Origin of the sequence: Prauserella muralis (assembly GCF_003202285.1) — a bacterium.
Classification (GTDB): domain Bacteria; phylum Actinomycetota; class Actinomycetes; order Mycobacteriales; family Pseudonocardiaceae; genus Prauserella_B; species Prauserella_B muralis.
In genome coordinates this window covers 557,987-668,682 of sequence record NZ_MASW01000001.1, presented here as the reverse complement: position 1 = coordinate 668,682, position 110,696 = coordinate 557,987, and the positions used below count along the sequence as shown (strand labels likewise).

Here is a 110,696-nt window from a genome sequence, read left to right as displayed (position 1 = left end):
CCGTGGTGCACGCTCTCGGTGAGGCCGGACCGGACGACCTCCACGAGCGCGGGGCCGGTCATGCGCCGTCTCCGGCCCCGTCCTCACCGCGCTCGCTGGCGAGCAGCTCGTCGACCGAGGCCGAGCCCTGGGCGTAGCGGCGGGCGATCTCGGCGTTGAAGGTGTCCACCACGACCTGCACCTCGCGGCGGCGCTGTGACACCGACGCCTCCTGCTCGCGGAAGGTGTTCAGCGTCTCGGCGAGCTTGCCGTCGTCCAGCGACGAGACATCGGAGAGGTCGGCGTTGCCGACCAGCGCCTCGGCACGCCGCCGGTACTCGCCTGCCCGGGTCGGCTCCAGCGTCTGGTGCCTGCCGGAGCCGGTCGCCGGGCCCAGCGCGTTCTCGGCAAGGATCGTGGCCAGCTGGTCGACGATGCTGGCGTCGCCACCCGAGGCGCGCCGCTGCTGCTCGGCGCGCACGATGTCGATGCGCGCGTGCAGCAGCCTGCGCAGGTACGACAGGTCGGTCTCCTCCTGCGCCGCCTCGTCGCGGCGTTCGCGCAGCGTCGTCATCGGCAGAGTGTCCACGTCGCGCGCGTAGGCGGCGTCGAGGACACGGTCGATGCGACGGCGGCCGCCGGGACGGACTTCGATCACGGGGTCATCCTGCTCTACCTGGGTGCCACACACCAGGGTGGGGTCGGCTCGGTCATCCTCGGAACCGCTGCATCGCCTCGCGCCCCGGTGCCGCGTGCTCCTGCGGAAGCGAGTCGGGGTCGATCGCGGCCTGCACGACCCGGTCATCGGCGCCCGCGAGAAGTTCGGCGTCCGGCGGCGTGGACCGCTTCACCAGCGCCAGCGCGATCGGGCCCAGCTCGTGGTGTTGCGCCACGGTGCCGACCCGGCCGACGGTCCGCTCGCCGAGCAGCACCGGATCGCCCGTCTCGGGGTAGATCTCCGGCGAGCCGTCCAGGTGCAGCAGCACCAGGTGCCGGGGCGGCCTGCCGACGTTGTGCACCTTCGACACCGTCTCCTGGCCCCGGTAGCAGCCCTTCGCGACGTGCGCGGCCGAGCCGATCCAGTTCACCTCGTGCGGGATCGCCCGCTCGTCGGTGTCCACCCCGAGTCGCGGCCGCACCGACTCGGCCCGCAACGCGTCGAACGCCCACGATCCCGCGGGCCGCGCACCGGCCTCCGTCAGCCGGTCCCACCAGGTGGTCAGCTGCGGGCGCGGCACCACGAGGTCGACGGCGGAGGAGCGGGGCCACGGCATCCGCCGCGCGAAGCCGCCGGGCATCTCGGCCACCGCGTAGGGCTCCGGGCCCAGCTCGACGTCGAGCACCGTGGCGATGTCGGGGCCGAGCAGCGTGAGCACCGCGTAGTCACCGGTGGCGTCGGTGAGCTCGACCTTGGACCAGAACTTCATCGCCTCCAGGTAGGCCGCGAGCGGCTGCCTGCCGCCCTTGGGCAGCGCGCTCGTGGCCTCGGCTCCCGGGTCCGTGTCGAGATACACCGTGCCGTTCAGGTAGGCGAGCACCATGTGCGCGTCGATCCGGCCCTGGCTGTCCAGCACGAGAGCCTCGGTGCCGGTGCCCTCCGGCAGGGCCGCCACGTGCTGCGAGAGCACCAGGTGCAGCCAGGAGAGGCGTTCCTCGCCGGTCACCGTGATGACCTCGCGGTGCGAGCGGTCCACGACGGCGACCCCGCGCACGGCGGTGCGCTGCTCGGCGAACGGGTCACCCCAGTGCCAGGGCACGCCCTGCTCGGAGTGCGTCTCGGGAGCGGCGACCGCGCCGGGCCGGTCGAGTAGCGGTGACTGGTAGCCCATACCCCGATCGTAGGCGCGATCGCCGGGAACTCCCTCGTGCCGGTGAGTACGGTGAGCACATGCGCGTGCTTGCTTTCCTCGACGGCACCCTCGCCGATCCCGACCAGCCCCACATCCGCGTCGACGACCTCGGACTCATGCGCGGGGACGGCATCTTTGAGACCGTCCTCGTCGCCGACGGCGTCCCGAGGGAGCTGGGCCCGCACCTGGACCGGCTGGCCCGCTCCGCGGCCATGCTGGACCTGCCGGAGCCGGACCGCGCCGCGTGGGAGCGGGTGGCCCAGATCGTGATCGACAACTGGCGGGGTTCGCCGGAGCTGGCGCTCAAGCTCGTCTACACGCGCGGCATCGAGGGCGACCCGGAGGCCCGGCCCACCGGGTTCGCGCTGGGCATGGAGATCGACGAGAAGGTCAAGCGGGCCCGCGCCGAGGGCATCGCTGCGATCACCCTGGAGCGCGGCATCGAGCCGGACCTGGCGGCGAGGGCGCCGTGGCTGCTGCTGGGCGCCAAGTCGCTGTCGTACGCGGTGAACATGGCCGGGGTGCGCGAGGCGGCCCGGCGCGGCGCGGCCGACGTGATCTTCACGGCCACCGACGGCTCGGTGCTGGAGGGGCCGACGTCCAACGTCATCCTGGCGCGGGGCCGCACGCTGTACACGCCGCCGCCCGCCATCGGCATCCTGCCGGGCACCACGCAGCGGGCGGTGTTCCGCGCCGCCGAGCGTGCGGGGTGGGCGACGAAGATCGAGCCGCTGACCGTGGAGGAGCTGGACAAGGCCGACGGCCTGTTCCTGTCCTCGTCGGTGCGCAAGCTGACCCGCGTGCACACGCTGGACGGCAACCGCCTGCCCGACTCCACCGGCCTGCATGCCGAACTGGCGCAGGCCTACGACGCGGAGTACGCGCGAACCTAGCCGCCGGCGGGCGAGCCGAAGGGCACCGCGGGTACGCGACAGGTACCGACGGTGCCCTTGGGCTCGGCAGCGGCTCAGCCGACGACGCGGTGGAGCAGGGCCGAGGCGTGCGGGGTCATCGGCTGGCCCACCATGGCGCGTTCCTCGACGTAGCCGAGGTCGCCGTTGTTCACGATGCCGTACAGGCGCTGGGCGGCGGTGACCTCCTTGGCCGAGGCCGTGCGCACCACCGCGTCGGTGCCGAGCTCCCACGCCGTCTGGCTCCGGGGCTTGCCGTAGAACATCTCGAGGACGCCGCTGGAGTGGCAGAGCAGCAGCTCGATGGTGTCGTCCGGCTGCGGCCGCCACCAGCCGGTCTCCCTGGCGGCGGGACGGATCACGGCGCCGTCCTCGTCGAGCAGCCAGGAACGGGCTTCGTGGTAGAGGAAGGGCCTGCCGTCGTGGGAGATCGTCACCTGCTGCGCGAACCGGAAGGGCCCGTCGATCGTCGGGTAGCTGATCTCGCCCTCGCCGCGCCACACGCCGACGAGCGGCAGCAGCGCCAGGCAGGCGTCGTTGAGGTTCGGGCCCTCCCGCAGGTTGGCCGTGTCGCCGGGGATCGGCAGGTCGGGCAGCTGCGGGATGTTGCGCTTGGCCGTGGTCTCGGCCCGCTCCGCCGCGAGCCGGATGGCTTCGTCGCCGCTCTCGGTCATCGGTCTCAGCGCTGGTCGGAGTACAGCCGGTAGACCACGTAGCCGCCGAACCAGGTGACGCCGACGATGGCCAGCACCAGCAACGTCGTAAACAGAATCTCCACGGCCGAAGGATAACCCCGCGCTGCTCAGCGGGCTGGCCGCAGGGTGAGCGCCGTGAGCGCGGTCACCGCCCCAGGCCACGAACGGCCCGTCACCGGCGCCGGACGCCGGTGACGGGCCGTTCTCGGGACAGGCGCCGCCGGGGTTGTCAGGCGACGGCGATGGCGACCTGGTGCACGCCGGGGCCGTCGGCGCTCACCGAGGCCTCACCGTTGCCGGTGCGGTGCAGGGCGCGCACGGTCCACGTGCCCGGCGCCGCGTAGAAGCGGAAGTCGCCCTCGGCCGAGGCCTGGACCTCGCCCGCGAACTCGCCGTCGGCGTTGAGCAGGCGCACGTAGGCGCCGCCGAGCGGACCGTCGCCGCCCGTCACCTTGCCCGCCACCACGACCTGGCCCTTGGTGTCCTCGTCAGCCGACACCGCCGTCTGCGCGGGCGCGCCGCATCCGTCACTCATCACTTCGCTCCCGTCTCGATCGGCACGCCGACCAGCGAGCCGTACTCCGTCCACGAACCGTCGTAGTTCTTGACGTCCTGCAGGCCGATCAGCTCGTGCAGCGCGAACCAGGTGTGGCTCGAGCGCTCGCCGATGCGGCAGTAGGCGATGGTGGGCTTGGAGGTGTCCAGGCCGGCCTCCTCGTAGAGCTCCTTGAGCTCCTCGGAGGACTTGAAGGTGCCGTCCTCGTTGGCCGCCTTCGACCACGGCACGTTCACCGCGCTCGGGATGTGGCCCGCCCGCTGCGCGGACTCCTGCGGCAGGTGGGCGGGGGCGAGCAGCTTGCCCGCGAACTCGTCGGGCGAGCGCACGTCCACCAGGTTCTTGGTGTTGATGGCGTCGACGACCTCGTCGCGGAACGCGCGCAGGGCCAGGTCCTGCTCCTTGGCCTGGTAGCTGGTGCGCTCGCGCTTCGGCTCCTCGGTGGTCAGCTCGCGGCCGTCGAGCTCCCACTTCTTGCGGCCGCCGTCGAGCAGCTTCACCTTGTCGTGGCCGTAGAGCTTGAAGTACCAGTACGCGTACGCCGCGAACCAGTTGTTGTTGCCGCCGTAGAGCACCACCAGGTCGTCGTTCCCGATGCCCTTCTCCGAGAGCAGCGCCTCGAAGCCGGCCTTGTCGACGAAGTCGCGGCGCACCGGGTCCTGCAGCTCGTTCTTCCAGTCGATCTTCACGGCGCCACGGATGTGCCCGCCGTCGTAGGCGGTGGTGTCCTCGTCGACCTCGGCGAAGACCACGCCGGGGGTGTCCAGGTTGTCCTCTGCCCACTGCGTCGTGACCAGGACGTCTTCACGGCTCATCGAGCTGCACTCTCTTTCTCTCGTGGTTGGCGAAGGGTGTTACTCAGGATGCTTGTTCGGCGCGAGGGGTGAACCGCTTGATGAGCAGGTACATCTCGCAGCCGAGGCAGAAATTGAACACGGCGTTGAGCAGGGCCGCGAACAGCGCGAACGCCGTCGCGACGACGCCGAGCGTGGTCAGCCCGGCGGCGTAGCCGACCGTGCCGGCCAGCGCGAAGACGAAGCCGACCGCCTGCGCGAACCGCAGCGGCGCCGCGTCCTCACGCTCGGTGGGAGGCCCCAGCCTCGGCGCGACGAGCAACCGGTAGAGGACGGAGTAGGGGGCGGGCCGCAGCCCGACGAACGCGCCGATGGCGAAGACCACGGTCTGCGCCGCGAGCAGTGGCCACCAGCCGGTGACCAGCACCACGGCCAGCACGACCGAGGTCACCGCGGCCGCGAAACGGGGGCCGCGTGGGTCCACCGGTGCTCCTGCTGACATCTCACTCCTCCAACAGCTGCGCGGGCGTCATGCCGGGACTAGCGGCAGGACGGACACAGGCTGCTGCGCACGCGGCACAGATCGACCGCGCGCCGCTGGGTCAGGAAGTGTGCAGGCAGGCTGTCCACGGCGCCCAGGGTACTCAGCCTCCCTCAGAGTGGGAACCGCGTTCAGCCCGTGGGACGAGGTGCGGTTCGAGGGCGCCGAGCAGCTCGGCGGGCTTCGGCACGCCGCTCACCCGCAGCAGCTCGCGGCCGTGCTCGGAGAACGCGATGGTGGTGGGTGTCCGCAGCACGCCGAGCGCGTGCGCCACCTCGGGCTGGTGCGTGACGTCCAGATCGACGTGATCGAGCCCTTCGGTGCGCGCGGCCAGTGGACCGAGCACCGCCCTCGTGTGCCTGCACGGCGCGCAGAAGGTGGTGGAGATCTGCACGAGGGTGACGGTGCCGGGTGCCAGCGCGGCCGCGACCGGCTCGGGCAGGGCGGGTCCCTGGCCCCCGGCGGTGCCGGTGTCGCCGGGCCGGGCGGGGCGGATCCGGCCGTTGCGGGCGTACAGCACCGCACCCGCGGCCAGTGCCGCCACGACCGTGGCCACCAGCACCCAGAGTCCCGTCACCGCCGTTACCTCACTGGTTTCCCGCCGACGTTCCGGAGAACGTGACGTTCGTCGCCTCGCCCTTCATGGTGATCGAGCCGGACTCCACCCGCACCGCCGTCGGGGTCACCGTGAACGGCAGGCCGCCGGTGTTGATGTCCGCCTCGAAGTTGGGCAGGAGTGCACGCTGCACCTCTCGCGGAACGACCGTGGTCTCCTGGTCATTCCCGAACTGCAGCCGATGCGGCGTGATCCGGATGGTGGAGCCCTCGAGCTCGATCATGGCGAAGGCGAAGATCTCGATCTTCTCGCCCGCGATCTGCACCTTGCCGGAGAGCCGGACGCCTGCCGTGGAGTCGTCCTGCTGCTCCTGCTGGGAGTTGCTGTCCCCGCTGTCCCCGCTGCCGCTGTCGGCGCCGGAGCCACCGGAGTCGCCCGAGTCGCCGGAACCGTCGGAGCCCTCGGAGCCCTCGCCGGTGCCCTCTCCGTTGCGGACGTAGGACTCACTCGACGGCTCGATGCGCAGGTCCTCGATGTTGGTCAGCGGCGGCACGTCGGCGATGTCGCTGGCCTTGAGGGTCACCTGGCCCTCAAGGTCGCCGATGGTGATCGCGTCGACGTTGCCGGAGGTGAGGTCGGACAGGGGTGCGGTGACGTTGCGTAGCTCCGCCCTGATGGTCACGTCGTCCAGCAGGTCCTCGACGGGCACCCCGTTGGCCGAGACGGTGATGTGGTCGTACTCGCCCGCCAGCGCCTGCGTGGTGAACGGGAAGCCGTGGATCGTCACCGCGGGGTCCTGGGCGAGGCCGAGCTGCTCGCGGGCCTTCTGCGACACGGTGTGCTCGGCGAACGCCGCCACGCCGAAATCGGCCGCGACCAGCAGCCCGAGCAGCACGGCGAGGACGATGACGAGCCTGCGCAGGCGCCGGCCGCGCTTGCGTCCCGTGGGCCGGGAGGTGTCCGTCACAGCAGTGCTCACAATCGCATCCGTTCTGTCAACTCAGCGTTACCGCTCCCCCGCGAAGCCCGCGACCTCGTGTGATGCCGATTTCACGGTGAGGACTCTCACGAGTTCACCCGCTATTCTCATTCAGGACCTGCCCAGCCTGGACCTGAGGCGATCTGAACTCTGTGAGGCGGTGGCCATGAGCCTGGACCTGCTGGTACTCACCCCGGAATCCGATGCGACCTCGGTGTTGCCCGCCCTGGACCTGCTGCCTCACACGGTGCGCGTTCGCGCGCCCGAGGTTACCGCGCTGCTCGACGCGGGACATCGCGACGTGATCCTGCTGGACGCCCGCTCCGATCTCGCCTCGGCGAAGAGTCTGTGCAGGCTGCTCAAGGGGGCGGGCGACGAGGAGGCCGCGACCCCCGTGATCGCCGTGGTCGGCGAGGGCGGCCTCGTGGCCGTCAGCGCGGAGTGGCGCACCGACGACATCCTGCTGCCCTCCGCGGGCCCGGCCGAGGTGGACGCCCGGCTGCGGCTCGCCACCACCAGGGACGGCGCGGCGACGCAGGTGGACGCGGAGCTGCGTGTCGGCGACCTGGTGATCGACGAGGCCACCTACACGGCACGGCTGCGCAAGCGCACCCTCGAGCTGACCTACAAGGAGTTCGAGCTGCTCAAGTACCTCGCGCAGCACGCGGGCCGGGTGTTCACCCGCGCCCAGCTGCTGCAGGAGGTGTGGGGCTACGACTTCTTCGGCGGCACCCGCACGGTCGACGTGCACGTCCGGCGCCTGCGCGCCAAGCTGGGCCCCGAGCACGAGCAGATGATCGGCACCGTCCGCAACGTCGGCTACAAGTTCGAGCGGCCCGCCAAGGCCGGCGGCCCGACGAAGGGCGGCACCCCCGTCGTGCCGGAGTCGTTCGAGGCGAACGAGTTCTCCACGCGGTGACGTAGTGTCGGGCCCATGCTGAACACGGTGTGGGCGGACGTACTCGACAGCGCGCGTACCGAACAGGTGCGCGCGCTGTTGCAGGCGGCACGGGCCTCGGACGGCCGTCCGGAGATCGAGCCGGACGGCCCGCTGCCCGGTGAGTTCGCGGGCGGGTCGCACCTGCTCGGCTACGCGGGCGACGACCTTGCCGGATACGCACACCTGGACACGGCAGGCGACGCGTTCGGCAGGCAGGTCGCCGAGCTGATCGTGCACCCGCGGCACCGGCGGCGCGGCCACGGAGCGCAGCTGGCGGGCGAGCTGCTGGCCGTGGCGAAGCCCGACGTCCGGGTGTGGGCGCACGGCGACCACCCGGCCGCGGCGCGCATCGCCGCACGGTCGGGCCTGAGCAGGGTCCGGGAGCTGCTGGTGATGCACGTGGCCGTCGAGGGTGCCGACTGGCCCGAGCCGGCGCTGCCCGAGGGGGTCACGCTGCGCACGTTCGTCCCCGGCCGCGACGAGGAGGCGGTGATCGCCGTCAACGCGCGCGCGTTCGACTGGCATCCCGAGCAGGGCGCGTTCAGCGTCGAGCAGCTGCGCGAGGCCGAGCGGGAGAGCTGGTTCGACCCGGACGGCTTCTTCCTCGCCGAGAACGCCGAGGGCCAGGTGATCGGCTTTCACTGGACGAAGGTGCACCCGCCGAACCCGGAGCGCTTCGGGGGCCGGCCCATGGACGACACAGCGGCGCGAGGCGCCTCCGTGGCGGGTGGCGGTGGACGACGGGTGGGCGAGGTCTATGTCGTCGGCGTGGACCCGGGCGCCCAGGGCGGCGGACTGGGCAGGGCGCTGACGCTGGCCGGGCTGCGCCACCTGCGCGAGCGCGGACTGCGCCAGGTGATCCTCTACGTCGAGGGCGACAACGCCCCGGCGGTGGCGGTGTACCGCAAGCTGGGCTTCGCCCCGCGCGAGGTGGACGTCCAGTACGCCAGGGCGTGAGACCGGTTCACCCCTCGGCCGCCCTGAGGCTCTCCAGGCGCTCCTTGTGCGCGCAACCCCAGTCGCCGAGCGGCCGCAGCGCCTCGATCAGCGTGCCGCCGACGTCGGTCAGGGAGTACTCCACCTTGGGTGGCACACCGTGGTGGGCCTCGCGATGCACGATCTCGTCCTGTTCCAGCTCCCGCAGGTGCTGGATCAGCATCTTCTCGCTGACGCCGTCGAGCGCACGCTTGAGCTCTCCGAATCGCATCGTCCCCTGGCCGAGCGTCCAGAGGATGAGCACCTTCCACTTGCCGCCCACCACGTCGATCGCGGCATCGAGCCCCGAGACGAACACCTGGCACCTGCGCGTGGCCATACCACTCACCTTTCGGTAAGTACCCCACTTTGAAGTGGGTACTTGTACGTCGGTAAGCGTACGCCGACGATCGGTCCATGTCCTTTCCGATCTTCGCGCTGATGCTCGTCGTCTTCGGGTTCACCACCGGTGAGTTCGTGGTCGCGGGCATCCTGCCGGACGTGGCGTCCGGTCTCGGGGTGTCCGTTCCGGACGCGGGTCTGCTGGTCACCGCCTACGCACTCGGCATGATCGTCGGCGGGCCGGTGGTCACCGTGCTCACCGCGAGGCTGCCCCGCAAGCCGCTCATGGCCGGGCTCGTGACGGCGTCGGTGCTGGCCAACGGGGCATCGGCCGTCGCGCCGGGACACGCCGTGCTGCTGGCGACCCGGTTCGGGGCCGGGCTGGTCGTGGCCACGTTCTTCGCGCTGGCGATCGCGACGGCCGCGGCGATGGCGCCGCAGGGCAGGCAGGCCTCCGCGGTCGCCAGGGTGACGGTGGGCCTGAACCTCGGCATCGTGCTGGGCGCCCCGATGGGCACCGTGGTCGGCCAGCACCTCGGCTGGCGGGCGACCTTCGCGGCACTGGCCGCGGTGATCGCCGTGGCCCTGCTGCTCCTGCTGCGCTTCGTGCCGGATCTGCCCGCGGTCGCGGCGGGGCCGGTGCGGGATGAGCTGCGAGTGTTCGGAAACCGCGACGTGTGGCTGGCCATCACCCTCACCGCCGTGGGCAACGTGGGGGTCATGACCGTGTTCAGCTACCTCGCGCCGCTGCTCACCGAGGTCGGCGGGTACGCGGCGGGCGCGGTGCCGGCGCTGCTGCTGGTCTACGGCGCTGGCGCCGTGCTGGGCAACTTCCTCGGCGGGTGGCTCGCCGACCGGGCACTGCTGCCCTCGCTGGTCTGGCTGCTCGGCGCGCTGGCCTGCGTGCTGGCGCTGGCGTGGTTCGCGGGAGGCAGCCGGGTCTCGGCCGCCCTGCTGACGTTCGCCGTGGGATCGCTCGCGTTCGCCGTCATCCCGGGAATGCAGACGCGGGTGCTGGCCACGGCGGTCGGTGCGCCCACGCTGGCCGTGGCGGTCAACGCGTCCGGGTTCCAGCTCGCCGCCGCGTTCGCCGGCTGGCTCGGCGGCCGCCTCATCGGCGGGCCGGGCGTGCGTTCGATCTATCTCGCCGGTGCGGCGCTCACGGTGGCGGGCCTTGGCGTTGCCTGCGCCATCCTCGTGCGCGAGCGCCGGGCCAGAAGCTCCCCAATGCGGCATTCGCTCCACTGAACGGAGCGAATGCCGCATTCGCTCCGTTCAGTGGAACAAATGTGGCATTGGGGAAGCCGGTGCGCGGGTACCTCAGCCGAAGCGGCCGGAGATGTAGTCCTCCGTGGCCTTCTTGCTCGGCGTGGAGAAGATCTTCGTGGTCTCGTCGATCTCCACCAGCTCACCCGGCTGGCCCACGCCCCGCAGGTTGAAGAAGCCGGTGACGTCGCTGACGCGCGCCGCCTGCTGCATGTTGTGGGTGACGATGACGATGGTGTAGCGCTCCTTGAGCTCCAGCATGAGGTCCTCGATCGCCTGGGTGGAGATCGGGTCGAGCGCGGAGCACGGCTCGTCCATCAGCAGCACGTCGGGCTGGACGGCGATCGCCCTGGCGATGCAGAGCCGCTGCTGCTGACCACCGGAGAGGCCCGAGCCCGGCTTGGGCAGCCGGTCCTTGACCTCCTCCCAGAGGTTGGCCGCACGCAGCGAGCGCTCCACGATGTCGTCCAGCTCGGAGCGCTTCAGGCGCTTGCTGTTGAGCTTGAGGCCCGCGGCGACGTTGTCGTAGATCGACATGGTGGGGAACGGGTTGGGCCGCTGGAACACCATGCCGATCTGGCTGCGCACCTTCACCGGGTCGACACCGTTGGCGTAGAGGTCCTGGTCGTCCATGAAGACCTTGCCGTCGACCCTGGCGCCGGGCACGAGCTCGTGCATCCGGTTGAGGGTGCGCAGGAACGTGGACTTGCCGCAGCCGGAAGGCCCGATCAGCGCGGTGACCGACCGTGGCTGGATCGTCATCGACACGCCCTGCACGGCGAGGAACTTGTCGTAGTAGATGTCGAGGTCCTTGACCTCGATGCGCTTTGCCACAGTGACTTCCTATCCAGGTGTCCCCGCTACCCGCGGGTCTTCGGTGCGAACAGTCGGGAGATGAGCCGGGCGATCAGGTTGAGCACCATCACGATGATGATGAGCACCAGGGCCGCCGCCCAGGCCCGGTCCGTGAAGGCATCGGCCGGGAAGCCCGGATGGGCGTAGCTGTTGTAGGCGAACACCGACAGCGTCGCCATCCGGCCGTCGAACGGGTCGAAGTTGTCGCTCGACGTGATCCCGACCGTGACCAGCAACGGAGCGGTCTCGCCGATGACCCTCGCGATGGCCAGGGTAACCCCGGTGGCGATCCCGGCAAGTGCCGTGGGCAACACCACCTTCACGATCGTGCGCCATTTCGGCACCGCCAGCGCGTAGGAGGCCTCGCGCAGCTCGTTGGGCACGAGCTTGAGCATCTCCTCGGTCGAGCGCACGACCACCGGGATCATCAGCACGCTCAGCGCGATGGCGCCCATGATGCCCATGCGCACGCCCGGTCCGAAGAACAGCGCGAACAGGGCGTAGGCGAACAGGCCCGCCACGATCGACGGGATGCCGGTCATGACGTCGACGAAGAACGTGATGGCCTTGGCGAGCTTGCCGCGGCCGTACTCGACGAGGTAGATGGCCGCCAGCATGCCGACCGGCACCGAGATCACGGTGGCGAGGCCGGTGATGATGAGCGTGCCCATGATGGCGTGGTAGGCGCCGCCGCCCTCGCCGACGATGCCGCGCATCGAGTAGGTGAAGAACTCGGCGTCGAAGCGGGCGAGGCCCTTGGAGATCACCGTGATGACCACGGAGATCAGGGGCAGGAGCGCGAGCAGGAACGCGCACGTCACCACCGCCGTCACGAGGCGGTCGGTGGCCTTGCGCGAGCCCTCCACGACGCGGGACCACACGGTGACCACGAGCGTGTAGGTGATCGCGCCGAGGACGGCGCAGGCGGCGGCGTTCCAGCCGCTGAGCCAGAGCGCGACGCCGGCGAGCACCACGGCGAGCAGGGTCAGCGGTGCCGCGCCCCGGGGCAGCTGCCCCGCCGTCAGCGGAACACCCGACAGCGGCGCGTAGAGGTCGGTGTCGGAGCGGGTCGAGGTCGTCGGAGTCGGCATCAGTTGGCTCCCGAGAATTCCTTGCGCCGGTTGATCACCGCGCGGGCAGCCATGTTCACGACCAGCGTGATGGCGAACAGGACGAGACCCGAGGCGATCAGCGTGTTCACCTGCAGCCCGGTGGACTCGGGGAACTGCAGGGCGATGTTCGCCGCGATCGTCGACGGGTTGCCGCTGCCGATGAGGTTGAACGTCACACCGCCGGAGACGGACAGCACGATCGCGACGGCCATCGTCTCGCCGAGTGCGCGGCCGAGGCCCAGCATCGAGGCACCGACGATGCTGGAACGGCCGAACGGCAGCACCGCCATCCGGATCATCTCCCAGCGGGTGGCGCCGAGGGCGAGCGAGGCCTCCTCGTGCAGGCGCGGCGTCTGCCGGAACGCCTCACGGACCACCGCCGTGATGATCGGCAGGATCATCACCGCGAGCACGATGATCGCGACGAACATCGTGCGGCCGGTGGCCGAGGGCGGGCCCGCGAAGAACGGCAGGAAGCCCAGGTTCTCCGACAGCCAGGTGGTGGGGTCCACGGTCAGCGGGGCCAGCTGCTGGAAGCCCCACAGGCCGTAGATGATGCTGGGCACCGCGGCCAGCAGGTCGATGAGGTAGCCGAGCGCCTGCGCCAGCCTGCGCGGGGCGTAGTAGGTGATGAACAGGGCGATCGCCACGGCGAGCGGCGCCGCGATCACCAGCGCGAACACCGCCGAGATCAGCGTGCCGAACAGCAGCGGCCACACGTAGAGCACCAGGCCCTCGCCGCCGGAGATGTCCTCTGCGGGAGCGGTGAGCGACGGCCATGCCTCGACGAGCAGGAACGCGGCCACCCCGGCGAGCGCCACGAGAATCAGCACTCCGGCTCCGGTGGAGAAGCCGCTGAAGATGCGGTCCCCCGGCCGTTGTGGCACCCGTCGGGGGCTCGGCCTCTCGGTGCTGAGGGCCACGGTTACTTCCCTTCTGTGTTGACTGCGGCCCCGCGTCAAACGCAGGTGTCCGGGTGGTCACCTGAGCAGGTGACCACCCGGACTCTGTACCGCTGTTGTCGTCAGCTCAGCCCTTGGCCGAGATGGCGTCGACGGCAGGCTGGATCTGCTGACGCAGGGCGTCGGAGATCGGCGCCGAACCGGCGGACTCGGCGGAGGCCTTCTGGCCCTCCTCGCTGATGATGTACTGGAAGTACGCCTTCACCAGCTCGGCCTTGTTCGCGTCGTCGTAGTTGGCGCAGGCCAGCTCGTAGGACACGAGCACGATCGGGTAGGTGCCCGCCTCGGTGGTGTCACGGGCCAGGTCGTAGGCGAAGCTGTACTCGCCACGGCCCTGCACGCGCTCGGAGACCTCCAGCACCTTGGCGGCCGCCTCCGGCGAGTACTGCACGAACTCCTCACCCACGCCGACCTTGGCGGTGCTGAGGTCGCCCGCCTGGCTGGCGTCGGCGTAACCGATGGTGCCGTTGCCGTTGCTCACCGCCTGCACCACGCCCGAGGTGCCCTGCGCGGCCTCGCCGCCCTGCACCGGCCAGTCGCCGCTGACCTCGTGCGGCCAGTCCTGCGGCGCGGCGGCCTTGAGGTACTCGACGAAGTTCTCGGTGGTGCCGGACTCGTCCGAGCGGTTCACCGGCGTGATGGCCGTGTCGGGCAGCTGAACGCCGGGGTTGTCCGCGGCGATGGCCGGGTCGTTCCACTTCGTGATCTTCTGGTTGAAGATCTTGGCGATGGTGGCCGGCTTGAGGTTCAGCTGGTCGACGCCCTCGAGGTTGAAGATGACGGCGATCGGCGAGACGTAGGCAGGGACCTCGACGACCTGGCCGCACCGCTCCTTGGCGCCTGCCAGCTCCTCCTCGTCCAGGTACGCGTCGCTGCCGGCGAAGTCCACGCCGCCCGCGACGAACTGCTCACGGCCCGCGCCGGAGCCGCTCGGGTCGTAGTTGACCGTCGCGTCGGGGTTGTTGCCGAGGAAGCCGGCCTGCCAGGCCTGCTGCGCGGCGTCCTGGGAGCTGGCACCGGCACCCGAGATCGTTCCCGAAACACCGCCGCCGCTGCCGCCGCCCTCACCGGAGTCGCCGTTGCCGCCTCCCTCGTTGGCGGAACCGCACGCGACCAGGCCGAAGGTGAGCGCGGCTGCCGCTGGGAGGGCGAGAACGCGGCCCAGGGTGGAACGCTTCACAGTTAACCTCTTCCGATTCTCCGCGGTCGGCAGATGCCGCCGCTGGGGGATGCTCACGTGGCTGGACGCTATGGGCGCGACGTGACACCGCAGGGCAGGACGAATGAACGAAAAATGAACGACGCCCGACAAGAAATCGACGTCACAGCGACATAACGGAGACGTGACTGTGTGTTGGCTTGCGGTGTGACGGGGGCCATCCAGAACGTGTCCTGCCGGGTTCGCGGGCGCCCGTTTTGTCTTTTTCGACCGGTTTGCCGCTAGGAGTCGCTGCCGCCGTAGCCGGGCATCCGGCCTGTGACAACGAACACCATCCGCCGCGCGACCGACACCGCGTGGTCGGCATAGCGCTCGTAGAACCGGCCGAGCAGGGTCACGTCGACGGCCGCGGCGACGCCGTGGGGCCAGTCCTTGTCCATGATCACCGTGAACAGGTGCCGATGGATGTCGTCGACCTCGTCGTCGTCGGCCTCGATGCGGCGGGCCGCCTCGACGTCCTTGGTGCGGATGACGTCCTCGGCCCTGCGGGCGAGCCGGACGTCGACCTCTCCCATCCTGGCGAAGTAGTCGCGCACCTCGGCGGGCAGCACCGGGTCGGGGTGGCGTCTGCGGGCGGCCTTGGCCACGTGCAGTGCCAGATCACCCATCCGCTCCAGGCTCTCGGCCGCGTGCAGAGCGGCGACCACGATCCGCAGGTCGGTCGCCACAGGCGCCTGGAGTGCGAGCAGGGCGTACGCCTGCTCCTCGCTGTCGGCGCGAGCGTTGTCGACCAGGCTGTCGTCGCTGATCACCTGCTCGGCCAGCTTGAGGTCGGAATCCAGCAGTGCCCTTGTCGCCCGCTCCATGGCGTCGGCGACCTGGCTGGACATCCGGGCCAGGTTGTCGGCCAGGTTGTCGAGTTCGACGTGGTAAGCCTCGCGCATACCCGCCACCTTAAGGCCCCGGCCGGGTGGTCGCCGCATCGTCAACGTGAACCGCGGGTGAACCACGGCTGATAAGTGTCCTACGCGGGCGCGGCCTGCTGGGTGTCCTCGCTGCCGGGGCTCTCGCTGGGCTCTCCCGGCGGCTTCTGCTCGGGCTCCTCGCCGGGCATCGGGGTGTTCTCGATGAGCGCGTGGAACAGGTCCCTGGTCTCGCGTTCCAGCAGCACCTCGTTGCCCCGTTCGTTGGCCTCGCCGACCGTGGGCACGGTCATGAACTCGACGTTGCCCGCATCGAGCCCGCGCATCGACTGCGCGAGCGTGAGCAGCTGGTCCACGCCGATGTTCTCGCCGAACGTGGAGGCGGCGAAGGCGTTGACGAAGTCGGTCAGCTTGCCGACGTCGAAGAGCACGTTGCGCGACATCGTCGTCCGCAGCAGCGACGACATGAACTGCTGCTGGCGCTGCATGCGGCCGTAGTCGGAGAACGTGGGGTCGCCGTAGACCTTGCGGGCGCGCACGAAGTTCAGCGCCTGGTCGCCGCGCAGCACGACGTCACCGGTCTCGGCGACGATGAGGCCCAGCTCCTGGTCGCGCATGGGCTCGTCGAGGTGCACGGGAACCCCGCCCACGGCGTCGACCATGCCCTTGAAGCCCTGGAAGTCGATGCCGACGAAGTGGTTGATCTTCATCCCGGACAGCTGCTGGATCACCTTGGTGACACAGCGGGGGCCGCCGACGGTGAACGCGGTGTTGAGCTTGACCTGCTCGGCCGCCTCGACGATCTCGCCGTACTCGCCGGTGCCGGAGTCCCAGCGCTCACACGCGGGCCTGCTGATCTCCAGGTCGCGGGGAAAGGACACGACCACGGCGCGCTGCCGGTCCTTCGGCACGTGCGCCAGCATCACGGTGTCCGAACGCGCGCCCGGGATCCCGTCGGCGTCGCCGACGTTGTCCTCCAGCTCGGCGCCCTCACGGGTGTCCGAGCCGACGATGAGGAAGTTCTCGTCGCCGAGCTGGCCTGCCGCGTTGCGGATGTCGGCCGAGTTCTCGTCCAGCGCGGCGATCTCGTTGAACTTCGAGTTGAACCACGTCTTGGCGCCCCACGCGACGCCCGTGGCCACGAAAACCAGCACGGCGATGACGATCGCCGTGATCCGGCCCGCGAACAGCGTCCGCTTGCTGCGCCGCTGCTTCTTCTCCTGCAGGCGGGTCCGCGGGGCGGGACCGGCCTGCTCGGCCTCCGGTTCGCCCTCGCCGGCCTCGCCGGTGCCGTCCTTGGAGCCCACGGCCGAGCCGGCGACCGAGACCACGCGCTGCAGCTTCGTCCTGGTCTGCTCCAGCCTCGCGACCAGCCGTTCCTTGCGGGCCCTGCGTTCCTTCTCCTCGGCTTCGAGCTCGTCGTGTGCGGCCGAGAACCGCGCCAGCGAGTCGTCGATCTTGCGCCGGTACATCGTCGCGTCGTCGACCGGCTCCATCTGGTCGGTCATCGTGAGGCGGTCTTCCGGCGACCGCTCGGGGGGCGGCTGCAGGGGGCGCCGGGGCCGCGGCGGCGCGGGCCGCTTCGGCGCAGGAGGCGGTGCCGTCCTCGGTCGTTCCTGGCCGCCGTCCAGCACCGCGGCCACGTTGCGGGTGGGCTCGTCGGCAGGCGGTTCGGGGCGTTCCGGGCGCGGCCGTTCGGGCCGCGGCGGCGGCACCCGCGGTGGCTCCGGCCGCACCAGGTCGGAGCGCACGGCGTCGGGACGGGGCGGCTCCGCGCGCGGAGGTTCGGGCCGGGGCGAGGCCTGTGGCGGGGGTGCGGCCGGAGGCGGGGGCGGGGGTTGCCTGCGAGGCGGCGGCGCCGCCGGGGGACGCGGCGCCTGCCGGGGAAACGGCCCCGACCCCATCGGTTCTCGGCGGGTCGGTGCCTGCGGTGGCCGGGGTGGCGGAGCGGGCGGCTCCTCCCGGCGCGGGGCGGGTGCCCTGCGCGGCCGCGCCGAGGGCGGCGGTGCCGGCACCGGGTCGGCCGCCGCGCGCGGCGGGGGCTTCGGGGGCGGAGCCGTGGGGGGTGCGGCCTGCGGCGCGGGTGGAGCCTGCGGAGCGGGCGGCGCCGCGTGCTGGCCGGTGTCGAACTGCGGGCGCTGCCCGGTGTGCCGGGCCACGACGTCGGAAACGCTGATGCCGCCGTGCGTGTCGAGGGAACGCCGGCGGCGGCGCTCGGCCACCTTACGGTTGAGCTGGGCGCGGGCGCGCCACTCCTCGGCCTGGGACGTCGTGCCGGAAGTGTGGCGGTCGTCGGACACGCACTCTCCCTTCGCACACGGGTCCCTTGGTCATGCTCAATCTCTTGCCTTGATCGTCCTGTGGACAGCGTTCGTTATCGTACGGATATCCGCCGTTCGTGACGACACCATGCCGTGACTTTTTTACACAGGGTTGTTCTGTCCGACTTTTCCGGCCACCCGTGAGGGATCGACAGGCCAGTGCGTCACGTGCCTGGACGAGTTGCCTGGGCACAGACGGTGTTCTGCGCGGGTGGCTCGGGGCCACGCGGCGCCGGTTCGGCGCGCAGCATCCGGACCCGGCCGGAGTCCCGGTAGGCAACGACGTTGCGCCCGGCTCGCTTGGCGGCGTAGAGCAGGGAGTCCGCCTCCAGCAACTGCTCGTGCGGTTCGCCGGGAAACCGGCCGTGTGGCACGACTCCGGCGCTGATCGTCACCGTGAGGCCCGGCCGCAGGCGCGACCACGGGTGCGCCGCGATCCGCGCGCGTGCACGCTCCGTGATGGCCACCGCGGTGGCGGCCGTCACGCCGGGAAGGACGAGCACGAACTCCTCGCCGCCGTAGCGGGCGCAGAAGCCGTCCGGCGGAAGGCTCTGGCGCAACAGGGCCACGACCCGTTGCAGCACCTGGTCGCCGACCAGATGACCGAAATGGTCGTTGACGTGCTTGAACAGGTCGAGGTCGACCAGCGCCACGGCGGGCGAGCCGAGTTCGGCGAGACGGTGGTCGAGATAGCGCCGATTGTAGGTGGCGGTCAGCGCGTCGGTCAGGCTCTCCTGCCTCGCCTGCGCGCGTTCCCTGCGCAGTCGTTCGACCTCCGCCCGGTACTGCTCGGGGATCGGAGGCCGAGTGGTGGCGTTGGTGAGGTCGAGCGCGGTGCGCAGATGCTCGTAGGCACGGCGCCAGTCGCCCTGCTCGGCGTAGCGGCTCGCGAGTGACTCGTGCGCGGCGAGCAGCCCCGTGACGTCATGGTCGTTCTCCGGGTGCCGCCGGCCTCGCGGGCTGTCGCCAACCGCCACGTCTGTCCTCCGTCGCGTCCGCCCTCGATGGAAGGGTTGTCGTCTGGAGGGAGGGCGTGCTGAAGCCCTGGGAACGCCTCAAAAGTGAATATCGCTCAACTGGACTACGAGACCCACCGGACGGGTGGCCCTCCGATACGGCCCGCTCAGCCGCCGGAGTGCATGACGTCCGCGCCCTCGGGCACGCACGGGTCGTCGGGGTCGTCGAGCCAGCCGTGCGGAAGGGTGACCTTGCCTGGCGAACCCTGGCGGCCCCGGGGCCCGAGCGCGTCGGCGGGGAAGGGCGCGTCGTGGTCGAGCTTGGCGATCAGCTCGTCCAGCTCACCGAGCGAGGACACCATCGCGAACGCACGCCGCAGCTCGGAGCCGATCGGGAAGCCCATGAAGTACCACGCCATGTGCTTGCGCAGGTCGCGCATCGCCTTGCTGTGGCCGTCGTGCTCCACGAGCAGCTCGGCGTGCCTGCGCAGCACGCGCGCGACCTCGCCGAGGCTGGGCCCCTCGGGAACGGGACGGCCCTGGAAGGCGGCCTCCAGCTCGCCGAACAGCCACGGCCTTCCGAGGCAGCCGCGGCCCACCACGACGCCGTCGCAGCCGGTTTCGGCCACCATGCGCAGGGCGTCGTCGGCCGTGAAGATGTCGCCGTTGCCGAGCACCGGAATGGTGGTGACGGCCTCCTTGAGGCGGGCGATCCGCGTCCAGTCGGCCTGGCCGGAGTAGCGCTGGGCCGCGGTGCGCGCGTGCAACGCGACGGCGGCGGCACCCTCGGCCTCGGCGATCCGTCCCGCGTCGAGGTAGGTGTGGTGCTCGTCGTCGATGCCGACGCGGAACTTCACGGTCACCGGCACGCCCGCGGGCTCGGCGGCCTCGACGGAGGCGCGCACGATGTCACCGAAGAGCCTGCGCTTGAACGGCAGCGCCGCGCCGCCGCCCTTGCGGGTCACCTTGGCCACCGGGCAGCCGTAGTTCTGGTCGATGTGGTCGGCGAGCCCCTCGCCGACGATGATCTTGACGGCCTCGCGCATGGTCTTCGGGTCGACGCCGTAGAGCTGCATCGAGCGCGGGTACTCGCCCGTGTCGAAGGCCATCATGTGCATCGTGCCGGGGTGGCGCTCCACGACGGCGCGGGCGGTGATCATCTCGCAGACGTAGAGGCCTGCGCCGTACTCGCGGCAGAGCCTGCGGAAGGCGATGTTGGTGATCCCGGCCATCGGGGCGAGCACGACAGGCGGATCGACCTCGTACGGGCCGATCTTGAGTGCTGGCTTGCTCAGGGTGGCGGTCACGTCGTCCATTGTCGCCGATGATCCCGGTCGCCGAGCGCGGCGGGGCTCGACCCGCCTTCGTCGTTGGTGGCCTACCAGGACGTCACGCCGGTGTCGGCCGGGCCCCGTCCTCCACCGCCCGCCGGACCGCCAGCGCGAGGTGCTCGGCGTCCTCGGTCAGGCCGGTGATCACCACACCGCGGCCCTGGGCGAGTTTCACCTGCACGTTCACGTTCCCGCCCAAGGCGCGGGCCAGCGCGGTGTCCTTGCCGTTGTCGGTGATGCCGGTGACGTCGTCCCACCTCGCCACCCGGCGCTTGCCGCCGTAGACCTGGACCAGGCCGTGCTCGTACAGCTCGAATGCCTCACCGGCGCGTGTCAGGAACAGCACACCCTGCCATGCACCCATGAGCAGCAGCCCGCCACCGCAGCCCAGCAGGACGCTCGGCAGGACGTCGTCGCCGACGAGCGAGTTGCCGTAGGCGGGTAGCACGAGGATCACGCTCACCGGGGTGACGACCAGTCCCAGCAGGAGCAGCACCAGCGCATGGCGTCCACGACGGCCGTTGTCGGTCTCGTATCGCCCGGCAAGGGCGCCCAGGTCTCCGTCTTCGGTCACGATCCCGCCCCTCCTCGTCGGATGCGACACATCCTGGGCAGGACACTAAGGACGGTGCCCGCGACCGGTCCCCACCGTGGCCGCAACCGGCCACGGTGGGGTCCACCCGCGGTGGGAACTCATGCCGCCGCCACGGCCCGGGGTGCCTTCGCCGCCGGTGCGGGTCGCAGGGCGAGCGCCGCGAACACCAGCGTGACCAGCACGATGCCGGCCCCGATCCGGTAGGCGAGCTGGTAGCCGCCGAGCAGCGCCGCTGTCTCGTCGCTGCCCTGCCCGAGCAGCGTGGTGGTGCGGGTGGCCGACAGCACCGCCAGCACGGCGAGCCCGAGCGCGCCACCCACCTGCTGCGTCGTGTTGAACAGCCCGGAGGCGAGCCCGGAGTCCTCCGGCGTCGCGTCGGCCATGCCCAGTGCCATCAGCGCGGGCATCGCCATGCCGAAGCCGGTGCCGAGCAGGGCGAGCGCGGGCAGCACGTCGGCGATGTAGCTCGCGTCCGCGGGCGCGATGCCGAGCAGCGCGAGACCCGCGACCAGCAGCACCAGCCCGGCCAGGAGCACGCGCCACTCGCCGAAGCGCGTGTTCAGCCGCGCCGACACGCCCAGCGAGACGACGGCGATCGCGGCGGCGGTCGGCACCATCGCGAAGCCGGTCTCCCGCGCGCCGAGCCCGACGACCTCTCGCAGGTACAGCACCGTGGTGAACATGAACCCGAACATCGACGCCACGAGCAGGAACAGCGCGACGTTGGCGCCGGAGAGGCGGCGCGAACGGAACACGCGCAATGGCAGCAGCGGGTTCGCGGCCTTGGCCTGCCGCACCAGGAACGCCGCCAGCAGCGCCAGCCCGAGCGCGCCGAAGCCGAGCGTGTGCGCCGAGGCCCAGCCGTGCTCCTCGACCCGGATGATTGTGTAGACCAGCGTCATCAGTGCGCCGGTGACCAGCGCGGCACCCGGGACGTCCGCCCCCGCGCCGAGGCCCGTTCCGCGCTCGCGGTCGAGCAGCCGCAGCGCGAGTCCGAGCGCCACGAGCCCGATCGGCACGTTGACGAAGAAGATCCAGTGCCAGCTCACCACCTGGGTGATGAGCCCGCCCGCGAGCGTGCCGATGGTGCCGCCCGAGGCCTGCACGAAGCTGAAGGCGCCGATGGCCTTCGCGCGCTCGCGCGGCTCGGGGAACAGGGTGACGATCATGCCGAGGATCACGGCCGTCAGTGCCGCGGCGCCGATGCCCTGGACGAACCGGGCCACGACCAGCGCTCCGGATGTCCACGCCAGCCCGCACAGCACCGAGGCGGCGGTGAACACCACGAGCCCCGCGAGGAACACGCGCCTGCGCCCGAGCAGGTCGCCGAGCCGGCCGCCGAGCAGCAGCAGCCCGGCGAAGGCGATCAGGTAGGCGCCCGTGACCCACGCCAGCCCGGACTGGCTGAAGCCGAGGTCGCGCTGAATGGCGGGCAGGGACACGGCGACGATCGTCTCGTCGACGATCGCCATCAGCGCGCCCGCGCAGAGCACGGCGAGCGCGAGCCAGCGGGATCCGGTCATCGATGGGCTCCTTAGTGCACGATTTGTAACTGAGCCCATCCTGTGTGACTATCGGGTGGCGCGGAAGGAGGCACTTTGATGTCCCAGAGTCACACCGATGTGTCCGCCGAGGTCATCGAGGCGGAGGCGTGCCCGGTCGCCGAGGTCCTCGATCACGTGGCGGGCAAGTGGAGCATCGGCATCATCGTCGCGGCGGCACACGGCCCGGTGCGGTTCACGGAGCTGGAGCGCGCGATCAACGGCATCAGCAGGCGGATGCTGACCCTGACGCTGCGCAAGCTCGAGCGCGACGGCCTCCTGCAGCGCACCGTCTACCCGACCGTGCCGCCGAAGGTCGAGTACGAGCTCACCGACATGGCCAGGGAGCTGCACTCGACCCTCGCCAGCCTCACGGACTGGGCGGAACGGCACCGCCACGCCATCGCGGCCGCCCGCGCCGCCTACGACGCCACGGCCGGGCAGCCGGTCTGAGCGGTCACTTCGCCCGCGGTCAGAAGTCGACGTTGAGGCAGGCGAGCCGCGGGCCCGCCGAGCCCGCCTCGCCGGGGGCCGTCGACGTGTGGTGGTCGTGGATCACGACGGATTCGGGGCGGCGCTCACCGAACGTCCAGTCCACCCTGGACGCCGCGAATCCGGTGCCCGCGGCGTTGGTGGTGAAGTCCAGCCAGATCTCGTTCTCGGGGTTGGCGTAGGCCGGGTCGTCCGAGGGGCCCTGCACGTGCTGGAAGTGCGGCCCCGCCGCCTCACCGGTCGGCCCGCACGGCTTGGTGTGCACGTGGGCGCCGTAGGCCCGGTTCGGCACGAGTCCGTGCACGCCGAGCTTGGTGATCGTGCCGAGGTGGGACCGCGTCACCGACAGCACACCGGCCATCGCGCCCTCGGGCACCAGGGTCTCGTCGTAGGTGACGGCCGCCTGGCCGGGGCCGTACGCGGCGAAGGTGCCGTGCGCGATCGTCGTCTTTCCGGGTGCGCCTTCCTGTTGCGCGCCCGCCTGTCCCGTGCCGGCGAGCAGGGCCGCCGCGAGGGCAGTGACGGTGAGGGTCAGGGACCGGGTTCTGAAATGCCTCATCTGTCGTTCTCTACGAGACCCGGGGAAGGCCCGCAACCGGATCACACGAGCGGGTGATCCCAGTCCGTGACACAGCGGGGCGCCGCGACCCCGCGCGGCTCGTAGCCTGAACGCGTGACCGACACTGGTGGGGAAGGCAGGACGGACCGGACCTGGCTCGTGGCGCTCGCGGCGGCGCTGTGGGGCACGGACGGGTTACTCCGCCTGCCGCTGGCCGACGAGCTCGCCGCGGGCACGGTGGTCTTCTGGGAGCACCTGCTGGTCGTGGTCGTGCTGCTGCCGCTGCTGCCCTCGGCGCTGCGGGCGCTCGCCCGGTGCGGGCCGCGGGAATGGCTTGCCGTGCTCGTCATCGGCGGCGGGGCTTCCGCGCTGGCGACCGCGCTGTTCACCGCCGCGTTCCAGCTCGGCGATCCCGTGACGCCGCTCGTGCTGCAGAAACTCCAGCCGCTGTTCGCCGTGTTCGCCGCCTGGCTCCTGCTCGGTGAGCGGATCAGGCCCGGCTTCGTGCTCTTCGCCGTGCCCGCGCTGGCCGGAGCCTGGCTGCTCGCCTTCGCCGACCCGTTCGACGTGCAGGTCGCCGCTGTGCGCGCGGCCCTGCTGGCACTCGGCGCCGCTGCGCTGTGGGCGGCGGGCACCGTGCTCGGCAGGCTGGTGTCGGCGCGGCTGCGCTGGCGTGACGTGACGGTGCTGCGGTTCACCGTCGGACTTCCCGTCGCGGCGGTGATCGTGGCCGTGCGGGGCGACGACGTCACGGTGGGCTGGGACAACGCCGTCGGCCTCGGCCTGCTCGCCCTCGTGCCGGGCCTGCTGGCGCTGAGCCTGTACTACGTGGGCCTGAGCGCCACGCCCGCCGCCCGCGCGACCCCTGGCCGAGCTCGCCTTCCCCGCGACGGCCGCGCTCATCGGCGTCTCCGTGCTCGGTGAGACCCTGTCGGTGACGCAGTGGCTCGGCCTCGCCGTCGTGGTCACGTCGGTGACCGCACTCGGCTGGCACGAGCGGACCCGGCGCACCCGCGCTGTCGTGGAGCCCCGACCGCTGGAGGTGGTCCCGTGACCGAGACCGGAGAACCGCGGCACCAGCAGCTGGCGCGCAACGTCAACGAGCTGCTCGGCGAGCTGCGCGTCGCCCAGGCGGGGGTGCAGATCCTCTTCGGCTTCCTGCTCGCCGTGGCCTTCACCGGCACCTTCCGCGACGCGAGCGGCTTCGAGAAGGTGCTGCACCTGGTGACCGTGCTGTTCACGGCCTCGGCCACGGCCCTGCTCACCGCACCCGCCGTGTGGCATCGCGTGCTGTTCCGCGCGGGCCGCCGCACGCAGATCCTGCGGGTGGGCAACCGGCTCGTGGTGGCAGGGCTGGTGTGCCTTTCGATCGCGGTGACCCTCACGGTGGCGCTCATCGTGAAGGTGATCTTCGGCCCGGTGCTGATGGCCGTGTTCGCGATCTTCGTCGGGAGCCTGTTCGTGGTGCTGTGGTTCCTGATCCCCCGCAAGCTGTGAGGTGCCGGGCCGCCTCATGGCGCCGGTCAGGGCCGGGGGCACGCGGCCGTCGAGCCGCGCACCACCAGCTCCGGCTGGAACAGGTACTCACCCGTGGGCACGGGTTTGCCCGCGATCTCGTCCAGCAGCGTGCGCACGGCGGCCGTCGTCATCGCCGACACCTGCTGCTGGATGGTGGTCAGCGGCGGGTCGGTGAACGCGATCAGCGGCGCGTCGTCATAGCCGACCACCGAGAAGTCCCTCGGTACCGCAAGCCCTCGCTTGCGCGCGACGCGAATCGCGCCGAGCGCCATGAGGTCGCTGCCGCACACCACGGCCGTGCAGCCCTGTTCCAGCAGGAACCACGCCGCCGAGTGCCCGCCCTCCACGGAGAAGAGCGAGTGCACGATGAGCTTGTCCACGTCGTCCGGGCTGCCCATGACCGGCGCCATCAGCCTGCGGAACTCGGCGGCCTTGCGCTGGGCGGGCACGAACCGTTCCGGGCCGACGGCCAGCCCGATGCGTTCGTGACCCAGCTCGCGCAGGTGCGTGATCGCCAGCTGCACGGCGGTGCCGTCGTCATCGGAGAAGAACGGCGCCCGCACGCCCGGCGCGTAGCCGTTGACGAACACCACCGGCAGGCCCGACGCCACGAGCCGGGTGTAGCGCTCGTGGTCGGCGGTGGTGTCGGCGTGCAGCCCGGCGACGAACACGATGCCCGCCACGCCACGGTCGGTGAGGGTCTCGATGAACTCGTCCTCGCTCGCGCCGCCCGGCGACTGCGTGCACAGCACCGACGTGTATCCGCGCATCACCAGCGTCCGGTCGATGACCTGGGCGAACGCCGGGAAGATCGGGTTGTCCAGCTCGGGGATGATGAGCCCGATCAGCCCTGCGCTGCGCTGGCGGGCGCGGCTCGGCCGTTCGTAGCCGAGCTCGTCCATGGCCGTGAGCACCGCCTGGCGGGTCGCCGCCGCGACCCCCGGCTTGCCGTTGAGCACGCGGCTCACGGTGGCCTCGCTGACCTTCGCCCGCTCGGCGATGTCGGTGAGCCGCACCGTCTCGAGGGCTCTGTCAGGCATGCGCGTCTCCGGTCCACCACGCCGCGCTGTCCGGCGGCAACTGGACGGTGTCCTCCGCCGGATCGAACTCGGACTCGTCGGTACTGCTCAACAGTAGCCGTCCCGGCCGGGGAACCGGGGCGGGCGAGGAGCCGAAGTTGACCGTGCAGGTGAACCCGGGTTCCCTGCGGAAGGCCAGCACCTCGGGGCCGCGGTCCAGCCACACCAGCCCGCCGTCCGGTATCCCGCGCCGAAGCCGCAGGGCCTCGCGGTACAGCGACAGCATCGAGTGCGGATCGTCCCGCTGCGCCTCGACGGTGAGCGCCGCCCACTCCGCGGGCTGCGGCAGCCACGCCGACGTGCCGAACCCGAACGGCGGCGCCTCGCCCGACCACGGCATCGGCACCCGGCAGCCGTCGCGGCCCCGGTCGGTGTGGCCGGAGCGCTCCCACACGGGATCGGCCAGCACCTCCTCCGGCAGGTCGGTCACCTCGTCAAGCCCCAGCTCCTCGCCCTGGTAGACATACGCGGAACCGGGCAGAGCCAGCGTCAGCAGCGCCGCCGCCCGCGCCCTGCGCCGCCCCAGGTCGCCGCCGCCGAAGCGGGTCACGTGCCGCTCGATGTCGTGATTGGACAGTACCCAGGTGCTCGCCGCGCCCACGCCCGCCACGGCGGCCAGGGACTCGTCGACGGCGGTGCGGAACCGCTGTGCCGACCAGTCCGCCTGCGCGTAGGCGAAGTTGAACGCCTGGTGCAGCTCGTCCGGCCGCACGTAGCGGGCGAGCCGGTCGGCGCTGCGCACCCACGCCTCCGCAACCCCGATGCGCTCGCCGGGGTAGGAATCGAGGATCTTGCGCCACTCCCGGTAGATCTCGTGCACGCCGTCCTGGTCGAAGTAGGGCAGCTCGGCGGTGGTGAGCAGCTTGATCTGGCCGGTGCGGCCCGTGTCGGGCAGTCCGTCGGCCTTCACCAGCCCGTGCGCGACGTCGACCCGCACACCGTCCACGCCACGGTCGAGCCAGAACCGCAGGATGCTCTCGAACTCGGCGTGCACCTCGGGGTGCTTCCAGTTCAGGTCCGGCTGGGCGGGGTCGAACAGGTGCAGGTACCACTGCCCGTCCGGAACGCGGGTCCACGCGGGCCCGCCGAAGACCGACTCCCAGTCGTTCGGCGGACCGCCGCCGGGGGCGCTGTCGCGGAACAGGTAGCGCGCGCGGGCTTCGGAGCCCGGGGGCGAGGCCAGCGCCTCGGCGAACCACGGATGTTCCGACGAGGTGTGGTTGGGCACCAGGTCGACGATGACCCGGAGACCGCGGTCGTGGGCCTCGCCGATCAGTGCCTCCGCGTCGGCGAGGCGGCCGAACAGCGGGTCCACCTCCCGGTAGTCGGCGACGTCGTAGCCGCCGTCGGCCATCGGCGAGACGTAGAACGGCGTGAGCCACAGCGCGTCCACCCCGAGGTCGGTGAGGTGGCCCAGCCTGGCGCGCACCCCGTTGAGGTCGCCGACACCGTCCCCGCTGGCGTCGGCGAAGCTGCGCACGTAGATCTGGTAGATCACCGCGGTCTGCCACCAGTTCGAACCCAAAACACGTTCCCTTCAGTTCTTGACCCCGCCGGCGGTCAGACCGGCGACGAGATGGCGTTGGACTCCGAAGAACACGACGGCCGCGGGCAGCATCACCAGCACCGAGCCCGCCGTGAGCAGCCCCCACTCCGCCTTGAAGTCGCTGACGAACGTGGCCATGCCCACCGGCAGCGTGTAGTGACCCTCGCTCTGCAGGAACACCCCGGCGAAGGCGACCTCGCCCCAGGCCGTGATGAACGAGTAGAAGACCGTCACCGAGATCCCCGGCCTGGCCAGCGGCACGATCAGCCGCCAGAACGTGCCGAACGGGCTCAGCCCGTCGATGCGGCCCGCCTCGTCGATGGACACCGGGATGGTGTCGAAGTACCCCTTGAGCATCCACGCGCAGTACGGCACCGCGATGGTGCACTGCGCGAGGATCAGCCCGGCATAGGAGTCGAGCAACCCGAGCCGCGCCATCACGTTGTACAGCGGCACGATCAGCACCGCGGCCGGGAACATCTGCGTCACCAGGAACGTCCACATCAGCGGCCGCTGCCCGGGAAACCGCATGCGCGAGGCCGCGTAGCCCGCGGTGGCCGCTATGAGCACGCCGAGCACCGTGGTGCCCGCCGCCACCAGCAATGAGTTGGCGAACCATGTCGCGAACTGCGTGTCGCCGAGGACCTGGCCGAAGTTGTCCAGGCCCAATGTGCCCAGCTCGCCGGGGCGCGACCAGGTGTCCCGCTCGGTCTTCAGCGCGGTCAGCGCCACCCACGCCACGGGGAACACCGCGATGACGCTGGCGCCGACCAGGATGGTGTGCAGCCCGGTGGACGCCAGCTTGCCGCGTGTCCTCATCCGAGCACCTCCCCGGTGTGCCGCTGGAGCCATCGGCGGTAGAACGACGCGAACACCACGAGCATCGACGCGATGATCGCGCCGTAGGTGGCCGCGCCCGCGTAGTCGCGGATTCCCTGGAACGCCCGCTCGTACGCCTCGGTGACCAGGATGTTCGTCGCTCCGCCCGGTCCGCCGCCGGTGAGCAGCGCGATGACGGGGAACTGGTTGAACGTCCAGATGGTGCCGAGCAGGAGCACCGTGCCCGACACCGGCCGCAGGCCGGGCAGCGTCACGGCCCGGAACCGCTGCCACGGCGAGGCGCCGTCCATCTCGGCCGCCTCGTAGAGCTCCCTCGGCACGGTCTGCAGGCCACCGAGCAGCGCGACCATCATGAACGGCACGCCGAGCCAGACGTTGACCATGATCACCGAGACCTTGGCAGCCAGCGGTTCGCCCAGCCAGTCCACCGCGGAGACGCCGGCCATGCCGAGCAGTGTGTTGAGCACGCCGCCCTGCTCGTTGAGGATCAGCCGCCAGCCGAAGGCCGCGACGAACGGCGGCACCGCCCAAGGCAGGATCAGCAGCATCCGGTACAGCGTTCGCAGCCGCAGGGCCCGGTTGAGCAGCAGGGCCAGTCCGAGGCCGAGTCCGTAGTGCAGCGTCACGCAGACGACGGTCCACTGCACCGTCCACAGTAGCCTCGGATAGAACGCGCCGTCGGCGCCGGAGAGCACCTCGACGTAGTTGTCGAGTCCGACGAACGAGTAGGTCGCGGGGATCTCGTTGACACCGATGGTGCGGCCGCTGTTCAGCTCCGTGGCGTCGGTGAGCGACAGGTGGATGCCACGCGCCAGCGGCAGCAGCACGAGCACGGTGATGACCAGCACCACCGGTGCCACCATCGCCCAGGCGTACCAGTGCCTGGCGAGCCTTGTGCGCAACGCGCGCCGGGGCGGTGCCGGTGGCGGTGCCACGCCGGCGTGGGTTGCGGCCGTGACGGTCGTCATGACTCGAAGCCGGGCACCGCGCCGTCGGCCTTGCGCTGCGCCTGGTCCAGACCGTCCGCAATGGACACCTGGTTGCCGAGGATGCGCTCGTAGAACGGCGTGAAGATGTCGTAGAGGTCACCGGCGCCAGGTGCGGGCGGGCGGGGCTTGGCGTCTTCCAGCGGCTGCTGGAACGCGGCGATCACGTCGTTGCCCGCGACTTCGGGCCGCGGGTAGACGGACTTCCGCGTGGGCAGGGTGTTGTTGCGCGAGGCGACGAGGGCCTGGCTGTCCGGCGAGTTCAGGAACCTGACGAACAGGTACGACGCCGCGAGGTCGGGCGAGCCCGCGTAGACGACGAGGTTGTGGCCGCCGACGGGACCACCCTGTCCCTTCGGGCCTGCCGGGACCGGCGCGACGCCCAGGTTCTCCTTGTCGGCGAAGGCGTTGCCGGTGAGCACGTCGGACACCGCCCACGGCCCGTTGAGGATCATGCCGACCTTGCCGCTCTTGAAGCCGTCCATCATGTTGGTGTACTTGTTCGCGCTCGTGTCGGTGGCGCCGATGCCGTCGGCGGTCAGTTCCCGCACGGTCTCGATGGCCGAGGCGACCTCGGGGCTGTCGATCGTCACCTTCCTGGCATCGAGATCCACCAGGTCGGCGCCCTCGCCGTAGACGAAGGGCAGCAGGAAGTAGGAGTCGGCGTTGAGGAACACGCCGGTGGTGCCGGGTACGGCGCGCTCGATCCGTTGCGCGGCGCTCTTCAACTCGGCCCACGTCTCCGGGGGCTCGGCGATGCCGGCCTTGGCGAAGTGCTCCTTGTTGTAGAGCAGGGCGAGGGTGTCGGTGACCTCGGGAACACCGTAGGTCCTGCCGTCGTAGGAGTTGCTCTGGTGCGGCACGGGCAGGTAGTCGTCGGCGCCGTCGAGTGCCGGTGTGCCGTCGAGTGGCTGCAGGTAGCCGAGCGCGGCGAAGGTGGGGGTCCAGCCGACATCGGCGCGCATGACGTCGGGCGCACCGTCGCCTGCCTGGGCCGCGGTCTTGAACTTGTCGTCGGCGCCGTCGAAGGGCACGTTGACGTACTCGACGTCGATGTTCGGGTACTGCTTCTCGAAACGGGCCACCAGCTCCTTGAAGGCGGGCGCCTCGTTGGTCGCGTCGGAGGTGTCCCACCAGGTGACGGTGCCGGAGACGGACTGGGGGTCGGTGGCGGCCTGCTCGGCGGCGCCGCTCTGGTCGGCGCCGTCCCCGCCGCAGCCCGCCACCGTGAGCGCGGCCGTCGTGGCCAAGGCCAGCGCGATTCTGCTGGAGATTCTCATGGCTCTCCTCGTTGAGACCGGGGGTGACGCAGAACGGTAGCGAGGAGAGTCGATGCTTGCAAGCTCTTGCAGAAACTTTCAGTCAGGTGATTTCATGCCGGTGCCGGTCGGTCGGTGCCTTTGCCGACACAGAGCGCTCCCCGGAGCGCGCGTGGCGCCCCGGGGAGCGGAACGGTTCGCGGTCAGGCGGTGGCCGCCGCGTTGTAGACGGACTGGATGGTGGAGCCGAAGTACGGCCCGTACATGGTGTTCGGGTCGGCGGTGTACTTGAAGCTGTTCACCGAGTTGATGCGACCGCTGGTCAGCCAGCCGCCGCCGGACGAGCCGCCGGTCATGTCACAGGTCAGGCCCTGGTCGTTCGAGCCGCCGAACGTGTCGGGGCGCGCCGTGCCGGAGCAGGAGTACAGGGTCTGGCCGTTGAACGGCGGGGCCGCGGGGTAGCCGTAGGCGGTGTAGCTCAGGCCGCGCGCGAGGTTGAACGCGATCGGGTACGAGCCGACGACGCCGGTGAGGCTCTGGCCGCTGGAGTTCTCGTTCAGCACGGCGAAGCCGACGTCGTAGTTGAAGTCGCCGGAGTTGGCCCACGCCGAGGTGGTGAAGAGCCGCTCGGCGGTCCACGTGCCGTAGGGCCGGGAGCCGTTGTTGTACGCGGGTACGAACGCGAAGTTCGTGGCGAACGCGCCGGGTCCCTCGTTGAGGCAGTGCCCCGCGGTGGTCACCACGTCACCGTTGCTGCTGCTGGTCGCGGTGCCGGAGCAGACGTAGTTCTGCCCGCCGAGGGTGAAGAACACCTTGCCCAGCCTCGGCTGGGGCGACTCGGGGACGGCGGCGGCCCTCGCCTTCTTCGCCGCCGCCTTGGCGGGCGCCTTGCCGCCGGTGAACCGGCTCTCGGCCGGTTTCGCCGACTTCATCCGCGCGGGCGTCCAGTACGCCTCGACGCGGTCTTGCTCGCTGTCGGTGGTCGCTGCCTGGTGGCGGACCACCCCCACACTGGCCGCCGCGTCCGCGGATGGCGCGGCAACGGCGGGGCCGGCCAGGGCCGCCGACCCGCCCACCAGGGCAAGGCCCGCGATCAGAGTCCGAATGAGAGGTCTCTTCATGATGTTGATCTCTCCCGATAGTGTGAAAATCACCGAGCAGGGTTGACGGTGATGGCCCTGGACGCTAGCCGCGTCGAACGGTCGAGGTGCAGTCTTGAAATCCGAGCCGGCTTCGGTTATTGATTCACGACATACCGGCACAGATCACCCGCCGGGCGTACGACCAAAGGCGGGGGTGCGGGCACCGGGGGCCAGGTTCGGCGTCGTGCCCGCGAGAGACGCGTCATACCGCGTTAGGAAAACGTATTGATCGCTGCGTCGGGCTCACCGCGGGGCGCACAATCAGCAATGGTTCACGTCCCGGCGCCGTGACGGGTTCGGACACGAATACGAACAATTGGCGACAATTGGTGAGGAGTCCGGCATGTCGAACAGCGCAGCGTCCGCACGTCATTTCTGGACCGGTCCGGCCACGGAAGGCCGGATGACGCCCAGCCTGCCCAGTTCCCTGATGTTCCTGTGCGCCGTGTGGCTCGGCTTCGCGCCGTTCGCCCTGCACTACGGCTTCCCCGGCTACTCGGCGGCCGTGGACACCAACGACGTCGTGGTCGCGCTCGTCGTCGGCGCCATCGCCCTGTTCCGGGTCGTGGCGCCCCGGGACCTCCCGTGGCTGAGCCTGGTCAACGCCGCGCTCGGCGTGTGGCTGGTGGCGGGCGCCTTCCTGCTCGACCACTCCGCGGCGAGGCAGGCCGGGGCGGCCGTCGCCAACGACGTGGTGCTCGGCGTGCTGCTGGCGGCGCTGGGCACGCTCAGCGCCGCGCTGACCTACCGCCAGCGCGCCGCGGAACGAACCCAGGCCCGCTAGGGGAGGTCCTCGGTGTCCTCGTCGGCGAGGTAGGGGTGCAGCGCCACCGCGTCCGTCACGTGCGGGCGTGGGCGGAACCATTCCTCGGGCGCCGGGGAAACGCTGTCCTGCTCGTAGAGCAATTCGTGTTCGTCGCTGTCGAAAGCGTGCTCGTCGAAAATGCGCAGAATGTCCGCAACGCGGTCTTCGTCCAGTACGTCGGCGAGGTCGAGTTCGATTTCCGCGCGTGATTTCGCCAGCTGCAGGGCGAGCGCCTCGGCCACGCACAGTGGTGCCGTCCAGCCCGGCTGGGTGAGGCGGTGTCCCAGGATGGAGGTGGCGACGACGAACTGCTTGGCGAACAGCGCCGTGTAACCGCTCGCGTGCTGCTGCGGCAGCTCGTCGAGGGCCCAGAGCACCTCCACCTCGTCGGCGGTGGTGTCCTCGTCCTCCAGCATCTGGATGTCGCCGAACAGCTCGTCGGTGAGCATCTCGACGCCGTGCATCAGCGCGCCCGCGACGTAGCGCGCCTCCTCGGCCGTCACCTGGCCGTCGGCGGCGTGGCCGAAGGCGTCGAGGCCGAACGCGCGCAGCTGCCCCGCGGCCTCGAGCAGCCGGGCCCGGCGCTGCTCGATCTCCTCCTCGGTCAGGCCCTCCGGCTCCTCGTCGGCGTCGCCGGCCTCGGGCTCCTCCTCGGCGGCGAGCGCGCTCTCCAGCTGGTCGTCGGTCGCGGTGACCGCGCAGTGTTTGACCTGCCAGCCCGTCAGCAGCTCGGTCTCGGCCAGCAGCTGCTCCAGCACCGCCCTGGTGGCGTCCTCGGCGAAGACGAGCGCGGGCGCGTCGAGCAGCCAGCTCACGTTCGCCCCCGCCAGGTGCGCGTGGATCGAGTGTTCGACGGGCGTGATCTCCACGCCGTCGGGGCCCTCGATGCTCGCGAGGCGGCTCAGCCGCGTGTCGAGCAAGGACACCACGCCCACCTGCTGCAACGGGTCCAGGTCGGGGCCTCCGGCAGGCGAGGTCAGTTCCGCGGTGAGTAGGTACTCCACGGTGCGCAGTGTGGCACGAGCCGATCAGCCGCTCTCGCCCAGTTCCAGTTTCGCCAGCTCGCCGCGGGAGGCGACGCCGAGCTTCGGATACGCCTTGTACAGGTGGTAGCCGACGGTTCTCGGGCTGAGGAACAGCCGCGAGCCGATCTCACGGTTGCTCAGCCCCGCGGCGGCCAGCCGCGCGATGCGCCGCTCCTGTGGGGTCAGGCGCTCGGCGGCCCGGGCCGCCGAGGCTGCGGTGGTCAGGCTCTCGCCACTGGCCCGCAGCTCGGTGCGGGCCCGCTCCGCCCACGGTGTGGCACCGAGGCGGTCGAACTGTGCGACCGCCGAGCGCAGCAGCGCACGTGCCCTCGCGGGCCTGCGGGCGCGGCGCAGCCACTCGCCGTAGAGCAGCTCCGTGCGTGCCCTCTCGAACGGCTGCCCGCCGTCGGCGGCGTGCAGCTCCACGGCGCGCTCGAACAGCTCGGGCTCCCCGAGCAGCGCCCGCGAGCGCAGGGCCACCGCCAGCGCACCCGGCCTGCCCGTGCGCTCGGCCCAGCAGACGTAGTCGGCGAGCCAGGCGCTCGCGCGCTGCGGCTGCCTCGCCCGCGCGGCGGCCTCGACCAGGTCGGGCAGCACACGGACCGAGTCAAGCGGGCCGGCCTCCCCGGCGAGCGAGGTCAGCCGGTCGAGCGCCGCCTCGTGCCTGCCGAGGCCCAGGTCGAGCAGCCCCAGCGCTGCCGGGGCGAGCGCAGGGTCCGCCACGGCCGCGAGGGTGCCGGTGCGCTGCTCGGCGCCCTCGATGGCGGCCAGCCTGGCGAGCGTCCCGGCGAGCGTGCCGAGGCTGCGCCGCTGGCCGATGTCCTCGGCGATGCGCCTGCCCTCGCTCGCGTCGGCCAGCGCGGCCTCGTGGTCCCCCAGCTGCAGCCTGGCCTCGGCGAGCACGGCCAGCGCGTGGGGCAGCACCCCGTCCGCGGTCTGGGCGCGCGCGTCCGCGGCGACACCGGCCGCAAGGTCGTGCGCCGTGAGGTCGTCGCCGAGCAGCAGGTGCAGCCGGGCGAGCTCGGCCTGCCCCCGCAGAGCCAGCGGCTGGTCCGTGCAGTGCAGCGGTAGCTCGTCCTGCTCGTCGAGCAGCGAGCGCAGCGCGCTCGTCGCCTCGGCGACCCCTGCGGTCGCCGCCGTCGCGAGCCGGCGCACCAGCGGCGCGTCCGGCAGGCCCAGCTCCTCCGCCAGCGCGCTCGCGGCGCGGGTCGCGTCGGGTTCACCCGCCGACCAGGCCGAGGCCGCCGCCCAGAACAGCAGCTTGCCTGCCAGGGACGGTTCGCGGGCGGCCACCGAGCCCGCCGTCCGCGCCAGGATGCGGTGTGCCTCCCGCGCGTTGCCGTGGTCCTCCGACAGGGTCGCGTGGATCATCGCCGCCCAGGCCTGCGCCACCGGGTCGCTCAGCTGGGTCGTCGCCTGGAGGGCCAGCTCGCACGCTCGCTCCAGCTGACCGGCGTCGGCGGCCGCCCTGGCTGCGGCGGTGAGCCGCCTGCCGCGTTCGTCCTGCGCGGGGCTGAGCGCCGCGGCCCGTTCGTAGGCGTCTGCGACGGCGACATAGCCGCCGCGGGCCCTGGCGCGCTGGGCGGTGTCCTCCAGCGCGCGGGCCACGTGCTCGTCGGGGCCGGTGCTGGCCGCGGCGAGCTGCCAGGCCCTGCGGTCGGCGTTGTCCTCGCTGTCGAGCACCTCGGCGAGCGCGCGGTGCGCGGCGAGGCGCCGGGCCACCGGGGCGCTCTGGTAGGCGGCCGCCCTGATCAGCGGGTGGCGGAAGCCGATGCAGTTGTCGGTGAACATGATGAGCTGCTCCAGCTCGGCCGTGCGCAGGTCCTCGATCGAGCAGCCCAGCAGCGTGGCGGCGTCCAGCACCGTGCCGGTGTCGCACGTGCCGTCCGCCGCGGCCACCAGCAGCAGGGTCGCCGCGCTCTCCGGCAGCCCGGCGATCCGGTCGGCGAAGGAATGCTGGATGCGGCTCTGGGTCGGCAGGCCGGGGATGCCGCCGAGCCTGCTGCCCGCCCTGCCCTCGCGGTGCGCGGCGGAGAGCTCGATCAGGGCGAGCGGGTTGCCGCGCGCTTCCGCCGCCACCTCCTCACGCAGGTGCCGGGGCAGGTCGCCCGCGTGCAGGACGAGCAGCTCCTCGGCGGCGGCGGGTTCCAGTCCGCTCAGTCGCAGCTCCGGAACACCCGCGCTGGGAAACGGCGGGGCGTGCACGTCGCGGGCCGCGAACAGCAGCAGGGCGCGGTGCTCGCCGATCCTCCTCGCGGCGAAGAGCAGGGCCTCCGCCGAGGCCCTGTCGAGCCAGTGCGCGTCGTCGAGCGAACACAGCACCGGTCGCTCGCGGGCCAGCAGCGCGAGCAGCCCGAGCACGGCGAGGTTGGTGCCGAAGCGGTCCGCGCGGCCGCCGGTGCCGGTGCCGAGCGCGCGGCGCAGGGCGGAGGCCTGCTCGGCGGGCAGTTCGCCGATCCGGTGCAGCACCGGGTGCAGCAGCAGGTGCAGCCCGGCGAAGGGCAGGTGCGCCTCCGCCTCCACGGCGCCGCCGTGCAGCACCAGCGCATCGCCCGCCGTGTCGCGGGCGTGGCGCAGCAGCGCGGACTTGCCGATGCCTGCCTCACCGCGGACGACGAGCGCGTGACCGCGCCCGTGGCGGACGTCGCCGAGGAGCCGGTCGAGCGTGGCCAGCTCCCCGGCGCGCCCCAGCAGCGGGGGCGTTGTCGAGAGCGGACTCAGTGTCATGCCGCCACTCTGCAACCTCGATTATAGTCGAGGTCAACTGTCCTCTTCGGATCAGGCTGCGTAGGGGCGTGCCGTGCGGGCGTCGCGCAGCGCGTGGCCCCACCAGGCGAGCTGGTCGAGCATCGCCTTCGCGGCCGAGTTCGCAGACTCGGTGTCGCGCGGCATGCCGTCGTCGTCGAAGACGGTCCAGAAGTTGTGGAAGCTGATGGTCGCGCGCACGGTCGTGGCGTGGAGCTCGCAGAACACGTGCCGGAGGTGCTCGACGGCGCGCAGGCCACCGGCCATGCCGCCGTAGGAGACGAACCCCACCGGCTTGGCCTGCCACTCGCGTGCGTAGTGGTCGATCGCGGTCTTCAGCGAGGCGGGGAAGCTGTGGTTGTACTCCGGCGTCACCACGACGAACGCGTCGGCGGCCGCCAGCCGTTCGCCCAGCGGTCGCACGTCACCGGTGCTGTCGAGAGCCGCCGAGAGCCGGACTTCGGCGAGGTCGATCACGTCGACCTCCATGTCCTCGTGCTGTTTGGCCTGGCCGGCGAACCATGCCGCGGGAACCGGGCCGAACCTGTCTTTGCGGGTGCTGCCGATGATCACGGCCAGCCTCAGTGTGGTGTCGGACATGGCCCCGACGGTAGGAATCCGCACCGGCGCTCGGCATCTGTCAGGTGACTGGGCCGATGTCCGGTGCGCCGCGCGATCACATAGCGAAGTCGGCATGTGTCACTCGGCTAGTGGTGTCCGTCGCGACTGGTCTGTTCCTACCGTGGGTTCGCGGGACAGGCGTTTCGCTGTCGAACGATTGGAGGTCGGCGATGAGCGGATGTGGTTGCTGCGGTTCCTGCACGGGCCCCAACTGCGGTTGCTGCGGGAAGTGCTGACCGACTGACACGTCGCCGCGGGCCCGGCCGGGCTCGCGGCGAGGTGGCGTGTGGCGGTTCCACCGGTGGGACCCGGGCGCCTCAGCGCCGCTCGTGGCCGGACAGGCCGGTGATCCTGCGCAGCGCCGCGAACCCGTCGGGCGTGCCGGGCCAGTGCCGTTCGACCGTGGCGAGCCCGGCACGGCGCACCACCGAGCGCAGCACGGCGGCCACGACGATCGCGTCGTCGGCGTAGCCAAGGACTGGCACGAAGTCCGGGACCAGGTCGAACGGTAAGGCGAGGTAGGCAAGCAGCAGCCAGATCCTGACCCGCGCCCCGCGGGGCAGTTCCCGGTCGGCCGCGAGCCGGCGCACCAGCCGGAGGACGTCAGGCAGCAGCCGCACCGCCTCGCGGAGCAGGTCGCCTCGCGGCCGCAGCGCGAGCAGCGCGGCGATGAGCGCGAGCCACGTGACGGCGAGCGCGACCGCGGCGCCCAGCAGCACGTCCCACCACCACGATCCGGTCACGACCGCAAACGTTAGCCCGCGACCGGCCGCGGGCCATCCCAGCGTAGCGGCGCGCCATAGAGGGCGCGCACGGATTTCGCCCCGGGTAGCCAGCCGTGGAAGTACAGCCGGTGCCCCGCCACGTCGGCGCCGCCCGGCGACCGCACACCGACGGAGTCCGTGGTCAGCAGCGCCCTGCCGGCCTTGGTGTAGGGCCCGCCCAGGGTGGGCGCTGTGGCGTAGCGGGTCTGGTAGGCGCGGCTGCGGAAGTCGTTGGCGGCGTAGAGCAGCACGAACGCCGAAGGCCGCTCGACAAGGACGGGTGCCTCCACGACGCCGTCCTCGTGCGGCCGGTCGGCGCGCAGCAACTCGACGGCCGGCCCCGCGAGGCGCAGGCCGTCCGGCGTCGTCGGGCGTAGCCAGATGCGTGCGGGGTGGGAGTCGGTCTTGTAGAGCAGGTACCGGCTGCCGTCGGAGCGCACGAAGCTCGCGGGATCGATCGTGCCGTGGAGCTCGGGCTGGCACAGCAGTGGCTCGCGGCCGACCGGCTGGAACGGGCCTGCGGGGGTCGGCGCGAGTGCGGCGCCGAGGCACATCAGCCGGTCGCCTGCCCGCGCCATGGAGAAGTACATCAGGTAGTCGCCCCGCGGCCGCCGGGACACGTCGGGGGCCCACGCGCCGACGTCCGGGGCGGCCCAGGCGGGCGGCGTCGGGAGCGCATCGCCCAGCAGTCGCCAGTTGTGGCCGCCGGCGTCGGCCATCGCGTACGGAACGCGTTGCTGCTTGCTGCCGGTGGCGTAGCCGTACTGCCAGCCGCCGAACCGGCTCACCTCCGGGTCGGGGAAGTTCTCGGCCAGCTGCGGGCGCGGCGCCGTCTTCGATGCGGGTGCGGGCGGGATGCCGAGCAGCGTGAGAAGCAGGGAACCGGCTGCGGTCAGGGTCGTCAGTCGTGATCTCACGGCGCCCGGCTACCCCGGAAGATCACCGGGCAAATCTCCCGATCCGGTGACGGGTGCCGCGCCAGGCGTTTGCAATATACTGCGTATGCAAGTATTGTCGCTGCAAGTAAGGCGCGCTTGCAATGATGCCGCGCGCATCCTCGCTGACCCGAAAGCGACCTTCCATGCCGCTGGCACTTCTCGCCCTGGCCATCGGGGCCTTCGGAATCGGCACGACCGAGTTCGTGATCATGGGACTGCTGCCCCAGGTCGCCACGGAGTTCGACGTCTCGATTCCCACCGCGGGCCTGCTGGTCACGGGATACGCACTCGGGGTGGTGCTCGGTGCGCCCGTGATGACGGTGCTGGGCACCAAGATCCCGCGGAAACGCATGCTCATGCTGTTGATGGGCCTGTTCGTCGCGGGCAACCTGCTCTCCGCGGTGGCGCCGGCGTACGGCGTGATGCTGGCAGGGCGCACCCTCGCCTCGCTCGCGCACGGCGCGTTCTTCGGCATCGGCGCCGTGGTGGCCGCCGAGCTCGTGGCGCCGCACCGCAGGGCGAGCGCGATCGCCCTGATGTTCACCGGGCTGACCGTCGCCAACGTGGTCGGTGTCCCCGGCGGCACGCTGATCGGGCAGTCGCTCGGCTGGCGGTTCACGTTCGCCCTCGTCGCGGGGCTGGGCCTCGTCGGGCTGCTCGGGATCGCCCGGCTGGTGCCCGACCTGCCGAAGCCGCAGGGAGTGCGGCTGCGGCACGAGATCAGGGCGCTCGGCAACGTGCAGGTCCTGCTCGCGATGGCGATGACCGTGCTCGGCTTCGGTGGCGTGTTCGCCGCCATCACCTACATCGCCCCGATGATGACCGAGGTCGCCGGGTTCTCGGAGGGCTCGGTGACCTGGCTGCTGGTGCTGTTCGGGCTCGGCATGGTGGCGGGCAACCTCGTCGGCGGCCGGTTCGCCGACCGGGCGCTCATGCCCATGCTGTTCGTCGCACTGGGCGCGCTCGCCGTGCTGCTCGCCGTGTTCGCGCTCACCGCGCACGACCAGGTGGCCTCGGCGGTGACGATCGTGCTCGTGGGAGCGCTCGGCTTCGCGACGGTGCCGCCACTGCAGAAGCGGGTCCTCGACCAGGCGCACGGCGCTCCCACGCTGGCGTCGGCGGTGAACATCGGGGCGTTCAACCTCGGCAACGCGCTGGCTGCCTGGCTCGGCGGGCTGGTCATCGCCGCGGGGTTCGGCTACACGGCACCGAACTGGGTCGGCGCCGCCCTCGCGGCGTCGGCTCTGGTGCTGGCCGTGCTGTCGGCGGCGCTGGAGCGGCGTGCCGCCGCGCGGGCCCGGACAGTCCTCGCGGCCCCGGTCGCCGCGAGTTAGTTGCACGAGCTGATTGTTGTGCGCGATTGGTAGCCTGGTATCGAGCACCTCCGACGATGCCGACGAAAGGCCGACCATGGGAATCGCCGACGACGCCGTGCAGGTCCGCGCGCGAGGCTGGCGGACCCTGGCCGCGCTGCACGGGCTGATCGAGACCGCGCTGGAGCGCCGGTTGCAGGCGGACCACGGCCTGTCGGTGGTGGAGTTCACCGTGCTGGACGCCCTCTCGAGGCAGGACGGCTGGCACATGCGGATGCAGCAGCTGGCCAGGGCGGCGGCGCTCTCGCCGAGCGCCTCCACCCGGCTGGTGAACCGGCTGGAGGAGCGGGGACTGCTGACCCGCGTGCTCTGCCGCGACGACCGCAGGGGCATCTACACCGAGCTCACCAAGGCGGGCTGGGCGCTGCTGGAGCATGCCAGGCCCACCCACGACAGCGTGCTCGCCGAAGCGCTGGTCGAGGCGCAGCACCTGCCCGAGCTGGCGCCGCTGGTGGAGGCCCTGCAGCACCTGCCGGACCCCGCCCCGGCCGGCTGAAAGCCGGACTGCCGGGGCGGGGCGTGCGCCGGTCTCTCGCGCTGCCCGAACGGCATGCCGGACGCACGATCCCAGCCGTTCGCCCGCTGCCGAGCGGAGGTTCCCCACTTCACGAGGCAGCCTTGGCGCCCCGCTAGACTCCTCGCCGAGGGCCGTTAGCTCAATTGGCAGAGCAGGGGACTTTTAATCCTCGGGTTCTGGGTTCGAGTCCCAGGCGGCCTACCAAGCCCGGCGCGTCAGGCTTCAGTCCAGCAGGTCCTCGATCCTGATCGGGATGTGGCGCACGCGGATTCCGGTCGCGTTGAAGATGGCGTTCGCGATCGCCGCCGCCACGCCGACCGTGCCGATCTCGCCGAGCCCCCGAGCGCCGACGGCGTTGTGCAGCGTGTCCGGGTACTCGACGAGGTGCACGTCGATGTCCGGGATGTCGGCGTTGACGGGCAGCAGGTAACCGGCGAGATCGGCGTTGGCGAACCGCCCGCTGCGCTCGACCTCGAAGCCCTCGTGCAGCGCCGCCGAAACGCCCCAGATCATGCCGCCCGCGAGCTGGCTGTAGGCCGCCTGGTGGTTGATGACCCGGCCCCCGTCGAACACCCCGAGCATCCGCGAGACCCTCGGCTCCCGGGTCAGCCGGTGCACCCTGACCTCGACGAACTGGGCACCGAACGAGCTGAACGAGTGCTTGGTCAGCTCCTCGCCGGGCGCCGACGACCCGACCACCGACAGGCTGGGCCGGCCCACCGCGCGCAGCACCTCGCCGAAGGTCATGCTCCGTCCGTCGCCGTGCACGCGGCCGTCGGCGTAGCTGACCTCCTGACCCGCGAACGGGGCGCCGGGTGCCGAGGCCACCGCCAGCAGCTCGTCGATCAGCTGAGCCGCGCCCGCCATGATCGCCGTGCCGGTGCTGGCCGTGGCGGTCGAACCGCCGGACATGCCACCGGGCGGCAACGCCGAGTCGCCGAGGCGCGGCGTGATCTTGTCAGCGGGAATGTCCAGGGATTCGGCGCCGATCGAGGACAGCACGGTCAGCAGGCCGGTTCCGGGATCCGCGCCGCTGGTCTCGACGTCCGCGGTGTCGTCCGCGCGCAGCGTGATCCCGACCGAGGCCGGGAATCGCAGGGCGGGGAACATCGCCACGGCCACGCCCATGCCGACGAGCCAGTCGCCGTCGGTGTGGCCCCGCGGTGAACGGTCCGCCCAGCCGAACCGTTGCGCGCCGATCCGGAGACACTCGTCGAGGTGCTTGCTCGACCACTGCAGCTCGTTTCCGGGCGGTGCGAGCGAGTTGTTCCGCTGCCGCAGCTCGATCGGGTCCATGTCCAGCGCGACGGCCAGCTCGTCCATCGCGCTTTCCAACGCGAACGAGCCGGGCGCCTCTCCCGGCGCCCGCATGAACGTCGTCGGCGGCAGGTTCAGCGGCACGATCCGCTGACTGATCGCCAGGTTCCGCGTCGCGTACCACTCCCGGGACGTGCCGTGCGACGTCGGCTCGATGAACGAGCGCTCGGTGTCCGTGTTGCACCACGAGTCGTGCCGCAGCGCGACGAGCGAGCCGTCCCGCTCCGCGCCCAGTGCGATGCGCTGGACCGTCGCCGCGCGGCCCGCCGTCGCCGTGAACACCTGCTCCCGGGTCAACGACGCCTTCACCGGCCTGCCGAGTGCCCGCGACGCGGCGGCCGCCAGGAACGCGGGCACCGACGTGCGGCCCTTGCCTCCGAAAGCGCCACCGACGAACGGGTTCACCGCGTGGACCCGCGACGGGTCGAGTTCCAGCGCCATGGCCAGTTCGGCCGCCTGCAGGTCGCTGCCCTGGTTTCCGCTGTAGACGGTGAGCGAGCCCTGTTCCCACACCGCGACCGCGGAATGCGGCTCCATCGGCGTGTGGTTCTGCGGCGCCGTGTGGTATGTGGACTCCACGACCACCGGGCTTTCCGCCAGGGCGTCCTCGATCGACTCGACACCGGCCGCGAGCACCGTCAGCGTCGGCGGCGCGGACACGTGCCCCGGCGCCGCCTCCACCGCGGTCTCCAGGCCGTCCTCGAGTGAGGTCAGCGCGGGCAGCTCCCGGTAGGTGACCTCGACCAGCATGGCGGCGTCCCGGGCCTGCTCGAACGTCTCCGCCACGACGAACGCGACCGGCTGCCCGTGGTAGGTGATGGCCTTGTCCTGAAGGGGAACCCACGTTTGGCCGATGATCGGCATCGTCGGCGTGCGCAGGACCAGCGGGTCGAACGGCGAGTACACCGCGAGCACGCCCGGCGCGCTCTTCGCGGCCGTGACGTCCATGCTCTCGACCTCGCCGTGCGCGATGGTGCTCACCACCACGTAGCCGTACACCATGCCGGGGACGTTGTTGTCCACACCGTACTTCGCGCGGCCGGTGACCTTCAGCGGCGCGTCCACCCGTGCGGCCATCAGCGACTCCCCTCGGTGACCTCGAGCAGGGCGCGGACGATCGTCCGCGGCAGCAGGGACAGCTTGAAACCGTTCTGCGGCAGGGGGCTGGCGCCGTCGACGGCCCGGGAAGCCGCCTCGGCGAACGAGTCCTCCGTCGCGGGCTTGCCGCGCAACGCCGCCTCGACGGCCCGAAGCCGCCAGGGCACGGTGGCGACGCCGCCGGCGGCCACCCGGGCGTCGGCGACGATCCCGTCCCGGACGTCGACCGCGACGGCGGCCGAGCACAGCGCGAACTCGTAGGACTGGCGGTCGCGCACCTTGACGTAGGTCGAGTTGGCGGCCCAGTCCAGGCGCGGCACGCGCACCTCGGTGATGAGCTCGCCTGCGCGCAGATCGTGTTCGACGTGGGGGGTGTCGCCGGGCGTGCGGTAGAAGCGGGCCAGCTCGACGGTGCGTTCGCCGTCGGGCCCGGCGAGCCGGATCTCGGCGTCGAGCGCGACGAGGGCGACGGCCACGTCACTGGGGTGAGTGGCGACGCACGCGTCACTGGTGCCGAGAATCGCGTGCATGCGGTGGGCGCCCGGGATGGCAGGGCACCCGGTGCCGGGTTCGCGCCGGTTGCAGGGCATCGCCACGTCGCGGAAGTACGTGCAGCGGGTGCGCTGCATCAGATTGCCGCCGATGCTGGCCATGGTGCGCAGCTGCTGCGACGCGCTCAGCTGCAGTGCGCGGGAGATCGCCGGGTACACGCCCGGATGCGCGGCGATGTCGGCCAGCCGTTCCAGCGCACCGATCCGCAGCCCGTCGGCGGTGTCGATGCCTCGCAGTGGCAGTCCGTTGATGTCCAGCACGTGTCGTGGCGTGAGGACGTCGAGCTTCATGAGGTCGACGAGAGTGGTGCCGCCGGCCAGGTAGGTGCCGGACGACGCGAGCGCGTCGTCGACGGTGGTGGGGGCGGTCAGTTCAAAGGCTCGCATCGGCGCTCCTCGCCTGCTCGACTGCCTTGACGATGTTCGGGTAGGCCGAGCAGCGGCACAGGTTGCCGGACATGAACTCCCGGACGTCCTCCACCTCCTGCTCGACCGCGGCCACGGCGGACATGATCTGGCCCGGCGTGCAGAAGCCGCACTGAAGGGCGTCCTGGTCGGCGAACGCCTGCTGCACCGGATGCAGTTCGTCCGGTGAGGACAGTCCTTCCACGGTGGTGACCGGCTTGGCCACGGTGGCGGCCAGCGTCAGGCAGGACAGCACGGGCCTGCCGTCGACGTGCACCGTGCACGCGCCGCACTGGCCCCTGTCGCAGCCCTTCTTGGGCCCGGTGATCCCGAGCCGCTCGCGCAGCGCGTCGAGCAGGGTGACGCCGGGATCGACGCTCAGCTGTTCGACGTGCCCGTTCACTTCGAGTGAGATGTCCACTGCTTCTTCCCTGGCGACGTAGGGGTTGTGGTGGGCCGCCCCCGGGCAGGCCGACCGGAAACCCAAGCGGATACTTATCCGGTCAGGTGAGACCAAGCTATCGGATTACTATCCGCTTCGCAACGAACGGTACACCCGGAGCAACTCCAGGTGCGGGCGTTTAGCGTGGTGGTCAGGGCGCCGAACGAGCGTCTCCGGCGCAGGTGGATCGGGAGGAACGATGACGACGGGTTCGGTCAGCCCGCGGCGTGCCGACACCCGGCGCAACCACGAGCGCATCCTCGCCGTGGCGGCCGAGGCGCTCGCCGAGTCGGCCCAGGTGTCGTTCAACGCGATCGCGAAACAGGCCGGGGTCGGCGTCGGCACGGTGTACCGGCACTTCCCCACGCCGGAGAAGCTGATCCTCGCCGTCTACGACCGCGAGGTGCGGCACCTGGTGGACGTCGTGCCGGAACTGCTGGAGCAGGCCGGTCCTGCCGAAGCCTTCCGGGCGTGGGCCACGGACCACGTCGCGCGGTACGCGATGACCAAGCGCGGCCTGGCGGAAGCGCTCGCCGTGGCGACGGCGCACCGCGGCTCGCTGCCGTTCAGCGGGGTCGAGTCCATCCTCGGTGCGATGGAGGAACTGCTGCGGGCCAACGTCGAGGCTGGACTGGTGCGGCCGGACGTGGACGCGGAGACCGTGATGAGCGGGCTCATGGGCCTGCTCTTCCTCGACCCCGACGACGACTGGCAGGGCCGGACGGCCGCACTGGTCGACCTGGTGTGGCGGGGCATCCGCACAGGCTAGGGATTCTTTTCTCCGGGGCTGTCGAATGGCGGCCTGCCCGTTCGACGCGTTGCCGAGACCAGGACAGCGCCCACCGGGCCAGGAGAAAGGACAGTCCCATGGCACGCGTCATTTCCGACATGTCGATGTCGCTCGACGGTTTCGTGACCGGACCGAACGACAGCCGCGAGAACCCGTTCGGCGACGGCGCGGGCATGCTGCACGACTGGTTGTTCGACAGCGCCACCGACGACGACCGGGCACTGCTGCAGGAAGGGCTTGCCGGCACCGGCGCGGTGGTGATGGGCCGCAGGTCGTTCGACAAGTGTGTGGAGATGTGGGGCGAGCACGGCCCGCTCGGTGGCGCCCCGTGCTTCGTGGTCACGCACCACGAGCCGGCCGAGTCCCATCCCTCGACGTACACGTTCGTCACCGACGGCGTGGCCAGCGCGATCGAGCTGGCCAAGAACGCGGCCGGGGACAAGGTCGTCGGCCTGCACGGCGCGACCGTGATGCAGCAGTGCCTGCCGCTGGGACTCGTCGACGAGATCCACGTGCACGTGGTCCCGGTGCTGATCGGCGGGGGCACGCGGCTGTTCGACACGCTCGACTCGGCGGTGACGCTGGAGCGTACCGGCGCGCTGACCACCCCGGCCGCGACACACCTGCGGTTTCGGGTGGTGAACTGACCGGGCACGGTGCCTATTCGCGCACCCGCACCTCGAAGTAGATGGGACGGTAGCCGGGCATCAGCATCCGGCCCGACTCGTCGACCATCTTCCAGCGCACCCTGCAGTCGACCGGTGCTGTCGCGGGAGTCCGCACCGTCACGGTGATCTGCACGTTCTGCTGGGGACGCGTGTGGTTGACCGGAATGCGTTCGGGGGTGCTGCAGTCGTCGGGACCGATGGGCAGGTCGATCCGTTGCAGGTAGCGGTTCCGCCATTCCACTGAGCCGGTGTTGCGGATCTCCCAGACCTTCACGAACTGCGAATCGGGCTTCACGACGGTGCCGTCGGGGTAGGTCACGTCGCGGAGGAACTTGCTGGCGTCGCCCTCGTGCACCATGGCGCGCAGGTCGGCGGCGCCGGATTCCGTGCCGTCGGCCGAGGTGGTCCGTACCACCACGACGGCGATCAGCGCGACGGCGGCGGCGGCCAGTGGCGCGAGCAGCCACAGCGGCCGCCGTCGCACCCGGGACCGGCCGGACCCGCCCTCACCCGGGTCCGGGCCGGTCGCGGCGGGCTCGTCGTGGTCGGCGGGCACGGCTCGGCGCTGTTCCTCCGACAGCGCGAGCGACACCTCCTGCCAGCGCGCATGCCACTGCGCCTCGTCCCCACCGCAGGCGCGCACGAACTCGCGCACCGTCTCCCAGGGTTGCAGGCGACGCCCCGTGATCGTGAGATGCAGCGTGGCGTGCGAGACGGCGCCCGACGTCGCCGCCATGCGGCGGAACGAGGGCGCACCCGCCTGCTCGCGCAACCGCCTCAGCTCCGCCATGAACTCTTCGAGCGGGGCCGGTCTCTCCACGGCTTCCGGTCTGGGCACGCTGTCCTCCCTGGGCGTACCGGTCAGCGTCGCTGCGCCGCCACAGAGCTGTCAATTTGACACGACTTGTCGTCTCATCTTGTGGCTTGTCAACGCCGATGCGCAAGGGGCCGCCGATCCGGCGGCGAACAGGGCGGCTCCGGCGTCTGCCCACCGCACAGCGCTGTCATACGGGCCCTTCTGACGTCAGGAAGATCGTCACCCGGGTACCGGACCGCGCGCAGCCGGGCCAGGGTCGCTTCCGTGTTGTCCATCGACGCAAGGAGCGGCTCGTGAGAACACCACCGGCCGGAGCCGGCATCGCCGCAACGGTCACGGGGCTGGCGGCACTGGCGGCCGTCCCGGCCGCCGCCTCCGACTCGCCCGGCTCGGGCCCCGCCGACGCGACGGTCGACATGGCGGCGGTGCTGCGTGCCGCCCAGATCGACCCGCAGCGCCCGGACCAGACGATGACGCCCGGCGCGGGTGCCAGTGTCACGGCCGTCGAACAGGCCCTGCGCGCGAAAGGGCTGCTCGGCCCCCAGTACGTGGACGGCCACTTCGGCACGAGGACCGTCGCGGCCTACGCCGACCACCAGCACTCACTCGGCTATGCAGGGCTCGCCGCCAACGGCCTGCCCGGTGAGGAGTCGCTGCGGCGGCTCGGCGAGGGCCGGTTCGACGTCACTCATGTCGTGAGGCCCGGCACCCGCACCACCCACACCGGCAAGGTCGTCAACGCCCGCACCAAGGCGATGCTGGTGGAGGCGCAACGGCTGCTCGGCCGCACGCTGGTGGTCGACCAGGGTTCGTACAACCCCGGGGGCGACCCGACGTCCGCCGGAACCCATGACGGGGGCGGGGCCGTCGACATCAACGTCGACGACATGACCACGGCGACGCGGACGAAGGTCGTGACAGCGCTGCGAAAGGTCGGTTTCGCCGCGTGGCACCGGACGCCCGATCAGGGCGACTGGCCCCATCACATCCACGCCATCGCGCTCGGTGATCCGGACCTGTCGAGCCCGGCCCAGCACCAGGCAGGTGACTACTACCTGGGCCGCAACGGCCTCGCCAACGAAGCCCCCGACGACGGACCGGAGGTGAAACCCATCCGCACGTGGGAGCAGTACCAGCGCACCCGCTGAACAACCCGCCACATGATCACGCGAACCACGGAGAACCCCATGAGACTCAGCAGAAGGCTCGCAGCACTCGGCGCCGTCGCGGCCACCACCGCGGCCGCGCTGTTGGTCGGCGGCGCACCGCAGGCGTCGGCCGCACCGAACTTCCAGATGCCGTTTCCGTGCGGTTACACCGCCACCGCCGCGACGTTCAGCGGTCACCGTCCCGCCAACTCGGTGGACTTCCAGAAGTCCGGCATCACGGGCGACACGGTGGTCGCCTCGGCCGCGGGCACGGTGACCCGGGTCGACAGCACGGCCCCCGGCGAGAGCTACGGCAAGTGGATCGAGATCAGCCACGGTGGCGGCTGGACCACCAGGTACGCCCACCTGTCGGTGCAGTCGGTGAGCGAGGGCCAGCAGGTCGGCCTCGGCACCAAGATCGGCGAGGCGGGCGCGACCGGCGGCGTCACCGGCCCGCACCTGCACTACGAGCAGAACCACAACGGCAGCACCCGCAAGGCCGTGCTGAACGGCCGGTCCGTGCCCTACTACGGCCACACCTCGTTCACGAGCAAGAACAACTGTGCCGGCGGCGGCGCCAACCCGTACACCCCGAAGGAGGTCTGCGGATCGGGTTACTCGGTGATCGACCGCCACGCGCTCGGCAGGGCCGGAACGGTGTATCTGATGTACAACTCCGGCAACGGCAACAACTGTGTCGTCACGCTCAAGTCGGCCTCGCTGGACACGAAGACCGCGGCGTCGGCGTTCCTGGAGGTGAAGGACGGCTCGCGGACGACCGACTCCGGCCAGTACACCTACTATGCCGGTCCCGTGCGCAAGAAGGCCCCCGGTACCTGCGTGCAATGGGGCGGTTCCCTCGGCTCGCAGAAGTACACCAGTCCGTTCGAGCACTGCGGCTGACCTCGCCGCCATCCCCTTGCACAGGAAGGAGCGATCATGCGCACACTCGCCACCGCCGTGGCGCTGACGGTGCTCTCGGGCGCGCTGCTCGGCGCGACGGGCACGGCCGCCCCCGCGCCGAGCGTCGCCGCGCCCGCGACGACGGTGAACATGGAGGCCGTGATCAAGGCGGCCATGTGGGATCCGTACAAGTCCGGCCAGGATGTCACCGACGGGTCCGGGCCGAGCGTGACGAAGGTCGAGGATGCCCTCGCCGACAAGGGATTCCTCGCGAGCAAGTACGTCGACGGCCACTTCGGCACCTCGACGGTCAGCGCCTACGCCGCCTACCAGCGCTCGCTCGGCTACAGCGGTCTGGCCGCCAGTGGCCTGCCGGGCAAGGGGTCGCTGTCCGCGCTCGGCAAGGGCCGCTACACGCTCACCCGCGTCATCAACATCGGCGGCCGGACCACAATGGACGGTGAGCCGGTGAACCGGCGCACCGCCGACATGGTGAAGGCCGCGGAGAAGCGTGCCGGCGTGAGCTTCACCGTGACCCAGGGCTCCTACGGGGGCGTCGACGCCTCCGGTGGCACCCACGACGGCGGCGGCGCCGTGGACATCTCGGTCCGCGGTCTGCCGAGCAGCACGGCCGCGGTGAAGGCACTGCGTCAGGTGGGCTTCGCGGCGTGGTACCGCTCGCCGAGCCAGGGCCCGTGGGCCGCGCACATCCACGCCGTCGCGATCAGTGACACCGACCTGTCCCCAGAGGCCCAACGGCAGGTCGGCGCGTACTTCGAGGGCCGCAACGGGCTGGCCGACAACGGCAAGGACGACGGTCCCCAGGTGAAGAAGGTGACCTGGGAGGAGTACCAGCGCAGCTGACGCAGGCGACCGGGGGTGTGCCCGGCCGGGCTGCACCACATCTCCCCAATGCGGCATTCGTCACGTTGAACGCCACCAATGCCGCATTGGGGAAGTTGAGCGCCACCAATGCCGCATTGGGGAGCTTGCCGCGCGGCTGGGTGTGGTGTGAGTAACCGGGTGGCGGCGGGGTTGCTCGGGATCGGCGACTTGATCTGTGTTTCATGACACGCGTTGGTGACGTACCCGTGTCCTTTTCGTAACCTCGCTGGGGCGCCGCGCGGCGATCGGTGCCCTGTGGAGCCAACGACGGTGTCCACACGGGACTTATCGCGCGCGGCTCCGCCGTCCAGGCCCCCGACTGGACGGCAGATCCCGCATCCCCGAAGGAGACCACGTCATCGTGGCTTGGAACCCCCTGCCGCGGCGTGCCGGAAAACACGCCGCGCGACGATCCCCGACCCGAAACCCCGACCCGTTCGACCAGCCTGCCGCTCATGCCGTCCGGCGGCGCGTGAGCACGGCAGTGCTCGTCGCCGCGGTGGCCGGACTCGCAGGCAACGGCGCGCTCGCCTACGCCGGTGACGAGCGGCCAACCCCGGCCCGCGCCACCGACGTCACCACCGAGGCGTCCACCGAACCCTCCGCCGAGTCCTCTGCCGAGGCTTCGTCCAGGACCGCACGGCACACCGCCAAGGCCGGCCAAAGGAAGCACCAGGACCAGAACGCGAGCGAGACCCGGGTGCCCAAACCCGGAAAGAAGAAGGCCGTCACCATGCCGGGCAAGCCCGCTCGCGCGGCGGCGCCCGCTCCCGCCGACCCGCTCGGCCGGTGGATCTCGAGGGCCATCGCGATCATGCGCTCACACGGCGTGACAGTGTCCGCGGCGTACCGCGACGAGATCAGGACGATCATCGACAGGGAGTCCAGCGGCAACCCCCGGGCGATCAACCGCTGGGACAGCAACGCGGCCAGGGGCACCCCGTCGAAGGGCCTCATGCAGACGATCGACCCGACGTTCGACGCGTACAAGCTGCCCGGGCACGACGACATCTACCACCCGGTGGACAACATCATCGCCGGCGTCCGGTACACACTCGCCCGCTACGGCGGCTTCGCGAACCACCCCGGCCTGGCCTCGATGGCCGCGGGCGGCGGCTACCAGGGCTACTGACCACGCCCGCGGTTTGCGGATATCGCGATAATTGCATCGATTCGGCAAAGGCCTGCCGCGCGAGTGCGCCCGCGGCAGGCTTTTGCCGGTCAGCAGTTCAGCAGTTCCGGTTTCTGGTTCAGAATCTGTGCCCTCGGTGAGGTGAACTCCTCGTATTCGGCCTCCGCCGACGGGTCGAAAAGCCCCACCTTGCAGCAGTTCTGGAACGCCATGCGAACCCCGAAGCGGCGCTCCACCGCCGCGCGCATGGCGTTGCTCGACACCAGCCGGAACAGCTGGCCCCAAGCGGCCTCATCAGGTGGAACGTCGGAGTTGACCACGTAGCGCGCTCCGTTGGCGCGCAGCTTCTCCGCCGTCTGCTCCACCACGGACCACGCGTACGGCAGGGAGTCCTGAATGCAGCGAATGAAATCGTCGTCGCTGATCTCCCCGGTCTGAGCCTGCTGCAGCAATTCCGGGGGAACGGTGAGCGACATGGCGTCTCCTCTGGTTTCGCGAACAACTGCCGGAAATCGACGCTAGTCGCATTCCGGGGGCCTGCGCGAGTGCCGAACGGTGTGAATCTGCGGCGGCCCGGACGCGGCGGGTCACGCTGCGTATCGACGGCGGTGACCCCGCGCGGTTCGCCCGAATAGTCCTTGTGTCCTGGCTCACAGAGGTATGGGGTATCGGGGCACGAAAGCGGCAGAACCCGCGTTTCGAAAGGACGGGAGGGCTATGAGAGCGATACTGGCTACCGCGGCGATCGCCCTGCTCACCGCGGCCGTCGTCGGCGCCCCGCAGGCCTGGGCGCACGAGCAGGCCTTCGACCAGGTCTCGCCTCCGACCATGGAGGAGCGCCAGACCGAACTGCAGGCGGCACCCAGCGGTACCGCCAAATGCGTCAACGGCCTGGCGGCCGGCACCTACGCCTGTGACGGCATCGACATGCTCGACCACCTCTGGCTCGAGGATCTCGGCCTGAGCTTCGCCAACGACATGTGGGGCTGGACCGATCCGGCGACCCAGAAGGACTACGCGATCATCGGCGGCACCGAGGGCACGGTGTTCGTCGACATCAGCAACCCCACCGACGCCACCGTGGTCGGCATGCTGCCCGCACACGTCCTGGACCCGAACCGGCCGTTCTGGCGGGACATCAAGGTGTACGGCAACCACGCCTTCGTGGTGTCCGAGCAGATCCCGCACGGCATGCAGGTGTTCGACCTGACGAGGCTGCGGACCGAGACGGGCACGTTCACCGAGGACGCGCACTACCCCGGGTTCGCCAACGCGCACAACCTCAACATCAACCCCGGCACCGGACTGGCCTACGTGGTGGGCACCAACACGTGTGCGGGCGGGCTGCACATGGTGGACGTCTCCGCGCCCGAGAGCCCCACGTTCGCGGGCTGCTTCTCCGAGCACGGCTACATCCACGACACGCAGTGCGTCGTCTACTCCGGACCGGACGCCGACTACGCGGGCCGGGAGATCTGCTTCAACTCCAACGCCGCGAGCGACGGCAACTTCGTGTCCATCGTGGACGTCACCGACAAGTCGGCGCCCGTGCCGATCGCGAGGATGCCCTACGCCGAGAGCGGCTACAGCCACCAGGGCTGGCTCACCCCGAACCAGCGGTACTTCCTGCACGGTGACGAGCTGGACGAGCTCGACCACGGCATCAACACCAGGACCCGCATCTGGGACATGGCCGACCTGGACAACCCGCAGCACATCGGCACGTTCGACAACGACACGACGTCGATCGACCACAACATCTACACCGAGCGCAGGCTCGCCTACGCGTCGAACTACACGTCCGGCCTGCGCGTCTACCACACCGGCAAGATCGGTGAGGGCACGTTGAAGGAGGTCGCCTACTTCGACGTGTACCCGGAGAACGACAACCCCTCGTTCGAGGGTGGCACGTGGAGCAACTACGGCTGGTTCAAGCGCGACGTCATCGGCGTCAGCACCATGGACCGCGGCCTGTTCGTACTGAAACTCCGGAACTGACTGACACCGCACCCGCCGACGCCGGGGCACCTGCCACGGGTGCCCCGGCGTCGGCCGCGTCCAACTCAGTAGCGGCGGGCCACCGCGCCGGTGCTCGGCTTCCAGACGATGTAGCCGTGCTCGAAGTTGCTGCGCCGTCCACCGGAAACGGCGAACTCGTCACTGGTCGGGTAGCCGAGGAACGAGCGCTCCCAGCCGAGCTGGCCCCACTTCGTCTTGATGGCGCCGTAGATCGCGTGCGCACCCGTGGAACCGGTCCAGTACACCGAGCCGTGCTGGAAGTGGTTGTAGCGGCCGCGGCCGTCCGGGGTGCCGTGCTCGTCGCTCTTGGGATAGCCGAGCGGTCCGCGTTCCCAGCCCAGCTGTGCCCACTTGGCGCGGATAGCGCCATAGATGGCGCGGGCGCCGTAGCTGGGCGTCCAGTAGATCGACCCGCGCTGGAAGTGGTTGTAGCGGCCGGTGCCGTCGGGCGTGCCGCGCTCGTCCGTGGTCGGGTACCGCAGCGGGCTGCGCTCCCAGCCGAGGCTCGCCCACTTGGTCTTGATCGCGCCCCGGATCTCGTGCGCGCCGGTGCCGTTCGTCCAGTAGATCGAGCCGTTCGACCCCGCGAAGTGGTTGTAGCGGCCGACGCCGTCCGGCGTGCCGCGCTCGTCGCTCTTGGGGTAGCCGAGGTAGCCACCCTCGGCGCCGTGCCGGGTCCACGTGTCGCGGATCGCGCCGCCGATGACGTGCGCGCCCGTGGCTTCCGACCAGTACACGGACTTGGTGCCGGACGCGAACGTCGTGCTCAGCCCACCGTTGGCCGCACCCTGCTCCAGCCGGAACACGCCACCGAGGCCGCCGGAGTCGGCGCCGTCCGCGGTCCAGCGCTGGTAGACCGGGCTCGTCGTCCACTCGCCCATCAGCTCGGTGACGCGCTGGCGGATGGACGGCAGCTGCTGGTAGCCCAGCTCACCGGGGCACTCGGTGGCGCCCACGTCGCGGTGCCCGTAGATGGTCGGCAGGGTCACCTCGGTGCCTTCGGGGTACTTCGACGTTCCGCCGCCGCCGGAGGTCAGCGTCACCGTGCCGTTGGGATCGCGGTAGCCCCTGGCGAGCTTCCACGCCACGAACTGCGACACGGCCTCCAGCTGTGCGCTGCTCGGCGCGACGTCGGTGAAGGTGCCGAGCATGGAGACACCGACGGTGAACTTGTTGAAGCCACCCGCGTGCGCGCCCCACACCGGCCGGTCGAGCCCGCCGAAGCGGCCCTCGAAGATCTGGCCGTACTTGTCGACGAGCACGTTGTAGCCGACGTCGCACCACTGCAGCGTCTGCGCGTGGTAGGCGTAGATGCCGCGCACGATGCGCGCCGAGTCGGCGGCCGTGTAGTCGTTCTCGCCCGCCGTGTGGTGGATCGTCGCGGCCTTCACGGTGGGGCTGTACTCGACGCCGATGCCCTGCTGCTGGAAGCATCCGGTGCGGATCGACTCGTCGGCGCCCCAGGCCGCGCGGCTGACGATCGTGGGGCGCGGGGTCGTCACACCGGCCTTGGGCGCGATGCCGTCGCCGCTGCTGGTGCCCGGGTCGATCAGCACGGCCGTCAACGACCGGGCCGGCACGGTGGTGCCGTCGCGCTCGGCGCGCACCCGCAGTGCGGTCGAGTCGCCGACCCAGGCGGGCTCGCTGGCGGCGCTCCGGCCGCGCTGACCCTTGTCGAGCCCGTCCACCGCCTCCAGCTCGATCCACTCGCCCCAGCTGCCGCCGGTGTCCCTGGCCTGGATCTCCAGCATGTCCGGAGCCGGCCCGGCCCAGCGCACGGCGGCCATCGCGAACGGCTCCTCGGGGGTGAGCTCCCGCACCTCCGCGGCCCGGGTGAGCCCGCGTGCCGCGGTCAGCGGCACCGACTCGATGACGGGCTTCACCGCTGCGGGCGTGCCCGGCGGCGGCGCACTCGCGGCGGACACGACGGGAACCAGCCCCAGCGGTAGCGCGATGACCGCGGCGGTGATCAATCTCGGACGCACTCGACCCCCAGACGACATTGGATGGACGCTCAACACGAAAAACGCCGCGGACGGCGCGGCGGGCCCGCGGATGTTAACCCGATCGGGCGACGCTGGGTCAATCGGTTGATCCCGAAGTTGATCGGCCTGTGATCTTCCTGGCCCGCCAGCCACTCACCGTCCTGTCTGTTGGTGAATCACTGGCGGCGGATCCGTTGCCGGGCAACAGGTTTCGTGCTGGCGAAGCGAGGACCGTGGCAGGCAGAATCGTCGCCATGTTGGCTTCCTCCCGCGCCCGGTCCCGCTTCGTGGCGGTCGTGCGTCAGCTGGCCACCGATGTCGCCTTCGGCATCGACGCCGCCAGCGCCATCCGGCACGGCGGCCCGCCCCGGCCGTACCCGCCGAGGCGGACCCGTCGCCGCCAGGTGTGCCTTCCCCGTCACGCGGAGACCGTGCGGCTCGGCGAGTACCCGCCCGCCGGCTAATCGGTGCGGTTGAACAGCGCCACACCCGCGGCCACGATCAGGCCTGTGCACGCCAGCGCCACGAGCACCTGAACCCCGCCGGGCACCACCCAGCCACCCCACGTGATGGCCGGGTCGAACGCGGCGCGCGCCGCCGGGGGCAACTCGAGGTGGGCGAACACCGCCGAGCGCATCGGCTGCACGACGTAGGTCAGCGGGTTGATCTTGGTGAGCACCGCGAGCCAGTCGGGCAGTCCCGCCATCGGGAACAGCGCACCGGACAGGAACATCATCGGCGTGATGATCAGCTGGGTGGCGGGCATGGCCGCCTGCATCTGCTTGATCCGGGCCGAGATCAGCACGCCGAGAGCGGTGAGCATCAGTGCGCCCACGAACAGCAGCGCGAGCAGGGTCAGCAGCAGCAGTGGATCGTAGGGAACGCCGACAACCCCGGCCAGCGCCAGCAGCACCAGCGTCTGCAGCGTTGCCGTGGTGGCGCCGCCGAGACACTTGCCGAGGATGATCGCGGACTTGCTCACCGGCGCCACGAGCATCTCCCGCAGGAACCCGAACTCGCGGTCCCACACGAGCGAGATCCCGGCGAAGGCCGCGCTGAAGAGCACCGACATCGCCAGCACGCCGGGGAACAGGAACGTCCGGAAGTCGAGCCCGCCGCCGGTGTCCACCACGCCGGCCAGCCCGGTGCCCATCACGAACAGGAACAGCAGCGGCTGCAGCAGCATCGCCACCATGCGGGTGCGGTCGTGCCGGAACCGGATCATCTCCCGCCGCCACACCATGGCCGTGGCACGCAGCTCGTGGCCGAGCCCGCCCGCGACGACCCGGTCCGGCCGCGCGTCACGAAGGGTCTGGATCGCGTTCATCTCGCTCCCTCCTCAACGCCGGGCCGCCATCGCGCGCAGCATCGCGCTCGCGCCGCCGGCCTGCTCGGTGTCGGCGATGGTGCGGCCGGTGTAGGCCATGAAGACGTCGTCGAGACTGGGCCGCGTGACCGTCACCGTCTCGATCGCCAGGCCCAGCTCGGCGAAGAGCCTTGGCACGAACTGTGCCCCGCCGGGCACCTTCACCGTCACCATCCCGTCGTGCACGGCGGCGTCGAGGCCGAAGCGCTCGCGCAGCCGCTCGATGGCGACGGCGTCGTCGGAGGTGCGGATGCTGACCCGGTCGGCGCCGACGCGGTTCTTGAGCGCCTCCGGGGTGTCGGCGACCACGATCTCCCCGTCGTTCATGATCGCGATCCGGTCGCAGTGCTCGGCCTCGTCCATGTAGTGCGTGGTGACGAAGATCGTGATGTCCTGCCTGCGCCGTAACTCGGCGATGTAGGTCCAGATGGAGGCGCGGGTCTGCGGGTCGAGCCCGATGGTCGGCTCGTCGAGGAAGAGCACCTCGGGCGCGTGCAGGAGGCCACGGCCGATTTCCAGTCTGCGCTTCATGCCGCCCGAGAACTTCAGCACCTCGGTGTGCCTGCGGTCGGCGAGGCCGACCATCTCCAGCACCTCGTCGATGCGCTCGGCGAGCAGCCGCCTGGGCATGCCGTACAGCTCGCCGTGGAAGCGCAGGTTCTGCTCGGCCGTCAGGTAGGTGTCCACGGTGGGCTCCTGGAACACCACGCCGATCCGGCGGCGCACGTCGGCGCGCTGGGTTTGCACGTCGTGACCCGCGACCGTGGCCGACCCGGCGGTGGCGTCGGCGATCGTGCACAGGATCTTGATGGCGGTGGTCTTGCCCGCTCCGTTCGGCCCCAAAAAGCCGAACATCTCGCCCTCGGCGACGTCCAGGTCGATGCCTTTCACCGCTCGCACGTCGCCGTACGCCTTCTCCAGTCCCCTGACGTGGACCGCGTGTCTGCCGGTCACTCGCCGGCCTCCTCTCTAACGGTGTTAGAGGCAGCGTCTCTCTAACACTGTTAGCCTGTCAAGCGTGCCGACCGAGACGTCCGGAAAAGCCCTGTCCAAGGCCGCGATCGTCGACAAGGCGCTGGACCTGATGGAGCAGAGCGGGCTGGCCGCGGTGTCCCTGCGCCGCATCGCGACCGAGCTGGGCGTGTCGGCCCCGACCCTGTACTGGTACATCGCGAACAAGCGGGAGCTGCTCGACGCCGTGGCCGAGCATCTGCTGCGCCGGGGCGCGGCCGGTGTGGCGACCCGTCCCGCCGAGGGGCAGCCGTGGTGGGAGTGGCTGCGCGAGCGGGCGAGGACGATGTTCGAGGCGATGGTCTCCGTGCGCGACGCCCCGCAGGTGGTGGCGGGCAACCGGCCGACCCCGGACGCGCTCGCCGACATCGACACGGCACTCGGTGAGCTCGTCGCGGTGGGGTTCTCCGCCGCCGAGGCGCAGGAGGCGTTCTTCGCGCTCGGCGCCTACATCGGCGGTGCGGCGCTGGAGTGGCAGTCGGAGGCGGTCCGCGAGCTCGACGGTACCGACAACCCCGAGCTGCGCTGGGCCGCCCAGGACGATGAGCGTTACCCGCACCTCGCCGCGGCGCTGGGGGGCCGCGCGCGGCATGATCCCAAGGCGACCTTCGAGTACGGCCTCGACCTGCTGATCCGGGGCATGCGGTCCCGGCACGAGGAGCTGCGGTGAGCACCCCGCGCCCGGCGCTGGCCCGTGAGCTGCTGCGTGTGCGCGACCTGATCGACCGTCACTACGCCGAGCCGCTCGACATCCCGGCGCTCGCCCGCAGCGCGCTCGTCTCACAGGCGCACTTCCGGCGCAGCTTCCGGGACGCCTTCGGTGAGACGCCCCACCGTTACCTGCTCACCCGCAGGCTGGAGCGGGCCAAGGCGTTGCTGCGCGCGGGCGAGCTGTCGGTCACCGAGGTGTGCTTCGCGGTCGGGTTCTCCAGCCTCGGCTCGTTCAGCACGCAGTTCCGCCGGTTCGTCGGTGAGAGTCCGGCCGCCTACCGCCGCGGGCGCGCCTCGGCGGCGCCCCTTCCGGTCCCCGGCTGCTACGTGAAGATGTGGGACCGGCCGCTCCCGCCGCCGGAATGAGCGTTTTCGAGAAGCCCGGGGGTGGCGCGGCTGGCTAGCGTCTGCCGCAGGAGGTGGTTGTCGATGATCACAGGAATGTGCCTGGTGTGCGTGCGGGTCCGGGACCAGCGGGAGGCCTACGACTTCTACGTCGGCAAGCTCGGGCTCAAGGTGACGACCGACGTCGAGCACGACGGCATCCGGTACCTGCTTGTCGGCTCGCCGGAGCAGCCGGAGCTGTCGTTGATGCTGGTGGCGCCCGCGCCGCCGATGACCGACGAGGCCACGGCGGAGAAGATCCGCGCGCTCGTCTCGACGGGGGTGCTCGGGCCGGGGGCCTTCCGCACCGACGACTGCCGTGCGACCTACGAGGAGCTCAAGGCCAAGGGTGTGGAGTTCATCGAGGAGCCGGAGGAGCGCTTCTACGGGATCGACGCGGCGTTCCGGGACCCGAGCGGCAATCACTGGCGGCTGACTCAGCCGAAGCCGGTCGAGTTCTAGTCCGGTCAGGGTTTGGGCGGGAGCGCCTTCTTCGTCCGCACCGTGGCCTCGATGGTCACGGTGAGGAAGCGGTCGATGATCCGGCGCTCCTCGTCGCCGAACTCGGTCCAGGCCTTCGCCAGTTCCTCGCCCAGCGGGGCGAACAGCAGGCGGCCCAGTTCCAGCGCGGGCTCCTCGACGTGCAGTTCGACGCGGCGGCGGTCGGTGGCGCTGCGCTCGCGGCGCACGTGCCCGGCCGCCTCGAGCCGGTCGAGCAGGGCCGTGGTGGCCGATGCCGACAGATGCAGGGCCTCGGCCAGCTCGCGCGGGCTCACCGACCGTCCGGTCCTCGTGGCGTCCATGACGACGGCGACGGCGTTGAGGTCGGTGCGGTGCATGCCGTGTGCCTCGCGCAGCACCTCGGCGAACCGGTCGTTCTCGACGGTGAGCCTGCGCAGCTTGCGCACCAGCACGTCGTCGCCGTGCTCGCCGGCCGGTTGCTTCTGGGATGCCACGTTCGCTCCTCTCCGCCGGTTTGCCGGGGGTGCCTGCCCAGCCTAGTATTTCGAACACCGAATGATTCGATGGTCGAACTACTGAGGAGCAGGGTGCGCACCGTCCGCTGGATCGTCCCGGCACTGATCATCATCGGCTGGCTGGCCGTCGGCGGGTTCGGCGGCCCCTACGCGGGCAAGCTCAGCGATGTCGCCGAGAACGACATGGCCTCGTTCCTGCCGGAGTCGGCCGAGGCCACCGAGGTCGCCGAGCTGCAACGCCGGTTCACCGACAGCCAGGCCATCCCGGCGGTCGTCGTCGCCGAACGGCGGAGCGGGCTCACCCAGGCCGACCGCGCCTACCTGGCCGAGCGGCGCGGCGCCGTCGCCGGGCTGCCCGGTACGGGACAGCCCTCCCCGGTGCTCCCGTCCCCGCGGGACGACAAGGCCGCGCAGGTGGTCGTGCCGATCACCCAGAGCGGCGAACCCGGCACCAGCGTGGAGTGGATCCGGGAGGCCTTCGCCGACCGCCCCGAGGGGCTCGGCGTCTACGTCACCGGCCCCGCCGCGCAGATCGCCGACCTCTCCGAGGCCTTCAGCGGCATCGACGGGCTGCTGCTGCTCGTCGCGGGCGCCGTCGTGGCGCTGATCCTCGTGGTCGTCTACCGCAGCCCGCTGCTGCCACTGGTGGTGCTGCTCTCGGCGGTGTTCGCGCTCGGACTGGCCAGCCTCGTCGTCTACCTGCTCGCCGACGCGGGCACGCTGGCGCTCAACGGGCAGAGCCAGGGCATCCTGTTCATCCTCGTGTTCGGTGCCGCCACCGACTACGCGCTGCTGCTGGTCTCCCGCTTCCGGGAGGAGCTGCGCGAGACCGCGGCCCCGTTCGAGGCCATGCGGCGCTCGTGGCGCGCGACCATCGAGCCCATCGCCGCGTCGGCGGGCACCGTGATCCTCGGCGTGCTGTGCCTGCTGTTCAGCGACCTCAACTCCAACCAGGGGCTCGGCCCGGTCGCGGCCATCGGCATCGGCGCCGCGCTGCTGGCGTCGATCACCTTCCTGCCCGCCGCGCTGGCACTGCTCGGCAGGGCGGCGTTCTGGCCGTTCCGGCCCGCGCTCGGCTCGCCGCACCCGGAGTCGCGGGGCAGCTGGGGCCGCGTTGCCGGGTTCGTCGACCGCAGGCCACGGGCGATCTGGATCGTCACCGCGCTGGTGCTGCTCGCGGGAGCGGCGTTCGTGCCGCAGCTCAAGGCGAGCGGTACGGCGCAGTCCGACGTCTTCCTCACCCCGGTGGAGTCCGTCACCGGCCAGGAGGTGTTGTCGCGGCACTTCCCGGGCGGCACCGGCTCGCCCACCGTGGTGATCGCCGACGCCGAGGCCACCGACGCCGTGCTTTCCGCGACGCGGGTGCCCGGGGTCGCCTCCGCCGAGGTCGCGGGCACCCGCGGCGGCATGGTGCTGATCGAGGCCGTGCTCACCGATCCGGCCGACTCCGAGCCGGCCGTCGCGACGGTCGAGCGCGTCCGCGACTCGGTGCACGCCGTCGAGGGGGCGAACGCCAGGGTCGGCGGCGACACCGCGGTCATGCTGGACACGCAGCGCACGTCCCAGCGCGACCGCACGGTGATCATCCCGCTCGTGCTGGTGGTGGTGCTCGCCGTGCTCGCGCTGTTGCTGCGGGCGCTGCTGGCACCACTGCTGCTCGTGGCCACCGTCGTGCTGTCGTTCGCCGCGACGATGGGTGTGTCGGCGCTGGTGTTCAACCACGTCCTCGGTTTCCCGGGCGCCGATCCCGCCGTGCCGCTGTTCGGGTTCGTGTTCCTCGTCGCGCTGGGCATCGACTACAACATCTTCCTCATGACGAGGGTGCGCGAGGAGACGTTGCGCCAGGGCACCCGGGAGGGCACCCGGCGGGCACTCGCGCTCACGGGCGGGGTCATCACCTCGGCCGGGGTGGTGCTCGCGGCGACCTTCTCCGCGCTCGCCGTGCTGCCGATCCTGTTCCTCGCCCAGATCGCCTTCATCGTGGCGTTCGGCGTGCTGCTCGACACGCTCGTCGTCCGCTCGCTGCTGGTGCCCGCCCTCACCGTGGACATCGGCAAACGGGTCTGGTGGCCGTCCCGGCTCGCCCGCTGACGTTTCCCCGCCACGTATTCGGGAATGCCTATGCGCGCATCGACGACGGAGGTGACCCCATGGCGACGTGTGAAGTCTGCGGCAACGACTACGAGATGGCCTTCGAGATCCACACCCAGGGCGGTGGCAGGCACACGTTCGACTCGTTCGAGTGCGCCATCCACAAGCTGGCCCCGGTGTGCGAGCACTGCGGTTGCCGGGTGATGGGCCACGGCGTTTCGGTGGGCGGCAGCTTCTTCTGCTGCGCCCACTGCGCGCGGGAGTCCACCGAGCAGGGCAGGCAGGCCCGCGACGCCGTGCCCGCAGGGTCGTGAGCGCCGGGTCGGCCGCTCACGACCCCAACAGGGCGCGGGCGAAGAAGGCCAGGTTCGCCGGCCGCTCGCCGAGGCGCCGCATGAAGTACGGGTACCACTCGCTGCCGTAGGGCAGGTAGACGCGCACGCGCCTGCCCTCGGCGGCGAGCCGCTGCTGCTCGTCCGCCCGGATGCCGAACAGCATCTGGAACTCGTACTCCCGCTCCGACCGCCCGGCCCGCGTCGCGAGATCCTCCGCGATCGCGATGAGCCGGGGGTCATGGGTGGCGACCATGGGGTAGCCCTGGCCGCTCATGAGGACCTTGAGGCAGCGCACGTAGGAGGCGTCGACGTCGGCCTTGCGCCGGAAGGCCACCGAACCCGGTTCGTCGTAGGCGCCCTTGCACAGCCGGATCCGGGAACCGGGCCCGGCCAGCTCGGCGCAGTCGCCCTCGGTGCGCCGCAGGTAGGCCTGCAGCACCGTGCCCACCCACGGGAAGTCGACGCGCAGCTCGCGCACGATGCCGAGCGTCGAGTCGGTGGTGGTGTGGTCCTCCATGTCCACCGTCACCGTCGTGCCCGCCCGCGCCGCCGCCACACAGATCAGCCGCGCGTTCTCCAGCGCGATCTTGTCGCCGTCGACGGGCAGCGCCCGGCCGAGGGCGGAGAGCTTCACCGACACCTCCGCGCGGTCGGCGAGGCCCGCGTCGGCGAGGGTGGCGAGCAGGCCGCGGTAGGCGTCCACGGTGGCGTCGGCCTGCGCCGCCTCGGTCGTGTCCTCGCCGAGGTGATCCAGCGTGACCAGCCGGTCGGTGGTCAGCTCCCGGGTCGCGCGCAGCGCGTCGGCCACCCCGGTGCCCGCGACGAAGCGGTCCACGATGGGCCGGGCCACCGGCAGGCCCTCCACGAGGGCGCGGCAGCGCGGTGAGCGGGATGCGGCGATGAGTGCCGAGCGCAGCATGACGACTCCTTTGTCTTCCTCGCCTCAGCCCTGGTGCGGGTACGCCGAACGCACCGGCGGGACGAACGTCTCCTTGATGGTGCGCGGGCTCACCCAGCGCAGCAGGTTGTAGACCGAGCCCGCCTTGTCGTTGGTGCCGGAGGCGCGGGCGCCGCCGAACGGCTGCTGGCCGACCACCGCGCCGGTGGGCTTGTCGTTGACGTAGAAGTTCCCCGCCGCGAAGCGCAGCTCCTCGCTCGCCCGCTCGATGGCGGCGCGGTCGCGGGCGATCACCGCACCGGTGAGCCCGTACGCGGCGCCGCGGTCGATCTCGCGGAGCACCCGCTCGTAGTCGCCGTCGTCGTAGACGTGCACGGCCAGCAGCGGGCCGAAGTACTCGGTGCTGAAGATCTCGTGCGTCGGGTCGGTGCCCTCGACGACCGTGGGCCGCACGAAGTAGCCCCGCGAGTCGTCGGCGGTGCCACCCGCGATGACCTCCAGCGACGGCGACTCGTGCGCCATCCGCTGCGCCGCGGCGAGCCGGTCGAACGCGCGCCGGTCGATCACCGCGCCCATGAAGTTGCGCAGGTCGGTGACGTCACCGACGGTCAGTGACTCCACCTCGGACACCAGGTCGTCGCGCAGCCGGGCCCACACCGAGCGCGACACGAACGCCCGCGACGCCGCCGAGCACTTCTGGCCCTGGAACTCGAACGCGCCGCGCACCAGTGCCGTGCGCAGGACGTCGACGTCGGCGCTGGAGTGCGCCACGACGAAGTCCTTGCCGCCGGTCTCGCCGACGAGCCGGGGGTAGGTGCGGTAGCCGCCGATGTTCGCGCCGACGGCGGACCACAGGTGCTGGAACGTCCTCGTGGAGCCGGTGAAGTGGATGCCGGCCAGCGCCGGGTCGGCGAGTGCCACGTCGGAGACGGCGAGCCCGTCGCCCGGCAGCAGGTTGATGACGCCCGGCGGCAGCCCCGCCTCTTCGAGCAGGCGCATGGTCAGGTGCGCGGCCAGTCCCTGCGCCGGCGAGGGCTTCCAGAGCACGGTGTTGCCCATCAGCGCGGGCGCGGTGGGCAGGTTGCCCGCGATGGCGGTGAAGTTGAACGGCGTGATCGCGTAGACGAAGCCCTCCAGCGGGCGGTACTCCATGCGGTTCCACACGCCGGGGGCGCTCTCCGGCTGACCGGACAGGATCTGGCGGGCGTAGTGGACGTTGAACCGCCAGAAGTCGGCGAGCTCGCACGCGGAGTCGATCTCGGCCTGCGCCACGGTCTTGGACTGCCCGAGCATCGTGGCGGCGTTGAGGGTGTCGCGCCACGGCCCGGAGAGCAGGTCGGCGGCGCGCAGGAGCACGGCGGCGCGCTCGTCGAAGGGCAGCCCGCGCCACGACTCGCCCGCGCGCAGCGCTGCCTCGACGGCGGCCTTGGCGTCCTCGTGGGTGGCGTTGGCCGTCTGGCCGAGGACGTGGGCGTGGTTGTGCGGCTGGACGACGTCGATCCGGTCGCCGCCCGGCATCCGCTGCCTGCCGTCGATGGTGGCCGTCAGCTGGAACTGCCTGCCTGCCAGCTCGTCGAGCGTGCGGGTGAGGCTCTCCCGCTCGGGGGAACCGGGGGCATAGGCGCGCACCGGCTCGTTGCGCGGTGCGGGCGGGCTGGTCATCGCGTCCATGTCCGAAAGGTAAGAACTCGCGGGCCCGACGTGGTTGTCCGGTCGGCTACCGTTGCGGGGTGAGCCTTGTTCGATCGGACAACGGGGTGCGGCTGCGGCAGCTGCTCGTCGCCATCGGCGAGCCGCTGGTGGAGCTGCGCACGCCGGAGGCGGACCCGATCGTGCGCGGCGTCGCGATCCTCGATCCGGACGACGAGCCCGGCGGCTTCGAGGGGGAACTGGTGCTCGTCATCGGCGTGCGCGGGCGGGAGGCGGCGCGGTTCGTGCGTGCGGCGGCCCGCCGCGGTGCCGCCGCGGTGGCGGTGAAGGACGCGCCCGTGGACCTGGCGGGCACGGCGGCCGAGGCCGGGATCGCGCTGCTGGCCGTGGCCCCCGGTGTGCGCTGGGACCAGCTGGAGACGCTGTCGAGGCAGGTGCTCGACGGCGCGGCGCTCACCGACGGCGTGCAGTCGGAGTCCGGCGACCTGTTCGCCCTGGCGCAAACGCTTGCGGTGCTCACCGGCGGCAGCGTGAGCGTCGAGGACGCGGGCAACCGCGTGCTGGCCTACTCCCGTTCCGACGACGAGGTGGACGAGCTGCGCAGGCTCTCGATCCTCGGCTGGAAGGGCCCGGAGAGCTACCTCGCCCTGCTGCGGGAGTGGGGCGTGTTCCAGCGCCTGCGCGACGGCGAGGAGGTCGTGCGCATCGACGAGCGGCCCGAGCTGGGCATCCGGCGCAGGCTCGCCGTCGGCATCCGGGCGGGCAACCAGCATCTCGGCACCGTGTGGGTGCAGCAGGGCCGGGAGCCGTTCGCCGAGCGCGCGGAGAGTGCCCTGCTCGGCGGCGCCCGGCTGGCCGCCCTGCACCTGCTGCGGCACCGCAGCGGCGCAGGCCGGTCGCGGCAGGAGCTGGTCACCGGCCTGCTCGACGGCAGCACCAGCGCCGACCTGGTCGCCGGTCAGCTGGGCATCGAACCGGCGACCCCGGCCACCGTGGTCGCCTTCGCCGTGCGCGAGACGGAGCCCGACCAGCCCGCGCACGAGCTCCACCTCGCCGAGATGCTCACGATGGTGTCGGTGCACCTGACGTCGTACCGGCGGGGTGCGCTGGTCGGCGGCGACGGGGCCCGGGTGTACGCCGTGCTGCCGGGGGCGGGCTCGCTCGCGGGCCTGGTCAACGAGGTCACCCAGGTGGCGGGCGTGCTGACGCGGCGAACGGGCGTGCGCGTGCAGGCAGGCATCGGCTCGCCGGTGCCCAGCCTGCGCGACGTCGTGCGCTCGCGCTCGGAGGCCGACCGGGTGCTCGACGCCATCGGCGAGCGCCGCGACGTCGCCACGATCGCCGACCTGCGGGCGGAGGTGCTGCTCGGCGAGACGCTCAACCTGCTGGAGGCCAACCCCGAGCTGCGCGACCCGGCCGTGGACGCGCTGTCGGCCCACGACGCCGAGCACTCCTCCGAGCTGGTGCCGACCCTGCTGGCCTATCTCGACGCGCTCGGCGACGTCCGCGCGGCGGCGACGGCGCTGCACGTGCACCCGAACACGGTGCGGCACCGCGTGCGGAGGGCCGCCGCGGTCAGCGGCATCGACCTCGGTGACCCTCGCGAGCGGCTGGCCTGCCATCTTCAGCTGTTGCTGGCGGTCACAACGCGGGCCGCGCCTGCCGATGTTCGTGGTTGAATCGTGAGTCAACGACGGCGAAGGGATGGACGTGGCGAGGCTCGGAGAACTGGAGCGCGCGGTGATGGAGGTGCTGTGGGCGAGCCAGGAGCCGGCCAGCGTGCGCGCCGTGCACGCCGCGCTCGCCGATCGCGGGCTCGCCTACACCACCGTGATGACCGTGCTCACCCGGCTGGCCGCCAAGAACGTCGTGCGGCGTGAGCGTGCGGGCAGGGCCTGGCTGTACGCACCGGCGGCGAGCAGGGAGGAGTACGTCGCCGAGCTGATGCTGGAGGCGCTGGAGCTGACCGGCGACCGCGGGTCCGCGCTGGTGCGCTTCGCGCAGTCGGTGACCAGCGACGAGGCCGACGCGCTGCGTCAGGCGCTGGAGCGGGGCGAGAAGACGTGATCCTGGCGTGGCATCAGCTCGCAGCGGGCGCGACGGCCGTGGCCGTGGTGGCGTGGCTGCTGCGCAGCCGCTGGACGCACACCCATCCCCGGGCCGCGCTCGTCCTGTGGCAGATCACCGGCCTCACGCTCATCGTGGCGACCATCGGCGCGCTGCTCGGTTTCGGGCTCGCGCCGTTCAACCGGGGCCTGCTGCCCGCGCTGTTCCTGCTGCCCGCGCGGGTCGGCGAGCTGGACGTGTGGCACTTCGCGGCCGTGGCCGCGGGGCTCACGCTCGCCGGGTGGCTCGTGGTCAACCAGGTGCTGTGCCTGCGCAGCACGGCAAGGGCTCGCGCGCGGCACCGGCTGCTGCTCCAGCTCGTCGCCAGGCCCGCCCCGGACGCGCTGGAGGTCGATCACCCGATCGCCGTCGCCTACTGCCTGCCGGGCCGCACGCCGCGGATCGTCGTCAGCGCGGGCGCCCGCAGGTTGCTCACCGATACCGAGCTGGACGCCGTGCTGGCGCACGAACGGGCCCACGCCCGCGAGCGGCACCACCTGGTGGTCGCGCCCTTCCAGGCGTTGCGCAGGCTGCTGCCCGGCAGTGCGCTGCTCACCAGGGTGGTGGCGACCATCGAGCTGCTGGTGGAGATGTGCGCCGACGACCGCGCAGCCCGCACTCACGGCAGGGAGCCACTGGCCAGCGCGCTGGAGCGGTTCCACGCCCACGGCGTCGCGGGCACGCCGGCGGGGGCGCTCGCGGTGGCCGACACTCCCGTGCAGGCGCGGATCCGCAGGCTGCGGGAGCCGCAGCGCAGCGCGTTTCCCGCGATGTGGCCTGCCGCCTGCCTGGTGGTGCTCACCGCGCTCGGCACGTCCGCGTCGCTGTTCGCGGTGCCGCTCTGATCGTTACTACCCAGTGTAGTAAGTTGCGGCCATGGAAATCGTCTACGACGTCGTGGTCGTCCTGCACCTGCTCGGCATGGCCGGGATTCTCGCCGGTGTGGTGACCTACTACTCGGCCAAGGCTCCCGCCGCGTTCACCAGCATGTTCCACAGCGCGAGCCTGCAGGTGATCACCGGCCTCGCGCTGGTGGGCATGGCCTCCTCCGGGGTGGTGGACACCACCGTGAACAACACCAAGATCGCGGTCAAGCTCGCAGTGGCGGTCGCGGTGCTGCTGCTTGCGCTCGTGCTGTGGCGCAGGAAGGACCTGGTGAACCAGCGCCTCGTCGCCGTCGCGGGAGGGCTGACGGTGGCGAACGTCGCTATCGCGGTGCTCTGGTAGGCGCGGTCCTGCGCAGCCACAGCAGTCCCAGCACGGGCAGCACGAGCGGGATGAACAGGTAGCCCCGCCCGTAGTCCGACCACACGGCCGCGTCGGGGAACGCGGCCGGGTCGACGACGCTGAGCGTGCCCACCACGAGCACTCCGGCGAGCTCGAACGAGCACGCCACGAGGGCGACGCTCCACCAGGCCCGCCCGGCGCGGGCCAGCGCGAGCGTGGCGAGCAGGTACACCACGGCCGCGAACGCCGAGAGCAGATAGGGCACGGGTGCCTCGTGGAACCGGGTCGCGATCTGCACCGCGGCCCGCGAGGTCGCGGCCACCGCGAAGATCGCGTAGACGGCCACGAGCACCCGTCCCGGCCCGCTGGCCGTCGCCGGTTTGGCGTCGTCAGGCACCTGCTCCACCCCACACCTCGGACATCCTCAGTATCAGCACCGGCACGGTCACGCAGGCGACGCCGAGCACGACCGTGCTCGACCTGCTGCGCTCGGCGAGCGCCCACGCGGTGCCGATGGGCAGCACGAGCAGCGAGCCGACCAGGTAGGCGAGGAAGGTGACCATGCTCCCGGGCCGCTGCCCGCCGACCAGCAGCACGACCGAGATCACCACCTGAACCAGCAGCAACACCTCGATGGCGGCCAGCCCGATCAGCAGCGGCCGTGCCGGGGGCCGGTTGCGCGCGGCCTGGACGAAGCTCCACGTCGCGACCGCCAGCGAGCACAGCGCCAGCGCGACCGCGTACTCAGTGATCACGTCGATCCACCCTCCTACTACCAGCCGTAGCATAGCGGGGCCGCGTTCGACAGCTCACCGGCGGTCCTTGAGTCCTGAGTGGACTGTCGCTGTTGGTCTATACACCGGGTTGGGGGCCCGCGGAACTCCCCTGACCTTCGCCTTTTCGGGTGCTCGTCGGCGACGCGCTCACCAGCGACTTTGCCACGCCGTCCTGCTGTTACAACTCGTCTGAGTGATTCCGGTCGTTCAGTCGTGCACCCACCGCTTTTTACCCGCCGGTAGCGGAAATTCGACCCACCCTGTTCGGCCGATCCGAACCGCTGGTTTGGCGGATTGGCCCTGGGGGTGCCGACGTGCGGGAATACACACGGGAGTCGTGAACGAGGTCGTCGAAGCACCATTGTGGTGAGCAGGGGAAAGGGCCGCGAAATGGATGTCCGGTACGAAGCTTTCTGCTTCGCCGATCCGTTGTTCTTCGACGAGCCGCGTGGTGCGCAGCAGGACGATCCTGGCTTCGGCGACGTCCTTGCGGTTCCCGCTTCCGGCTGGCGGCAGCGAGACCTCGGCGTGTGGCGCATGCTGTTTCCCGAAACGGCCGCCCTGCCGGGGCAGGGCTGGAAGATCCATGTGTCGTCCGCTATGGACAATGCCGAACGGGTGCTCGGCACGGTGTACCGCTACTGCGTCGCGCGGGGTGTCGCATTCAAGCATCTGCGCTCGAAGCCGGTGCTGCTTTCCCGGAACTCGAAATACGCGACCCGGCAGTCCAGTGGAAAGCTCGTGACCATTTATCCGGCCGACGAGCGGCAATTGGAGACGATTCTCGCCGACCTTTCCGCCGAACTCGACGGCGAGCAGGGGCCTTACATTCTCAGCGATCTCCGCTACGGCGCAGGGCCACTGTACGTGCGCTACGGCGGCTTCACCGAGCAGTGGATGGAGTCGGACGGCACCCGCGTGCTGGCCGTCACCAAGCCCGACGGTACGCGGGTGCCGGACCGGCGGACGCCCACCTTCTCCGTGCCCGACTGGGTCACGGTGCCGCGTTGCCTCGAACCGCACCTCGCGGCCCGCAGGAGCACGGGGGCGGCAGGCGAGTTCGGCTACCGCGTCACGGGCTCGCTGCATTTCTCCAACGGCGGCGGGGTGTACCGCGCCGAGCGGCTGGCCGACGGCAGGCACGTCGTACTCAAGGAGGGCCGCCCGCACGCGGGGCTCGACCGCGACGGCGTGGACGCCGTCGCCAGACTGCACCGCGAGCACGCCGTGCTCACCCGCCTCGCGGGCATTCCCGGCGTGCCCGAGGTCCACGACCTGTTCACCGCGTGGGAGCACACGTTCCTCGCCATGGAGGACGTGCCGGGTGTCCCGCTCGGATCCTGGCTGGCCCGCAACTACCCGCTCACCCGGTCCGAGGTCACCGGTGCCGACCTCACCGCCTACACCGAGCGCGCGCTCCGGCTGCTCGACGCGATCACCACGGTGATACACGCCGTGCACGAGCGCGGCATCGTGTTCGGCGACCTGCACCCGCTCAACGTGCTCGTCGACACCGACGACACCGTCCGGCTCATCGACTTCGAGCTGGCGGCACCTGTCGAGGAGGGCGGCAGGCCCGCGCTGGGCGCCCCCGGCTTCCGAGCCCCGGAGGGCTGCGAGGGCTTCGCGATCGACGAGCACGCACTGGCCGCGCTCCGGCTGTGGATGTTCCTGCCGCTCAACCCGATGCTGGAGCTGGCGCCCGCCAGGCTGGGCGTCGTCGCCGCGTCCGCCGAGCGGCGGTTCGCGCTGCCCGAGGGCTGCCTTGCCCCGCGCTCGGCCGGGGGCGCCGTCACCGAGCTGGACGAGCCGCGACCCGACTGGGGCGTGGTGCGCAAGGCCATCGCCGAGGCCGTCCTCGCCAGCGCCACGCCCGAACGCACCGACCGGCTGTTTCCCGGCGACATCGAGCAGTTCCGGCTCGGGGGCACGTGCCTGGCCTACGGCGCGGCGGGCGTGCTGCACGCCCTCGACGTGGCGGGCGCGGGCCGCTACCCCGAGCACGAACGCTGGCTGCTCGACGCCGTGCGACGCGAACCACCCGCCCGCCCCGGCCTGCTCGACGGCGCCTACGGCATCGCCTACGTGCTGGCGGAGCTGGACCATCGCGACGAGGCGCTGGCGCTGGCAGGCGACGCGGCCACCCTCGTCGAGCAGACGCGCGACCCCAGCTACGGCAGCGGGCTCGCCGGGATCGGCCTCACCCTCCTGCACCTCGGGTTCGACGGCGACGCGCTGCGCGTCGCCGAACGGGTGGCCGCCGCGCTCGGCGAGGCCCCCGAGCCGGGGCCGTCGGCGCGGGCCGGGCTCAGTGGCGGCTGGTCGGGCCCCGCACTGCTGTTCGTCCGGCTGTTCCAGCACACCGGCGACCGCGACCTGCTCGCGCTCGCCGACCGCGCGCTGGCCCTCGACCTGCGCGAATGCGTCACCGCCGACGACGCGACGCTGCAGGTCCGCGACGGCGACACCCGCACACTGCCCTACGTCGCGGTCGGCAGTGCGGGCATCGCGCTCGTCGCGAGCGAACTGGCCGCCGTCGAGCCCGGCGCGGCGAGTGCGGGCAGCCTGCCGGAGCTGCTGCGCGCCTGCCGCGGCGAGTTCGTCATCCACCCCGGCCTGCTCTACGGGCGGTGCGGGCTGGCCGCCGCCCTCGCCGCGGCCGACCGCGCCGCCCCCGAACCCGCGCACGCCGACGCCGTGGCACTGCACCTGTCGCGCCTGGCCTGGCACGCCGTGCCGCACGGCGAGCGGGGGCTGGCCTTTCCGGGCAACCAGCTGTTGCGGCTGTCGATGGACCTCGCCACCGGCGGCGCCGGAATCCTGCTGACGCTGTCGTCCATTCTGGACGGTCACGGTGCGGTGCTGCCGTTTCTCGGTGGCCCGCGGCCGTCCCGCTGAGCTCCTGGCCGGAACCCACCGGCGGAGGTAAGAGAGAAGGGAAACACCACCATGGAACAGATCCTGGAACTGCAGGGCCTCGAGGCGGCCGAGGGCCCCGAGTACGGCGGCGGCAGCCACGGCGGCGCGAGCAACCTGAGCCTGCTCGCCTCGTGCGCCAACAGCACCATCAGCCTGCTCACCTGCCACTGAGGCGGCAGGAGCCCGACAGCGTGGGGTCGTGAGCGATGAACCGGACGAGCGCCAGCCTTCTCGCTCGCGACCCCCTGCGCTTCGGGCTCCTGCTGGCCGCCGCCATGGTGGCAGCTGCTGCGGGGCTGCTGCTGCCTGCGGCACTGGCGGACGCCGTCGACGCGGCGATCTCCGGCGGTCCGAGCCTGCCGCACGTGGTGTGGCTGCTCACGGTGGGGGGCACGGAGATCGCCGCCGACGTCGTGGCCGCGATCCTGACGGCCAGGGTCACCAGCTCCGCCTGCGCCCGGCTCCGCAGGCGGGTCACCCGCCACCTGTGCAAGCTGGGCACCGCGTCGCCGTTCGCGCCCGGCGACGCCGTCAGCAGGCTCACCACCGACTGCGCGGGCGCGGGCAACCTCGCCGCGATCGTCGTGCAACTCGTCGCGGCGGCCGTCATCTCCGCGGGCGCCGTGGTGCTGCTCGCCCTGCTCGACTGGCGGCTGGCGCTCGTCTTCCTCGGCAGTGTCCCGGTGGCGCTGCTGCTCGCCCGCTCGCACCTGCGGCTCACCGCCGGGGACGTCGCGGCGTACCAGGAGGTGTCCGGTGAGCTGTCGGCCAGGCTGCTCGACGCCGTCCGCGGGCTGCGCACGATCGCCGCGTCCGGTGTCGCCGAGCGGGAGGCCCGGCGGGTGCTGCGGCCGCTGCCGCGGCTGCATGCCGCGGGCCTCGGCATGTGGCGCACCCAGTCGCGGATGGTGTGGAAGGCCGGCCTGCTGCTGCCCGCCGTCGAGATCGCGGTGCTCGCGGCGGCCGGGTTCGGCGTCGCGGCGGGCAGGCTCAGCATCGGCGACGTTCTCGCCGCGCTGGGCTACGTCGTGCTCGGCATGGGCCTGGTGGGGCAGGTGCCGCAGCTGACGAACCTCGCCCAGGCCCGCGCGTGCGCAGCCCGGCTCGACGCGGTGCTCGGCACCGAGCCGCCCGCCGCGGGCACCGCGTGGCTGCCCGCGGGCCCCGGCGGGCTCACCCTGCGCGGCGTGGCCGTCGGCGCCGCGCTGCGCGACGTCGACCTGGACATCGCGGGCGGCAGCACCGTCGCCGTGGTCGGGCGCTCCGGTTCCGGCAAGTCCGCGCTGGCGGGCGTGCTCGGCGGCCTGCGGCTGCCCGACCGGGGTGAGGTGCTGCTCGACGGCGTGCCCGTCACGGCGCTGCGCACCGAGAGCCTGCGCGCCGCCGTCGGCTACGCCTTCGAACGACCCGCGCTGCTCGGCGACAGCGTCGCCGACGCGGTCGCCTACGGAAGCTGGGCCGGTTCCGGGTCGGTGGAGCGGGCCTGCCGGGCCGCGGCCGTGCATGACCTGGTGGTGCGGCTTCCGGGCGGCTACGCCACGCCGCTGGAGGCCACGCCGCTCTCGGGAGGGGAGGCACAGCGGCTCGGGCTCGCGAGGGCGCTGGCCCGCAACCCGCGCGTGCTCGTGCTCGACGACGCGACCGCGAGCCTCGACACGGTCACCGAGTCGCGGGTGGAGGACGCCATCGCCCACGCGCTGCCCGGCAGAACGCGGGTGGTCGTGACCCACCGGGCGGGTACCGCCCGCCGCGCAGACACGGTCGTGTGGCTCTCCGGGGGCACCGTGCGGGCGGTCGCTCCGCACGACGTGCTGTGGTCCGAGCCCGGCTACCGGGCGGTCTTCACTGAAGGCGCGCCCGGATGAGGCTGTACTGGAAGGCGCTGGGCGAGCAGTGGCGGGGCGGGCTGGTGCTGCTGGCGTGCTCGGTGCTGGAGAGCGCGCCGGCGTTCGCCTCCGGAAGGCTGGTCGAGCGGGCGGTGAGCCAGGGCTTCGCGGCGGGCAGCCCCGGCACCGGGCTGGCGTGGCTCGGCGTGTTCGCGGCGGTCGCGGTGCTCGGCGCGCTGGGCTCGCGGCTGGTCTGGCATCGGCTCGGCACCGTCGTCGAACCCCTGCGGGACGTGCTCGTCGGCGCCGTCGTGCGCGGGGTGCTCGGCGACGGCGCCACGCCCCGGCACGCGCCCGACGCCAGCGGCGTCGCCCGCTTCACCCAGCACATCGAGGTGGTCCGCGATGCCACCGCCGGGATGCTGGTGCAGGCCCGCGCCATGGTGGTGACCACGGTGGCCGCGCTCGCCGGGCTGTTCAGCGTCGCCGGGGCGCTGGCCTGGTACGTCGCCGTGCCGGTGCTGCTGGCGCTCGCCGCGTTCGGTGCGCTGCTGCCGACGCTGGCCGCCCGGCAGCGGGCGCTGACGCTGGCCGACGAGCGGGTGGCCTCCTCCGCGGGTGCTGTGCTGAGCGGGATGCGCGACGTCGTGGCCTGCGGCGCCGAGGCCAACGCCGTCGCGAGCGTCGACGCCGCGATCGACACGCAGGCCACCGCCGCGGTGCGGATGGGAGAGGCCACCGCCCTGCGCACCCTGGTCGTCGCCGTCGGCGGGTTCGTGCCGCTGCTGCTGGTGCTGCTCGCCGCGCCCGGAATGGTCACCGCGGGGGAACTGACGGCGGGAGCCGCGCTCGGTGCGCTGGTCTACCTGGCGGCGACCCTGCAACCGGCGTTGCAGGGGCTGGCGGCCACCACCAGCACCGTGCTGCTGCGCCTGCTCGTCGCGCTGCGCAGGCTCGGCGAGTCCTGCCCGCCGCCGTCGCGTGCCGGGGGCACGGCGGAGCCGGACGGCAGCGCGCTGTCCCTGCGCGGGGTGACGTTCGGCTGGGGCGCGCACGCCGAGCCGGTGGTGCGTGACCTCGACCTCGACCTCGAACCCGGCGACCACCTGGCGATCGTGGGACCCAGCGGGATCGGCAAGTCGACACTGGCGGGCCTGCTCACCGGGCTCCTCGAACCCCAGCGCGGCCGGGTGCTGCTCGGCGGGCGGCCCGTCACCGGCGTGCGGCCCGGCCTGCGCCACCGGCTGATCGCGTTCACCCCGCAGGAGTCCTACCTGTTCGCGGGGACCGTCCGGGAGAACCTCGCCCTGCTCGCCCCCTCGGCCACCGACACCGACCTGCTCGCCGCCGCCGACGCCGTGGGTGCGGGTGAGCTGCTGGACCGGCTCGGCGGGCTCTACACCGAGCTGGGGCATGCCGCGGGCGGCCTGTCGGCGGGAGAGGCGCAGCTGTTGTCGCTGGTCAGGCTCTATGCCAGCCCCGCGAGCGTCGTCGTGCTCGACGAGGCCACCGCCCACCTCGACCCGGCGGCCGAGGCCCGCGCCGAACGCGCGTTCGCGGCGCGTGGCGGCGTGCTCGTGGTGATCGCCCACCGGCTCAGCTCGGCGCTGCGCGCGGGGCGGGTGCTCGTGCTCGACGGTGACGCGACCCTGCTCGGCGGGCACGACGAGCTGCTGGCCGCCTCACCGCGCTACGCCGAGCTGATGCTGGCCTGGACCGCGGGCCGGGAGCAGGCCGAGGCGGTGCCCCCGCTGTCCCCGTTATCCCGCTGACCCGCTGACCGGGTGGCCTCAGGAGACCAGCAGCCGCTGCAGCGAGTCGCGCAGCCTGCCGGTGACCTCCACAGGCCGCCGGGTATCGCGGTCGACGAAGACGTGCACGAAATGCCCCTCGGCCACCAGCTCGGTGCGGTCCTCGCGGTGAATGCCCAGCTCGTAGCGGACGCTGGAGCGCCCGAGGTGCCCGACGCGCAGCCCGATCGCCAGCCGCTGTGGGAACTCCGCCGCCGCGTGGTAGTTGCAGTGCGACTCCACGCACAGGCCGATCACCTGCCCGTGGTGGATGTCCAGCTCACCCTCGGTGATCAACCAGTCGTTGATCACCGTGTCCATGAAGGCGTAGTACACGACGTTGTTGACATGGCCGTAGACGTCGTTGTCCTTCCACCTGGTCGGCACGACGTCCCAATGCGGGTAACTCACAGGCGCCAACCTTATGGTTCCCTGTGAGATCTTGGCGGGCCGTCGGCGCATCGGGTAGCGTCGCGAAGGTAGACCTTGCTCAGTAAGTCCGCGTAGCAGATCGGAGTAACCCCCCGGCGGCGTCTTGTCCATTCGGATGCTCGACCACAACTTGATCGGCCGGTGGGGGTCGGCCGCGTCGCCGTAGTCCGGCGATTCTCCAGTATTCGTTCCCGGCGTTCCCGGCCGCGTTTGGGCGGCGGAACGGCGGGTATCTCCTGCGTGGGACCAGCCGCGACAGCGCAGAGAAACCCGAGGTGTTCATGTCCGCTTCGCCCAGTCCAGCCACCGCCCGCCGACCGAAACCGATGATCTCCGGCCGCACCTCGATGCCCGAGCATGTGACGGTGAAGATCTTCGTGATCGCTCCGCTCGTCGCGCTTGCCGCGGCCGTTCCGTTCGCGTGGGGGTGGGGACTGAGCTGGCTGGACATCGGGCTCGGCGCGTTCTTCTTCGTGCTCAGCGGGCTCGGCGTCACCGTGGGCTATCACAGGCTGTTCACGCACGGCTCGTTCAAGGCGCGGCGGCCGCTGCGGATCGCGCTCGCCATCGCGGGCAGCATGGCCGCGCAGGGCCAGGTCACCCCCTGGGTGGCCGACCACCGGCGGCACCACGCGTTCTCCGACCGGGCGGGCGACCCGCACTCGCCGTGGCTGTTCGGCACCGGCCCGCGCGCGCTGGCGAAGGGCTTCTGGCACGCCCACATGGGCTGGCTGTTCGACCGCGAGATCACCAACGCCGAGCGGTTCGCGCCCGACCTGGTGGCCGACCGCGACATCCGCACCGTCGACCGGCTGTTCCCCGTCTGGGTTCTCACCAGCCTGCTGCTGCCCGGCGTCCTGGGCGGCCTCATCACCTGGTCGGTGTGGGGCGGCGTCACCGCGTTCTTCTGGGCCGGGTTCGTCCGGGTCGGCCTGCTGCACCACGTCACGTGGTCGGTGAACTCGATCTGCCACATGATCGGCGAGCGGCCGTTCGCCAGCAGGGACAAGGCGGCGAACTTCTGGCCGCTGGCGATCTTCTCCTTCGGCGAGGCCTGGCACAACCTGCACCACGCGGACCCGACCTGCGCCCGGCACGGTGTGCTGCGCGGCCAGATCGACATCTCCGCACGCCTCATCTGGATCTTCGAGAAGCTCGGCTGGGCGACCAACGTCCGCTGGCCGACCCCGGTGCGCCTGGACCGCCTCGCCGCCAAGGCCTGACGGCGCGAGTCCTGCGCTCAGGCCCGCGAGTCCTGCGCTCAGGCCCGCGAGTTCTGCGCTCAGCGCAGGTTGGGCTCGACGAGCTCGGCCAGCCGCGTGGCGAACCGGCACGCGAGCTGCTGGTCACCGCCGTGCGCGGTGTTGTCGATCCGGGACGTCTCCGTCACGGCAAGGCTCACCGCGCAGCCGCCGGTCGGTTCGAGAAAGAGCACGGCGTCGTGGCTGCCCATCTTCGGCAACGGCCGGATGTCCCTGCCGACGATGTCGGTGATGCCGTAGGTCTCGAAGATCTCGACGGAGACGGTGAAGGTCTCCTTGAGGGTCCTGCCCTCGTGGCGGTACCGGCAGACCCTGGCCGCGCCGATGCTCTCCGCACTGCCGCCGGTGAGTCCCAGCGAGGCCAGCCCCGCCGGATCCGCCAGCGCGCACGGTTCGACGTCGGCGAGCCGGGAGTCCACCTGCGGCGGCTCGGCCGGGGACCCGGTCGACGAGGACGGGGACGCGACGGTGGCGGTCGTGGACACCGCCGCGCCGTCGACGGCCGGACTGCCCTGGATGCGTTCCGAGCAGCCCGCGAGAAGGAGCACGGACGCCGCTGCCACCACCAGCAGCGGCCTGCTCGCCGAGCGTGGTGACACGCAGGCCTCGGCATCAGACCGCGACACACCAGGCTCCGTCGCGGTACTGGAACGGCAGCGGGATCGACTTGCCGGACCCGCCCTCGACCGTGATGTCGACCGTGGCCTGCTGCCCGGTCACGAGGGCGTCACCGACCACGGCGGTCCCCTCTCCCGCCAGCGCGTCGTACATGGCGCCGGCGTTGGCCTTGCTGCAGGTCAGCTCGGTCGCGGTGGCCTCGTCGGAGTTGTTGACGGCGTCGGTGTAGTCCTGGGCGGTCGCCAGCAGCGCCGCCTCGTCGCCGGAACCGGTGCCGGACTCGCCCGGAGGAGTGGTCGCAGGCGCGGTCTCCGGAGCGGAGGGCACTCCGCCCGCAGTCGGCAGGCCGGCCCCGGGCGGCTGCGCCGGTCGGCCTGCACCGGGCTCGGATGCGCTGCTGCTGGTGCCTCCGTCCCTGGTGAGCAGCCAGACGGTGACGCCGGCGCCGGCGAGAACGACGACCGCGACGACAACGAGCGCGATAATCACCCCCCGCCTGTTCCTCGGCGGCCCACCCGGTCCCGCACCCGGGTAGCCAGGGGGTTGCCCGCCGTAGTGTTGCTGGCCGTACGGGTACGTGCCGGGTGCAGCGGCAGGCCCCTGCCGGCGGAAGTGGCCGCCCGGCTGCTGCGGTGGATAGGTCATTGACGGCTGCGCCCCCCGCTCGATCCCCTCGAACCCCAGTCCCCGAATGAGCAGACTATAGAGGCGGGCGCGCGGTCATGGGCCCAGGAAAACGGACGTGCGCCCCAGCCGGCGAGTCCTGCCGCCAGAGCCGCGAGTTCAGCGTTTCCGGTTGCAACCCCCTGCAACCCTTTCGTCATCCCGGCCCCTGGTAGTCCACTGGAGTACGGCGTCAGAGGTGACGTCGCACACACCGGGAGGTGGCTGTGGGCGCAGTGGTCGGCGTCGTCGCGAACCCCGCATCGGGGCGGGACATCCGGCGGCTCGTGGCTCAGGCGTCGGTGTTTCCCACCGCCGAGAAGGCGAACATGGTGCGCCGCCTGCTCAGCGCGTTCGCCGCGACGGGCGTCGAGCGGGCCGTGCTGTCCACCGACCTCGGCGGCATCTCCGCCGCCGTGCTGCGCACCCTGCGCACCCGGCGGCCCGGCAAGGAGGCTCCCTGGCCGGACGTGGAGTTCTGCGACGACGTCACCCTGACCGGCACCGCCGACGACACCACCGAGGCGGTGCGCCGCATGCGCGCCGAGGGCGCGGGGCTCATCGTCTGCCTCGGAGGCGACGGCACCGCCCGCGTCGCCGCCGCTGCCTGCGGCGACGTGCCGCTGCTCGCCCTGTCCACCGGCACCAACAACGCCTTCCCCCGGATGCGGGAGGCCACGGTCGCCGGCCTGGCCGGCGGGCTGGTGGCCACCGGCGCCGTGCCACCCGAGACCGGCACCCGCACGGCGAGCCTGCTGGAGGTGACCGCGGGTGGGCGCACGGAGGTGGCCCTCGTCGACGTCTGCGTGTCCACCTCCCGCCACGTCGCCTCCCGCGCGCTGTGGGACCCGGCCACCCTCACCGCGTTGTTCTGCACGTTCGCCGAGCCGGACGGCATCGGGCTTTCCAGCATCGCGGGCCAGCTCTGTCCCAGTCCGCGCGAGTCGCAGGACGGCGTCGCGCTCACCTTCGCGCCGCCGCATCGCGCGCGCTGGGTGGTGCACGCACCGATCGCGCCCGGGCTCGTGCTGCCCGTCGGCGTCCGCGCCTGGCGGCCGCTGCGGGTGGGCGAACACGTCGCGCTTCCCGCGGGTGGCGGCGTCGTCGCCGTCGACGGCGAGCGGGAGCTCGAACTCACCGGCGACACCCCGGTGAGCGTCCGGCTGCGCGCGGACGGCCCACGCTGCGTCGATGTGCCCGCCGTGCTGGCCGAGTCGGCGCGGCGCGGGCTGTTGCGTACCGAGCTCACCCCCTGTCAGCGATGGCGACGACGTGAGGAGGCCGAAACGGCATGAGCATCCAGGAGCACGGTGTGCTGGTCACCGGCGCGGGCCGCGGCATCGGGCGGGCCATCGCGCTGCGGCTGGCCCGCGACGGTGCCCATGTGGCGATCAACGACATCGACCCGGGCCCGGCCGAGGCCGTCGCGGACGAGGTGGCCGCGCTCGGCCGCAGGAGCCTGGCCGTGCCCGGCGACGCGGGCGACCGCGACTCCGTGTTCGGGATGGTGGAGCAGGCCGCGCGCGCGTTCGGCCGCGTGCACGTGGTGGTCAACAACGCGGGCATCGCCCACGTGAAGCCGCTCACCGAGATGGAGCCCCGGGAGCTGGAGACGCTGTTCCGCGTCAACGTCTTCGGGGTGGTGTACGGCATCCAGGCCGCCGCGGAACACATGCGTGCCCACGGCGGCGGCAAGATCATCAATGCCGCCTCGATCGCGGGCCATGCGGGCTTCGACTACCTCGGCGCCTACTCGGCCACCAAGTTCGGGGTCGTCGGGCTCACCCAGGCGGCGGCGAAGGAGCTGGCCCCGCACGGCATCACGGTGAACTCCTACTGCCCCGGAATCGTCGGCACCGACATGTGGGAGCTGATCGACGACCGCCTCGGCGGTTACCTCGGCCTGCCCAAGGGCGAGGCGATGAAACGGTACGCGGAGGGCATCACGCTCGGCCGCGTGCAGACACCGGAGGACGTCGCGTCCTTCGTGTCCTATTTGGCCGGTCCGGACTCGGACTACATGACGGGACAGTCGGTGATGATCGACGGCGGCGTGGTCATGCGCTGACGCGTCGCCACGCGAACAACGAAGGAGCGTCAACGATGACGGACACCCTTTCCACCGGGGTCACGCGCGAGCTGGACGAGAACGCCCTGCTCGACGCGTACCGCACGATGCGCACGATCCGGGCGTTCGAGGAACGGCTGCACGACGAGTTCGCCACCGGGGAGATCCCCGGGTTCGTGCACCTCTACGCCGGCGAGGAGGCCTCGGCCACCGGGGTGTGCACGCACCTCGACGACCGCGACTCCATCGCCAGCACGCACCGGGGGCACGGCCACTGCATCGCCAAGGGCGTGGACGTCAAGGCGATGATGGCCGAGATCTACGGCCGCAGGACCGGCAGCTGTCACGGCAAGGGCGGCTCGATGCACATCGCCGACCTCTCCAAGGGCATGCTCGGCGCCAACGGCATCGTCGGCGGAGGCCCGCCGCTGATCTGCGGCGCCGCGCTGGCCGCGAAGCAGCAGCGCACCGGCGGCGTCGGCGTCGCGTTCTTCGGCGACGGCGCGAGCAACCAGGGCACCACGCTGGAGGCGCTCAACCTCGCGTCGGTGTGGAACCTGCCCGCGATCTTCGTCGCCGAGAACAACGGCTACGCCGAGGCCACGGCCAGCACCTGGTCGGTGGCCGCGGACAACATCGCCGACCGCGCCGCCGGGTTCGGGATGCCGGGCGTGATCGTCGACGGCTTCGACTTCTTCGCCGTGTACGAGGCGGCGGGCGAGGCCATCGAACGTGCCCGCGAGGGCGGCGGCCCGACGCTCATCGAGGTGAAGTTCACCCGCTACTTCGGCCACTTCGAGGGCGACCAGCAGACCTACCGCGCGAGCGAGGTGGCCAACGCCAGGGAGAACCTCGACTGCCTCAAGCGGTTCCGGAGCAGGGTGACCGAGACCGGGCAGGTGGAGGCCGCGAAGCTCGACGCCGTCGACGCGCAGGTGGCCGACCTGGTCGACGCCGCCGTGGACGAGGCCAAGGCCGCGCCGAAGCCCACCGCCGCAGATCTGGAAACCGACGTCTACGTCTCGTACTGACGGATTGCGAGGAGTTCAGCCATGGCACGCACGATCAGCTACCGCGAGGCGATCAACGAGGCGCTGCACCAGGAGATGGAGCGCGACGAGTCGGTACTGGTGATGGGCGAGGACAACGCGGGCGGCGCGGGCAGCCCCGGCGAGGACGACGCGTGGGGCGGCGTGCTCGGCGTCACCAAGGGGCTCTACCACCGTTTCCCCGGCAGGGTGCTGGACACGCCGATCTCGGAGTCGGCCTTCGTCGGCGCGGCCATCGGCGCCGCCACGCGGGGAATGCGCCCGGTGGCCGAGCTGATGTTCATCGACTTCATGGGCGTCTGCTTCGACCAGATCTTCAACCAGGCCGCCAAGTTCCGTTACATGTTCGGCGGCAAGGCCGAGACCCCGGTGGTGATCCGCACGATGTACGGTGCGGGGCTGCGCGCGGCCGCGCAGCACTCGCAGGCCCTCTACCCGCTCTTCACCCACATCCCCGGGCTCAAGGTCGTGGTCCCGTCCAGTCCGTACGAGGCGAAGGGGCTGATGATCCAGTCCATTCGCGACAACGATCCGGTGATCTTCTGCGAGCACAAGGCCATGTACGACGCCACCGGAGACGTTCCGGAGGACAGCTACACCATCCCGTTCGGTGAGGCCAACGTGGTGCGCGACGGTGAGGACGTCACGATCGTCGCGATCGGACGGATGGTGTCGGTGGCCGAGGAGGCGGCGAGGACGTTGTCGTCCTCCGGCGTCGAGGCCGAGATCATCGACCCGCGCACGACGAGCCCGCTGGACACCGAGACGATCCTGGAGAGCGTCGAGAACACCGGGCGGCTCGTGGTGGTCGACGAGGCCACCCCGCGCTGCAACCTCGCCACCGACATCTCCGCGCTCGTCGCCAAGGAGGCCTTCGGGTCTCTGCGTGCGCCCATCGAGATGGTCACCGCACCGCACACGCCGGTGCCGTTCTCCGACGCGCTGGAGGACCTCTACATCCCGGACGCCCAACGCGTGACCAACGCCGTGAAGACCGTGACCGAGTGGAAGTCGTGAGCTTCGGAACACGCAGGGTCGTCAGCAGAACGGAAGTGGGCGAGACATGAACGACGCCATCAGGAAGGTGGTCATGCCCAAGTGGGGCCTTTCGATGGCCACGGGCAAGATCACCGAGTGGATCGCCGCCGAGGGCGACGAGATCGCCAGCGGCGACGAACTGGCCGACATCGACACCGACAAGATCGCCGGTTCGCTGGAGTCGGCCGACGAGGGTGTGCTGCGCCGGATCGTGGCGAACGTGGGCGAGGACGTGCCGGTGGGCGGCACGATCGCGCTCATCGCGCCCGCCGACGTCCCGGAGTCCGACATCGACGAGGCGGCAAGGCTCGCCAGGGAGGAGCTGGACTCCGGGGCCGTCGAGGAGGTCGCCGGGCCGGTCACCGGCACCGTCGAGGTCGAAGGGCGCACGCTCGCCTACGCGACGCTCGGCGACGGCGAGGAGCACGTGGTGCTCGTGCACGGCTACGGCGGCGACAAGAACTCCTGGCTGTTCGTGCAGGAGCCGCTGTCCGAGCACCGCACCGTGCACGCGCTCGACCTGCCGGGGCACGGCGAGTCGGTCAAGGACGTCGGCGACGGCTCGCTCGACACCCTGGCCGGAGCCGTGCTCGGCTTCCTCGAGGCCAAGGGCATCGCGCGGGCGCATCTCGTCGGGCACTCGCTCGGCGGCGCCGTGGTCACCGCGGCGGCGGCGCGGGAGCCCGGCAGGGTCGCGTCGCTGACGCTCGTGGCACCCGCCGGGTTCGGCTCCGAGATCAACGCCGAGTACCTGCGCGGGTTCGCCTCGGCGTCGTCGCGCAGGGAGCTCAAGCCGCACCTGACGGCCCTGTTCGCCGACTCCTCGCAGGTCACAAGGCAGCTCGCCGACGACCTGATGAAGTACAAGCGGCTCGACGGCGTGGACAAGGCGCTGAACACGCTGCTCGGCACGCTGCTCGACGGCGACCGGCCCGGCATCGACGCCGCACCCCTGCTGTCCACAGTGGAGGTTCCGGTGGCGGTGGTGTGGGGCCGCGCCGACGCCGTGCTGCCCCCGGCCAACGCCTCGGGGCTCGGCGAGGTCGCCTTCGTCGACGACGCGGGGCACATGGTGCACATGGAGCAGCCGGGCGCCGTCGTCAGCGCTGTCGGCAGGGTCGCGGGGGACGGTGGATAACCGAGGTTGACACGAGCGGACGGGTTCCGCCGGGCTCCGCGAGTTGCGACACTGAGGAGCGTGCGCCAGGAGCACCTCGAAGCGGCGGTGCCGGTGGGTGCGGACCCCCGGCGCTACGCCCGCGTGCTCGCCCAAGCGCACGAGGCCGCACTGAGCGGGGCCCGGCCGCCGACCGCGCCCCGGCCGGTCATCGGCGCGTCCTGGCAGCGGATGCGGCTGCTCGGGCTCGACCCCGACCACGGCCGGGACGACCCGCCGTTGCCGGAGGCCGAGCTGGAGGCCCGCAGGCGAGGCAGCGGGCTCGCCGATGCCCTGCCGATCCTGCGCGGCGGGCTCATCAGCGTCGCCGAGGAGGCCGCGCACATCATGGTGGTGGTCGACGGCGACGCGCGCGTGCTGTGGCGCGACGGCAGCGCGGCCGTGCGGCACAGGGCCGACCGGCTCGGCTTCACCGAGGGCGCGTCCTGGCACGAGAACCGCGTCGGCACCAACGCCATCGGCACCGCGCTGGTGGCCCGCAGGCCGATGCAGGTGTACTCGGCCGAGCACTACGTGCGCAGCCACCACGCCTGGACCTGTGCCGCCGCGCCGCTGCACGACCCCCGCGACGGCAGGCTGCTCGGCGTCGTGGATCTCTCCGGCCCCGCGGCGACCGTGCACGCCAGCACTCTCGCGCTCGTGGACGCGGTGGCCCGGCTCGCCGAGTCGCAGCTGCGCAACGCCCACCTCGCCGAGCTGGAGCGGCTGCGGGCCGCCACGCTGCCCGCGCTGGCGAAGGTCGACGGCAGGGCGCTGGTCACCGACGAGCACGGGTGGGTGGCCGCCGTGTCCGGGCTGGCCCCGGTCGACCGGGTGACCCTGCCGGCCGGGTGCGGAGCGGGACAGGCGTGGCTGCCCGCGTTCGGCACGTGCCGGCTGGAGCCGGTGCCCGGCGGGTGGCTGGTGCGCCTGGCCGAGCGGGACGAAGGCGAGCCCGTGCCCACCACGGCGGTGCTCGACGTGCGCTCACCCCGGGAGTGTGTGCTCACCGTCACCGGTGAAAGCGGAGCGTGGTCCTACCGGTTGAGTCCCCGGCACGCCGAGATGCTCTACGTGCTCGCCCGGCATCGCGACGGCCGCTCGGCGGCCGAACTGGCGCTCGACCTCTTCGGCGACCCGGAGCGCACCGTCACCGTGCGGGCCGAGATGTCGCGGCTGCGCAGGCGACTCGGCGGCATCCTCGCCCGCAGGCCCTACCGGTTCGCCGACGACATCGACGTGGTCTTCCAGCAGCCCGACGAGCCGGACCTGGTGCTGCCGCACTCGACGGCGCCCGCGATCCGTGGCCGCGGTTAGTCCGGACAGGTGACGCCCGCGGGGTGTGTTACAGCCCTGGCACGATCCTGGCCTCCTTCGTGGAGTCCGTGGTTGCCGCACGGCCGTCTCGGCTACGGTCATGCGGGTGCGGAAACTGGGTGGAGGAGCGTAATCACCAATGACGAGCACCGTGACCCATCGTGGTCCGGGTGTGCCCACCTCGGAGCCGCCGGACGAGCCCCGTGGACCGCGTTCCGGCTTCACCTGGCTGCTCGAGCTGCCGGGCGACGCCGTGCGCAGCATCACCCGTTCGGCCGCACGGACGCCGGGCAGGCTGTCGCTCATCGCGACGGGCCTCATCGTGCTGTCGCTGCTCACGGGCCTGGTCGGGACCCTGGCCGTGCAGGACCGGGCCAACACGATCGACGGACTGATCGAGCACAGGGAGCCGCTCGCCGCGGCCGCGCAGGAGGTCTACGGCTCGTTGTCCGACGCCGACGCGACGGCCGCGAGCGCCTTCCTGTCCACCGGTGCCGAGCCGCCCGCCCTGCGGGAGCGCTACCAGCTCGACATCGCCAAGGCCGGCGCCGCGCTGGCGAAGGCCGCCTCCGACTCCGGAAGCGTGGCCGCGGCCGCCGAGCAGGTCGACATCCTCAGCAGGCAGATTCCCGTCTACACCGGACTGATCGAGACCGCGCGGGCCAACAACCGGCAGGGTTTCCCCGCGGGCGCCGCGTACCTGCGGGAGGCCTCGGAGCTGATGCGCTCCACGATCCTGCCCGCCGCCCACCGGCTGTACGAGATCGACACCGAACGGCTCGCCGCCGAGCAGGACGACGCCACCGGGGTGCCGTGGCTCACCGCGGTGCTCGTGCTGGGGCTGGCCGCGGCGCTCGTCGCCGCGCAGGTCTACCTCAAGCGCAGGACCAACCGGGTGTTCAACGTGGGCCTGCTCGTGGCGACCGTCGCCGTGGGCGTGGCCATCCTCTGGACCGCCGCGGCGCTGACCGTGCAGAGCGTGCTCGTCAGCTCGGGCCGCGGCGACGGCACCGAGCAGGCCGACCTGCTGGTGCGTGCCCGCATCGCGGCGCTGCAGGCTCGCGCCAACGAGACCCTCACGCTGGTGGCCAGGGGCGGTGGCGACGCCTACGAGAAGGAGTTCGGCGCGCTGTTCGGCCAGTTCGCGGGGCGGGACGGCCAGGGAGGGCTGCTCGGTCAGGCGCGGGAGCGCGCCGCGGGACTGCCTGCCGGGCCGCACATCGAGTCGGCGGCAGGCAACGCCGAGACCTGGCTGCGGGCCCACGAGGAGGTGCGCGGCCTCGAACAGGCCGGTGACTACCAGGGCGCCGTCGAGAAGGCCATCAGCGGCCGCGACGAACAGGGCGCCGCGAAGGCGTTCGGCCGGGTCGACGGCGACCTGACCGCCGCCATCACGTCGGCGCGGCAGAGCTTCCTCGACGACACGACCAACGGCTCGCGCGCGCTCACGCTGCTCGCGCCGGGCTTCGCCGTGCTGGCCGTCATCGCCGCGCTGGGCACCACCTTGGGGATCCGGGAACGTTTGCGGGAGTACCGCTGATGAGAAATCCGAAACGGCACGGCGTGCCGCTGCTCCTGCTCGCCCTGCTGCTCGCGGCCTGCGGGTCGCCGGGCGCGCCGGTGGATCCGGCGCCGGTCGGCTCGGTGCGGCCGCCGATGCCTGCCAACGCCGCCGTCGAGACGGCCGTCGAGGACAGCGGCTCGGCGGAGGAGAACTGTGACCCGACCGCCAGCCTCGCCCCGAACCCCAGCGTCCCCGCCGGGTCCACAATGGACGCGATCCGCGACCGCGGGCATCTGGTCGTCGGCGTGGACCAGAACACCTTCCTGTTCGGCTTCCGCAATCCGACCACGGGCATGCTGGAGGGCTTCGACATCGACATCGCCAAGGAGATCGCCAGGGAACTGCTCGGCGACCCGGAGGCCGTCCAGTTCAAGGCGATCACCTCGGCGCAGCGCATCCCCGCGCTGAAGAACGGCGAGGTGGACCTCGTCGTCCGCACGTTCTCGGTCACCTGCGAGCGGCTGCAGGAGATCAACTTCTCCACCGTGTACTACGTCGCCGGGCAGCGCGTGCTGGTGGAGAAGAACTCGAAGGTCGACGGGGTCGAGGACCTCGGCGGCAAGCGGGTCTGCGCGGCCAAGGCCTCCACGTCGCTGAAGAACATCGCCAACGCCGAGCCGAAGCCGATCCCGGTGTCGGTCGACGACTGGTCCGACTGCCTGGTGATGCTCCAGCAGGGCCAGGTCGAGGCCGTCTCCACCGACGACACCATCCTCGCCGGGATGGCCGAGCAGGACCCCACCACGAAGATCGTGGGCGAGCGGTTCACCGACGAGCTGTACGGCATCGGCATCCCCAAGGAGAACGGGGACATGGTGCGCTACGTCAACGCCGTGCTGGAGAAGGTTCGCAACGGCCCCTGGCAGAGCAGCTACAACAGGTGGCTGCTCGACCGGCTGGGGCCCGCGAGCCCGCCTGCCCCCACGTACCAGTGACATCCCCTGGAGGTAGCAGTGTCGGATGAGCCCCGGCGTCCTCGGCACGCCGCGCCGGACGACGGTCCGGAGTCCAGCGGCCGGCGACAGCCGCCGGACGTGCCGGCGGGCTTGGCACCTGCCCCGCAGCAGCCCCGGCAACCGCAGCAGCCGCCGGTGGCGCCCGCGGACACCCAGCTGATGCGCCCCCTGTGGCAGACGGGCGAGGAACCGCAGCCCACCAGCGTGCTCGCCGCCGCGCCGGGCACCGAGAGCATCACGCCGCCCTCGCCGCCACCCGAGCCCAGCGGGCCGGGCACCCTGCCCGATCCGGGCACCGAGAGCGTGCTGCCGCCCAGCACCAGCGACGGCCTCGCGCCCGGCACGGGGCCGGGCACCGGGCCCGGCACGGGCTCGGGCGCGTTCCCCGGCACGTCACGCCGCACCGGCTCGCGGACCTCGCGGCGCGGCAGGCTCGGCGCGGGCCTGGTGGAGGTGCCGCCCGTGCCGTACCGCGACCCGGCGTCGGCGGTGCTGCGGGATCCGATGGTCTCCGAGGAGAAGCGGTTCTGCGGCAGCTGCGGCGCGAAGGTCGGCCGGGGCACCAACGGCAGGCCCGGCGAGCCGGAGGGCACCTGCGACAACTGCGGCGCGCGCTTCTCGTTCCGCCCGAAGCTGCGCCCGAACGAGCTGGTGGGCGGTCAGTACGAGGTGCTCGGCGCGCTCGCCTACGGCGGCCTCGGGTGGATCTACCTCGCGCAGGACCACAACGTGAGCGACCGCTGGGTCGTCCTGAAGGGACTCATCGACACCGGTGACGCCACCGCAATGGCCGCCGCCGTCAACGAGACGCGGTTCCTCGCGGAGGTCGAGCACCCGAACATCGTCAAGATCTACAACTTCGTCCAGCACCCCGACCCGGACACCGGCAACTCCGTGGGCTACATCGTCATGGAGTACGTCGGCGGGCAGTCGCTGCGCCAGCTCGCGCTCGCGCACCACCGCGAGACGGGAAGGCCCGAGCCGCTGCCGGTCGGCCAGGTCATCGCCTACGGCCTGGAGATCCTGCCCGCGCTGGGGTACCTGCACAGCCAGGGACTGCTCTACTGCGACCTCAAGCCGGACAACGTGATCCAGACCCACGAGCAGCTGAAGCTGATCGACCTCGGCGCGGTGCGCCGCATGGACGACTACTCCAGCCCGCTGTTCTTCACCACCGGCTACAGCGCGCCCGAGCTGGCGACGCGGGGCGCGTCGGTGGCGTCGGACCTGTTCACCGTCGGCCGCACGCTGGCGGTGCTGAGCTTCGAGTTCACCGGCTACACCACCAAGTACAAGACGACGCTGCCGAGCCCGGACGACGTGCCGCTGTTCCGGCTGTTCGGTTCCTACTACCGCTTCCTGCGCCGGGCGACGCACGCCGACCCCGACCGCAGGTTCTTCTCCGCCGAGGACATGGCCGACCAGCTCACCGGCGTGCTGCGCGAGATCATGTCGCTCGGCACCGGCAAGCAGCGGCCCGCCCCTTCGAACGTGTTCGGCCCCGAGACCAACACTTTCGGCGTGGACATGGTGGTGCCCGAGCCCGGCCAGAGCGTGCCGCTTCCGGACGCGGGCGAGGTGGTGGCCGGGCTGCCGATTCCGCAGATCCACACCGACGACGTCGGTGCCGGTGTGCTTGCCGCGACCGTCTCGGCCGACCCGAAGACGGCCATCGAGGCACTCGCCACCGCGCCGCGGGAGTCGATCGAGGTGCGGCTGCGCATCGTGCGTGCCCGGATCGAGCTCGGCGAGCTGGCCGAGGCGAGCAGGCAGCTGCAGGCCGCCCAGTACCTGGCGATCAAGGCCGGTTTCCCGCACGACTGGCGCATCGACTGGTACCGCGGACTGATCGAGCTGGCGGGCGGCAGGCCCAGGGTCGCCCACGTGGCCTTCGACGCGGTGTACGACGAGCTGCCCGGCGAGCTGGCGCCGAAACTGGCGCTGGCGTTCAGCTCGGAGGCGGTCGGCGACTACTTCCCCGCGTCGCGCCTGTACGAGCTGGTGTGGCGCACCGACCGCTCGTACGTGAGCGCGGCGTTCGGGCTGGCCAGGGTGTACCTCGCGCAGGGAGCCAGGGCGAGCGCCATCGAGGTGCTGGAGTCGGTGCCGCCGTCGTCGACACACCACGTGGCCGCCCAGGTCGCCGCGATCAAGATCAAGACCCGGGTGACCGGCGGCAGGCCGGGGCAGGCCGTGGGCGAGCGGGACTTCGTGGAGGCCGCCGACCGGCTGGAACGGCTCGCGCTCGACGCCGAACGCAGGACCCGGCTGGCCGCCGAGGTGCTGGAGGCGGCGTTCGAGTGGGTCTGCTCCGACGCGACCCGCCAGCGTGGCGGTCCGGAGCTGCCCGGCGCGACGGTGCTCGGCTGGAACCTCGCCGAGCGGGACCTGCGGTTCGGCCTGGAACGCTGCTACCGGGCACTGGCCCGGCTGGCGACCAGCGCCGAGGCGCGGATCGAGCTGGTGGACAAGGCCAACGCCATTCGCCCGCGCACCCTCACGTAGCGGCGGTCAGCTCGACGATCGTGATGTCCGGGGGCGCGCCCACGCGCACCGGCGGTCCCCAGAACCCGGCGCCGCGCGTGACGTACATCCGGGTGCCGCCGACCTGGTAGGACCCGGCGACCGCGCCCTGCTGCAGGCTCACGATCAGCTCGAACGGCGTGAGCTGCCCGCCGTGCGTGTGCCCGGCGAGCATGAGGTCCACGTCGTGCCCGGCCGCGCTGCCGACGTCGACCGGCTGGTGGGCGACAAGCACCACGGCGCGGTCGGCGTCCCTGCCCCGCACGGCCTTTCCGACGTCTCCCGCGTCCTGCCACTGGTAGCCCGTGTGGTCGTTGATGCCCGCCAGGTGGAACACGCCGCCGTTGTGCTCGATGTCGACGTGCTCGTTGCGCAGCGGGCGGATGCCGAGCGTGGGCACGTGCTCCACCCACTCCTCGTAGCCCGAGTAGTACTCGTGGTTGCCGGTGACGAAGAACGTGCCGTGGGTGCTGCGCAGCCCGGCCAATGGCTCCGCGGCCTCGGCAAGGTGCTCGACCTCGCCGTCCACGAGGTCGCCCGCGATGGCCACGAGGTCCGGCCGCTGCTCGTTGACCAGCCGCACGATCCGCTCGGTGAAGGCCCGGCCGGTGATCGGGCCGAGGTGCACGTCGCTGATCAGCGCGATCCGGCAGCCCGCGGCCCGCGGATCGAGCCTGCGCAGCGGCATCGTGACGCTGGTGACGGTCGGCGGCCCCAGCGCCACCGTCATGCCGTAGCCGGTGAGCCCGGCCGCCGCCACCCCGGCCACGGCCGCCGAGCCACGCGCGAGCACCAGCCGCCTGCTGACACCCGCGGGAGCCTCGGCGGGCTCGCCCTGCCCGTTCGCCGCGGCGGTGCCGGCCCCGGTGGTCTCCCGCTGCTCCCCACGGCGCACCCAGCGCCGCAGGGCGAGGCGCGGCAGTTCGAGGATCAGCAGGCCGAGCAGCAGGTAGAAGAACAGCGCCAGCCAGAGGTACCCGGGCCAGGCGAACCACTGGGCGAGGTCCGGGTCGATGCTCGTGCCCAGTGCCAGCGCGGCGACCATGATCGCCACCAGGGCCACGAGCACCCCGGTGCCCAGCCTGCGGGCCCGCGTCCTCGGCAGGGTGGTGTCGGCGACGAGGCGTTTCCACAGATAGAGATGGACGACGGCGATCAGGCCGATCGCGACGAAGAAGAACATCAGGGGTTGATGTCCCAGTCCTCGCGCTCCCGCGTGCGCGCCTGCCGGAACTTCTGCATCGCGTCGGTGTGGCCGTGGCTGGTGAAGTGCTCGAAGCCGACCGTGACGAACAGCGCCCGTGCCTGCACGGCGATCGGGCCGTCTTCGGCGTCGAGCCTGCCGTCGGCCGAGACGTAGATCTTGCGGCCGGCCACGCCGTCGAGCCTGGCCACGATGTGCAGGGTCGAACCGACGGGAACGGGCCTGCGGAAGTCGGTCTCCAGCCGTCCGGTGACGGCGGGGCGGCGCAGCAGGTTGCCGACCGTGGAGCCGAGCGCCTCGTCGAACGCGCAGGCCAGCAGCCCGCCGTGCGCGAGGCCGGGAGCGCCCTGGTGGGCGTCGGTGACCTCGAACTGTGAGACCACGACCATGCCCTCGGCCACCGCCGACTGGATGTGCAGGCCGCCCTCGACGTCGTCACCGCACCCGAAGCACTCGTTGTAGTGCATGGCGAGCTTGCTGCCGGGCGGGGGCGCGTCCTCGTGTGGGACAGCCGGTTCGGTCTCGACCGGGGGCCAGGTATGTCCGGGATTGCTCACCCGACCAAGTTATCCCGCCGTCGCGGCACCTGCCTTGGCGGTCTTGCTCACAGCCATGCGCGAGTTGACGATGTCACGCAGCGCGACGCCGTTGGTCTCCGGCAGCAACAGCACCGGCACGGTCGCGATCGCGGCGGCGCCCATCAGGTAGAACGCGGGCCACAGGGTGTTGCCGGTGGCGTCCACCAGCGAGCCCACGATGTAGGGCGCCGTGCCCGCGAACGCGGCGGTCGAGACGTTGTAGCCGATGGAGAAGGCGCCGTAGCGCACCTGTGTGGGGAACATGGCGGGCAGGGTCGAGGCGACCACCGCGAGGAAGAGCACCAGGCAGGCGCCGATCATCGCCAGCCCGCCCGCGAGCATCGCCACGTTGATGCCCTGCTCGGTCTTGCTGTTCTCCATCAGCGTGAACGCCGGGACGGGCAGGACAAGGAACCCGGCGCAGCAGGCCATGAGGATGGGTTTGCGGCCGATGCGGTCGGACAGCCCGCCGATCGGGACGATCACCGCCAGCATCGCCAGGATCACGCCCATGACGATGAGCAGCGGGGTGTTGCCGGACATGCCGAGCACGTCCTTCAGATACGTCTCGACGTAGGCGAGCATGATCCAGTCGCCGACGTTGAGCAGGATCACCAGGCCGATGAGGTGCAGGATCGACCTCCAGTGCCGCGCGAACAGTTCCTTGAGCGGCGACTTGGCGACCTTGTGCTGCTTGGCGATCTCGCGGAAGACCGGCGTGTCCTCCAGCCGCGTCCGCAGGTAGAGGCCCACGAGGCCGAGCGGGCCCGCGACGAGGAACGGAATGCGCCAGCCCCATTCCTGCATGGCGTCCTGCCCGAGCACCACGGTGGACAGGGTGACCGCACCGGCACCGAGGAAGAACCCGACGAGCGTGCCGAACTCCAGCCAGCTGCCGAGGAAGCCGCGCCGCCGGTCGGGGGCGTACTCGGCGATGAAGGTGGCGGCACCGCCGTACTCCCCGCCCGCGGAGAAGCCCTGCAGCGAGCGGAGCACGATCACCAGTACCGCGGCGAGCGGCCCGATCGTCTCCCAGGTCGGCAGCAGGCCGATCGCGAAGGTGGAACCGGACATCAGGATGACCGTCAGCGCCAGTACCCGCTGCCTGCCGAGCTTGTCGCCGAGCGGGCCGAGCACGAAGCTGCCGAACGGCCGGATGACGAAGGTCACCGCCAGCAGTGCGAACGTGGCGAGTGCACCCTCCTCGGTGCTCGCGGCGTTGAAGAACACCTGGCCGAGGATGGCCGGCATGAAGCCGAACACGCCGAAGTCGTACCACTCGATGCAGTTGCCCATCGCCGACCCGGCGACGGCTTTGCGCACGTCCTCGGCGCTCGGTTCGTACGTCGTCGCTCGCGCGCTCCGGGCGGCACCCTCGGCCATCGGAAGTCCACCTCGTCATCAACTGTCGGATCACGATCAGTGTCGGAAAGTTTCCCTTCCCATGCCACCCGAGTGATGAACTTTGCCCGAAACGCGCCGGACGCCGGGAAGCGCGGAGCTTCCCGGCGTCCGGAGGCGCGGACGCGTCAGGCGCGTGCCCGGGTCACTGGCTCAGTGCGGACTTGGCGGTCCACTCCTGCCACGAGTAGGTCCAGTCGTGGTAGTCGCCGTCGCGGGGGCCCAGCTGCTGGCTGCTTCCGGTGATCTCCACCGGGTCGCCCATCAGCGCGCTGTCGTAGTACTCCTTCGCGTTCTCGGGCGAGAGGTTGAGGCAGCCGTGCGAGACGTTCCTCACCCCCTGGTCGGACACCGACCAGGGGGCCGCGTGCGTGAACTCGCCGTTGTTCGAGATGCGCACGGCCCAGTTGACCTCGAAGTCCTCGTAGCCGTAGCCCGGGTTGTTCATGAAGTACGTCGAGTGCTTGCTCATCACCACGTGGGTGCCGCTGCGCGTGACCCGGCCCGGGTCGGAGTCGAGCCCGAAGCTCACCGGATAGTCGGCCACCTGCTTGCCGTCGCGGATCACGACCATCCGGTGGGTCTGGGTGTTGGCCTTCACGATCTGCGAGCGGCCGATGGAGAAGTCCACCGTCAGGTCGTTGGCCCCGTAGACCCCGTCGGACAGCTCCACGCCGTAGATGTTCGCGGTGACGGAGACCTTCGTACCGGGCCGCCAGTACTCCTTGGGCCTCCAGTGCACCGAGGTGTCGTTCTCCAGCCACGCCCACGAGCCCTGCGTCTTCGGGGTCGTCCGCACGTCGAGCGCCTTCTCGACGGCGGCCTTGTTGGCCACCGGCGCGTCGAAGCTGATCGCGATCGGCATGGCGATGCCGTAGGTCTTGCCGTCTCCGACGTTGGAGCTCGCGCCGAGCGTCGCGTCCGGCGTCACGGTGGTGAACGAGCCCGTGATCGGCACCTGCCGCCCGTCGCTGCCCACGGCGTTGCCCGACCACGTGTAGGTCTTGCTGTAGCCGAGCGGTTCGGCCACCGTCCAGCTCTTCTTGTCCTCGGAGAGCGTGCCCTTGACCTTCTCGCCCTCCGGGTTGGTCAGCGCCACCGACTGGATGGTGCCGTCGTTCACCGTGACCCGGACCGGATCGCGCGGCGCGACGCTCTGTGCGCCGTTGACCGGCTCCGCGACGACCGTGGCGGCCGGCGCCGGCGGCCGCTCGGGTGCGTCCGGCTCCTCGGAACTCGTGTCCGTTCCCCCGGAGCACGCCGTCAGTCCCAGCACGACGGCGAGCACGAGTGCCAGTAGCCCGCTGTGCACTCTCTGTTGTTCTTTCACGTCACTGCCCCTTTGTGTCCCCGTGTACCCCACTGACGCCTTACGGAACGGGTTCGTTGCACCCTGAAAAAGGTGACCGCTGTCACCCTTCGGGGTCGGTCCTTGCGTAGCTGGGGGCGGTGTCGCTGCGTTGCGTGAGTGGATCACCGCAGCGCTGACCGTTGTCGTCACCCCACTGTGAGGGGTGATCGGATGGCGGCGGGTTTATGCAACCCCTCTGGCGCCGATCCGCCCGGTCGGACCAAACCTCGCCCCATGGGGTTCGCAAACGGCCAGATGCCGGTAGGCTGCATGGCGGCCGTCGTTTTGCGTGTTCGTGGCTTCACACTCGCGGAACTTCTGACGCGAGCCTGGAGCCAAGCGCGCTCTTTGCTCGACTCGTTGGAACCGCCCGGGACGGCCAGGGCGCTACTGCGGTGGCACCCATGCGGAACAGCAACGAGGAGTAAAACGGTGGCGCAAGGCACTGTGAAGTGGTTCAACGCCGAAAAGGGCTTCGGCTTCATCGCCCAGGACGGCGGCGAAGGCGACGTTTTCGTGCACTACTCAGAGATCGAGGGCCGCGGATTCCGCACGCTCGAGGAGAACCAGCGGGTGGAGTTCGAGGTCGGTCAGGGCCAGAAGGGCCCGCAGGCCCAGAAGGTCCGCGCTCTCTAAGGGCGCTCACCCACTGACTGCATCGAGCCCCCGGCGGAACATCCGCCGGGGGCTCGAGTCGTCTGTGGGGTGTTGTCGGGGTTGACGTTCTCGGGGTTCGGGGTCTCGGGGTGCGGGCGGGGGTTCAGCGCAGGGTGCCGCGGAGCGGGGGCTCCCACTGCGCGGCGTCGAAGTAGTGCCTGTCGGTCTGCGGCTCGCCGAACGAGCGGGGGGACTCGTTCCGGGCGGGCTGCCTCGAGGGCGTCTGCCCACGTTGCTCCGAGGTCGTCTGGCCCTCCCAGGCCAGGCGCTCCATCACCCACTCCTGGGCCAGCGCCTGCGGGGATGTACCACGCTCGGCGGCGATGTCCTTGAGCTGCTGGCTGGCGATGAGGTTCATGCGGAGCTGGTAGACCTGCGCGTCGCCGAACCGGCGGCCCGACCCGGTGCTCTCGGGGTCCGAGTCCGGTGCCAGCGCGGCGAGGTAGCTGGTGAGCTCGTGGTCCTCGGCGGCGGGGTCCGCGTCGTTGCCGATCGGCTCGGAGCCGCGGTGTCTGCCGCCGTTCACGGGTTTCAGGTTGCTGCGGCTGCTGAGCCGTCCGAATGAGGGTAGGGGCACGCGCCCACGATAACGGTTGTGTCTCGGCGGGGTTGCCTGTGTGAGTCTACTTACACGGCGTGTCGCAGGTCGGCCCGCGAAGTTGTGCCATCTGGAGTAGTGGTGCGGCCGTCTGGTGCGGACAGCGGACACGCTTGGTGGCGGACCCCGTGCCTGTGCGTCTCGGCGGAGCGAGCCCGGCGAGCCGAGCCGGAAATCGTCCCCGGAAATGGAGGGGCCCCCGCGCCAGGGGGAGGAACGCGGGGGCCGGAGGGGATCTCCACAGGCGCTGACCGGGGGTGTGTCAGCACGTTGATTGTTACACGAGACCCGGCCGCCTCGCGAGGGTTGAGCCGCAAAAAGGCCTCCGACCTGTCATTTTCTCGTTGCCATCTGTTCATGTACGGCAACTGTGCCCGAATGGCCGCTCAAGTCGACGCAGCGTGCTGAGCGGTTCACTCTGCGGGGGGCTGTGGCCTGGTTCCCCTGCTCGCTAGCCTCGCGGCCAAGGTCATCACGAAGCCCTTGGAGGAGCCATGAGCGGGTCTGTGGAAGTGCGGCAGTTCCTCCTTCGTTACGAGGGAGAGGGGCCGAGCGCCGGCTACGGCGGGGTGCCCGCACAGCGGGCCGGCCAGGCAGATGCGTCCCGGGTTTCCGATGACCAGGTGCGGAGGGCGAGGCTCGCCGTGGCACGCGGAGCGGAGGGCATCGAGGACTGCGCGGAGCTGCTGGACATGCTGGGCCTTCGGCCGGACAAGGACGGCAAGGCTCCGGTGCAGAGATAGCGTCACGCGGGGTCACCTGCGCAGTCGGTGCTGCCCAGATGCACACCCCCTGGTCGTGCACCTGAGCAGCACGGAGGTCAAGTTACTGGTCCAGACCGTGGCGAGGCAATCGATTGCCGGTGATAACAGTGTCACGAAGAACCTCTTTCGCTTTCGCGAACGGCACCACAGTCTTTCCGTAACATTGTTGCCGGGACTGTCACAGTGACCGCGCGTCCGCCCGCCCGGAGGCCCCGGCGCGGAGGTGGCGCGGGCTGCGGCCGGTTCGCGCAGGTCAACGAGTTGGGGACCCCCCTGTGAAAGGGGTTGAAGGTGTGTCATAGACTAGTACTCGCTCCCAGGGGGACCTGAGAGCGCGGTCGGTCGGTTCGCCGAACTGACCGGGCTCCCATCGTCTAGCGGCCTAGGACTCCGCCCTTTCAAGGCGGCAACGCGGGTTCGAATCCCGTTGGGAGTACGCAGTACAGAACAAGGCCCTGTGGCGCAGTTGGTTAGCGCGTCGCCCTGTCACGGCGAAGGTCGCGGGTTCGAGTCCCGTCAGGGTCGCCATACGTTGGCTACTCGCCGGCGTGTCCGGCCAGGTAGCTCAGTTGGTACGAGCGTCCGCCTGAAAAGCGGAAGGTCGCCGGTTCGACCCCGGCCCTGGCCACCATCGTCAGAACCGCCCAGACGCCGGTCAGGGCGGTTTTTTCGTGCCCGGGGCCGATCATGCGCTGTACCGGGATTGACCGCTGTTGACCGCCGGTCGCCCTCGCTAGTTGTCCGTATGTCGCCCGCGCTGGGGCGCGTCTCCCCATTGTTTGGGCTGAGGTGATCTCCTCGCGGCGCGGGTTCACCCCTGCCGGGCCGGGTGATGCCGGTCAAGGGTCTGCCGGAGGCCGCGAAGCGCCCTTGGCCGGTGCGCCCGGTCTGGCAGCCCTTCGGCGCGCCGTGTGGAGGTCACCGGACGTTAGGCCACTCGGCTGATCTCCGAAGCGGTGCCGGGGTCCGGGGCAGCGGCCCGGGCTGCTTCTTCCTGAAAATGTCAGGGGTGACCGCGATGATTGAGCTGTAACACGGTCTGCCTGTCGGAACGACAATGTGATGCGAACAAAGGTGGAGGTCTGAGATGACTGCCGTGGTCGAGCAACCGTCGGACGACGTAGTGTTGGCAGCTGCCGAAGACCTAGATGCCGCTGTTGCTCACGCGCTGGAACGAGCGGGCTGCACTGTCGACGAACTCCTTGCCCAAGCGAGGTCCGGCCGTTTTACATCGATCCGTGCTCGACTGGCATGGGTTGCGGTTGGTGACTTGCTTAGGGGTGAGGGACTACGGCCAAGTTCAACGTAGTCGCTGAGTCGCGAAAGTTCAGTGACGAGCTCAATAGTCTCCTCAACGGGACGGTCTGCAACGGGCCGCGAGTTACTAGCGTCGTGTCAGATGAGAACCATCCGCGGACTGTGGTCGGCTACAAGATCTCGCGGCGGGAGCAGGATCTACAGCATGGGATTCCGCTGACGTGTGATGGTTCAGCACCGACCTTCTATCTCGGATTGCTCTTCCGGTTGGAAGCTGACGAAGACCAGCGGTACCTCATGGTCACGTCCTCCGTGATCCTTCTTTCCCTCGACGTGGGTCTGGACCGCGTGCTCTTCCACTACGATTACGAGCGCGGAAAGGACGACGGCTACCCGGAAGCACACCTGCAGGTCTGTGCATCGTCGGACGATTGGGAGCAGGCGGGTAAGCGGGTCGATGGAAGCAGTCGGCTACTCGAGCGTCTGCATCTTCCAGTTGGACCTCGGCGGTTCCGGCCGTCGGTCGAGGACGTTATCGAGTTCTTGATCTCCGAGAAGCTGATACAACCACGCGACGGGTGGCCTGAAGAGATCACCCGCAGTCGTGAAGCGTTCCGACTGCGGCAGCTTCGTGCTGCCGTACGGCGCAATCCGGAGGCAGCGCTTGCGGTGCTGCGCGAGGAGGGGCATCTAGGAGCTGTTTAAGAAGGGGCCCTGGTGTGTGGGTGTAGCGAGGTCTCCGGTAGATGGATCAACGACGAAGAAGATCAGCATCTATCCGGAGACCTCGGTGGGAAGCGTATCGGTGGGCGCGCGTAAAGACTTGACGGACCGGCAGTGGCAGGCGTTGCAGCGTGTGTTGCCGCCTCGACCCGTGGCAGGTCGTCGGCCGAAGTGGACGTGGCGTCAGTTGCTGGACGGGATCCGGTGGCGGGTACGAGTCGGTGCTCCCTGGCGGGACGTGCCGGAACGGTACGGGCACTGGCAGTCGATCTATCAGTTGTTCCGTCGCTGGCAACGGGAGGGCGTGTGGCCCTGGATTCTCACGATGCTGTGGGCATGGGCCGACCGGGCAGGGCTGATCGACTGGCAGGTGTCGGTGGATTCCACGATCAATCGGGCCCACCAGCACGCGTCCGGGGCCCGCCGCCGACCCGATGAGCAGGTCGAACCGCCCGGCGACGAGCCGGGCGACCACGCGCTCGGTCGGTCCCGGGGCGGGTTCACCACGAAGATCCACCTGGCCTGCGAACAAGGACGCAAACCGTTGTCACTGGTGATCACCGCCGGTCAACGCGGTGACAGCCCTCAGATGACCAGCGTGCTGGACGCGATCCGGGTGCCCCGGCCCGGACCTGGACGAGCGCGCACACGCCCACGGCGCGTGCTGGCCGACAAGGCCTACTCCTCCCGCTCGAACCGGGCCTACCTGCGCACACGCGGGATCGCGGCCACGATCCCGACCCCCAAAGATCAAACTGCCCACCGCCGCGCCCGCGGATCAGCCGGTGGCCGCCCACCCGCCTTCAACCCCCACCACTACCGGCAACGCCACGCCGTCGAATGCGGCATCAACCAGCTCAAACACCACCGCGCCATCGCCAGCCGCTACGACAAACTCGCCGTCCGCTACGAAGCCACCCTCCACGTCGCCACCATCGACATCTGGCTACGCAACCTCACCAAGACCAATTCCTAAACAGCTCCTAGCGCCATGATGTCGAGCGCTAGCACCCCGGGGCCGCCGGCCGGAGCGTCAGCGGGAGGCCGGGCGGTTCCCGGCGGCGGCGCGCGGAGCGCGCCGCTCTTGACCTGTTAGAGGGCAGTTCGGCAGTGCAGGGCGGGTGCCCTTGCCGCGCAGGATCGTCACGCGGCCTTGTGCGGCCAGTTCGTGGATGGCGCGGTCGATGGTGCCGATGCCGACGCCGTATTGCTAGGCGAGGGCCTGCCGGGTCGGTAGCCAGCGGTCGAACTCTCCGGCGTCGATGCGTTCAGTGAGGTGGTCGCGGATCTGTTGCCAGACGTAGGCGGTGCCGCCGCTGGGGAGTTGGTAGCGCGGTGGTGTGCGTCGGTGTAGTGCTGCGCCAAGTTCCTTGATGTGGCCGATCCAGCCCAGCTCTGCGGGGGTGAAGCCTTCTTCCTGGGAGAACGTCTCGCGCGGGTAGCTGGCGGCAAGGAGCACGAAACGGCTGAGCAGGACAGCCGCGCCGACGTGGAGAGCGCTGGAGGACGCTGAGGGGTCTGGGGGAGTAAATGCCAATCGATACCGAGATTAGCTCGGACGCGGCGAGCATTCGCGCTGTAGCAGAGTGGTTGTCCCAGCGGGCAAACGACGCTCACGGAGCCGGCACGCAGGTGTACGGAGTCCGCGGCGATTCGGAATCCACATGGGCGGGACCTGCGTCCGACGGCTTTCGCGCAACGATGACGCAGTTCGGTCAGCAGGTTGACGGGCTGACTGGTGATCTCAACGCTACCGTCTCTGCCTTGAATGCCCACGCCGATGACGTTGATACGGCGAAGTCGAGGATGTCCCAGGCGCTCGATATCGCCCGTAATGGCGGCTTGGCGATCAACGGCCACATAGTTCAAGAGCCCGGGCCTGCGCCGGCCGACCCCGCTCCGCTTCCGAGTGCTCCGACGCCACGCCAGCAGGAAATCCACGAGCAGGCTACGCAAGCGTCGTCTGCGTATGCAAAGCAGGTTCAGGCGTATGTCGAAGCCGAACGCGTCGCGACCCCTGCGCGGCAGAGCTTTATCGATTCGCAGCAAACGTTCGTCAAGTTCGCCAAGGGGTACGCCGAGAAGGCTCCAGTCAATATCGGTGACATCGCAACTGGACTCGCCGGCGCGGTCGCTGCGCGCACGAGCAAGTTCCGGGCCGCCGCGAGAGCAATGGACCCTGCGATCGAACGGGCGGCGGCCTACGCCAAGAGCGGTCGCACGAATCCGTTCGCGCAGGCTCGCGCTGATGCCCTGGAGATCGAGCGCAGGCTTGCGAAACAGGCAGAACTCAACAAGGCGGTCGCGACGCGAACAGCTCGCATAGTCGACAAGCTTCCCAACAGTGTGAAGTCGTTCCTGACCACAAACCTTGACTTCGGGCGGGCTCAAAAGCCTATTGCCAACACCGTATTGCGCGGAGCGGCCAAGGTGGGTGCCAAACTCCCCCTCGTCGGGGACCTCATCACCGCCGGCGGTGTTGGTATGGATGTCCATTCCGGAAAGGATCCTGCGACAGCCATTGCCTCTGGTGCGGGCGGGTTCGTTGCCGGCTCCTTGGCCACCGCGGGGATCGCTGCCGCTGGCGGACCTGTAGGTTGGGCCGTGGCAGGTGGTGCCCTGGTTTCGGCGGGCGTTGGGTTTGCGATTGAAGAGTGGGGCGACGATGCCGTTGACATGGCGGGTGACGCGGCCGACTGGGCCGGCGACCGGCTTTCTGACGCCGGGTCCGCGATCGGTAATGCGGGCAAGGCTGTGGGCAACTTCTTTGACGATCTCTTCTAGGTGATCGCATGGATATCACGAGCCTTCCCCCGAAACCTGACGCTGTAACCGGTGAGCCGCGCCCTCCCCGCGCTCCACTGGAATCGGAGAAGGCAAAGCCCGGCGCTCGCCGTGCGGCCGGAAAATCGAAGGTTGTGCAGCCTCCGCCTGGCGAGGCCAGGATGCTCGAATGGTTCTACCCCGACCGCACCAGTCGCTTCATCGCCGGACTGTGTGGCACGGCCGCAGTCCTTGCGGTCTATATTGTCAAAGACTGGGGGTTCAGCTGGGTCGGAAATATCTGGCTTTGGCTCATTGCGGCGCCGTGGCCGTTTGTGTTTCTGTTGATCGGGCGAACCGGGAGAACATCGGCCGGTGCTGATTGGGTTGGCATCGGCAAAGACACCTTCATCAAGACCTACGAACTGACGACGGTCAAGGTTTTCGTCGACGGCGCCGCGCATGTCATCGATATGGCCGACCGACACGGCGCATCAGCGCGCGTAAAAGTATTCGATTTGCAGCAGAATCATAAATTGTGGGATCTTGTCTACAATGGGATTCTCCATTCGGTGCATGTCGGCGGCGCAGAGACCAACAAGCGTGCGCGAGACTACCTGTTGCTCGATTTCCCGCCCCATCTGAACCGTTGATCCACACAGCGTCCAGCGCGACGAGCGTCAGCCAGGCGGTCCGCTCCCGCCGAACCAGCAGGACGCGAATGAGCCGAGCGTCGACGGCCAGCGTGATCCACCGGAGTCGCCTGAGGGAGTCGGGCGGGTCGTTCACCGATCCCGCCCGCACCAGCGGATGAGGACGGCGAGCAGCGCGGACTGCGGCACGGGCAGCGCGGCGGACACCAGCGCGGCCCGTGGGACCGGTCCCCGAACGACGTGACCGTCGCGTCGAATCCGGCCTGCGCTGTTCGACGCGTACGCAACGGGCGGCCCGAGACGGTAGCCCGGTAGCCAGATCCGATCGCGAATAAGGAGTCGAAATGGCCACCTCGGTCCTTGACATGTCGATGTCTCTCGATGGCTACATCGCCGGCCCGCACGACGGTCCCGGCAACCCCGGCGGCGACGGCTTCGTGCGGTTGCACGACTGGGCCCTCACCCCGGACGGCGAGTTCCGCCAGTCCGGCCTCGCCGCGGACGTGCTCGGCGAGATGAACGCCATGGGCGCGGTCGTCGCGGGGCGGCGGACCGCCGAACAGGTCGGGCACTGGGGCGGCGACCACCACGACAGCGGTGTCCCGATCTTCGTGCCCAGCCACCGGCCGCCCGACCCTTCCGTCGCGGACTACCCGCTGGTGACCTACGTCCGCGACGGGATCGCCAGCGCAATGGCGCAGGCGAAGGCCGCCGCGGGTGGCCGGCACGTGCACGTCATCGGCGCGTACACGGCGCAGCGTGCGCTCGAGGCCGGGGTGCTGGACGAGCTGTGCATCCATCAGATTCCCGTGCTGTTCGGCGGCGGCCGCCGGCTGTTCGACGTGCTGCCGTCGCGCGTTGAGCTGGACATCCTGCGCGTCACCGACACCCCGGAGGCCACCCACCTCCGCTACCGCATCCGTCGCCGAGCGACCGGGTGACCCACTTCGGGCTGATCATGCTCGGCACCACCCCCGCGCCCGGCGCGCCGGCGGCACGGAGCCCGGCCCACCCGCTACCTGACCACCGTTTTGGTCGACTCACGCACCACCAGTTCCGGCTCGAACACCACGGTCTGCCGTGCCGGTGGCGCGGTGTCCTCCGTCGTCTCGGCGATGAGCAGCGTGGCCGCCCTGTGGCCGAGTCGCCGCGCGGGTTGCCGCACCGACGTCAGCGGCACCGCCGCCGCTCCCGCGAACTCGATGTCGTCGTAGCCGACGATCGCCAGTTCCTCCGGCACGCGCACGCCCGAGCTGACCATCGCCTGTAGCACGCCCAGTGCCAGCAGGTCGTTGGCGCAGAACACGGCGGTGGGGCGCGGGCTCATGCCGAGCAGACGCGCGCCCGCGTCCCGTCCGGACGCCACGTCCAGATCGTTCGTCTCCAGCACGGAGAGCCGGGCCGCCGAGTCCGCCAGCACCGACCGCACGCCCGCCTCGCGGTCGCGGCACTGGGCCAGGATCTGCGGGCCGTTGACCAGCGCGATCTCCCGGTGCCCGCGTTCCACCAGGTGCCGGGCGGCCAGCGCGCCACCGGCCACGTCGTCCACCGACACCGAGCTCGCCTCGTCCGCGGGCACCCTGCGGTCCACGAACACGTACGGGATCTCGTTGCGGCGGAAGGTCTCCAGCGCCACGCCCGAGGTGTCCACCGGACTGAGCAGCACGCCACGGACACGCTGCTCGGCCAGCATCGACAGGTACGACTGCTCACGGTCGGCCTGCTGACCGCTGTCGCACGTGATCACGTGCAGACCCTCGTCGTGTGCGGCCTGCTCGGCGCCGCGGGCGATGTCGACGAAGAACGGGTTGCCGAGGTCGAGCACCACGAGCGCGAGGATGCGGCTGCGGCCCGCGCGCAGCTGGCGTGCCGACTCGTCGCGCACGTACCCCAGCTCCTGGATCGCCGTCAGCACGCGCGATCGGGTGGTGGCCGACACCAGGTGCGGCCGGTTGACCACATTGGACACCGTGCCCACCGAGACCCCGGCTCGCCGGGCGACATCCTTGATACCGACCATGGACCCCTCGCTCGCTGCGCCGGCCTGCGTCGGCGCAGCCTATCACCGTATGAAACGATTCACCCGCTCGTGGGACAGGCCGTTTCACGGGTCCGGCCGCCGGGTACACCCGGGCGGTGACGAAAGGACCGAGTCTGCGGGCGCGCCTGTTCAAGGCGCAACTCAGGCTGACGCGTGCCAAGGGCACGTATGCGGACCTGGACGCGCTGCACGAGAGCATCGAACAGCGGACGCCCGCCGAGGAGATCCAGCCACCGGCCGCCCTGTGGCGCAGGCTCGACGTGACTCGTACCGTCGTGCGCGACAGGCCCTGCTTCACCCTGGCACCGAAGGCGCCGACCAGCAGCAAGCACGTGCTCTACTTCCACGGCGGCGCCTACGTCCACGAGATCCAGCGGGACCACTGGAGGTTCTTCTCGCGACTCATCGACCGCACCGGCTGCACCGTCACGGTCCCGGTCTACCCGCTCGCGCCGCAGTACCAGGCCGCCGAGACGGTCGCCATGATCAAGGACGCCTACGACCACTTCCTCGCCGGACGCGACTCCGGCGACCAGATCATCATGGGCGACTCCGCGGGCGGCGCCCTCGCCCTCGTGCTGTCCGAGGCGCTGGAGGAGGCCGGGCGTCCCCAGCCCGACGAGCTCGTGCTCATCTGCCCGTGGCTGGACATCACCGTCTCCGACCCCACGCAGCCGGACATCGACCGCAGGGACCCGTACCTGGCCATCGCCGGGCTGCGCGAGGCGGGCCGGCTGTACCGCAACGACGACCTGGACCCGAAGGATCCGCTGGTCAGTCCCCTCTACGGCCCGCTGTCGAACCTGGGGAGGGTGAGCGTGTTCGTCGGGACGGACGACGTGCTGCTCGCCGACGCGCGCAGGCTGCGGCAACGCGCCCGTGACGAGGGTGTGGAGCTGGAGTACTACGAGTACCCCGGCATGTTCCACGCCTGGCTGCTGGCCGACCTGCCCGAGGGCCGCGACGCGGCGGAGCGGATCGCGCACATCGTGAGCCGCGTGCGGCACAACGGACGCACCGCGTCGTCGGCGTGGTCGGCCCGCTCCGACGGAGTCCCGTCCGCCTGACCGGCGCAGACACGCAGGGCCATTGCCCGGCTACACACGAGCACGCTACCGTGCTCCCTGCCCAAGAGCTGGAAGGTAGGGAATTGCGCGGTTTGCGAACATCGCGGGAGCGTTCCGCGGCATCGGCGCCGCCGCACCGCCCGGCCATCGACCCCACTCACTTCCGCCGCACGATGGGCCGGTTCACCAGTGGCGTCACCGTCGTCACCACCGTGGAGAGCGGCCACGTGCACGGGATGACGGCCAACGGCTTCCTCTCGGTGTCACTCGAGCCACCGCTGGTGCTGGTCTCCCTCGGCCGCGCCTCGAAGATGGCCGCGCTGCTCGCCCGCACTGGGCGCTACGGCGTGAGCGTGCTCTCCGACCGCCAGCAACTGCACTCCGTGCACTTCGCGGGCAAGCCCGTCCCGGGCCTGGCACCGGATTTCGAGTTCACCGACGGCCTGGCGTTCCTGCCCGGCTCGATGGCCCGCATCGGCTGTGACGTCGTGGACACGCACGAGGCGGGCGACCACATCCTCTACATCGGACACGTGACCCACCTCGCGCACTCCGACGGCGAGCCGCTGGTGTTCTTCACCGGCTCCTACCGGGCACTGCACACCGACATCGACGAAGGCTTCTTCACCTACTGACCCGGCTACCGCCCCGGGATCCGCTGCGAGACAAGGAGTTCGTTCATGGACGGAATCGGAATCGTCGGCGCGGGCGTGGCCGGTCTGCATCTCGGCCTGTTGCTGCGCCGGCACGAGGTGCCCGTGACGATCTACAGCGATCGCACCGCGGAGCAGCTGTCGGGCGGCCGGTTGCCCAACACGGTCGCCCACCACCACGTCACCGTCGAACGCGAACGGCGGCTCGGTGTGGATCACTGGGACATCGGCGAGTACGGGTACTTCGGGCACCACCACTACATCGGAGGGCCGTCGCCGCTGCGCTTCCCCGGCTTCTTCGCCGCGCCGTCGCGTGCCCTCGACTACCGGATCTACCTGCCGCGGCTGCTGGAGGACTTCCTCTCGCGCGGCGGCGGCTTCGAGGTGCGGCCGGTGCAGCCCGCCGACGTGGTGACGCTGTCGGAACGCCACGACCTCGTCGTGATCGCCTCCGGGCGCGGCAGCATGGGCACCGTGTTCCCGCGCAGGGCCGACCGGTCGCCGTACGACACCCCGCAGCGCAGGCTCTGCGCGGGGCTGTACGAGGGTGTGGCGCCCACGGACCCGAAGGGGGTGACGATGAGCATCTCGCCGGGCCACGGCGAGCTGCTGGAGATTCCCATGTACTCCTTCGCAGGACACGTCACCGCACTGCTGTTCGAGGCGGTGCCGGGCGGCGACCTGGAGGAGCTCGCGGACGCGGACCACGACGAGGATCCCGCGGCGTTCCACAAGCTGGTGCTCGGCAAGGTCGAGCAGCACCACCCGACGGTGTTCGAGCGCATCGAGCCCGGCCGGTTCCGGCTCACCAGCCCGCAGGACCTGCTGCAGGGCAGTGTCGTGCCCACCGAGCGCGAGGACTACATCCGGCTGCCCAACGGCCGCTACACCGTGGCCGTCGGCGACGTGCACACGGTGGTGGACCCGGTCGTCGGCCAGGGCGCCAACTGTGCCTCCTACTCGGCGTGGGAGCTGGGGCAGACCATCCTGGCCGACCAGAACTTCGACGAGCGGTTCTGCCGGAAGGTCGCGCGGCGCAGGCAGGACCGCGTGCAGTCCACCTCGGACTGGACGAACCTGATGATCCGCACCCCGCCGCCCCAGCACCTGCTGGAACTGCTCGGTGCGATGTCGGAACACCAGGCGGTCGCCGACGAGTTCACCGACAACTTCAGCTACCCCGAGCGGCAGTGGGACGTGCTGGCCACGCCCGAGCGCACGCGCAACCACCTCGCCCGGCACGGCATCGGCGGCTGAGCCAGGCTCACCAGCGGTGGATGTGCTGGTGAACCCACCTGCGCAGCACGTCCGCGCGGGCCGTCGTCTCCTCGGACTCGTGCGGGCAGGCGGGGCCGCCGACCTCGGTGGCGACCAGCTCGAACCGGCCGTGGCCGCGCTCGGTGAAGAGCGGCGCACCCGAGTCGTAGGGGCACGCGCTGACGGAGCGCTGCGGCAGGTGCCCGGTGACGTAGAGGTGGTGCTCGTCGTGCCGCGTGACCGTGAACCGTCCCGTCTGCATCCGGTCGGGCCGGTGCGCGAGGTCCGCGGTGCTGTCGGCCGAGCCCCAGCCGACGAGCCGGACGACGTCGCCCTCGGCGGGCGCCGTCGCGCTGATCCGCAGCGGCCTGATGCCGGGAACCGGCTCCGCGAGCTTGGCCAGTGCCACGTCGGTGTCGTCAGCCTGCACGACCTCGACCACCTCGCGCCGTACCCCGCCGGTGCCGGAGAGCGTGGCCTGCCCCGCCGTCGCGATCACCGGGTAGTGCGGCGCGCCGTTGATCCGGTTGCGCGCGCCGTCGTGGAAGCAGTGCCCCGCGCTGATGATCCACTGTGTCGAGATCAGCGCGGCCGAGCACGCGCTGGCGTAGGTCGTACCGTTCGGCCTGGTGATCTCGGGCATCGAGAGCGAGACCGAGAACCGGTACCTGCCGTCGGGAACGTCCTCACCGTTCGCGACGGCCTGCGCGGGCACGCCCGGTAGCAGTGTCAGTGCGGTGACGGCGGCGAGCGCCGCCGCGCCCCGAAGTCGGCGAAACACCGGAATGACCCCCAAGTCTGTCGATTCTTGACAGGGTCACCCTAGCGAGTGAGTACGTCAGCCGGCGGTGGACTCCCGCACCACCAGCTCGGGCTTGAACATGACCTGCTGGTGGGCGTGCGTCCGCGGGTGGTCGCACTCCTCGACCAGCAGCTGCGCGGCGGCCCTGCCGATCTGCTGGGTCGGCTGCCGGATCGACGTCAGCGGCACGGCCGCGTCGGCGGCGAACTCGATGTCGTCGTAGCCGACGATCGCCAGGTCCTCCGGCACGCGCCTGCCCGAGGACAGGGCCGCGCGCAGCACACCGAGCGCCATCAGGTCGTTGGCGCAGAACACCGCACCCACCTCGTCGTCGCGGGCGAAGCGGGCGCGGGCCGCGTCGTAGGCGGTACGTGCGTTCATGGCCCGCTCCTCGATGACCTCGATCGCCGTGTCCGGGTCGTGCCCGGCCGCTGCGACGGCCCGGCGCAGGCCCGCGAGCCGGTCGGCGCACTGCCGCAGGCTGAGCGGCCCGGTGACGTGGAGGATCCGCGCGTGGCCGAGGCTCAGCAGGTGCGCGCCGGCCAGCTCGCCGCCGACGACGTCGTCCACCGCCACCGAGCAGCAGTTCACCCGCGGATCGTGCCGGTCGACGAGCACCGTCGGCGTGCCGCGCCTGCGCAGCGCGTCGAGCCGTTCGGAGCCGACCTCCACCGGCGTGATGAGCACGCCGCGCACCCGCTGCTCCTCCAGCACCTGCAGGTAGCGGTTCTCGCGGGCGGTCTGGTCGTCGGAGTTGCACAGCACGACGGCGTAGCCGAGCTCGTCGGCGACCTGCTCGACGCCTCTGGCCACCTCGTGGAAGAACGGGTTGGCCAGGTCGAGCACGATGAGCCCGAGCGAGCGGCTGGTACCTGCCCTGAGCTGGGCGGCGGAGGAGTTGCGGACGAAGCCGAGCGCGGAGATGGCGGCGAGCACCGTGGCTCTTGTGCTCTCGGCGACCCGCTCCGGATGGTTGAGCACATTGGACACCGTGCCCACCGAGACGCCCGCGCGCTCGGCGACGTCCTTGATGCTCGGCGACATGGCTGTCCTCGCATGGTCTGAAACGGTTCACCCGATTCGGGGCCGCCGGTGGCCCCGAGCCGCGCGGCGCGGTAGTCAGAGGATACCCCGGTCTCGCCGCGCGATCGTGACCATGCCGCACGTCAGCGGGTCTTGACTGGTCTGGCTCCGCTGCCTTACTTTGAGCGCCACTCGTGGAATGAAACGTTTCACGATCTCCAGTGAAGGAGGCCATCGTGGGAGCACCGGAGCACCCCTCCGCGCCGCTGCTCGAGCTCAGGAACGTCAGCAAGTCGTTCCAGGCGGTCAGGGCGCTGCGCGGAGTGTCGCTGGCCCTGCGCGCCGGAGAGGTCCACGCGCTCGCCGGCGAGAACGGGGCCGGGAAGTCGACCGTGGTGCGTGTCATCGGCGGTGAGCACCAGCCCGACAGCGGCGAGGTGCTCCTCGACGGCGAGACCGTGCGGTTCTCCTCGCCGCGCGAGGCGCAGCAGCGCGGTGTCGCGGTCATCCACCAGGAGCCCATCCAGTTTCCCGACCTGTCGGTGGCCGAGAACGTCTTCATGGGCCGCCAGCCGCTGCGGCCCGGCAGGCGCATCGACCGGCGGGCGATGACCAGGCGTGCCGCCGAGGTGTTCGCGCAACTCGGCGTGCCGATCGACCCGGTCCGCCAGACGCGGGGCCTTTCGATCGCCGACCAGCAGATCATCGAGATCGCCAAGGCACTCGTGGCCGACGCGCGGATCATCGTCATGGACGAGCCCACCGCGGCCCTGTCTGCCGTGGAGGCCGAGCGGCTGTTCCGGGTCGCGCGCGGGCTCGCCGAGCGCGGCGCCGCGCTGCTGTTCATCTCCCACCGGCTCGACGAGATGTACGCCCTGTGTGACCGCGTCACCGTGCTGCGCGACGGCGCGTTCGTCACCACCGAGCGGATGGCCGACATCGACCACGACACGCTCGTGCGCCGCATGGTCGGCCGCTCCGTCGAGCAGCTCTTTCCCAAGCGCGACACCGAAGCCGGTGAGGAGGTGCTCGTCGTCGACGGTCTCACGCGCGCCGGCGTGTACCGCGACATCTCGTTCTCCGTGCGCAAGGGCGAGATCGTCGGCCTCGCCGGGCTCGTCGGGTCCGGACGGTCCGAAGTGGTCAGAGCGATCTTCGGTGTGGACGAGCGCGATGCGGGCAGCGTCACCGTCAACGGCGAGCCGCTGCCCGCGGGCAGGCCGCGCACCGCCATCGAGCGGGGCGTCGCCCTCGTTCCCGAGGACCGCAGGGAACAGGGCCTCGTGCTGGAGCTGTCGATCGAGCGCAACGCCAGCCTCGCCCGGCTGCACCAGGTGTCCCCGGGCGGGATCACCCGGCGCAGCAAGGAAAGCGAGCTCGCCGGGACATGGGGCGAGCGGCTCGCGCTGAAGTTCGGCAGGCTCTCCGATTCCGTCAGCACGCTCTCCGGCGGCAACCAGCAGAAGGTCGTGCTCGGCAAGTGGCTGGCCACCGAGCCGTCGGTGCTCATCGTCGACGAACCAACCCGCGGCATCGACATCGGCGCCAAGGTCGAGGTGCACGCGCTGCTGTCCGACCTGGCCGCGCAGGGCATGGCCGTGCTGCTGATCTCGTCGGAACTGCCCGAGGTGCTCGGTATGGCCGACCGCGTACTGGTGATGCACGAGGGACGGCTGACGGCCGAGCTGTCCCGGGACGAAGCGACAGAGGAGTCCGTCATGTACGCGGCCACCGGTAACGGGAGGCAGGGGAGCGCAGCATGAGCAGGCTTCGCGAGGTCCTCTCCGGGCGTGAGCTGAGCATCGTGCTCGCGCTCGTCGTCGTGGTGGCCGTGACCACCGCGGTGAACCCGTCCTTCCTCAACGCGCAGGGCGTGCACGACCTGTTCCTCAACGCCTCGATCATCGCCCTGCTGGCCATCGGCCAGACCCTGCTGGTCATCACCCGCAACATCGACCTGTCGGTCGGCTCGGTGATGGGCCTGACGGCCTACCTGTCCGGCCAGATGTTCATCGCCGACCAGGGGACGCCGACCATCGTCGTGGTGCTCGCCGGGATGGCGCTCGGCGCGGCGTGCGGCGCGTTCAACGGCGCGCTCGTGGCCATCGCCAAGGTGCCCGCCCTGGTGGTCACCCTCGGTACGCTCTACGTCTTCCGCGGCATCGACTACGGCTGGGCCAGCGCCACCGGGGTGCACCAGATCAACGCCGACCAGATGTCGCCGAGCTTCCTGTCCTTCGGCAGCGGCTCCGTCCTCGGCATCCCCCACCTGACGCTGATCGCGCTCGTGGCACTCGTCATCGCCGCCTACGCGCTGCACAACTGGCGGTCCGGCCGCGAGCTGTACGCCATCGGCTCCAACCCGCACGCGGCCCGGCTGGCCGGTATCCCGGCGGGTCGCAGGGTGTTCACGGCGTTCGTGCTCTCCGGTGCCCTCGTCGGGCTCGCGGGGGTGCTGCACGCCTCCTACTTCGGCACGATCAACGCCTCGGTGGGCACCGGCAAGGAACTGGCGGTCGTGGCCGCCGTCGTGGTCGGTGGCGTCGCGATCTTCGGCGGCAGCGGCACGGTGCTCGGTGCCGTGCTGGGTGCCCTGCTGCTCACCACGATCACCGGTGCGCTGCCCATTCTCGGGGTCCCGGCGTTCTGGCAGCGGGCCGTCGACGGTGCCGCGCTGCTGCTG

At 71.0% G+C, this 110,696-nt stretch carries 110 protein-coding genes, 4 tRNA genes and 1 pseudogene (2 of these 115 running past the window's edge); 57 read left to right on the top strand and 58 right to left on the bottom strand.

The genetic code is table 11. From position 1 onward, the window contains the following. The 3 genes in view from BAY60_RS04085 to ygfZ are tightly spaced (at most 52 nt apart) and all read right to left on the bottom strand, a layout consistent with a single transcriptional unit that may run on beyond the window. Positions 1–62, bottom strand: partial view of an asparaginase gene (locus BAY60_RS04085; protein WP_112279458.1) — the start only. The gene continues 913 nt to the left of window position 1, outside the view; only the first 62 of its 975 coding nucleotides appear in the window; the start codon lies at positions 60–62; its stop codon lies beyond the left edge, outside the window. Further along, entirely contained in the window at positions 59–637 is a 579-nt protein-coding gene (locus BAY60_RS04080; RefSeq protein WP_112279457.1) for an RsiG family protein, read from the bottom strand. The genes BAY60_RS04085 and BAY60_RS04080 overlap by 4 nt, the downstream gene beginning before the upstream one ends. 52 nt (positions 638–689) lie before the next feature. Next, positions 690–1,808, bottom strand: coding sequence for a CAF17-like 4Fe-4S cluster assembly/insertion protein YgfZ (gene ygfZ / locus BAY60_RS04075; protein ID WP_112279456.1), 1,119 nt, complete (start codon positions 1,806–1,808; stop codon positions 690–692). A 59-nt stretch (positions 1,809–1,867) separates the two neighbouring features. Between ygfZ and BAY60_RS04070 the strand changes: the two genes are divergently transcribed. Beyond that, complete coding sequence (locus BAY60_RS04070) at positions 1,868–2,722, top strand: aminodeoxychorismate lyase (protein WP_112279455.1); 855 nt, start codon at positions 1,868–1,870, stop codon at positions 2,720–2,722. A 74-nt stretch (positions 2,723–2,796) separates the two neighbouring features. On the opposite strand, the gene BAY60_RS04065 is transcribed toward BAY60_RS04070, so the two are convergent. The 7 genes from BAY60_RS04065 to BAY60_RS04040 all read right to left on the bottom strand — a co-directional run bounded on the left by BAY60_RS04065 (position 2,797) and on the right by BAY60_RS04040 (position 6,804). Beyond that, positions 2,797–3,414, bottom strand: coding sequence for a heme-binding beta-barrel domain-containing protein (locus BAY60_RS04065; protein WP_112279454.1), 618 nt, complete (start codon positions 3,412–3,414; stop codon positions 2,797–2,799). Positions 3,415–3,664: 250 nt separating this feature from the next. Then, positions 3,665–3,970: a DUF1416 domain-containing protein gene (locus BAY60_RS04060; RefSeq protein ID WP_112279453.1), complete on the bottom strand. Its 306-nt coding sequence runs from the start codon at positions 3,968–3,970 to the stop codon at positions 3,665–3,667. After that, entirely contained in the window at positions 3,970–4,806 is an 837-nt protein-coding gene (locus tag BAY60_RS04055) for a sulfurtransferase (protein ID WP_112279452.1), read from the bottom strand. Before BAY60_RS04055 ends, BAY60_RS04060 begins: the two co-directional genes overlap by 1 nt. 43 nt (positions 4,807–4,849) lie before the next feature. Continuing rightward, on the bottom strand, positions 4,850–5,287 hold the full coding sequence (locus tag BAY60_RS04050; protein ID WP_112279451.1) for a DUF4395 domain-containing protein: 438 nt from the start codon (positions 5,285–5,287) through the stop codon (positions 4,850–4,852). Between the two features lie 38 nt (positions 5,288–5,325). Next, positions 5,326–5,415, bottom strand: a complete 90-nt coding sequence (locus BAY60_RS38570) for a putative leader peptide (RefSeq protein WP_425466441.1) — start codon at positions 5,413–5,415, stop codon at positions 5,326–5,328. A gap of 14 nt (positions 5,416–5,429) precedes the next feature. Next, positions 5,430–5,903 carry a TlpA family protein disulfide reductase gene (locus BAY60_RS04045; protein WP_112279450.1) on the bottom strand — a complete coding sequence of 158 codons (474 nt, stop codon included), beginning with the start codon at positions 5,901–5,903 and terminating at the stop codon, positions 5,430–5,432. A 10-nt stretch (positions 5,904–5,913) separates the two neighbouring features. Then, positions 5,914–6,804, bottom strand: coding sequence for an LmeA family phospholipid-binding protein (locus tag BAY60_RS04040; protein ID WP_112280698.1), 891 nt, complete (start codon positions 6,802–6,804; stop codon positions 5,914–5,916). 223 nt (positions 6,805–7,027) lie between these two features. On the opposite strand from BAY60_RS04040, the gene BAY60_RS04035 reads away from it, so the two are divergent. Continuing rightward, positions 7,028–7,780, top strand: coding sequence for a winged helix-turn-helix transcriptional regulator (locus BAY60_RS04035; RefSeq protein WP_112279449.1), 753 nt, complete (start codon positions 7,028–7,030; stop codon positions 7,778–7,780). A 15-nt stretch (positions 7,781–7,795) separates the two neighbouring features. Next, positions 7,796–8,758, top strand: a complete 963-nt coding sequence (mshD, locus tag BAY60_RS04030; RefSeq protein WP_112279448.1) for a mycothiol synthase — start codon at positions 7,796–7,798, stop codon at positions 8,756–8,758. A 7-nt stretch (positions 8,759–8,765) separates the two neighbouring features. Here the strand turns inward: mshD and BAY60_RS04025 are convergent, their stop codons facing one another. After that, complete coding sequence (locus BAY60_RS04025) at positions 8,766–9,116, bottom strand: winged helix-turn-helix transcriptional regulator (RefSeq protein ID WP_112279447.1); 351 nt, start codon at positions 9,114–9,116, stop codon at positions 8,766–8,768. 77 nt (positions 9,117–9,193) lie between these two features. On the opposite strand from BAY60_RS04025, the gene BAY60_RS04020 reads away from it, so the two are divergent. Further along, positions 9,194–10,366 (top strand): MFS transporter, encoded by a 1,173-nt coding sequence (locus BAY60_RS04020; protein ID WP_112279446.1) that lies wholly within the window; start codon positions 9,194–9,196, stop codon positions 10,364–10,366. Between the two features lie 72 nt (positions 10,367–10,438). Here the strand turns inward: BAY60_RS04020 and pstB are convergent, their stop codons facing one another. The 10 genes from pstB to BAY60_RS03970 form a co-directional block, all read right to left on the bottom strand. Next, positions 10,439–11,218 (bottom strand): phosphate ABC transporter ATP-binding protein PstB, encoded by a 780-nt coding sequence (gene pstB / locus BAY60_RS04015; protein ID WP_112279445.1) that lies wholly within the window; start codon positions 11,216–11,218, stop codon positions 10,439–10,441. A gap of 26 nt (positions 11,219–11,244) precedes the next feature. After that, entirely contained in the window at positions 11,245–12,330 is a 1,086-nt protein-coding gene (gene pstA / locus BAY60_RS04010; protein ID WP_112279444.1) for a phosphate ABC transporter permease PstA, read from the bottom strand. Further along, complete coding sequence (gene pstC / locus BAY60_RS04005) at positions 12,330–13,274, bottom strand: phosphate ABC transporter permease subunit PstC (protein WP_112279443.1); 945 nt, start codon at positions 13,272–13,274, stop codon at positions 12,330–12,332. The genes pstA and pstC overlap by 1 nt, the downstream gene beginning before the upstream one ends. 106 nt (positions 13,275–13,380) lie before the next feature. After that, positions 13,381–14,493 (bottom strand): phosphate ABC transporter substrate-binding protein PstS, encoded by a 1,113-nt coding sequence (pstS, locus tag BAY60_RS04000; RefSeq protein WP_112279442.1) that lies wholly within the window; start codon positions 14,491–14,493, stop codon positions 13,381–13,383. Between the two features lie 260 nt (positions 14,494–14,753). Beyond that, positions 14,754–15,416: a phosphate signaling complex protein PhoU gene (phoU, locus tag BAY60_RS03995; RefSeq protein WP_112279441.1), complete on the bottom strand. Its 663-nt coding sequence runs from the start codon at positions 15,414–15,416 to the stop codon at positions 14,754–14,756. 80 nt (positions 15,417–15,496) lie between these two features. After that, positions 15,497–17,695 (bottom strand): LCP family protein, encoded by a 2,199-nt coding sequence (locus BAY60_RS38465; RefSeq protein WP_342769744.1) that lies wholly within the window; start codon positions 17,693–17,695, stop codon positions 15,497–15,499. A 185-nt stretch (positions 17,696–17,880) separates the two neighbouring features. Continuing rightward, on the bottom strand, positions 17,881–18,693 hold the full coding sequence (locus tag BAY60_RS03985; RefSeq protein ID WP_112279440.1) for a GGDEF domain-containing protein: 813 nt from the start codon (positions 18,691–18,693) through the stop codon (positions 17,881–17,883). Between the two features lie 146 nt (positions 18,694–18,839). Then, positions 18,840–19,988: a tRNA dihydrouridine synthase DusB gene (dusB, locus tag BAY60_RS03980; protein ID WP_211330178.1), complete on the bottom strand. Its 1,149-nt coding sequence runs from the start codon at positions 19,986–19,988 to the stop codon at positions 18,840–18,842. A gap of 73 nt (positions 19,989–20,061) precedes the next feature. Continuing rightward, a complete protein-coding gene (locus BAY60_RS03975) occupies positions 20,062–20,577 on the bottom strand; it encodes a hypothetical protein (RefSeq protein ID WP_112279439.1) in 516 nt (171 codons plus the stop codon). Positions 20,578–20,696: 119 nt separating this feature from the next. Further along, positions 20,697–22,121, bottom strand: coding sequence for a DHA2 family efflux MFS transporter permease subunit (locus BAY60_RS03970; protein WP_112279438.1), 1,425 nt, complete (start codon positions 22,119–22,121; stop codon positions 20,697–20,699). A 78-nt stretch (positions 22,122–22,199) separates the two neighbouring features. Here BAY60_RS03970 and BAY60_RS03965 point away from each other — a divergent pair, with 78 nt between their 5' ends. Continuing rightward, positions 22,200–22,592, top strand: a complete 393-nt coding sequence (locus BAY60_RS03965) for a winged helix-turn-helix transcriptional regulator (protein ID WP_112279437.1) — start codon at positions 22,200–22,202, stop codon at positions 22,590–22,592. A gap of 19 nt (positions 22,593–22,611) precedes the next feature. Here BAY60_RS03965 and BAY60_RS03960 read toward each other — a convergent pair whose 3' ends face one another. Further along, a complete protein-coding gene (locus BAY60_RS03960) occupies positions 22,612–23,190 on the bottom strand; it encodes a superoxide dismutase family protein (protein WP_112279436.1) in 579 nt (192 codons plus the stop codon). 159 nt (positions 23,191–23,349) lie between these two features. On the opposite strand from BAY60_RS03960, the pseudogene BAY60_RS03955 reads away from it, so the two are divergent. Together BAY60_RS03955 and BAY60_RS03950 are read left to right on the top strand one after the other, a co-directional pair. After that, a pseudogene (locus BAY60_RS03955) lies at positions 23,350–24,244 on the top strand (DMT family transporter). Continuing rightward, positions 24,241–24,687, top strand: coding sequence for a DUF6328 family protein (locus BAY60_RS03950; RefSeq protein ID WP_112279435.1), 447 nt, complete (start codon positions 24,241–24,243; stop codon positions 24,685–24,687). The pseudogene BAY60_RS03955 and the gene BAY60_RS03950 overlap by 4 nt, the downstream one beginning before the upstream one ends. A gap of 26 nt (positions 24,688–24,713) precedes the next feature. On the opposite strand, the gene BAY60_RS03945 is transcribed toward BAY60_RS03950, so the two are convergent. From BAY60_RS03945 to BAY60_RS03920, 6 genes are all read right to left on the bottom strand, one after another. Then, positions 24,714–25,748: a LacI family DNA-binding transcriptional regulator gene (locus BAY60_RS03945; protein ID WP_112279434.1), complete on the bottom strand. Its 1,035-nt coding sequence runs from the start codon at positions 25,746–25,748 to the stop codon at positions 24,714–24,716. Continuing rightward, entirely contained in the window at positions 25,741–27,312 is a 1,572-nt protein-coding gene (locus tag BAY60_RS03940; protein WP_112279433.1) for a glycoside hydrolase family 13 protein, read from the bottom strand. The genes BAY60_RS03945 and BAY60_RS03940 overlap by 8 nt, the downstream gene beginning before the upstream one ends. 12 nt (positions 27,313–27,324) lie before the next feature. Then, entirely contained in the window at positions 27,325–28,152 is an 828-nt protein-coding gene (locus BAY60_RS03935) for a sugar ABC transporter permease (RefSeq protein WP_112279432.1), read from the bottom strand. Further along, positions 28,149–29,141 carry a carbohydrate ABC transporter permease gene (locus BAY60_RS03930; protein WP_112279431.1) on the bottom strand — a complete coding sequence of 331 codons (993 nt, stop codon included), beginning with the start codon at positions 29,139–29,141 and terminating at the stop codon, positions 28,149–28,151. The genes BAY60_RS03935 and BAY60_RS03930 overlap by 4 nt, the downstream gene beginning before the upstream one ends. After that, complete coding sequence (locus BAY60_RS03925; protein WP_211330177.1) at positions 29,138–30,439, bottom strand: extracellular solute-binding protein; 1,302 nt, start codon at positions 30,437–30,439, stop codon at positions 29,138–29,140. Before BAY60_RS03925 ends, BAY60_RS03930 begins: the two co-directional genes overlap by 4 nt. Positions 30,440–30,621: 182 nt before the next feature. Further along, entirely contained in the window at positions 30,622–31,539 is a 918-nt protein-coding gene (locus tag BAY60_RS03920; RefSeq protein ID WP_112279430.1) for a trypsin-like serine peptidase, read from the bottom strand. 364 nt (positions 31,540–31,903) lie between these two features. On the opposite strand from BAY60_RS03920, the gene BAY60_RS03915 reads away from it, so the two are divergent. Further along, positions 31,904–32,344: an SPW repeat domain-containing protein gene (locus BAY60_RS03915; RefSeq protein ID WP_146770971.1), complete on the top strand. Its 441-nt coding sequence runs from the start codon at positions 31,904–31,906 to the stop codon at positions 32,342–32,344. On the opposite strand, the gene BAY60_RS03910 is transcribed toward BAY60_RS03915, so the two are convergent. The 5 genes from BAY60_RS03910 to BAY60_RS03890 all read right to left on the bottom strand — a co-directional run bounded on the left by BAY60_RS03910 (position 32,341) and on the right by BAY60_RS03890 (position 38,437). Beyond that, positions 32,341–33,369: a hypothetical protein gene (locus BAY60_RS03910; protein ID WP_112279428.1), complete on the bottom strand. Its 1,029-nt coding sequence runs from the start codon at positions 33,367–33,369 to the stop codon at positions 32,341–32,343. The genes BAY60_RS03915 and BAY60_RS03910 overlap by 4 nt on opposite strands. A 24-nt stretch (positions 33,370–33,393) precedes the next feature. Beyond that, complete coding sequence (locus tag BAY60_RS03905) at positions 33,394–36,117, bottom strand: helix-turn-helix transcriptional regulator (RefSeq protein WP_112279427.1); 2,724 nt, start codon at positions 36,115–36,117, stop codon at positions 33,394–33,396. A gap of 51 nt (positions 36,118–36,168) precedes the next feature. Beyond that, positions 36,169–36,735, bottom strand: a complete 567-nt coding sequence (locus tag BAY60_RS03900; RefSeq protein WP_112279426.1) for an NADPH-dependent FMN reductase — start codon at positions 36,733–36,735, stop codon at positions 36,169–36,171. Between the two features lie 338 nt (positions 36,736–37,073). Further along, the gene (locus tag BAY60_RS03895) at positions 37,074–37,499 is read right to left on the bottom strand and encodes a YkvA family protein (protein ID WP_112279425.1); all 426 of its coding nucleotides are present in this window, start codon (positions 37,497–37,499) and stop codon (positions 37,074–37,076) included. Between the two features lie 11 nt (positions 37,500–37,510). Continuing rightward, positions 37,511–38,437, bottom strand: a complete 927-nt coding sequence (locus BAY60_RS03890; RefSeq protein WP_112279424.1) for a glycoside hydrolase family 43 protein — start codon at positions 38,435–38,437, stop codon at positions 37,511–37,513. 164 nt (positions 38,438–38,601) lie between these two features. Here BAY60_RS03890 and BAY60_RS03885 point away from each other — a divergent pair, with 164 nt between their 5' ends. From BAY60_RS03885 to BAY60_RS03875, 3 genes are all read left to right on the top strand, one after another. Continuing rightward, entirely contained in the window at positions 38,602–39,792 is a 1,191-nt protein-coding gene (locus BAY60_RS03885; protein ID WP_112279423.1) for an MFS transporter, read from the top strand. Positions 39,793–39,868: 76 nt separating this feature from the next. Further along, a complete protein-coding gene (locus tag BAY60_RS03880; RefSeq protein ID WP_112279422.1) occupies positions 39,869–40,327 on the top strand; it encodes a MarR family winged helix-turn-helix transcriptional regulator in 459 nt (152 codons plus the stop codon). Between the two features lie 149 nt (positions 40,328–40,476). Beyond that, positions 40,477–40,552: transfer RNA gene (locus BAY60_RS03875), tRNA-Lys, on the top strand. A gap of 18 nt (positions 40,553–40,570) precedes the next feature. Here the strand turns inward: BAY60_RS03875 and BAY60_RS03870 are convergent. Genes BAY60_RS03870 through BAY60_RS03860 form a run of 3 tightly spaced genes read right to left on the bottom strand, consistent with a single transcriptional unit; the run spans position 40,571 to position 44,140 of the window. Further along, on the bottom strand, positions 40,571–42,742 hold the full coding sequence (locus tag BAY60_RS03870; RefSeq protein ID WP_112279421.1) for a xanthine dehydrogenase family protein molybdopterin-binding subunit: 2,172 nt from the start codon (positions 42,740–42,742) through the stop codon (positions 40,571–40,573). Continuing rightward, positions 42,742–43,701, bottom strand: a complete 960-nt coding sequence (locus BAY60_RS03865; protein ID WP_112279420.1) for an FAD binding domain-containing protein — start codon at positions 43,699–43,701, stop codon at positions 42,742–42,744. Before BAY60_RS03865 ends, BAY60_RS03870 begins: the two co-directional genes overlap by 1 nt. Then, complete coding sequence (locus BAY60_RS03860) at positions 43,688–44,140, bottom strand: (2Fe-2S)-binding protein (RefSeq protein ID WP_112279419.1); 453 nt, start codon at positions 44,138–44,140, stop codon at positions 43,688–43,690. The genes BAY60_RS03865 and BAY60_RS03860 overlap by 14 nt, the downstream gene beginning before the upstream one ends. A gap of 220 nt (positions 44,141–44,360) precedes the next feature. Between BAY60_RS03860 and BAY60_RS03855 the strand changes: the two genes are divergently transcribed. Both BAY60_RS03855 and BAY60_RS03850 read left to right on the top strand, forming a co-directional pair. Further along, positions 44,361–44,930: a TetR/AcrR family transcriptional regulator gene (locus tag BAY60_RS03855; RefSeq protein WP_112279418.1), complete on the top strand. Its 570-nt coding sequence runs from the start codon at positions 44,361–44,363 to the stop codon at positions 44,928–44,930. 98 nt (positions 44,931–45,028) lie between these two features. Continuing rightward, positions 45,029–45,598: a dihydrofolate reductase family protein gene (locus BAY60_RS03850; protein WP_112279417.1), complete on the top strand. Its 570-nt coding sequence runs from the start codon at positions 45,029–45,031 to the stop codon at positions 45,596–45,598. Between the two features lie 13 nt (positions 45,599–45,611). Here BAY60_RS03850 and BAY60_RS03845 read toward each other — a convergent pair whose 3' ends face one another. Continuing rightward, positions 45,612–46,457 (bottom strand): NBR1-Ig-like domain-containing protein, encoded by an 846-nt coding sequence (locus BAY60_RS03845; RefSeq protein ID WP_112279416.1) that lies wholly within the window; start codon positions 46,455–46,457, stop codon positions 45,612–45,614. 272 nt (positions 46,458–46,729) lie between these two features. Here BAY60_RS03845 and BAY60_RS03840 point away from each other — a divergent pair, with 272 nt between their 5' ends. The 4 genes from BAY60_RS03840 to BAY60_RS37770 all read left to right on the top strand — a co-directional run bounded on the left by BAY60_RS03840 (position 46,730) and on the right by BAY60_RS37770 (position 50,504). Beyond that, positions 46,730–47,584, top strand: a complete 855-nt coding sequence (locus BAY60_RS03840; protein ID WP_245992312.1) for a peptidoglycan-binding domain-containing protein — start codon at positions 46,730–46,732, stop codon at positions 47,582–47,584. A 39-nt stretch (positions 47,585–47,623) separates the two neighbouring features. Beyond that, on the top strand, positions 47,624–48,487 hold the full coding sequence (locus BAY60_RS03835; protein WP_112279415.1) for a M23 family metallopeptidase: 864 nt from the start codon (positions 47,624–47,626) through the stop codon (positions 48,485–48,487). A 36-nt stretch (positions 48,488–48,523) separates the two neighbouring features. Next, positions 48,524–49,351 (top strand): peptidoglycan-binding domain-containing protein, encoded by an 828-nt coding sequence (locus BAY60_RS03830; protein ID WP_112279414.1) that lies wholly within the window; start codon positions 48,524–48,526, stop codon positions 49,349–49,351. A gap of 493 nt (positions 49,352–49,844) precedes the next feature. Further along, positions 49,845–50,504, top strand: coding sequence for a transglycosylase SLT domain-containing protein (locus BAY60_RS37770; protein ID WP_245992311.1), 660 nt, complete (start codon positions 49,845–49,847; stop codon positions 50,502–50,504). 89 nt (positions 50,505–50,593) lie between these two features. On the opposite strand, the gene BAY60_RS03820 is transcribed toward BAY60_RS37770, so the two are convergent. After that, positions 50,594–50,980 (bottom strand): SCO5389 family protein, encoded by a 387-nt coding sequence (locus tag BAY60_RS03820; RefSeq protein WP_112279413.1) that lies wholly within the window; start codon positions 50,978–50,980, stop codon positions 50,594–50,596. Positions 50,981–51,221: 241 nt separating this feature from the next. Between BAY60_RS03820 and BAY60_RS03815 the strand changes: the two genes are divergently transcribed. Further along, entirely contained in the window at positions 51,222–52,502 is a 1,281-nt protein-coding gene (locus tag BAY60_RS03815) for a choice-of-anchor B family protein (protein ID WP_112279412.1), read from the top strand. A gap of 65 nt (positions 52,503–52,567) precedes the next feature. On the opposite strand, the gene BAY60_RS03810 is transcribed toward BAY60_RS03815, so the two are convergent. After that, entirely contained in the window at positions 52,568–54,508 is a 1,941-nt protein-coding gene (locus BAY60_RS03810) for an N-acetylmuramoyl-L-alanine amidase (protein WP_112279411.1), read from the bottom strand. A gap of 254 nt (positions 54,509–54,762) precedes the next feature. Between BAY60_RS03810 and BAY60_RS03805 the strand changes: the two genes are divergently transcribed. Then, positions 54,763–54,972 carry a hypothetical protein gene (locus BAY60_RS03805; protein ID WP_112279410.1) on the top strand — a complete coding sequence of 70 codons (210 nt, stop codon included), beginning with the start codon at positions 54,763–54,765 and terminating at the stop codon, positions 54,970–54,972. On the opposite strand, the gene BAY60_RS03800 is transcribed toward BAY60_RS03805, so the two are convergent. Then, positions 54,969–55,835: an ABC transporter permease gene (locus BAY60_RS03800; protein ID WP_112279409.1), complete on the bottom strand. Its 867-nt coding sequence runs from the start codon at positions 55,833–55,835 to the stop codon at positions 54,969–54,971. The two genes, BAY60_RS03805 and BAY60_RS03800, sit on opposite strands and share 4 nt — an antisense overlap. Positions 55,836–55,847: 12 nt before the next feature. Next, positions 55,848–56,828, bottom strand: a complete 981-nt coding sequence (locus BAY60_RS03795; protein ID WP_112279408.1) for an ATP-binding cassette domain-containing protein — start codon at positions 56,826–56,828, stop codon at positions 55,848–55,850. Positions 56,829–56,892: 64 nt separating this feature from the next. Between BAY60_RS03795 and BAY60_RS03790 the strand changes: the two genes are divergently transcribed. The 3 genes from BAY60_RS03790 (at position 56,893) to BAY60_RS03780 (ending at position 58,442) form a co-directional block, all read left to right on the top strand. Beyond that, a complete protein-coding gene (locus tag BAY60_RS03790; protein WP_112279407.1) occupies positions 56,893–57,555 on the top strand; it encodes a TetR/AcrR family transcriptional regulator C-terminal domain-containing protein in 663 nt (220 codons plus the stop codon). Further along, positions 57,552–57,962, top strand: coding sequence for a helix-turn-helix domain-containing protein (locus tag BAY60_RS03785; protein WP_245992310.1), 411 nt, complete (start codon positions 57,552–57,554; stop codon positions 57,960–57,962). The genes BAY60_RS03790 and BAY60_RS03785 overlap by 4 nt, the downstream gene beginning before the upstream one ends. A 63-nt stretch (positions 57,963–58,025) precedes the next feature. Further along, positions 58,026–58,442 (top strand): VOC family protein, encoded by a 417-nt coding sequence (locus BAY60_RS03780; RefSeq protein WP_112279406.1) that lies wholly within the window; start codon positions 58,026–58,028, stop codon positions 58,440–58,442. A gap of 5 nt (positions 58,443–58,447) precedes the next feature. On the opposite strand, the gene BAY60_RS03775 is transcribed toward BAY60_RS03780, so the two are convergent. Then, positions 58,448–58,936 (bottom strand): MarR family winged helix-turn-helix transcriptional regulator, encoded by a 489-nt coding sequence (locus tag BAY60_RS03775; protein ID WP_245992308.1) that lies wholly within the window; start codon positions 58,934–58,936, stop codon positions 58,448–58,450. Between the two features lie 69 nt (positions 58,937–59,005). Between BAY60_RS03775 and BAY60_RS03770 the strand changes: the two genes are divergently transcribed. Then, positions 59,006–61,048, top strand: coding sequence for an MMPL family transporter (locus BAY60_RS03770; protein WP_245992306.1), 2,043 nt, complete (start codon positions 59,006–59,008; stop codon positions 61,046–61,048). A 59-nt stretch (positions 61,049–61,107) separates the two neighbouring features. After that, on the top strand, positions 61,108–61,362 hold the full coding sequence (locus tag BAY60_RS03765) for a Prokaryotic metallothionein (RefSeq protein ID WP_112280689.1): 255 nt from the start codon (positions 61,108–61,110) through the stop codon (positions 61,360–61,362). Positions 61,363–61,378: 16 nt separating this feature from the next. Here the strand turns inward: BAY60_RS03765 and BAY60_RS03760 are convergent, their stop codons facing one another. Continuing rightward, the gene (locus BAY60_RS03760; RefSeq protein WP_112279405.1) at positions 61,379–62,302 is read right to left on the bottom strand and encodes a proline dehydrogenase family protein; all 924 of its coding nucleotides are present in this window, start codon (positions 62,300–62,302) and stop codon (positions 61,379–61,381) included. A 24-nt stretch (positions 62,303–62,326) separates the two neighbouring features. Then, a complete protein-coding gene (pruA, locus tag BAY60_RS03755) occupies positions 62,327–63,952 on the bottom strand; it encodes an L-glutamate gamma-semialdehyde dehydrogenase (RefSeq protein WP_112279404.1) in 1,626 nt (541 codons plus the stop codon). Between the two features lie 59 nt (positions 63,953–64,011). Between pruA and BAY60_RS03750 the strand changes: the two genes are divergently transcribed. The 4 genes from BAY60_RS03750 to BAY60_RS03735 are packed head-to-tail and all read left to right on the top strand — an operon-like array spanning position 64,012 to position 67,264. After that, positions 64,012–65,610: a PucR family transcriptional regulator gene (locus BAY60_RS03750; protein WP_245992305.1), complete on the top strand. Its 1,599-nt coding sequence runs from the start codon at positions 64,012–64,014 to the stop codon at positions 65,608–65,610. A 25-nt stretch (positions 65,611–65,635) separates the two neighbouring features. Then, positions 65,636–65,998 (top strand): BlaI/MecI/CopY family transcriptional regulator, encoded by a 363-nt coding sequence (locus BAY60_RS03745; protein ID WP_112279402.1) that lies wholly within the window; start codon positions 65,636–65,638, stop codon positions 65,996–65,998. Continuing rightward, positions 65,995–66,882 (top strand): M56 family metallopeptidase, encoded by an 888-nt coding sequence (locus tag BAY60_RS03740; protein ID WP_112279401.1) that lies wholly within the window; start codon positions 65,995–65,997, stop codon positions 66,880–66,882. The genes BAY60_RS03745 and BAY60_RS03740 overlap by 4 nt, the downstream gene beginning before the upstream one ends. 31 nt (positions 66,883–66,913) lie before the next feature. Continuing rightward, positions 66,914–67,264, top strand: coding sequence for a hypothetical protein (locus tag BAY60_RS03735; protein ID WP_112279400.1), 351 nt, complete (start codon positions 66,914–66,916; stop codon positions 67,262–67,264). On the opposite strand, the gene BAY60_RS03730 is transcribed toward BAY60_RS03735, so the two are convergent. Both BAY60_RS03730 and BAY60_RS03725 read right to left on the bottom strand, forming a co-directional pair. Beyond that, positions 67,245–67,661, bottom strand: coding sequence for a hypothetical protein (locus BAY60_RS03730; protein ID WP_245992303.1), 417 nt, complete (start codon positions 67,659–67,661; stop codon positions 67,245–67,247). The genes BAY60_RS03735 and BAY60_RS03730 overlap by 20 nt on opposite strands. After that, the gene (locus tag BAY60_RS03725; protein WP_112279398.1) at positions 67,654–68,019 is read right to left on the bottom strand and encodes a hypothetical protein; all 366 of its coding nucleotides are present in this window, start codon (positions 68,017–68,019) and stop codon (positions 67,654–67,656) included. Before BAY60_RS03725 ends, BAY60_RS03730 begins: the two co-directional genes overlap by 8 nt. 411 nt (positions 68,020–68,430) lie before the next feature. Here BAY60_RS03725 and lanKC point away from each other — a divergent pair, with 411 nt between their 5' ends. Genes lanKC through BAY60_RS03705 form a run of 4 tightly spaced genes read left to right on the top strand, consistent with a single transcriptional unit; the run spans position 68,431 to position 74,557 of the window. After that, positions 68,431–70,938, top strand: coding sequence for a class III lanthionine synthetase LanKC (gene lanKC / locus BAY60_RS03720; RefSeq protein WP_112279397.1), 2,508 nt, complete (start codon positions 68,431–68,433; stop codon positions 70,936–70,938). 51 nt (positions 70,939–70,989) lie between these two features. Beyond that, a complete protein-coding gene (locus BAY60_RS03715) occupies positions 70,990–71,130 on the top strand; it encodes a SapB/AmfS family lanthipeptide (RefSeq protein WP_112279396.1) in 141 nt (46 codons plus the stop codon). A gap of 35 nt (positions 71,131–71,165) precedes the next feature. Continuing rightward, entirely contained in the window at positions 71,166–72,824 is a 1,659-nt protein-coding gene (locus BAY60_RS03710) for an ABC transporter ATP-binding protein (RefSeq protein ID WP_112279395.1), read from the top strand. Next, entirely contained in the window at positions 72,821–74,557 is a 1,737-nt protein-coding gene (locus tag BAY60_RS03705; protein WP_112279394.1) for an ATP-binding cassette domain-containing protein, read from the top strand. Before BAY60_RS03710 ends, BAY60_RS03705 begins: the two co-directional genes overlap by 4 nt. Positions 74,558–74,575: 18 nt before the next feature. Here the strand turns inward: BAY60_RS03705 and BAY60_RS03700 are convergent, their stop codons facing one another. Next, on the bottom strand, positions 74,576–74,986 hold the full coding sequence (locus tag BAY60_RS03700) for an acyl-CoA thioesterase (RefSeq protein WP_245992301.1): 411 nt from the start codon (positions 74,984–74,986) through the stop codon (positions 74,576–74,578). Positions 74,987–75,288: 302 nt separating this feature from the next. Here BAY60_RS03700 and BAY60_RS03695 point away from each other — a divergent pair, with 302 nt between their 5' ends. Then, positions 75,289–76,230, top strand: a complete 942-nt coding sequence (locus BAY60_RS03695; protein ID WP_112279392.1) for an acyl-CoA desaturase — start codon at positions 75,289–75,291, stop codon at positions 76,228–76,230. A gap of 59 nt (positions 76,231–76,289) precedes the next feature. On the opposite strand, the gene BAY60_RS03690 is transcribed toward BAY60_RS03695, so the two are convergent. Both BAY60_RS03690 and BAY60_RS03685 read right to left on the bottom strand, forming a co-directional pair. Continuing rightward, positions 76,290–76,895, bottom strand: coding sequence for a DUF3558 domain-containing protein (locus BAY60_RS03690; RefSeq protein ID WP_112279391.1), 606 nt, complete (start codon positions 76,893–76,895; stop codon positions 76,290–76,292). Further along, entirely contained in the window at positions 76,882–77,376 is a 495-nt protein-coding gene (locus BAY60_RS03685) for a hypothetical protein (protein WP_112279390.1), read from the bottom strand. The genes BAY60_RS03690 and BAY60_RS03685 overlap by 14 nt, the downstream gene beginning before the upstream one ends. 401 nt (positions 77,377–77,777) lie before the next feature. Between BAY60_RS03685 and BAY60_RS03680 the strand changes: the two genes are divergently transcribed. The 9 genes from BAY60_RS03680 to BAY60_RS03640 all read left to right on the top strand — a co-directional run bounded on the left by BAY60_RS03680 (position 77,778) and on the right by BAY60_RS03640 (position 89,203). Continuing rightward, on the top strand, positions 77,778–78,845 hold the full coding sequence (locus BAY60_RS03680) for an ATP-NAD kinase family protein (protein ID WP_112279389.1): 1,068 nt from the start codon (positions 77,778–77,780) through the stop codon (positions 78,843–78,845). Continuing rightward, a complete protein-coding gene (locus tag BAY60_RS03675) occupies positions 78,842–79,618 on the top strand; it encodes an acetoin reductase (protein ID WP_112279388.1) in 777 nt (258 codons plus the stop codon). The genes BAY60_RS03680 and BAY60_RS03675 overlap by 4 nt, the downstream gene beginning before the upstream one ends. Before the next feature lie 35 nt (positions 79,619–79,653). Further along, the gene (locus BAY60_RS03670) at positions 79,654–80,649 is read left to right on the top strand and encodes a thiamine pyrophosphate-dependent dehydrogenase E1 component subunit alpha (RefSeq protein WP_112279387.1); all 996 of its coding nucleotides are present in this window, start codon (positions 79,654–79,656) and stop codon (positions 80,647–80,649) included. A 21-nt stretch (positions 80,650–80,670) separates the two neighbouring features. Then, the gene (locus BAY60_RS03665) at positions 80,671–81,684 is read left to right on the top strand and encodes an alpha-ketoacid dehydrogenase subunit beta (protein WP_112279386.1); all 1,014 of its coding nucleotides are present in this window, start codon (positions 80,671–80,673) and stop codon (positions 81,682–81,684) included. Positions 81,685–81,730: 46 nt separating this feature from the next. Beyond that, positions 81,731–82,843, top strand: coding sequence for an acetoin dehydrogenase dihydrolipoyllysine-residue acetyltransferase subunit (locus BAY60_RS03660; protein WP_112279385.1), 1,113 nt, complete (start codon positions 81,731–81,733; stop codon positions 82,841–82,843). Positions 82,844–82,903: 60 nt separating this feature from the next. Beyond that, positions 82,904–84,178 (top strand): helix-turn-helix domain-containing protein, encoded by a 1,275-nt coding sequence (locus BAY60_RS03655; RefSeq protein WP_112279384.1) that lies wholly within the window; start codon positions 82,904–82,906, stop codon positions 84,176–84,178. Between the two features lie 139 nt (positions 84,179–84,317). Further along, positions 84,318–85,718 carry a hypothetical protein gene (locus tag BAY60_RS03650; RefSeq protein WP_112279383.1) on the top strand — a complete coding sequence of 467 codons (1,401 nt, stop codon included), beginning with the start codon at positions 84,318–84,320 and terminating at the stop codon, positions 85,716–85,718. Further along, positions 85,718–86,677: a glutamate ABC transporter substrate-binding protein gene (locus BAY60_RS03645; protein WP_112279382.1), complete on the top strand. Its 960-nt coding sequence runs from the start codon at positions 85,718–85,720 to the stop codon at positions 86,675–86,677. Before BAY60_RS03650 ends, BAY60_RS03645 begins: the two co-directional genes overlap by 1 nt. 18 nt (positions 86,678–86,695) lie before the next feature. Further along, on the top strand, positions 86,696–89,203 hold the full coding sequence (locus BAY60_RS03640; RefSeq protein WP_112279381.1) for a serine/threonine-protein kinase: 2,508 nt from the start codon (positions 86,696–86,698) through the stop codon (positions 89,201–89,203). Here the strand turns inward: BAY60_RS03640 and BAY60_RS03635 are convergent. The 4 genes from BAY60_RS03635 to BAY60_RS03620 form a co-directional block, all read right to left on the bottom strand. Then, positions 89,196–90,404, bottom strand: a complete 1,209-nt coding sequence (locus BAY60_RS03635; protein WP_112279380.1) for a metallophosphoesterase — start codon at positions 90,402–90,404, stop codon at positions 89,196–89,198. The genes BAY60_RS03640 and BAY60_RS03635 overlap by 8 nt on opposite strands. Beyond that, positions 90,404–90,982: a PaaI family thioesterase gene (locus tag BAY60_RS03630; protein ID WP_211330176.1), complete on the bottom strand. Its 579-nt coding sequence runs from the start codon at positions 90,980–90,982 to the stop codon at positions 90,404–90,406. Before BAY60_RS03630 ends, BAY60_RS03635 begins: the two co-directional genes overlap by 1 nt. Positions 90,983–90,991: 9 nt before the next feature. Further along, positions 90,992–92,386 (bottom strand): MFS transporter, encoded by a 1,395-nt coding sequence (locus BAY60_RS03625; RefSeq protein ID WP_112279378.1) that lies wholly within the window; start codon positions 92,384–92,386, stop codon positions 90,992–90,994. Positions 92,387–92,549: 163 nt separating this feature from the next. Beyond that, entirely contained in the window at positions 92,550–93,734 is a 1,185-nt protein-coding gene (locus BAY60_RS03620) for a L,D-transpeptidase (protein WP_211330175.1), read from the bottom strand. A gap of 453 nt (positions 93,735–94,187) precedes the next feature. Between BAY60_RS03620 and BAY60_RS03615 the strand changes: the two genes are divergently transcribed. Further along, positions 94,188–94,391, top strand: coding sequence for a cold-shock protein (locus tag BAY60_RS03615; protein ID WP_009156738.1), 204 nt, complete (start codon positions 94,188–94,190; stop codon positions 94,389–94,391). Positions 94,392–94,515: 124 nt separating this feature from the next. Here the strand turns inward: BAY60_RS03615 and BAY60_RS03610 are convergent, their stop codons facing one another. Continuing rightward, entirely contained in the window at positions 94,516–94,989 is a 474-nt protein-coding gene (locus tag BAY60_RS03610; RefSeq protein WP_112279377.1) for a hypothetical protein, read from the bottom strand. A 515-nt stretch (positions 94,990–95,504) separates the two neighbouring features. On the opposite strand from BAY60_RS03610, the gene BAY60_RS03605 reads away from it, so the two are divergent. The 6 genes from BAY60_RS03605 to BAY60_RS03575 all read left to right on the top strand — a co-directional run bounded on the left by BAY60_RS03605 (position 95,505) and on the right by BAY60_RS03575 (position 98,730). After that, positions 95,505–95,753, top strand: coding sequence for a hypothetical protein (locus tag BAY60_RS03605; protein WP_112279376.1), 249 nt, complete (start codon positions 95,505–95,507; stop codon positions 95,751–95,753). 384 nt (positions 95,754–96,137) lie between these two features. Beyond that, positions 96,138–96,210 (top strand) — tRNA-Glu (locus BAY60_RS03600). 15 nt (positions 96,211–96,225) lie between these two features. Further along, positions 96,226–96,302 (top strand) — tRNA-Asp (locus BAY60_RS03595). A 26-nt stretch (positions 96,303–96,328) separates the two neighbouring features. After that, positions 96,329–96,405: transfer RNA gene (locus BAY60_RS03590), tRNA-Phe, on the top strand. 788 nt (positions 96,406–97,193) lie between these two features. Beyond that, complete coding sequence (locus BAY60_RS03580; protein WP_211330174.1) at positions 97,194–97,736, top strand: hypothetical protein; 543 nt, start codon at positions 97,194–97,196, stop codon at positions 97,734–97,736. Between the two features lie 85 nt (positions 97,737–97,821). Continuing rightward, positions 97,822–98,730 (top strand): IS5 family transposase, encoded by a 909-nt coding sequence (locus BAY60_RS03575; protein WP_110341492.1) that lies wholly within the window; start codon positions 97,822–97,824, stop codon positions 98,728–98,730. 234 nt (positions 98,731–98,964) lie between these two features. Here the strand turns inward: BAY60_RS03575 and BAY60_RS03570 are convergent, their stop codons facing one another. Continuing rightward, positions 98,965–99,213: a hypothetical protein gene (locus BAY60_RS03570; RefSeq protein WP_112279374.1), complete on the bottom strand. Its 249-nt coding sequence runs from the start codon at positions 99,211–99,213 to the stop codon at positions 98,965–98,967. A 242-nt stretch (positions 99,214–99,455) separates the two neighbouring features. On the opposite strand from BAY60_RS03570, the gene BAY60_RS03565 reads away from it, so the two are divergent. From BAY60_RS03565 to BAY60_RS03555, 3 genes are all read left to right on the top strand, one after another. Further along, entirely contained in the window at positions 99,456–100,538 is a 1,083-nt protein-coding gene (locus tag BAY60_RS03565) for a hypothetical protein (protein WP_112279373.1), read from the top strand. 8 nt (positions 100,539–100,546) lie between these two features. Next, entirely contained in the window at positions 100,547–101,170 is a 624-nt protein-coding gene (locus tag BAY60_RS03560; protein ID WP_211330173.1) for a hypothetical protein, read from the top strand. A gap of 344 nt (positions 101,171–101,514) precedes the next feature. Further along, on the top strand, positions 101,515–102,111 hold the full coding sequence (locus BAY60_RS03555) for a dihydrofolate reductase family protein (RefSeq protein WP_112279371.1): 597 nt from the start codon (positions 101,515–101,517) through the stop codon (positions 102,109–102,111). Positions 102,112–102,185: 74 nt separating this feature from the next. Here the strand turns inward: BAY60_RS03555 and BAY60_RS03550 are convergent, their stop codons facing one another. Next, positions 102,186–103,190 carry a LacI family DNA-binding transcriptional regulator gene (locus BAY60_RS03550; protein ID WP_112279370.1) on the bottom strand — a complete coding sequence of 335 codons (1,005 nt, stop codon included), beginning with the start codon at positions 103,188–103,190 and terminating at the stop codon, positions 102,186–102,188. Positions 103,191–103,306: 116 nt separating this feature from the next. Between BAY60_RS03550 and BAY60_RS03545 the strand changes: the two genes are divergently transcribed. From BAY60_RS03545 to styA, 3 genes are all read left to right on the top strand, one after another. Continuing rightward, positions 103,307–104,278 (top strand): alpha/beta hydrolase fold domain-containing protein, encoded by a 972-nt coding sequence (locus tag BAY60_RS03545; RefSeq protein WP_112279369.1) that lies wholly within the window; start codon positions 103,307–103,309, stop codon positions 104,276–104,278. Between the two features lie 92 nt (positions 104,279–104,370). Next, complete coding sequence (locus BAY60_RS03540) at positions 104,371–104,913, top strand: flavin reductase family protein (RefSeq protein ID WP_245992299.1); 543 nt, start codon at positions 104,371–104,373, stop codon at positions 104,911–104,913. A gap of 45 nt (positions 104,914–104,958) precedes the next feature. Next, positions 104,959–106,188 carry a styrene monooxygenase subunit StyA gene (gene styA, locus BAY60_RS03535; protein WP_112279367.1) on the top strand — a complete coding sequence of 410 codons (1,230 nt, stop codon included), beginning with the start codon at positions 104,959–104,961 and terminating at the stop codon, positions 106,186–106,188. 7 nt (positions 106,189–106,195) lie between these two features. On the opposite strand, the gene BAY60_RS03530 is transcribed toward styA, so the two are convergent. Next, positions 106,196–106,969, bottom strand: coding sequence for a S1 family peptidase (locus tag BAY60_RS03530; protein ID WP_112280687.1), 774 nt, complete (start codon positions 106,967–106,969; stop codon positions 106,196–106,198). A 57-nt stretch (positions 106,970–107,026) separates the two neighbouring features. Beyond that, complete coding sequence (locus BAY60_RS03525) at positions 107,027–108,034, bottom strand: LacI family DNA-binding transcriptional regulator (protein ID WP_112279366.1); 1,008 nt, start codon at positions 108,032–108,034, stop codon at positions 107,027–107,029. A 215-nt stretch (positions 108,035–108,249) separates the two neighbouring features. On the opposite strand from BAY60_RS03525, the gene BAY60_RS03520 reads away from it, so the two are divergent. Both BAY60_RS03520 and BAY60_RS03515 read left to right on the top strand, forming a co-directional pair. Continuing rightward, positions 108,250–109,776, top strand: coding sequence for a sugar ABC transporter ATP-binding protein (locus tag BAY60_RS03520; protein ID WP_112280686.1), 1,527 nt, complete (start codon positions 108,250–108,252; stop codon positions 109,774–109,776). Beyond that, a protein-coding gene (locus tag BAY60_RS03515; RefSeq protein ID WP_112279365.1) for an ABC transporter permease crosses the window boundary here: on the top strand, positions 109,773–110,696 show its 5' portion. It continues 78 nt past the right edge of the window; the window shows 924 of its 1,002 coding nt (coding positions 1–924); its start codon is at positions 109,773–109,775; its stop codon lies beyond the right edge, outside the window. Before BAY60_RS03520 ends, BAY60_RS03515 begins: the two co-directional genes overlap by 4 nt.

What these genes read in the sequence shown, in the direction of transcription:
- BAY60_RS03675 (WP_112279388.1), top strand. Translation starts at nt 78,842, where the DNA reads ATGAGCATCCAGGAGCACGGTGTGCTGGTCACCGGCGCGGGCCGCGGC.
- BAY60_RS04055 (WP_112279452.1), bottom strand. Translation starts at nt 4,806, where the DNA reads ATGAGCCGTGAAGACGTCCTGGTCACGACGCAGTGGGCAGAGGACAAC.
- BAY60_RS03670 (WP_112279387.1), top strand. Translation starts at nt 79,654, where the DNA reads ATGACGGACACCCTTTCCACCGGGGTCACGCGCGAGCTGGACGAGAAC.
- BAY60_RS03665 (WP_112279386.1), top strand. Translation starts at nt 80,671, where the DNA reads ATGGCACGCACGATCAGCTACCGCGAGGCGATCAACGAGGCGCTGCAC.
- BAY60_RS04025 (WP_112279447.1), bottom strand. Translation starts at nt 9,116, where the DNA reads ATGGCCACGCGCAGGTGCCAGGTGTTCGTCTCGGGGCTCGATGCCGCG.
- BAY60_RS03820 (WP_112279413.1), bottom strand. Translation starts at nt 50,980, where the DNA reads ATGTCGCTCACCGTTCCCCCGGAATTGCTGCAGCAGGCTCAGACCGGG.
- BAY60_RS04065 (WP_112279454.1), bottom strand. Translation starts at nt 3,414, where the DNA reads ATGACCGAGAGCGGCGACGAAGCCATCCGGCTCGCGGCGGAGCGGGCC.
- BAY60_RS03735 (WP_112279400.1), top strand. Translation starts at nt 66,914, where the DNA reads ATGGAAATCGTCTACGACGTCGTGGTCGTCCTGCACCTGCTCGGCATG.
- BAY60_RS03885 (WP_112279423.1), top strand. Translation starts at nt 38,602, where the DNA reads ATGCCGCTGGCACTTCTCGCCCTGGCCATCGGGGCCTTCGGAATCGGC.
- BAY60_RS03605 (WP_112279376.1), top strand. Translation starts at nt 95,505, where the DNA reads ATGAGCGGGTCTGTGGAAGTGCGGCAGTTCCTCCTTCGTTACGAGGGA.
- BAY60_RS04060 (WP_112279453.1), bottom strand. Translation starts at nt 3,970, where the DNA reads ATGAGTGACGGATGCGGCGCGCCCGCGCAGACGGCGGTGTCGGCTGAC.
- BAY60_RS04035 (WP_112279449.1), top strand. Translation starts at nt 7,028, where the DNA reads ATGAGCCTGGACCTGCTGGTACTCACCCCGGAATCCGATGCGACCTCG.
- BAY60_RS03695 (WP_112279392.1), top strand. Translation starts at nt 75,289, where the DNA reads ATGTCCGCTTCGCCCAGTCCAGCCACCGCCCGCCGACCGAAACCGATG.
- BAY60_RS03710 (WP_112279395.1), top strand. Translation starts at nt 71,166, where the DNA reads ATGAACCGGACGAGCGCCAGCCTTCTCGCTCGCGACCCCCTGCGCTTC.
- BAY60_RS03935 (WP_112279432.1), bottom strand. Translation starts at nt 28,152, where the DNA reads ATGAGGACACGCGGCAAGCTGGCGTCCACCGGGCTGCACACCATCCTG.
- BAY60_RS03550 (WP_112279370.1), bottom strand. Translation starts at nt 103,190, where the DNA reads ATGGTCGGTATCAAGGATGTCGCCCGGCGAGCCGGGGTCTCGGTGGGC.
- BAY60_RS03970 (WP_112279438.1), bottom strand. Translation starts at nt 22,121, where the DNA reads ATGACCGGATCCCGCTGGCTCGCGCTCGCCGTGCTCTGCGCGGGCGCG.
- BAY60_RS03870 (WP_112279421.1), bottom strand. Translation starts at nt 42,742, where the DNA reads ATGGCCGCACGGGTGGACGCGCCGCTGAAGGTCACCGGCCGCGCGAAG.
- BAY60_RS03830 (WP_112279414.1), top strand. Translation starts at nt 48,524, where the DNA reads ATGCGCACACTCGCCACCGCCGTGGCGCTGACGGTGCTCTCGGGCGCG.
- BAY60_RS03745 (WP_112279402.1), top strand. Translation starts at nt 65,636, where the DNA reads ATGGACGTGGCGAGGCTCGGAGAACTGGAGCGCGCGGTGATGGAGGTG.
- BAY60_RS04050 (WP_112279451.1), bottom strand. Translation starts at nt 5,287, where the DNA reads ATGTCAGCAGGAGCACCGGTGGACCCACGCGGCCCCCGTTTCGCGGCC.
- phoU (WP_112279441.1), bottom strand. Translation starts at nt 15,416, where the DNA reads ATGCGCGAGGCTTACCACGTCGAACTCGACAACCTGGCCGACAACCTG.
- BAY60_RS03660 (WP_112279385.1), top strand. Translation starts at nt 81,731, where the DNA reads ATGAACGACGCCATCAGGAAGGTGGTCATGCCCAAGTGGGGCCTTTCG.
- BAY60_RS03650 (WP_112279383.1), top strand. Translation starts at nt 84,318, where the DNA reads ATGACGAGCACCGTGACCCATCGTGGTCCGGGTGTGCCCACCTCGGAG.
- BAY60_RS03765 (WP_112280689.1), top strand. Translation starts at nt 61,108, where the DNA reads ATGGCGACGTGTGAAGTCTGCGGCAACGACTACGAGATGGCCTTCGAG.
- BAY60_RS03715 (WP_112279396.1), top strand. Translation starts at nt 70,990, where the DNA reads ATGGAACAGATCCTGGAACTGCAGGGCCTCGAGGCGGCCGAGGGCCCC.
- styA (WP_112279367.1), top strand. Translation starts at nt 104,959, where the DNA reads ATGGACGGAATCGGAATCGTCGGCGCGGGCGTGGCCGGTCTGCATCTC.
- BAY60_RS03850 (WP_112279417.1), top strand. Translation starts at nt 45,029, where the DNA reads ATGGCACGCGTCATTTCCGACATGTCGATGTCGCTCGACGGTTTCGTG.
- BAY60_RS03780 (WP_112279406.1), top strand. Translation starts at nt 58,026, where the DNA reads ATGATCACAGGAATGTGCCTGGTGTGCGTGCGGGTCCGGGACCAGCGG.
- BAY60_RS03835 (WP_112279415.1), top strand. Translation starts at nt 47,624, where the DNA reads ATGAGACTCAGCAGAAGGCTCGCAGCACTCGGCGCCGTCGCGGCCACC.
- BAY60_RS03565 (WP_112279373.1), top strand. Translation starts at nt 99,456, where the DNA reads ATGACGCAGTTCGGTCAGCAGGTTGACGGGCTGACTGGTGATCTCAAC.
- BAY60_RS03945 (WP_112279434.1), bottom strand. Translation starts at nt 25,748, where the DNA reads ATGCCTGACAGAGCCCTCGAGACGGTGCGGCTCACCGACATCGCCGAG.
- BAY60_RS03915 (WP_146770971.1), top strand. Translation starts at nt 31,904, where the DNA reads ATGTCGAACAGCGCAGCGTCCGCACGTCATTTCTGGACCGGTCCGGCC.
- ygfZ (WP_112279456.1), bottom strand. Translation starts at nt 1,808, where the DNA reads ATGGGCTACCAGTCACCGCTACTCGACCGGCCCGGCGCGGTCGCCGCT.
- BAY60_RS03965 (WP_112279437.1), top strand. Translation starts at nt 22,200, where the DNA reads ATGTCCCAGAGTCACACCGATGTGTCCGCCGAGGTCATCGAGGCGGAG.
- BAY60_RS03555 (WP_112279371.1), top strand. Translation starts at nt 101,515, where the DNA reads ATGGCCACCTCGGTCCTTGACATGTCGATGTCTCTCGATGGCTACATC.
- BAY60_RS03865 (WP_112279420.1), bottom strand. Translation starts at nt 43,701, where the DNA reads ATGCGAGCCTTTGAACTGACCGCCCCCACCACCGTCGACGACGCGCTC.
- BAY60_RS03880 (WP_112279422.1), top strand. Translation starts at nt 39,869, where the DNA reads ATGGGAATCGCCGACGACGCCGTGCAGGTCCGCGCGCGAGGCTGGCGG.
- BAY60_RS03645 (WP_112279382.1), top strand. Translation starts at nt 85,718, where the DNA reads ATGAGAAATCCGAAACGGCACGGCGTGCCGCTGCTCCTGCTCGCCCTG.
- dusB (WP_211330178.1), bottom strand. Translation starts at nt 19,988, where the DNA reads ATGGACGACGTGACCGCCACCCTGAGCAAGCCAGCACTCAAGATCGGC.
- BAY60_RS03920 (WP_112279430.1), bottom strand. Translation starts at nt 31,539, where the DNA reads ATGAAGAGACCTCTCATTCGGACTCTGATCGCGGGCCTTGCCCTGGTG.
- BAY60_RS03815 (WP_112279412.1), top strand. Translation starts at nt 51,222, where the DNA reads ATGAGAGCGATACTGGCTACCGCGGCGATCGCCCTGCTCACCGCGGCC.
- mshD (WP_112279448.1), top strand. Translation starts at nt 7,796, where the DNA reads ATGCTGAACACGGTGTGGGCGGACGTACTCGACAGCGCGCGTACCGAA.
- BAY60_RS03635 (WP_112279380.1), bottom strand. Translation starts at nt 90,404, where the DNA reads ATGTTCTTCTTCGTCGCGATCGGCCTGATCGCCGTCGTCCATCTCTAT.
- pruA (WP_112279404.1), bottom strand. Translation starts at nt 63,952, where the DNA reads ATGGACGCGATGACCAGCCCGCCCGCACCGCGCAACGAGCCGGTGCGC.
- BAY60_RS03855 (WP_112279418.1), top strand. Translation starts at nt 44,361, where the DNA reads ATGACGACGGGTTCGGTCAGCCCGCGGCGTGCCGACACCCGGCGCAAC.
- BAY60_RS03760 (WP_112279405.1), bottom strand. Translation starts at nt 62,302, where the DNA reads ATGCTGCGCTCGGCACTCATCGCCGCATCCCGCTCACCGCGCTGCCGC.
- lanKC (WP_112279397.1), top strand. Translation starts at nt 68,431, where the DNA reads ATGGATGTCCGGTACGAAGCTTTCTGCTTCGCCGATCCGTTGTTCTTC.
- BAY60_RS03625 (WP_112279378.1), bottom strand. Translation starts at nt 92,386, where the DNA reads ATGGCCGAGGGTGCCGCCCGGAGCGCGCGAGCGACGACGTACGAACCG.
- BAY60_RS03805 (WP_112279410.1), top strand. Translation starts at nt 54,763, where the DNA reads ATGTTGGCTTCCTCCCGCGCCCGGTCCCGCTTCGTGGCGGTCGTGCGT.
- BAY60_RS03560 (WP_211330173.1), top strand. Translation starts at nt 100,547, where the DNA reads ATGGATATCACGAGCCTTCCCCCGAAACCTGACGCTGTAACCGGTGAG.
- BAY60_RS03525 (WP_112279366.1), bottom strand. Translation starts at nt 108,034, where the DNA reads ATGTCGCCGAGCATCAAGGACGTCGCCGAGCGCGCGGGCGTCTCGGTG.
- BAY60_RS03930 (WP_112279431.1), bottom strand. Translation starts at nt 29,141, where the DNA reads ATGACGACCGTCACGGCCGCAACCCACGCCGGCGTGGCACCGCCACCG.
- BAY60_RS03900 (WP_112279426.1), bottom strand. Translation starts at nt 36,735, where the DNA reads ATGTCCGACACCACACTGAGGCTGGCCGTGATCATCGGCAGCACCCGC.
- BAY60_RS03960 (WP_112279436.1), bottom strand. Translation starts at nt 23,190, where the DNA reads ATGAGGCATTTCAGAACCCGGTCCCTGACCCTCACCGTCACTGCCCTC.
- BAY60_RS03905 (WP_112279427.1), bottom strand. Translation starts at nt 36,117, where the DNA reads ATGACACTGAGTCCGCTCTCGACAACGCCCCCGCTGCTGGGGCGCGCC.
- BAY60_RS03770 (WP_245992306.1), top strand. Translation starts at nt 59,006, where the DNA reads ATGGTCGAACTACTGAGGAGCAGGGTGCGCACCGTCCGCTGGATCGTC.
- BAY60_RS04020 (WP_112279446.1), top strand. Translation starts at nt 9,194, where the DNA reads ATGTCCTTTCCGATCTTCGCGCTGATGCTCGTCGTCTTCGGGTTCACC.
- BAY60_RS03925 (WP_211330177.1), bottom strand. Translation starts at nt 30,439, where the DNA reads ATGAGAATCTCCAGCAGAATCGCGCTGGCCTTGGCCACGACGGCCGCG.
- BAY60_RS03800 (WP_112279409.1), bottom strand. Translation starts at nt 55,835, where the DNA reads ATGAACGCGATCCAGACCCTTCGTGACGCGCGGCCGGACCGGGTCGTC.
- pstA (WP_112279444.1), bottom strand. Translation starts at nt 12,330, where the DNA reads ATGCCGACTCCGACGACCTCGACCCGCTCCGACACCGACCTCTACGCG.
- BAY60_RS03705 (WP_112279394.1), top strand. Translation starts at nt 72,821, where the DNA reads ATGAGGCTGTACTGGAAGGCGCTGGGCGAGCAGTGGCGGGGCGGGCTG.
- BAY60_RS04070 (WP_112279455.1), top strand. Translation starts at nt 1,868, where the DNA reads ATGCGCGTGCTTGCTTTCCTCGACGGCACCCTCGCCGATCCCGACCAG.